At 50.2% G+C, this 115,343-nt stretch carries 102 protein-coding genes, 2 tRNA genes and 1 pseudogene (2 of these 105 only partly in view); 63 read left to right on the forward strand and 42 right to left on the reverse strand.

Features of this window, described 5'->3' with window-relative positions; translation table 11 throughout:
* The 7 genes from MTBMA_RS00300 to MTBMA_RS00330 all read left to right on the forward strand — a co-directional run.
* A protein-coding gene (locus MTBMA_RS00300; protein WP_048901250.1) for a DUF1786 domain-containing protein crosses the window boundary here: on the forward strand, positions 1 to 607 show its 3' portion. It extends 413 nt beyond the left edge of the window; 607 of the gene's 1,020 nt are visible here — the last part of the coding sequence; its start codon lies off the left edge, out of view; the stop codon is at positions 605 to 607.
* Positions 608 to 647: 40 nt separating this feature from the next.
* Positions 648 to 1,310 carry a PHP domain-containing protein gene (locus MTBMA_RS00305; RefSeq protein ID WP_013294900.1) on the forward strand — a complete coding sequence of 221 codons (663 nt, stop codon included), beginning with the start codon at positions 648 to 650 and terminating at the stop codon, positions 1,308 to 1,310.
* Positions 1,300 to 2,091 (forward strand): DUF63 family protein, encoded by a 792-nt coding sequence (locus MTBMA_RS00310; RefSeq protein WP_013294901.1) that lies wholly within the window; start codon positions 1,300 to 1,302, stop codon positions 2,089 to 2,091. The genes MTBMA_RS00305 and MTBMA_RS00310 overlap by 11 nt, the downstream gene beginning before the upstream one ends.
* A gap of 149 nt (positions 2,092 to 2,240) precedes the next feature.
* Positions 2,241 to 3,758 carry a 2-isopropylmalate synthase gene (locus MTBMA_RS00315; RefSeq protein WP_013294902.1) on the forward strand — a complete coding sequence of 506 codons (1,518 nt, stop codon included), beginning with the start codon at positions 2,241 to 2,243 and terminating at the stop codon, positions 3,756 to 3,758.
* Positions 3,759 to 3,766: 8 nt separating this feature from the next.
* On the forward strand, positions 3,767 to 4,951 hold the full coding sequence (locus MTBMA_RS00320) for a nitrogenase component 1 (protein WP_013294903.1): 1,185 nt from the start codon (positions 3,767 to 3,769) through the stop codon (positions 4,949 to 4,951).
* Positions 4,952 to 5,030: 79 nt separating this feature from the next.
* Complete coding sequence (gene albA / locus MTBMA_RS00325; RefSeq protein ID WP_013294904.1) at positions 5,031 to 5,306, forward strand: DNA-binding protein Alba; 276 nt, start codon at positions 5,031 to 5,033, stop codon at positions 5,304 to 5,306.
* Between the two features lie 367 nt (positions 5,307 to 5,673).
* Positions 5,674 to 7,560 (forward strand): hypothetical protein, encoded by a 1,887-nt coding sequence (locus tag MTBMA_RS00330; protein ID WP_013294905.1) that lies wholly within the window; start codon positions 5,674 to 5,676, stop codon positions 7,558 to 7,560.
* 50 nt (positions 7,561 to 7,610) lie between these two features.
* Here the strand turns inward: MTBMA_RS00330 and MTBMA_RS00335 are convergent, their stop codons facing one another.
* From MTBMA_RS00335 to MTBMA_RS00355, 5 genes are read right to left on the reverse strand one after another with little or no spacing between them, the layout of a single operon-like run.
* On the reverse strand, positions 7,611 to 8,555 hold the full coding sequence (locus tag MTBMA_RS00335; protein WP_013294906.1) for a pyridoxamine 5'-phosphate oxidase family protein: 945 nt from the start codon (positions 8,553 to 8,555) through the stop codon (positions 7,611 to 7,613).
* A 37-nt stretch (positions 8,556 to 8,592) separates the two neighbouring features.
* Positions 8,593 to 9,801, reverse strand: coding sequence for an outer membrane protein assembly factor BamB family protein (locus tag MTBMA_RS00340; RefSeq protein ID WP_148215518.1), 1,209 nt, complete (start codon positions 9,799 to 9,801; stop codon positions 8,593 to 8,595).
* 28 nt (positions 9,802 to 9,829) lie between these two features.
* Positions 9,830 to 10,987 carry an ABC transporter permease gene (locus MTBMA_RS00345; protein ID WP_013294908.1) on the reverse strand — a complete coding sequence of 386 codons (1,158 nt, stop codon included), beginning with the start codon at positions 10,985 to 10,987 and terminating at the stop codon, positions 9,830 to 9,832.
* A 5-nt stretch (positions 10,988 to 10,992) separates the two neighbouring features.
* Positions 10,993 to 12,042 (reverse strand): ATP-binding cassette domain-containing protein, encoded by a 1,050-nt coding sequence (locus MTBMA_RS00350; protein ID WP_013294909.1) that lies wholly within the window; start codon positions 12,040 to 12,042, stop codon positions 10,993 to 10,995.
* The gene (locus tag MTBMA_RS00355) at positions 12,039 to 12,461 is read right to left on the reverse strand and encodes a PadR family transcriptional regulator (protein WP_013294910.1); all 423 of its coding nucleotides are present in this window, start codon (positions 12,459 to 12,461) and stop codon (positions 12,039 to 12,041) included. The genes MTBMA_RS00350 and MTBMA_RS00355 overlap by 4 nt, the downstream gene beginning before the upstream one ends.
* A gap of 291 nt (positions 12,462 to 12,752) precedes the next feature.
* On the opposite strand from MTBMA_RS00355, the gene MTBMA_RS00360 reads away from it, so the two are divergent.
* On the forward strand, positions 12,753 to 13,499 hold the full coding sequence (locus MTBMA_RS00360) for a sugar phosphate isomerase/epimerase family protein (protein WP_013294911.1): 747 nt from the start codon (positions 12,753 to 12,755) through the stop codon (positions 13,497 to 13,499).
* Positions 13,496 to 14,059 carry a TMEM175 family protein gene (locus MTBMA_RS00365; protein ID WP_013294912.1) on the forward strand — a complete coding sequence of 188 codons (564 nt, stop codon included), beginning with the start codon at positions 13,496 to 13,498 and terminating at the stop codon, positions 14,057 to 14,059. The genes MTBMA_RS00360 and MTBMA_RS00365 overlap by 4 nt, the downstream gene beginning before the upstream one ends.
* Before the next feature lie 3 nt (positions 14,060 to 14,062).
* Here the strand turns inward: MTBMA_RS00365 and MTBMA_RS00370 are convergent, their stop codons facing one another.
* The 7 genes from MTBMA_RS00370 to ala form a co-directional block, all read right to left on the reverse strand.
* Positions 14,063 to 14,413, reverse strand: a complete 351-nt coding sequence (locus MTBMA_RS00370) for a DsrE family protein (protein WP_013294913.1) — start codon at positions 14,411 to 14,413, stop codon at positions 14,063 to 14,065.
* Between the two features lie 100 nt (positions 14,414 to 14,513).
* Complete coding sequence (locus MTBMA_RS00375; RefSeq protein ID WP_238523372.1) at positions 14,514 to 15,938, reverse strand: bifunctional metallophosphatase/5'-nucleotidase; 1,425 nt, start codon at positions 15,936 to 15,938, stop codon at positions 14,514 to 14,516.
* Between the two features lie 46 nt (positions 15,939 to 15,984).
* Entirely contained in the window at positions 15,985 to 16,776 is a 792-nt protein-coding gene (locus MTBMA_RS00380) for an HAD family hydrolase (protein ID WP_013294915.1), read from the reverse strand.
* A 117-nt stretch (positions 16,777 to 16,893) separates the two neighbouring features.
* On the reverse strand, positions 16,894 to 19,539 hold the full coding sequence (locus MTBMA_RS00385) for a DUF1156 domain-containing protein (RefSeq protein ID WP_013294916.1): 2,646 nt from the start codon (positions 19,537 to 19,539) through the stop codon (positions 16,894 to 16,896).
* 115 nt (positions 19,540 to 19,654) lie between these two features.
* Complete coding sequence (locus tag MTBMA_RS00390; protein WP_013294917.1) at positions 19,655 to 20,275, reverse strand: LysE family transporter; 621 nt, start codon at positions 20,273 to 20,275, stop codon at positions 19,655 to 19,657.
* Positions 20,276 to 20,284: 9 nt separating this feature from the next.
* Positions 20,285 to 20,485: a hypothetical protein gene (locus MTBMA_RS09045; RefSeq protein WP_147671281.1), complete on the reverse strand. Its 201-nt coding sequence runs from the start codon at positions 20,483 to 20,485 to the stop codon at positions 20,285 to 20,287.
* A 72-nt stretch (positions 20,486 to 20,557) separates the two neighbouring features.
* Entirely contained in the window at positions 20,558 to 21,550 is a 993-nt protein-coding gene (gene ala / locus MTBMA_RS00395) for an alanine dehydrogenase (RefSeq protein WP_013294919.1), read from the reverse strand.
* A 205-nt stretch (positions 21,551 to 21,755) separates the two neighbouring features.
* Here ala and gatA point away from each other — a divergent pair, with 205 nt between their 5' ends.
* Positions 21,756 to 23,111: an Asp-tRNA(Asn)/Glu-tRNA(Gln) amidotransferase subunit GatA gene (gene gatA / locus MTBMA_RS00400; RefSeq protein ID WP_013294920.1), complete on the forward strand. Its 1,356-nt coding sequence runs from the start codon at positions 21,756 to 21,758 to the stop codon at positions 23,109 to 23,111.
* Between the two features lie 11 nt (positions 23,112 to 23,122).
* Positions 23,123 to 24,592, forward strand: coding sequence for an AAA family ATPase (locus MTBMA_RS00405; protein ID WP_013294921.1), 1,470 nt, complete (start codon positions 23,123 to 23,125; stop codon positions 24,590 to 24,592).
* A gap of 37 nt (positions 24,593 to 24,629) precedes the next feature.
* Here MTBMA_RS00405 and MTBMA_RS00410 read toward each other — a convergent pair whose 3' ends face one another.
* The 4 genes from MTBMA_RS00410 to sepS are packed head-to-tail and all read right to left on the reverse strand — an operon-like array spanning position 24,630 to position 28,059.
* Positions 24,630 to 25,358: an ATPase domain-containing protein gene (locus tag MTBMA_RS00410; RefSeq protein WP_013294922.1), complete on the reverse strand. Its 729-nt coding sequence runs from the start codon at positions 25,356 to 25,358 to the stop codon at positions 24,630 to 24,632.
* A gap of 11 nt (positions 25,359 to 25,369) precedes the next feature.
* Positions 25,370 to 26,044: a 3,4-dihydroxy-2-butanone-4-phosphate synthase gene (gene ribB / locus MTBMA_RS00415; RefSeq protein WP_013294923.1), complete on the reverse strand. Its 675-nt coding sequence runs from the start codon at positions 26,042 to 26,044 to the stop codon at positions 25,370 to 25,372.
* A 28-nt stretch (positions 26,045 to 26,072) separates the two neighbouring features.
* Positions 26,073 to 26,459 carry a DUF120 domain-containing protein gene (locus MTBMA_RS00420; RefSeq protein WP_013294924.1) on the reverse strand — a complete coding sequence of 129 codons (387 nt, stop codon included), beginning with the start codon at positions 26,457 to 26,459 and terminating at the stop codon, positions 26,073 to 26,075.
* Between the two features lie 4 nt (positions 26,460 to 26,463).
* A complete protein-coding gene (gene sepS / locus MTBMA_RS00425; RefSeq protein WP_013294925.1) occupies positions 26,464 to 28,059 on the reverse strand; it encodes an O-phosphoserine--tRNA ligase in 1,596 nt (531 codons plus the stop codon).
* A gap of 225 nt (positions 28,060 to 28,284) precedes the next feature.
* Between sepS and tfrA the strand changes: the two genes are divergently transcribed.
* Positions 28,285 to 29,928 (forward strand): fumarate reductase (CoM/CoB) subunit TfrA, encoded by a 1,644-nt coding sequence (gene tfrA / locus MTBMA_RS00430; RefSeq protein ID WP_013294927.1) that lies wholly within the window; start codon positions 28,285 to 28,287, stop codon positions 29,926 to 29,928.
* A 9-nt stretch (positions 29,929 to 29,937) separates the two neighbouring features.
* Here the strand turns inward: tfrA and MTBMA_RS00435 are convergent, their stop codons facing one another.
* Together MTBMA_RS00435 and MTBMA_RS00440 are read right to left on the reverse strand one after the other, a co-directional pair.
* Complete coding sequence (locus MTBMA_RS00435) at positions 29,938 to 30,609, reverse strand: HAD family hydrolase (protein WP_013294928.1); 672 nt, start codon at positions 30,607 to 30,609, stop codon at positions 29,938 to 29,940.
* Between the two features lie 9 nt (positions 30,610 to 30,618).
* Positions 30,619 to 31,908, reverse strand: coding sequence for an amidohydrolase family protein (locus tag MTBMA_RS00440; protein ID WP_013294929.1), 1,290 nt, complete (start codon positions 31,906 to 31,908; stop codon positions 30,619 to 30,621).
* 160 nt (positions 31,909 to 32,068) lie between these two features.
* Here MTBMA_RS00440 and hisG point away from each other — a divergent pair, with 160 nt between their 5' ends.
* Positions 32,069 to 32,932: an ATP phosphoribosyltransferase gene (gene hisG, locus MTBMA_RS00445; RefSeq protein ID WP_013294930.1), complete on the forward strand. Its 864-nt coding sequence runs from the start codon at positions 32,069 to 32,071 to the stop codon at positions 32,930 to 32,932.
* Positions 32,933 to 32,942: 10 nt separating this feature from the next.
* Complete coding sequence (locus MTBMA_RS00450) at positions 32,943 to 33,713, forward strand: fumarylacetoacetate hydrolase family protein (protein ID WP_013294931.1); 771 nt, start codon at positions 32,943 to 32,945, stop codon at positions 33,711 to 33,713.
* Between the two features lie 110 nt (positions 33,714 to 33,823).
* Here the strand turns inward: MTBMA_RS00450 and leuS are convergent, their stop codons facing one another.
* Genes leuS through MTBMA_RS00465 form a run of 3 tightly spaced genes read right to left on the reverse strand, consistent with a single transcriptional unit; the run spans position 33,824 to position 37,759 of the window.
* Complete coding sequence (gene leuS / locus MTBMA_RS00455) at positions 33,824 to 36,673, reverse strand: leucine--tRNA ligase (protein ID WP_048901155.1); 2,850 nt, start codon at positions 36,671 to 36,673, stop codon at positions 33,824 to 33,826.
* Positions 36,654 to 36,974, reverse strand: a complete 321-nt coding sequence (gene cutA, locus MTBMA_RS00460) for a divalent-cation tolerance protein CutA (RefSeq protein WP_013294933.1) — start codon at positions 36,972 to 36,974, stop codon at positions 36,654 to 36,656. Before cutA ends, leuS begins: the two co-directional genes overlap by 20 nt.
* Entirely contained in the window at positions 36,974 to 37,759 is a 786-nt protein-coding gene (locus MTBMA_RS00465; RefSeq protein ID WP_013294934.1) for an NAD+ synthase, read from the reverse strand. The genes cutA and MTBMA_RS00465 overlap by 1 nt, the downstream gene beginning before the upstream one ends.
* A 129-nt stretch (positions 37,760 to 37,888) precedes the next feature.
* Between MTBMA_RS00465 and MTBMA_RS00470 the strand changes: the two genes are divergently transcribed.
* Entirely contained in the window at positions 37,889 to 38,863 is a 975-nt protein-coding gene (locus MTBMA_RS00470) for a TRC40/GET3/ArsA family transport-energizing ATPase (RefSeq protein ID WP_013294935.1), read from the forward strand.
* Positions 38,864 to 39,123: 260 nt separating this feature from the next.
* Positions 39,124 to 40,149: a H(2)-dependent methylenetetrahydromethanopterin dehydrogenase-related protein gene (locus tag MTBMA_RS00475; RefSeq protein ID WP_013294936.1), complete on the forward strand. Its 1,026-nt coding sequence runs from the start codon at positions 39,124 to 39,126 to the stop codon at positions 40,147 to 40,149.
* Positions 40,150 to 40,283: 134 nt separating this feature from the next.
* On the opposite strand, the gene MTBMA_RS00480 is transcribed toward MTBMA_RS00475, so the two are convergent.
* Positions 40,284 to 44,399 carry an SBBP repeat-containing protein gene (locus MTBMA_RS00480; RefSeq protein WP_013294937.1) on the reverse strand — a complete coding sequence of 1,372 codons (4,116 nt, stop codon included), beginning with the start codon at positions 44,397 to 44,399 and terminating at the stop codon, positions 40,284 to 40,286.
* Positions 44,400 to 44,945: 546 nt separating this feature from the next.
* Positions 44,946 to 45,569: a cobalt-precorrin-7 (C(5))-methyltransferase gene (locus MTBMA_RS00485; RefSeq protein WP_013294938.1), complete on the reverse strand. Its 624-nt coding sequence runs from the start codon at positions 45,567 to 45,569 to the stop codon at positions 44,946 to 44,948.
* 92 nt (positions 45,570 to 45,661) lie between these two features.
* On the opposite strand from MTBMA_RS00485, the gene MTBMA_RS00490 reads away from it, so the two are divergent.
* The 4 genes from MTBMA_RS00490 to MTBMA_RS00505 all read left to right on the forward strand — a co-directional run bounded on the left by MTBMA_RS00490 (position 45,662) and on the right by MTBMA_RS00505 (position 51,149).
* A complete protein-coding gene (locus tag MTBMA_RS00490; RefSeq protein ID WP_013294939.1) occupies positions 45,662 to 46,852 on the forward strand; it encodes a redox-regulated ATPase YchF in 1,191 nt (396 codons plus the stop codon).
* 139 nt (positions 46,853 to 46,991) lie between these two features.
* Entirely contained in the window at positions 46,992 to 49,727 is a 2,736-nt protein-coding gene (locus tag MTBMA_RS00495) for a cation-translocating P-type ATPase (RefSeq protein ID WP_148215598.1), read from the forward strand.
* A 118-nt stretch (positions 49,728 to 49,845) separates the two neighbouring features.
* Entirely contained in the window at positions 49,846 to 50,121 is a 276-nt protein-coding gene (locus MTBMA_RS00500) for a hypothetical protein (RefSeq protein ID WP_013294941.1), read from the forward strand.
* 17 nt (positions 50,122 to 50,138) lie between these two features.
* Positions 50,139 to 51,149 carry a potassium channel family protein gene (locus tag MTBMA_RS00505; RefSeq protein WP_013294942.1) on the forward strand — a complete coding sequence of 337 codons (1,011 nt, stop codon included), beginning with the start codon at positions 50,139 to 50,141 and terminating at the stop codon, positions 51,147 to 51,149.
* Between the two features lie 8 nt (positions 51,150 to 51,157).
* Here the strand turns inward: MTBMA_RS00505 and sfsA are convergent, their stop codons facing one another.
* Positions 51,158 to 51,856 carry a DNA/RNA nuclease SfsA gene (gene sfsA, locus MTBMA_RS00510; protein WP_013294943.1) on the reverse strand — a complete coding sequence of 233 codons (699 nt, stop codon included), beginning with the start codon at positions 51,854 to 51,856 and terminating at the stop codon, positions 51,158 to 51,160.
* Positions 51,857 to 52,048: 192 nt separating this feature from the next.
* Between sfsA and cfbD the strand changes: the two genes are divergently transcribed.
* The 9 genes from cfbD to MTBMA_RS00555 all read left to right on the forward strand — a co-directional run bounded on the left by cfbD (position 52,049) and on the right by MTBMA_RS00555 (position 59,849).
* Entirely contained in the window at positions 52,049 to 53,128 is a 1,080-nt protein-coding gene (cfbD, locus tag MTBMA_RS00515; protein WP_013294944.1) for a Ni-sirohydrochlorin a,c-diamide reductive cyclase catalytic subunit, read from the forward strand.
* Entirely contained in the window at positions 53,129 to 54,133 is a 1,005-nt protein-coding gene (locus MTBMA_RS00520; protein ID WP_013294945.1) for a sugar phosphate nucleotidyltransferase, read from the forward strand. It abuts the gene before it with no gap.
* Between the two features lie 4 nt (positions 54,134 to 54,137).
* Complete coding sequence (gene hisH / locus MTBMA_RS00525) at positions 54,138 to 54,734, forward strand: imidazole glycerol phosphate synthase subunit HisH (protein ID WP_013294946.1); 597 nt, start codon at positions 54,138 to 54,140, stop codon at positions 54,732 to 54,734.
* A 6-nt stretch (positions 54,735 to 54,740) separates the two neighbouring features.
* Positions 54,741 to 56,096 (forward strand): AIR synthase-related protein, encoded by a 1,356-nt coding sequence (locus MTBMA_RS00530; RefSeq protein ID WP_013294947.1) that lies wholly within the window; start codon positions 54,741 to 54,743, stop codon positions 56,094 to 56,096.
* An 11-nt stretch (positions 56,097 to 56,107) separates the two neighbouring features.
* Positions 56,108 to 56,485: a hypothetical protein gene (locus MTBMA_RS00535; protein WP_013294948.1), complete on the forward strand. Its 378-nt coding sequence runs from the start codon at positions 56,108 to 56,110 to the stop codon at positions 56,483 to 56,485.
* Between the two features lie 58 nt (positions 56,486 to 56,543).
* Positions 56,544 to 56,615: transfer RNA gene (locus tag MTBMA_RS00540), tRNA-Arg, on the forward strand.
* A 132-nt stretch (positions 56,616 to 56,747) separates the two neighbouring features.
* Complete coding sequence (gene ftsA / locus MTBMA_RS00545) at positions 56,748 to 58,133, forward strand: coenzyme F390 synthetase (protein WP_238523374.1); 1,386 nt, start codon at positions 56,748 to 56,750, stop codon at positions 58,131 to 58,133.
* Between the two features lie 44 nt (positions 58,134 to 58,177).
* Positions 58,178 to 59,425: a tRNA pseudouridine(13) synthase TruD gene (gene truD, locus MTBMA_RS00550; RefSeq protein ID WP_013294950.1), complete on the forward strand. Its 1,248-nt coding sequence runs from the start codon at positions 58,178 to 58,180 to the stop codon at positions 59,423 to 59,425.
* Positions 59,426 to 59,444: 19 nt separating this feature from the next.
* Positions 59,445 to 59,849, forward strand: a complete 405-nt coding sequence (locus MTBMA_RS00555; RefSeq protein ID WP_048901252.1) for a DUF126 domain-containing protein — start codon at positions 59,445 to 59,447, stop codon at positions 59,847 to 59,849.
* 23 nt (positions 59,850 to 59,872) lie between these two features.
* On the opposite strand, the gene MTBMA_RS00560 is transcribed toward MTBMA_RS00555, so the two are convergent.
* Positions 59,873 to 60,223 carry a DUF5518 domain-containing protein gene (locus MTBMA_RS00560; RefSeq protein WP_013294952.1) on the reverse strand — a complete coding sequence of 117 codons (351 nt, stop codon included), beginning with the start codon at positions 60,221 to 60,223 and terminating at the stop codon, positions 59,873 to 59,875.
* 98 nt (positions 60,224 to 60,321) lie between these two features.
* A complete protein-coding gene (locus MTBMA_RS09295; RefSeq protein ID WP_333473116.1) occupies positions 60,322 to 60,612 on the reverse strand; it encodes a hypothetical protein in 291 nt (96 codons plus the stop codon).
* A 291-nt stretch (positions 60,613 to 60,903) separates the two neighbouring features.
* Here MTBMA_RS09295 and MTBMA_RS00570 point away from each other — a divergent pair.
* Both MTBMA_RS00570 and MTBMA_RS00575 read left to right on the forward strand, forming a co-directional pair.
* Positions 60,904 to 61,931: pseudogene (locus MTBMA_RS00570) on the forward strand (metal-dependent hydrolase family protein).
* Between the two features lie 27 nt (positions 61,932 to 61,958).
* A complete protein-coding gene (locus MTBMA_RS00575) occupies positions 61,959 to 64,322 on the forward strand; it encodes a heavy metal translocating P-type ATPase (RefSeq protein ID WP_013294956.1) in 2,364 nt (787 codons plus the stop codon).
* A gap of 6 nt (positions 64,323 to 64,328) precedes the next feature.
* Here the strand turns inward: MTBMA_RS00575 and polC are convergent, their stop codons facing one another.
* Positions 64,329 to 67,607, reverse strand: a complete 3,279-nt coding sequence (polC, locus tag MTBMA_RS00580) for a DNA polymerase II large subunit (protein WP_013294957.1) — start codon at positions 67,605 to 67,607, stop codon at positions 64,329 to 64,331.
* Positions 67,608 to 67,731: 124 nt separating this feature from the next.
* Here polC and MTBMA_RS00585 point away from each other — a divergent pair, with 124 nt between their 5' ends.
* The 5 genes from MTBMA_RS00585 to MTBMA_RS08840 all read left to right on the forward strand — a co-directional run bounded on the left by MTBMA_RS00585 (position 67,732) and on the right by MTBMA_RS08840 (position 74,070).
* Positions 67,732 to 67,890 (forward strand): preprotein translocase subunit Sec61beta, encoded by a 159-nt coding sequence (locus MTBMA_RS00585; protein WP_013294958.1) that lies wholly within the window; start codon positions 67,732 to 67,734, stop codon positions 67,888 to 67,890.
* An 11-nt stretch (positions 67,891 to 67,901) separates the two neighbouring features.
* Positions 67,902 to 69,251 (forward strand): adenylosuccinate lyase, encoded by a 1,350-nt coding sequence (gene purB / locus MTBMA_RS00590; RefSeq protein ID WP_013294959.1) that lies wholly within the window; start codon positions 67,902 to 67,904, stop codon positions 69,249 to 69,251.
* Between the two features lie 103 nt (positions 69,252 to 69,354).
* Positions 69,355 to 70,257 carry a hypothetical protein gene (locus MTBMA_RS00595; RefSeq protein ID WP_013294960.1) on the forward strand — a complete coding sequence of 301 codons (903 nt, stop codon included), beginning with the start codon at positions 69,355 to 69,357 and terminating at the stop codon, positions 70,255 to 70,257.
* A 202-nt stretch (positions 70,258 to 70,459) separates the two neighbouring features.
* Positions 70,460 to 72,775, forward strand: coding sequence for an anaerobic ribonucleoside-triphosphate reductase (gene nrdD, locus MTBMA_RS00600; protein ID WP_013294961.1), 2,316 nt, complete (start codon positions 70,460 to 70,462; stop codon positions 72,773 to 72,775).
* Positions 72,776 to 73,043: 268 nt separating this feature from the next.
* Positions 73,044 to 74,070, forward strand: a protein-coding gene (locus MTBMA_RS08840) for an IS630 family transposase (protein WP_147671261.1) whose coding sequence is annotated in 2 segments (ribosomal slippage) — positions 73,044 to 73,514 and positions 73,516 to 74,070 — 1,026 coding nt in all. Because the reading frame shifts where the segments join, the coding sequence is not laid out codon by codon here.
* 53 nt (positions 74,071 to 74,123) lie between these two features.
* On the opposite strand, the gene MTBMA_RS00615 is transcribed toward MTBMA_RS08840, so the two are convergent.
* The 6 genes from MTBMA_RS00615 to MTBMA_RS00640 all read right to left on the reverse strand — a co-directional run bounded on the left by MTBMA_RS00615 (position 74,124) and on the right by MTBMA_RS00640 (position 80,802).
* Positions 74,124 to 75,227: a hypothetical protein gene (locus MTBMA_RS00615; protein WP_013294964.1), complete on the reverse strand. Its 1,104-nt coding sequence runs from the start codon at positions 75,225 to 75,227 to the stop codon at positions 74,124 to 74,126.
* Between the two features lie 4 nt (positions 75,228 to 75,231).
* A complete protein-coding gene (locus tag MTBMA_RS00620) occupies positions 75,232 to 75,741 on the reverse strand; it encodes a UGSC family (seleno)protein (protein WP_013294965.1) in 510 nt (169 codons plus the stop codon).
* 15 nt (positions 75,742 to 75,756) lie between these two features.
* Positions 75,757 to 77,331: a lysine--tRNA ligase gene (gene lysS, locus MTBMA_RS00625; RefSeq protein WP_013294966.1), complete on the reverse strand. Its 1,575-nt coding sequence runs from the start codon at positions 77,329 to 77,331 to the stop codon at positions 75,757 to 75,759.
* A gap of 95 nt (positions 77,332 to 77,426) precedes the next feature.
* The gene (gene thiC, locus MTBMA_RS00630; protein WP_013294967.1) at positions 77,427 to 78,728 is read right to left on the reverse strand and encodes a phosphomethylpyrimidine synthase; all 1,302 of its coding nucleotides are present in this window, start codon (positions 78,726 to 78,728) and stop codon (positions 77,427 to 77,429) included.
* Between the two features lie 217 nt (positions 78,729 to 78,945).
* Entirely contained in the window at positions 78,946 to 79,875 is a 930-nt protein-coding gene (locus MTBMA_RS00635) for a carbohydrate kinase family protein (RefSeq protein WP_013294968.1), read from the reverse strand.
* A 72-nt stretch (positions 79,876 to 79,947) separates the two neighbouring features.
* A complete protein-coding gene (locus tag MTBMA_RS00640) occupies positions 79,948 to 80,802 on the reverse strand; it encodes a LysR family transcriptional regulator (protein ID WP_013294969.1) in 855 nt (284 codons plus the stop codon).
* A gap of 128 nt (positions 80,803 to 80,930) precedes the next feature.
* Here MTBMA_RS00640 and hxlB point away from each other — a divergent pair, with 128 nt between their 5' ends.
* Complete coding sequence (gene hxlB, locus MTBMA_RS00645; protein ID WP_013294970.1) at positions 80,931 to 81,515, forward strand: 6-phospho-3-hexuloisomerase; 585 nt, start codon at positions 80,931 to 80,933, stop codon at positions 81,513 to 81,515.
* A 48-nt stretch (positions 81,516 to 81,563) separates the two neighbouring features.
* On the opposite strand, the gene fdhD is transcribed toward hxlB, so the two are convergent.
* On the reverse strand, positions 81,564 to 82,316 hold the full coding sequence (gene fdhD / locus MTBMA_RS00650; protein ID WP_013294971.1) for a formate dehydrogenase accessory sulfurtransferase FdhD: 753 nt from the start codon (positions 82,314 to 82,316) through the stop codon (positions 81,564 to 81,566).
* 130 nt (positions 82,317 to 82,446) lie between these two features.
* Between fdhD and nuoE the strand changes: the two genes are divergently transcribed.
* Positions 82,447 to 82,896, forward strand: coding sequence for an NADH-quinone oxidoreductase subunit NuoE (nuoE, locus tag MTBMA_RS00655; protein ID WP_013294972.1), 450 nt, complete (start codon positions 82,447 to 82,449; stop codon positions 82,894 to 82,896).
* Positions 82,897 to 82,906: 10 nt separating this feature from the next.
* Positions 82,907 to 84,769 (forward strand): NADH-quinone oxidoreductase subunit NuoF, encoded by a 1,863-nt coding sequence (locus MTBMA_RS00660; protein WP_013294973.1) that lies wholly within the window; start codon positions 82,907 to 82,909, stop codon positions 84,767 to 84,769.
* Here MTBMA_RS00660 and moaA read toward each other — a convergent pair.
* Together moaA and mobB are read right to left on the reverse strand one after the other, a co-directional pair.
* Entirely contained in the window at positions 84,760 to 85,677 is a 918-nt protein-coding gene (moaA, locus tag MTBMA_RS00665) for a GTP 3',8-cyclase MoaA (protein ID WP_013294974.1), read from the reverse strand. The two genes, MTBMA_RS00660 and moaA, sit on opposite strands and share 10 nt — an antisense overlap.
* 14 nt (positions 85,678 to 85,691) lie before the next feature.
* On the reverse strand, positions 85,692 to 86,375 hold the full coding sequence (mobB, locus tag MTBMA_RS00670; protein ID WP_013294975.1) for a molybdopterin-guanine dinucleotide biosynthesis protein B: 684 nt from the start codon (positions 86,373 to 86,375) through the stop codon (positions 85,692 to 85,694).
* A 72-nt stretch (positions 86,376 to 86,447) separates the two neighbouring features.
* Here mobB and fdhF point away from each other — a divergent pair, with 72 nt between their 5' ends.
* The 17 genes from fdhF to MTBMA_RS00755 all read left to right on the forward strand — a co-directional run bounded on the left by fdhF (position 86,448) and on the right by MTBMA_RS00755 (position 104,890).
* Complete coding sequence (gene fdhF / locus MTBMA_RS00675; protein ID WP_013294976.1) at positions 86,448 to 89,111, forward strand: formate dehydrogenase subunit alpha; 2,664 nt, start codon at positions 86,448 to 86,450, stop codon at positions 89,109 to 89,111.
* Positions 89,112 to 89,275: 164 nt separating this feature from the next.
* Positions 89,276 to 89,752 (forward strand): helix-turn-helix domain-containing protein, encoded by a 477-nt coding sequence (locus MTBMA_RS00680; RefSeq protein WP_013294977.1) that lies wholly within the window; start codon positions 89,276 to 89,278, stop codon positions 89,750 to 89,752.
* Positions 89,730 to 90,779 carry a tungsten-dependent formylmethanofuran dehydrogenase subunit FwdF gene (fwdF, locus tag MTBMA_RS00685; protein WP_013294978.1) on the forward strand — a complete coding sequence of 350 codons (1,050 nt, stop codon included), beginning with the start codon at positions 89,730 to 89,732 and terminating at the stop codon, positions 90,777 to 90,779. Before MTBMA_RS00680 ends, fwdF begins: the two co-directional genes overlap by 23 nt.
* A gap of 14 nt (positions 90,780 to 90,793) precedes the next feature.
* A complete protein-coding gene (locus MTBMA_RS00690) occupies positions 90,794 to 91,042 on the forward strand; it encodes a 4Fe-4S binding protein (protein WP_010877164.1) in 249 nt (82 codons plus the stop codon).
* Entirely contained in the window at positions 91,039 to 91,431 is a 393-nt protein-coding gene (gene fwdD, locus MTBMA_RS00695; protein ID WP_013294979.1) for a tungsten-dependent formylmethanofuran dehydrogenase subunit FwdD, read from the forward strand. Before MTBMA_RS00690 ends, fwdD begins: the two co-directional genes overlap by 4 nt.
* Before the next feature lie 22 nt (positions 91,432 to 91,453).
* Positions 91,454 to 93,163: a tungsten-dependent formylmethanofuran dehydrogenase subunit FwdA gene (gene fwdA, locus MTBMA_RS00700; RefSeq protein ID WP_013294980.1), complete on the forward strand. Its 1,710-nt coding sequence runs from the start codon at positions 91,454 to 91,456 to the stop codon at positions 93,161 to 93,163.
* Positions 93,160 to 93,972 carry a tungsten-dependent formylmethanofuran dehydrogenase subunit FwdC gene (gene fwdC / locus MTBMA_RS00705; protein WP_013294981.1) on the forward strand — a complete coding sequence of 271 codons (813 nt, stop codon included), beginning with the start codon at positions 93,160 to 93,162 and terminating at the stop codon, positions 93,970 to 93,972. The genes fwdA and fwdC overlap by 4 nt, the downstream gene beginning before the upstream one ends.
* A 12-nt stretch (positions 93,973 to 93,984) precedes the next feature.
* Positions 93,985 to 95,286, forward strand: a complete 1,302-nt coding sequence (locus MTBMA_RS00710; protein ID WP_255503812.1) for a formylmethanofuran dehydrogenase subunit B — start codon at positions 93,985 to 93,987, stop codon at positions 95,284 to 95,286.
* A 242-nt stretch (positions 95,287 to 95,528) separates the two neighbouring features.
* On the forward strand, positions 95,529 to 96,356 hold the full coding sequence (gene nifH, locus MTBMA_RS00715) for a nitrogenase iron protein (protein ID WP_013294983.1): 828 nt from the start codon (positions 95,529 to 95,531) through the stop codon (positions 96,354 to 96,356).
* A gap of 9 nt (positions 96,357 to 96,365) precedes the next feature.
* A complete protein-coding gene (locus MTBMA_RS00720; protein WP_013294984.1) occupies positions 96,366 to 96,683 on the forward strand; it encodes a P-II family nitrogen regulator in 318 nt (105 codons plus the stop codon).
* A gap of 8 nt (positions 96,684 to 96,691) precedes the next feature.
* On the forward strand, positions 96,692 to 97,057 hold the full coding sequence (locus MTBMA_RS00725) for a P-II family nitrogen regulator (RefSeq protein WP_013294985.1): 366 nt from the start codon (positions 96,692 to 96,694) through the stop codon (positions 97,055 to 97,057).
* 63 nt (positions 97,058 to 97,120) lie between these two features.
* Positions 97,121 to 98,533 carry a nitrogenase subunit alpha gene (locus tag MTBMA_RS00730; RefSeq protein WP_013294986.1) on the forward strand — a complete coding sequence of 471 codons (1,413 nt, stop codon included), beginning with the start codon at positions 97,121 to 97,123 and terminating at the stop codon, positions 98,531 to 98,533.
* Positions 98,533 to 99,912, forward strand: coding sequence for a nitrogenase component 1 (locus tag MTBMA_RS00735; RefSeq protein ID WP_013294987.1), 1,380 nt, complete (start codon positions 98,533 to 98,535; stop codon positions 99,910 to 99,912). The genes MTBMA_RS00730 and MTBMA_RS00735 overlap by 1 nt, the downstream gene beginning before the upstream one ends.
* On the forward strand, positions 99,881 to 101,323 hold the full coding sequence (gene nifE / locus MTBMA_RS00740) for a nitrogenase iron-molybdenum cofactor biosynthesis protein NifE (RefSeq protein ID WP_013294988.1): 1,443 nt from the start codon (positions 99,881 to 99,883) through the stop codon (positions 101,321 to 101,323). The genes MTBMA_RS00735 and nifE overlap by 32 nt, the downstream gene beginning before the upstream one ends.
* Entirely contained in the window at positions 101,313 to 102,653 is a 1,341-nt protein-coding gene (locus tag MTBMA_RS00745; protein WP_013294989.1) for a nitrogenase component 1, read from the forward strand. The genes nifE and MTBMA_RS00745 overlap by 11 nt, the downstream gene beginning before the upstream one ends.
* On the forward strand, positions 102,607 to 102,963 hold the full coding sequence (locus MTBMA_RS00750) for a NifB/NifX family molybdenum-iron cluster-binding protein (protein WP_171770387.1): 357 nt from the start codon (positions 102,607 to 102,609) through the stop codon (positions 102,961 to 102,963). Before MTBMA_RS00745 ends, MTBMA_RS00750 begins: the two co-directional genes overlap by 47 nt.
* A 10-nt stretch (positions 102,964 to 102,973) precedes the next feature.
* A complete protein-coding gene (locus MTBMA_RS00755) occupies positions 102,974 to 104,890 on the forward strand; it encodes a molybdopterin-dependent oxidoreductase (protein ID WP_013294991.1) in 1,917 nt (638 codons plus the stop codon).
* A gap of 160 nt (positions 104,891 to 105,050) precedes the next feature.
* Here the strand turns inward: MTBMA_RS00755 and MTBMA_RS00760 are convergent, their stop codons facing one another.
* The 5 genes from MTBMA_RS00760 to MTBMA_RS00780 form a co-directional block, all read right to left on the reverse strand.
* Positions 105,051 to 105,335: a DUF2097 domain-containing protein gene (locus tag MTBMA_RS00760; protein ID WP_238523376.1), complete on the reverse strand. Its 285-nt coding sequence runs from the start codon at positions 105,333 to 105,335 to the stop codon at positions 105,051 to 105,053.
* A 101-nt stretch (positions 105,336 to 105,436) separates the two neighbouring features.
* Positions 105,437 to 107,119, reverse strand: a complete 1,683-nt coding sequence (locus tag MTBMA_RS00765; protein ID WP_013294993.1) for a DUF128 domain-containing protein — start codon at positions 107,117 to 107,119, stop codon at positions 105,437 to 105,439.
* A 60-nt stretch (positions 107,120 to 107,179) separates the two neighbouring features.
* Entirely contained in the window at positions 107,180 to 108,508 is a 1,329-nt protein-coding gene (gene glnA / locus MTBMA_RS00770; RefSeq protein ID WP_013294994.1) for a type I glutamate--ammonia ligase, read from the reverse strand.
* 78 nt (positions 108,509 to 108,586) lie between these two features.
* Complete coding sequence (locus tag MTBMA_RS00775; protein WP_013294995.1) at positions 108,587 to 109,339, reverse strand: HesA/MoeB/ThiF family protein; 753 nt, start codon at positions 109,337 to 109,339, stop codon at positions 108,587 to 108,589.
* Positions 109,340 to 109,623: 284 nt separating this feature from the next.
* Positions 109,624 to 109,732: transfer RNA gene (locus tag MTBMA_RS00780), tRNA-Met, on the reverse strand.
* Between the two features lie 139 nt (positions 109,733 to 109,871).
* Here MTBMA_RS00780 and MTBMA_RS00785 point away from each other — a divergent pair.
* Together MTBMA_RS00785 and MTBMA_RS00790 are read left to right on the forward strand one after the other, a co-directional pair.
* A complete protein-coding gene (locus MTBMA_RS00785) occupies positions 109,872 to 110,870 on the forward strand; it encodes a hypothetical protein (protein ID WP_013294996.1) in 999 nt (332 codons plus the stop codon).
* Positions 110,871 to 110,880: 10 nt separating this feature from the next.
* Positions 110,881 to 111,708: a methanogenesis marker 8 protein gene (locus MTBMA_RS00790; RefSeq protein ID WP_013294997.1), complete on the forward strand. Its 828-nt coding sequence runs from the start codon at positions 110,881 to 110,883 to the stop codon at positions 111,706 to 111,708.
* Between the two features lie 2 nt (positions 111,709 to 111,710).
* Here MTBMA_RS00790 and MTBMA_RS00795 read toward each other — a convergent pair whose 3' ends face one another.
* Positions 111,711 to 112,088 (reverse strand): CBS domain-containing protein, encoded by a 378-nt coding sequence (locus MTBMA_RS00795; RefSeq protein WP_048901256.1) that lies wholly within the window; start codon positions 112,086 to 112,088, stop codon positions 111,711 to 111,713.
* Positions 112,089 to 112,134: 46 nt separating this feature from the next.
* On the opposite strand from MTBMA_RS00795, the gene thiC (MTBMA_RS00800) reads away from it, so the two are divergent.
* The 5 genes from thiC (MTBMA_RS00800) to MTBMA_RS00820 all read left to right on the forward strand — a co-directional run.
* Positions 112,135 to 113,406 (forward strand): phosphomethylpyrimidine synthase, encoded by a 1,272-nt coding sequence (thiC, locus tag MTBMA_RS00800; protein ID WP_013294999.1) that lies wholly within the window; start codon positions 112,135 to 112,137, stop codon positions 113,404 to 113,406.
* 139 nt (positions 113,407 to 113,545) lie between these two features.
* Entirely contained in the window at positions 113,546 to 113,824 is a 279-nt protein-coding gene (locus MTBMA_RS00805; RefSeq protein WP_013295000.1) for a glutaredoxin family protein, read from the forward strand.
* A gap of 9 nt (positions 113,825 to 113,833) precedes the next feature.
* Complete coding sequence (locus tag MTBMA_RS00810) at positions 113,834 to 114,286, forward strand: ferredoxin-thioredoxin reductase catalytic domain-containing protein (RefSeq protein WP_013295001.1); 453 nt, start codon at positions 113,834 to 113,836, stop codon at positions 114,284 to 114,286.
* Positions 114,287 to 114,305: 19 nt separating this feature from the next.
* Complete coding sequence (locus MTBMA_RS00815) at positions 114,306 to 115,058, forward strand: helix-turn-helix transcriptional regulator (protein WP_013295002.1); 753 nt, start codon at positions 114,306 to 114,308, stop codon at positions 115,056 to 115,058.
* A gap of 1 nt (position 115,059) precedes the next feature.
* On the forward strand, positions 115,060 to 115,343 hold the beginning of the coding sequence (locus tag MTBMA_RS00820) for an ATP-dependent DNA ligase (RefSeq protein WP_013295003.1). It continues 1,372 nt past the right edge of the window; 284 of the gene's 1,656 nt are visible here — the first part of the coding sequence; its start codon is at positions 115,060 to 115,062; its stop codon lies off the right edge, out of view.

Below are 115,343 nucleotides of genomic sequence, written 5' to 3' on the forward strand. Positions count from 1 at the left end.
GGTGGCTGTTCAGGACCATGGTGCGGGTGGTGATATGGGTGATAGAAACTTCCGCTTCATGAAGATCAGGGAGAAACTAAGAGAACCAGTGAAACCTCAGGAGTTCTCATACCTTGGCAATGTCCCAGATTACTTCACCAGGATGAAATCCATTGAGGGGGCAGCTGAGCACCCCCTCCTTCTGATGGATTCCAAGTTCGCCTCAATAGCAGGGGCTCTCCTTGACCCCGCAGTGAACTCAGCTGGGCCGCTAGTCGCTGTTGATGTGGGTAACGGCCACACCCTGGCAGCCAGCGTACTGGATGGCAGGATACATGGGGTCATGGAGCACCACACAAAGATGCTGTCCCCTGAAAAACTTGAGGAACTCCTCCTGAAACTCGCCCATGGGGAGATAACCCACCGGGAGGTCCATGGCGACGGAGGTCATGGTGCCCATGTCCTTGGAGGGGTGGGTGAGCCTGAGGTGGTTGTTGCAACTGGTCCACAGAGGAGTATTCTCGATGAAACATCCCTCAGGGTCCACCATGCTGCACCGGCAGGGGACGTCATGATGACAGGGCCCGTGGGGCTCATAGGAAGCATAGAATACAGGGTGATGCACTGATGGGTCCAGGGAACATGAGGGCAATTGTTAAGGTGGTTTCATGATAAGGATTGACCCCCACATACACACGGTATACTCAGGGGATGCAAGGGGAACGCCACGGGATGTGCTGAAGAGGGCATCCCTTGTGGGCCTCGATGCAGTTGCGATTGCAGACCACAATACAATGAAGGGATCCTTGATTGCAATGGAGGACTCAGCAGAGTTTGGGGTCACGGTGGTCCCTGCAGTGGAACTCAGCACATCCGCCGGTCACATAGTGGCACTGGGTGTGCAGGAGGAAATACAGAGGGGTCTCACCCCTGCAGAGACCATGGATGAGATACACTCACAGGACGCACTTGCCATAATACCACACCCATTTGTCAGGTACAGACAGGGACTCTTTGTGAACGAGAGAAACCTCCGTGTTGATGCAGTTGAAACCCTCAACTCCCGCTACATAGTTGGTTACTCCAACTGGAGGGCAAGGAAATTCGCAAGAAAGAGGGGCATCCCTGAGATAGGTGCAAGCGACGCACACTTTGTGGAGGCTGTTGGAAGTTCATTCACGTTTGTGGAGTCTGAAAATACAGCTGATGATATAATTGAAGGTATAAGAAGGGGTAGAACCAGGCCTGAGGGAAGAAGGACACCCCTTCCCCTGATTGTGAGGGAGGTAATCAACAAAAAACTCATAGGCAGGATGAGAAATGATATCTGAGCTTCAGAAGTTCCTGGAGAGCAACTTCTTCTACCTCCACCCTGGCTACACGCCCCTCAACACGGTTGTTTTTGGCCTTGTACTCGGGTTTGCCGTTCTCATCATACTCAGAATGTTCAGGTGGCTTAAAAAGGACCCCAGGGAACTCCTTGTGCCACTGCTTCCCTTCATATTTCTCGGGTCAGGTGCAAGGGCCCTTGTTGATAATGGGATCTATCCACTCACCCATCTCCTTGTGACCCCTGGCATATATGTCCTTGTGGGACTCACGGCAATAGCAACGCTCCTCGTCTCGGTTAAACTTGAGAAACTTTATGGATGGGATTACAGAAAGCTTGTATTTGCTACAGGGGCGGTTCTTTCCATTCCAAACATCATAAGCATGCAGAAAATTAATCCCGTACCCTTTTTCTCTGTACTGGGAGTATTCATGGCATCTGCATTCCTTTTCTATATAATAGGTCTTAAATGGGAACTTCTAAGGGAGAGGATGAATCTCTACGTGGTGTACGCGCACCTTTTTGATGCATCCTCAACCTATGTTGCGGTTGACCTCTATGGCTATGCTGAGCAGCATGTCCTGCCATCGGCATTCACGGCCCTGACTGGCACGGCCCTTGTGATGTTCCCCCTAAAGATAGCGGTCATACTGTTGGGTCTATATGCCATTGACAGGTACGTTGAGGACCCGGGGGACTCGGCTCTACTTAAACTTGTTATATTCATACTTGGCCTAGCACCGGGCCTCAGGAACTTTCTGAGTCTCAGCATGGCGGTTTAAAGTATATCCGGGACCCCTCGTCTCTTGGCAGCAGAACGCTTCTTCTGACTTTTAAGTTATAACTTATAACTTATAAGTCTGCTGTGTAAAAGCTTTTAATTGTGGCAGCATATAGATCATGATAAAAGGCCAGACCACGGGGAATTTAAATGTACATAGAAGAGGTTAAACCGGAAATGAAGCTACCTGAGACGGTGAGAATATTTGACACAACACTCAGGGACGGTGAGCAGACACCTGGAGTGGCGCTCACGGTGGATGAGAAGATATGCATAGCAAGGAAACTGGACTCCCTTGGAGTTGACACAATAGAGGCAGGGTTTCCTGCAGCCTCCCCAGGGGAGATGGACTCAGTAAGGAGGATAGCTGACCTTGATCTTGATGCGAATACTTGTGGTTTGGCAAGGGTGCTAAGGGAGGACATAGACGCTGTTATTGACTGCGGCGCTGACTACATACACACCTTCATAGGGACATCACCCCTCCACAGGAAGTACAAGCTCAAAATGTCCCCTGAGGAGATAATAGACAGGGCGGTATTTGGGGTGGAATATGCGGTTGAACATGGGCTCAGGGTGGAATTCTCTGCCGAGGACGCCACGAGGACAGAATTTGATTACCTTGTGGGGGTATACAGGGCCGCAGAGGATGCAGGGGCCGACATGATAAATGTGCCGGACACTGTGGGGGTGATGATACCCCGGGCCATGAACCGCCTCATAAGGGGTCTCAGGGATGAGGTCAGGACACCCATCAGCGTCCACTGCCACAATGACTTTGGACTGGCCGTTGCAAACTCCCTTGCAGCGGTGGAGGCAGGCGCATCACAGGTGCATGCAACCATCAACGGGCTCGGTGAAAGGGCAGGGAATGCAGCCCTTGAGGAGGTTGTGATGGCCCTCATAACCCGCTATGACCTCCCCCTCACCATAAAGACAACGGAACTTGTGAACATCTCGGAATTCGTATCAAAGATAACGGGGGTAAGGATGCCCCCCAACAAGGCAATCGTGGGTGAAAACGCCTTTGCACATGAGGCAGGCATACACGTCCATGGGGTTCTTGAGAAGGCAGAGACCTATGAACCCATAACCCCCGAGATGGTTGGCCACAAGAGGAGGATAGTCCTCGGCAAGCACACAGGGGCCAACGCCCTCAGATCAAAGCTTCAGGAATATGGCATAGATATGAACGAGGACCAGTTCTGCACCCTCTATGAACAGGTCAAAAGACTAGGAGATAAGGGGAAAAGGATCACCGACGCAGATCTTCGGGCAATGGCCGTCACGATACTTGGAAAGGCAACAAGGGAGATTGTGAAGCTTGAGGGCATAGCGGTGATGACAGGTGAGAGTGTGATGCCAACGGCCACAGTGAAGCTGAGGATCGGAGATGAGATCAAGACAACATCAATGACCGGGGTGGGGCCTGTTGATGCGGCCATAAACGCCATACAGAGCCTAGTAAGTGAAACAGCAGATATAGAACTTGATGAGTACAACATAGAGGCAATAACAGGCGGTACCAACGCCCTTGCAGAGGTCTTCGTTGTCATGAGCGACGCCGACGGCAACAAGGCAACAGGAAGATCCACCAGGGAGGATATAGTGATGGCGAGTGTGGAGGCGGTCCTCGATGCAATCAACAAGATCCTGAGCCTCAAATAGGTGTGCCGATGGAGCCAGTATCAACATGTAAACTCTTCGGGGCTGTAAGGGCTGTTTCAGGCATCTGCAATGCTGTACCACTCATCCATGGCCCCAGGGGCTGCGCATACCACATCGGATACCTTCTGACGGCAAGGGGAGGTAAGAGAATAAGGGTTCTATCAACAGAACTCACTGAATCAGATGTGGTATTTGGGGCAGCCGATAAACTCAAAAAGGCCATAATTGATGCCGACAGAACCCTTAAACCGGAACTCATAGCTGTTATGAGCTCCTGTGCAACAAGCATAATAGGTGAGGATATAGGGAGGGCTGCAGAGGAGGTTAAGGGGGAAATCGACTCTAAAATCATAACCATCAGTGCAGGGGGCTTTGAGTCAAACCAGGGCGAAGGATACCTTGAGGTCATGATGACACTCATTGAGTCCATTGCAGCTGATGCAAAACCATCAGATGAGCCATCAATCAACATCATAGGGGAGTTCAGGGGCGGCCCCGACCTCAACCATATTGTGGATACCCTTGGCAGGATGGGTGTTTCTGTGAACTGTGTGCTCACATCCGGGAGCACAGTCGGTGACATTGAGGGAATCGCGTCAGCCCATCTGAACTATTCCTTCTGTGATGTATCAGGAATAGGGCCCTGCAGGTTTCTCGAGGAGGAATTCGGGATTCCATTCATCCACCACCCAATTCCCCTCGGATTTTCAAACACCCTGAGGTTCTATGAGGTGATACTTGAACACCTCAGCATTGATTACACCCTTCAGGATGAAGTCAGTGAATACGCTGAGGAAAGGGATCGTCTGAGATCGGAACTGGAGGGTGTGAGGGTCGGTATAGTTTCAGGGCCCACAAGGGCCGTTGCACTGGCTGGATTTGTAACTGAACTTGGAATGAAACCCGCTGTGGTGGCAATGGACATGATTGGTGAGTACACACTTGAGAACCTCTCTGGAACTGGCCTGAGGTCGGAGGTCCTGGTTGGGGCTGATCTCTCTGAGCTGGAGGATGCGCTTATCAGGAATGAACCTGAGGTCATACTCGGTGGAGTTGCAGAGACACGGTTTTCAGAATCACTGGGGGCGCCGCTTATCGATGTTATGCATGGTTATGCCCTCACTGCAGGGTTCAGGGGCGCATGTGTAACCGGCGGCAGGGTACTTGAAGCGGTTAGGTCCAGAAGTTATTAAATTTTTTAATTAGCATATCACAAACTTTATATAATCAGGGGTTTCTATCTTTATTACAGACACTCTTGGAGGTTAAGTGATGTCAGAGGAGAATGTAGTATACATCGGAAACAAGCCTGTAATGAACTATGTTCTGGCCGTAGTGACTCAGATGAACGGTGGAACCAGTGAAGTGATCCTTAAAGCCCGTGGAAGAGCTATAAGCAGGGCTGTTGACGTTGCGGAGATTGTCAGGAACCGTTTCATACCAGACATACAGATAGAGAACATTGACATATGTACAGAGGAGATCATTGGTAACGAGGGAACCGCTACCAATGTTTCAGCAATAGAAATCCAGCTCAGAAAGGATTAGGGATATAAAAGATGGAAGCCACAGGTTTCCATTCTTTTATATTTTATATGCACTGAATTTTCAGGAACTTTACTCTTTATCAGGGGATTCAGAACAGTCATTGACTTCTCACTTAACCCCAGCACAATACTTTATCAGAAATTAAGAGGGTCTTCATACCATTTCAGCTGACCTCAATGTAATATCTAATTTTCACAGGATTGTAATAGTTTATTCACATATTCTGAAGATTATGATTATTTTTTCAAGGTTTTTCAGTATTTTACTAAACTATTTATGGCAGTGTGGACATACAGAGAATCACTCCTCAATACTTTATAATTGAGGGGACTGAAAATTATTTTTCCTGAAAAAGGAGGGGGGATGAATGAATAGGAAATTCAGGGCCTCCCGGTCCATTGGACCGGTAGGTCTAGGTCTGGTGGCACTTCTTTTAGTGTTGGCCCTCACAGGCACATCCTCTGCGGAAAGCGGAGGTCAGGCCGGAACAACACTCACAGCAAGTGTCACTGCAAACACAAGCTATGTGAAGGAATACACATGGCAGATCCACAAGAACGTCACACCCGATAGCTGGGACATCTTTAAGGGAGACTCAGCCACCTCAGAGTACACAGTAGGTGTTGAGAGGGAAAACCCGACAGAGAGGGCATGGATTGAGGGCAACGTGACTGTACACAATGGTGGGGGTGTTTCCACAGAGAACCTCTCGGTTATACTGGAGCTGAGGGATGGTGTACCACCACCAGATGACCTTTTAGGGATTTATCCACTGGATATATCAGCGAATCCTGTTCTTGATCCAGGAGAAACAGGGACATACCCCTACAGGATTTACCTCACACCGGCACAGGTACACGCAGGGGGTAACTACAAGGTGACTGCGAATGTTACAATCACAAACCATTCAGGGCGCCTCGGAACACCCTTTGGACCGGGACCATCAGCAACGGCAACACTCCCTGCATCACCGGTGACGGTGAATGAGTGCATACATGTTGATGACACAAGTGGAGAGTCATGGCTCTTTAACGACTCAGGATCAGTTACATACACCAGGCGGTTCACCGGGGCTGGAACATACAACAACACGGCCACGATAAGGGAAACCGGTCAGAGTGCCAGTGCATCTGTCCAGGTTAACGTATATGAACTGATGGTCTCCAAGAATGCCACAACTTCCTACACAAGGACCTACACCTGGAACATCAGCAAGGAGGCCGACTTAAGAGAGGTCACCGTGAACATGGGGGACACTGCAACCGTGAACTACACGGTTAACATTTCAGTTGATACAGGAAAAGACAGTGACTGGATGGTGGGGGGCACCATCACAGTGTTCAACCCTGCACCCATCGCCGCTGTAATAAACTCCATCTCTGATACCGTATCACCGGGACTTCTGATGAATTTAACCGGCGCAACGTTCCCCCATGTACTTGAGCCAGGCGGGACACTTGTCCTCAACTACATGGGACGTCTACCTGATGGTTCTTCAAGGGTTAACACTGCAACGGTGGTTCAGCAGAACCATGACCGCTACCTGGACAGTTCAGATATGGCCGGATCTACAGAGTACACTGCAATGGCTGATGTGGAATTCGGTGAACCTTCAGAACTTGTTGATGAATCTGTAACTGTATCCGACGACAGATGGGGCTACCTGGGAGTCATCACTGTGGGCAGTGACATAATGCCTGGAGAAACCTACACCTTCAACTATTCTGTGACCTATGGACCCTACAATGCACCTGGACTTTACACAGAGGTTAACGAGGCATCATTTGTGACCTGTGATACCAGCACCGGGGGATCAGACTCATGGCTGGTTGATGTATATGTGAGGAGCCCCTACGGCACACTGACAATAGGTTACTGGAAGACACACGCCGGTTTCAATGGAAACAACCAGGATGCTGTCACACCACTCCTTGGCACGGGTCTATGGCTTGGAACTGCCGGTGGAGATAGGAGTGTACTTGTCACCACCGCTGAACAGGCTGTGAGAATCCTAAGCTTTAATGGCTCAGCATCCAATGGAATAAACAAGCTATATGCACAGCTACTTGCAGCAAAACTGAATATACTCAACGGAGCCTATGCTTCCCCACAGGTTCTCAGCGTGATTGCCCAGGCAGATGCTTTCCTCGCAATCCATGACACATCAAGCTGGAGCAGCCTCAGCAAAAAGGATCAGCAGAAAGTCCTCCAGTGGATGAGTATGCTGGATAAATACAACAATGGAATGCTCTAGGCATTCCATAAAACTTTTTTTAGAGTGCATAATTCTAGGATTTCATAAATTTAGACCTTCTCTTTAAACCAGAACACCTGTTTTGCGCCCGATGAGGCCTCCCTGAACCTGCTGTTTAGGAACTCAACCCTGTGGATGGAGATCCTTATGACGTTCATATCCACGGGGAGGTTTCTCATGGACTCAGGATTGAGACCCCTTAGATTATAGATCCTCTCTGATTCATCTTCATCCAGTATATCCACAGCACCGGTTATCTGCATCCCTGCCAGGTTGCTCATGGATGTGTAGTCCTCGTAAACTGCAACAGAGGCGTTGCTGTTCTCAAGGATACCGGCAAATTTCTCCCCACCCTCGGTGATCACGTATATGGACTCACCGTCATACACGTATTCAAGGGGTGTTGCCCTTGGTCGGTTACCATGGCAGGTTGCAAGGACACATGTGTTATGGGACCTCAGAAATTCATCAATGGATTCACGGAGTTTATCCTCATCAATGTCAGTCATAAGTGAGTCCCTGATTTCTTTAAGGTCAAGGGCAACTTCAATCACCTCTGAGATATCAAAGAGGTCGGAATCCTTAATTTCAATTCCAGCAACCTCAGAGAACCTCCTGAGATCCTCAATATCCCCATCAGAGAGTCTGTCAAGGATCATACGCCCACCAAGGGTGGCTGAATGGACAGCACCCCCAAGAAGTTTTTCAGCCTCACTGAGAGCCCTTCTACCATCATCCGGGCTCAGGGAAACTGAGAATATCGCCACGGGTTTATCACGAAGCCAGGGATTTTTCTTTATAAAATCGGTTATTCTGTCGTGTAAACGGCCCCTGTAAACCCCTGAACCAATAACGAAGAAGTCAAATTCCCTGTAGTCTTTCTGAAACTCTTCTGTGGTGCAGCACCTTGAGGGCCCGAGTATTCTCCCGATGGTTGATGCGGCTTCCTCTGTGGAGCCGTAGGTGCTCTCATAGATTATGAGTGTCCTGAACATACCTTCACCTTCAGTTTTTTAAATAAAAAAGAAGGGTTTATTTTCTTGCAACCCTTCTTATCACGGCTCCGGCCCCTATGATGGCTATTATTATCGCCGCCACATAGTATGCGAATGGTGAGGTTGGGCCCTCCTTCTTTTTGGAGTCAAGGGCGTAGATGTAGCCGTTTTCTGTTGCAAAGTAGATGGTTTTGCCGTAGACTACGGGTGATGAACTTGCTGGTGAGTTGAAAAGGTAGTAACCCGGTGAGTAGCTCCACTCCTCCTTCCCTGTGTACTTGTTGAGGATGTGGAGTGTCCCGTCATCTGAGCCCACAGCCACCATGTTCTCAAAGAGTGCTGGCGCTGATCTCACGGCACCGCCTGTTTTGAATGACCATTTCAGGGTACCTGTCCTTGTGTCAAGTGAGGTCACGTTGCCGTCATCGCATCCAGCAAAGAGGCTGTTCTCCTCTGTGTCAATGGCGGGTGTTGACCTGACCCTGTCACCGAGGCTGTACCTCCAGACCGCGCTTCCATCGGACTCTGATAGGGCATACATGTTCCCGTCATCTGACCCCACATAGATGGTTCCGTTCCAGAAGGCCGGTGATGATATAACCTGGTCACCGGTTGTGTAGCTCCACTTCTCCTTTCCGTCGGACTCTGATAGGGCATAGACATTACCGTTGCATGATCCAAAGTAGACGGTTCCGTTCACCACAAGTGGTGATGATTTAACAGCCTCCCCGGCATAGAACTCCCACTTCTTTGACCCGTCATCCGCATCAACTGCGTAAAGCCTGCAGTCATCTGACCCCACATATACGGTACCCCCGCTAACTGCAGGGGATGACTCTATCCTGTTGCCTGTTTTAAATTTCCATTCGAGGTCACCGGTGTCTGTGTCTATGGCGTAGAGGTATCCGTCCCCTGAACCCACATAAAGGGTACCATTGACCACCGCAGGGGATGATACAACCGCGCCCCCTGTCCGGTAGCTCCAGACAACTGAACCGGTCTCGAGGTTCACCGCATAAACCTTTCCATCGACTGAGCCGATGTAGGCAACCTTGTTGAATATTGCGGGTGATGACTTTATCCCGCCGATGGAGAGATACCATGTCCTTGCTGAGAAGTCACTTGGCTCCTCAGAGAAACCTGTGCGCTGCTGGTCCCCATGGAAGAGGGGCCAGTCTGCAGCTGATACAGGACTTAAAACCATCCCAATGATTATAAGTGCCGCAATTAAACTTTTCCTCATCATATTACCACCTGAAATTTAGTCTTAACACCTAAATGTCCCTGTTAAACCTGGTAACCCCCATTGCAAAGAACAGGAGTGTGAATCCCACAAGCACGGCCAGGTCAAGCCAGATGTCCCCGACACCTGCACCCTTCAGCATCACTGACCTAAGAGCGTCGTTGGCATAGGTGAGGGGCACCACGTAGGCCAGCTTCTGGAACACCCATGGCATGGTCTCAATGGGGTAAAAGACCCCTGATACGAACATCATGGGCATTGCAAAGGGCATAACCATCTGCATGTAGTCCTCCTGGGTCCCCACCCTCGCCGATATCATTATTCCGAATCCCACAAAGCACAGTGCTGTGAGTACAAGTAGAAGGACCGTAAGGAGCATGCTGCCGTTGATCTTTATTCCGAAGAGTAGTATGGCGACACAGAGCAGCAGGAATGCTCTTCCACTTTCTATAACCAGTTTTGAGATTATTTTACCCCCAACAACTGTTGAAACGCTTGTGGGGGTCATGAAGAGACGTGCGAGTTCTCCCCTCTCCCTTTCCCCTGCAATTGACTGTCCCATACCGAACATGCAGGAGAACATTATGGTCATTGCAAGTACCGCGGGCACAAGGAAATCCATGTACTTGACGTCCCCGTAGATCCTGTCAACCTGGAAGTTTATCGTGCTCACGATGCTCTGAAAGCCCGTCTCCCCGGGGGTTGAATTCTGGTTCTGAATATTCACAGCGGGGCTCTGCATCTTCTGAACCGCTATTTCACCTGAAAGCCTGCTGAACAGCGCCTGGGTTGCAGGTACCAGGGCCTGACTTGCCAGCTGGTCAGAGGAGTCAAGGTACATGACCACTGTTGGCTCGTCTGTGAGATTGTCATAGTTGGGGGGCAGTATTATTGCCGCCTTGACCTCCCCGGCGTCCACCATGTCCCTTGCGGTTTCAGGGTCCTTCATGATATCCTTAATATCGTAGAGGCTCATGTTCCTCATTGCAGCGACGGTCTGGTCTGTGAGGGGTCCGCTGCTCTGCTCAACTATAACCACAGGTATGTTCTCCAGTGTACCACCCATACCGTAACCGAAGAGGGTTATCATGAGTATGGGGAACAGTATGATTGATATGAGGCGGGGTTTGTGCCTCCAGAGGACTATGAGGTCCTTCTTGAGCATCCACATTACCTTCTTCATTTCCATAACGGTTACCTCCCTGTAACCTTCATAAATACATCCTCAAGTGAGGGGTCCCTGGTTGAAATTGAGCTGATCCTGGCATTGTTCCTTATAACTGCCCCGAGGACGTCATTTATGGCAGTGTCACAGCTTTCATCCAGTTCAAGTATTATCCTGCCGGTGTGGTGCCTTTTAACCTCCAGTGTAACCGGGAGGGATTCAAGTTCAGCTATGAGTTCGTCGCTGAGGTCGGTGATCAGCATGCTGAGCTCCCTACCGGCGCAGGTCCCGGATTTTTTCATTTCCTCAATGACCTTTTTTTCGGATTCAGGGGTCTCCTCCTGAATTCTTTCAAGTATGGTGCCAATCTCCCGTGCCTTTAGGGATTCCTCCTCTCTTATAACGGTGTCCTTGAGGCCCTGGGGCGTGTCAAAGGCTGCTAGCAAACCCTGATTTATTATACCCACGTAGTCACAGAGGAGTTCAACCTCATACATGTCATGGGAGCAGAGTATGATGGTGTGGCCGCTGCTGTTCAGTTCCTCGATGAGGTCCCACAGCACCCTCTTTGTTGTCGGGTCAAGTCCTATGGTTGGTTCGTCGAGGAAGAGTATGTCTGGCTGGTGTATCAGGCTTGCAACCAGTGAAACCTTCTGCTGCTGTCCCCCTGACATCTGTCCAACGGGTTTATCTGCCGCGTACTTTATGTCAACCAGCTCCATGAGTTCATCGATCCTTGTTTCCTTGAGGTCCTCTGGCATCCCGTAGAAGTCTGCGCACATCTCCACGTTCTCCCTTGCTGTGAGGTCCTCGTAGAGGCTGACCTTCTGGGGGACCATACCTATCTGCTGTCTCACCTCGTCGGGGTTCTCCAGTATATCGTATCCGGCGACACGGGCTGTACCTGAGGTTGGTGGTATGAGGCAGGTGAGCATCTTTATGGTTGTGGTCTTACCCGCCCCGTTGGGCCCCAGGAACCCGAAGATTGAGTTCTTCTCTATCTTCATGTTGAGGCTGTCAACTGCTTTGAAGTCCCCGTAGACCTTTGTGAGGTCATAGGTCTCTATGGCATATTTCATTCTTCCTCCTCCCTCTCACATGGGAACATGTCGTTCCAGAAGTCCTCCCATATTCTTGAGATGTGGTTTTTCATTATATCACGGATCCTCTCTATTGTTTCATTTCCCAGCGGGGTTATCTCGTAGTACTTGACCCTCTTCTCCCCGTGCATCTCCCATGAACCCCTTATGAGTCCCTTCTTCTCCAGGTCGTGGAGTACTGGGTAGATGACGCTTGGACCGGGCGGTTTGATCTCCTGGCAGTGCATCCCCTTGATCGAGTAGAACTTCTCAAGTCGTCGCATTATCTCGTATCCATGGATCTTTTCCCTGCTTATCATCCAGAGGATCATTGTTTTTCCGAATCCCCTCATGAAACTCTTTATTATCTTCTCGTCAAACTGTCCCCCCTTTCCATGGGGGCCATTTTCTGCACACATCAGGACATCTCCAGAAAGTGATATATCAATTTTCTGATATATCCTGTTTTATATATACTTTTTGGTGGTACGATGAAGGTAAGGTCGAGGTAGCACTGAAACAGTTCTGATCACCACACACTATCAGGCGAAGAGGAACGCCCTTCACATCCAGCCCATGTTCAGGGTCACTGTAGACGTCTTAACACCGCAGGGACCCTGCAGATCCAGGCACCTATAAGTATCTTTCATTTTCAGAGGGAATGGAAACACTCATAAGGCCGGCTGAATAGAAAACCTACCGGGATCTATATGAGACTCGGATTTTCAACCCTGGCACTTTTCATGGAACCAATGGAGAATATCCTGGAGAAAGCAGAGGAGGACGGCTTTCAGCTTCTTGAAATACTCTGCGAGGGACCCTACTGGCCCCGGAGGCTCCTTGAAGATGGGGCAGCACTGGAGGTATTTGAATCCTTTGACCTTGAGATACTCCTCCACGCCCCCACCATAGACCTGAACCCTGGCAGCATGAACCAGGGCGTAAGGGAGGAAACAGAAAGACAGATGATTGAGACAGTGGAACTCGCATCAAGGATAGGGGCAACAACCGTAACAACCCACCCGGGTCTTGTGCACAGGAGGGAGGAGAGGATAAGGAACGCGGCTCTTAAATTCGCGGCAGAAACACTTAAAAACTGTGTGGCCCATGCAGAGGATTCATCGGTAAAGTTCTCAGTTGAGAACATGCCTGACAGGTTCTCATACCTCTGCAACAGCCCCCGTGAGCTTGAAGAATTCTCAGAGAAATGCGGATCATATGTGACTGTGGATGTGGGCCATGCAAACACCACAGGTTTCCTTGAGGATTTCCTCAGCATGGAAAGAATAGCCCACCACCACCTGAGCGACAACAACGGTGAAAGGGACCAGCACCTCCCCCTGGGGGAGGGCACGGTTGACCTTGAACTCCTCAGGGGGATAGACCGTGGGGTGATAGAACTGAATAACTATGAGGGAGTCATAAAGAGCAGGAGAATCCTGGAATCATTTTATTGAGGCAAAAGAATGAAGAAGAACAGATTGAGGGCCTCGCCGATGGAATATTTGCCATTGCAATGACACTCCTTGTTCTGGGCATTGAAGTGCCAGAGGGAATCATAACAGAGTCCTCAATGGCTTCATACCTCACACTCCTCGCCCCCAGGATCTACATCTACTGCCTCAGCTTCCTCCTCCTCGGGATTTTCTGGCGGGTTAACCACATGCAATTTGAAAACCTGAGGGAGGTTGACACGGGTTTCCTGTGGATAAACATATTCTGGCTGATGTTTGTGGCCATGGTGCCCTTCTCAACGGAACTTACAAGAGACTATGGCGGACTTGTGACATCCAATGTCATATTCCATGTTAACATGCTGATGATAGGCCTCCTACTATCTGCAAGCTGGTTCTATGCATATAGAAATGGGCTCATGGATGTTGAAAGGGACCAGTACCTGAGGGCACTTAAGAGGAACCTTCTGATTTGTGGCAATCGTGGCGCTCCTGATAACACCATTCACGCCCGGGTACAGCTCCATTGCCTATGCAATCAGGTCCTCAAGAGGTTCATCTAGATATCAGGGTCTTATATAGGCCCATCCATCGCACTGTTTTCTGACAATCTCACCCACACCCGAGGATACGGTATCAACACCCTCAACAAGTTCCCCTGAGGTTATACCCCATGCATTCAGGGTGTTGGAACAGGCAGCAAATCTGACACCATCATCAATGAGCTCACCGATCATATCTGAGTACTCTGAGTCCCTCATGAGGGCGCTGACACCCTTTGAGTACGCCACAACCTCAATCTCAACATTCTGAATGTCGGCCATCAGGTTCCTCACATTGGCAAAAAGCAGCAAAACCCTCTCATCGTCATCCTCATCAAGGTGGAAGACCACACGGTAAATCCTCTCATCACCCATCATGATCACCCGGTTCACAATTACAGTTGAAGACAGTCATACGTGCTATCCCTAATGACTTCAGTACAATATTCACAGGGTATTCATCGCGTGAGGACAATCATACAGGTGTTATCCTACCATCGAGCTCGGCGTCAACAGGGCTGTTCTTCTCAACGTACTCCCTGAGGGCGTCAACGGCCCTTATGTCCATCTCCTCGTGGTTATCACCGTACCGTGATGGCACACCCTGACTGGTGACGTAGACTGCACTGTAGGTTCTATCCGGCTCAAGGGGCTTCCCGTTCACGAATATCTTCTGTACCCGGCTACCGGGCGGGTTTTCTATCTTGAAGTAGATCTCGAGGCCCATGCACCTCTTGAGGTAGCCCCCCATCTGCCTGTAGGGGTCCCTGGAGAATGTGAGCTCAATGTTCTCCTCCATCATCTCCAGGATCTCCCTCCCCAGAAGTTCAACACGTGATACCGGGGGATTAACAGGGATAATGTTCCAGAGGTCCTCAACCCGGATATCTCCAGGGGGTACCGGGGCACCGTAGCGCCATCCATTGGAGAATGCAAGTTCAGAGTCATCCGCATCCATTATTGCCCGGAGGAGAAGGTTGTCCATGGTTGACTCCAGTATGGTGTACCTGTTGAGGTGCGTCCTGGTTGAACCCACGGTGGCCTCAAGGTAGTCCCTGTCCACCTCAACCGCCCTCATGACCATCTCCTCAACATCCTCATTTGACGGACCTCTGACCCTTACAAGTTCGTGTTTGAATTTCTGGACACCACCATCAACCTCAAGGTCAAGGCGTCCAATGAATGAGCCATGGCACCCTGACTGTATTATGATGGTGTCATTGACAATGAAGGGTCTCTCGAGCCTGTTGTGGGTGTGGGCGCTCAGAAGCACGTCTATGCCATCAACATCCGCCGCCAGCTGGCACTCCTGGGGGAAACCCAGATGTGATATGACCACCACCAGGTCGACCCGCTCCTCATCACGGAGCACCTCTATCCAGTAGGGGAGTTCATCACGTCCAAGGGTGAACTCAAGGCCCTCACTGAACCGTGGGGGCATCACCTTATCCACTATATTGGATGCTATCCCCACAACACCCACCTGGAGGTCACCCCTCTCCACTATCTCATATGGTCTAAAAGCAAGGCGTTCTGTACCCTCATGGTAGCAGTTTATTGCAAGAACTGGGTGATTCAGCTTTTCAGATATTTCCATGAATCTTCTGGGTCCATAGGCGAACTCCCAGTGGGCTGTCATGGCATCAAAGCGCATTTCATTGAGTATGGGGATAAGGGCGGCGCCCTCGCTCTTCACGGCATGGTATGTGCCGTGTATGGTGTCACCACAGTCAAATAGTAGTGTGGGTCCTTCTTCACGTATTCCATCCACAAGGCCTGCTATGTGGTGGTAGCCCCCCAGGGTCTCATACCTTATATTTCTGCCCTCCCAGAAGAGTTCCGGGTGGGATTTGAGGTAGCCGTGGGTGTCATTCACCTGCACGATGCAAAGTTCACTCAATATCAGCCCCCCATATTTCAGAATTCTATATCCAGAACCTAGAAATTTAGAATTCTATATCCAGAACCTCCCTTATGTTATCAACAACGTAGTCAGCAGCATCAATCAGCCTCTGAGGAACAGGTTCCCTCTGCTGTAGTGTTAAAACCCCCACGTCAGCCTCCCTCAATGCAAGGATATCGTTGAGGCCGTTACCCACCATCATGACACTGCTGTACCTTCGCTTCAGGTTCTGGATTATCTCTGCCTTCCTCTCGGTGTCAGCGGTGTCAAAGACGTTTTCCTGGGGTATCCTGATGATCCTTGCAAGTTCCCTCAGTGACCCCCTCCGGTCTCCTGATGCAATGTATATGTGGATGTTTCTTTTCCTGAGTTCCTCCACAACCTCCAGGACCTCCGGGAAGAGTTTTCCACCTGCGGTTATTGTGAAGTCAACCATGTTTCTGTCAATGTTGACTATGAAGCCGGATCCACTGCATATCTGTATGTTGTAGTTCTTACTGGAAACGGCATCTATGGTGTCCTGTATGTCCCTGACAGTTGCAGGGTCATCCCTGAGGATATCCAGGATCTCATCAGAGGTAACCGCGGTGTTGGCGTAGCTGACATCGAAGTCTATGCGGTTCCTCTTTATGAACTCATATATGGTCTGGTCGGGTTTTGCGTTTACAATACATGTCGCAGGGTCGGTCTGAAGCACAACAAGGGCCCTTCTATCCCTGTAATCCACTATATCAAGTGAATTCATCCTGTCACATATCTTACCTGTTTTAAGGTTCTTGAGGGCCCTGTACCTTCTTATGAGTGTCCCTGAGTTATCAAAAACAGCTGCCTTCATCAGTGATATTATGTTTTTCACGGTATTAATTAATTATTGGGAGGAGTATGGATTGAAAAAGAAAATTGAGTTTTTAAATGTTTTCCCGATTTGCTCTTGGAAGGTTTTCATCATGGATTAATAATCCCTGAGAGTTTTCTGGCTGGTTTTTTCTTTGATTGTTTTTATCATGGTGTCTCTGTTCACTGTGAGTCCTTCGAGCCACTGTTTTTCCTTGCAGTCTGGCAGGAATTCTATTATGGCCTGGGCTACCCTGTAGAATTTTTCATCGGTTCCGTAGCCGGTTTCAAGGAGCAGGTCTTGGAGTTCTTCTCTCCTGCCCTGGCTCCAGAGTCTGGCTGCGAGGTGGAGTGCGTCTATGAGTTCTGTGGTGTCATGGTCCTCACCCCTCTTGTCGGGGCCGAGGACTGTGACCTTACCCCTCTGTATCCTTATGAATCCGGTCCTGGTGTTCTGGAGGTCTATGCCGAGGCTGCCTGCGAGTTTTCTGGCCTCGTCGAAGTCCACGCTGGAGTTTCCGAAGTTCCACCGGTAGAAGAGGTAGAACCTTGTGAGGGATGAGAGTCCCTCGGCGAATCCATTATCCAGTATCCTCCTTATGGCGAAATCCGCGGCAACCGCGCGTATATCATCCAGTAACCGGGAACCCCTGACAATCTCGCCATTGTACTTGAGAATCTCACTGTACTTCCCTATAACCTCCAGGCCGGCCCCTATGGCCGCGATGAAAAAGTCCGGGCCACTTATACCCTCACCCCACAGGTAATCCAGCTTCTCACCCAGGACCTCCTTCAACTCACCCAGAACCTCCTCATAATAACCGGTGCTCTTCTCAAAATCAGGCTTACGGGCTACAATATAAATAGAGGAGGCAAGGGCCGCTGAACCCTGGGCACGCATACGCGCCCTCATCTCAGTGAATATGGGCCACGACGCGGTCACCACTAGACCAGAGTCAAGGATGGAGTTTATAACGGTTTCCCAGCCATGGGTGGTCTTATGGGCATAGACGATATTGGCTATGCCACCTGGCCTGAGGACACGGTGTATCTCCCTGAATGAGTCCCTGAGCATGGACTCGAACTCCTCCCGGGCCTCATCCATACTCTTATCATTGGTGTAGGCCACCATCTCACCCCTCTTAGGCGTGAGGGGTGTCATGAAAAGATCCGGGTAAAGATCACCCAGGGCCCTCTTCAACCACACATAAAAGAAATCCGAAAGATACGAATACGGCACATTATCATAATACGGAGGATCAGTGAAAACCGCATCAAAATAGTCATCGTCAAAAGGAAGAGAAACTGCAGAACCTTGAAAAACATGGGGAACAAGACCAGAGATTTTTAAAAAAGACTTAAAAATTTTTTCTAACGCATTTAAAGTATATGAAAACTGTTTTTTCCAACCTTGAACTCCTTTTATGACATTAGTTTCAGCATAATCCCAAACCATTGGCAAAGCTTGCCTGCCAAATGTGTGTTCTTGTTTCTCAGCTATGTTGTTCCATATAGAGAGAGAACCATTTCTATCAGCTATCCTGTCCAATCCCAATCCCAGATAGCTTACTACAGCCTTTGAGTAGTCCTCTTCGTATCCTTCTTTTAGCATTTCTTGGTGTGCTTGCCGGATTTTCTCAGTGAATGTGATGAGGGCAAGTTTCTGCCGGGCATTGAAAAGATCACCCCATGTCTTCATATCATATCTCTGTATCCTGAAACCCAGAGTCCCCACAGGAGGTAACTCCTCATCCGGGACTGGGTCTATTCCCCACTGGTCCATGAGTTCATCTCTTTTCTTTTCCAGGTATTCCTGGGCTTCCATGCAGGCTTCCAGATCCCTTTCTGTTGCGAGGCGGTAGGTTTTACCCCTCCTCTGGGGGTGTGTGAGTGCCACGGCGATGAGCCTCTCACCCGCCTTACCCTCCTGGAACAGACGCCTGGTATCAGCGCCAGGTATGGTTGAACCGCAGACAGGACAGGTCACAATGGCCCTTGAAATGGTCCCCCTGGAGGGGTCAAAGTCAGGGTCCTCCACAATCTCAAATTCCACACCCGCACCTGTAACCACAGGTTTGAGGGCTATTTTCCTGTTCTTTTTCCTGGCGAGCCAGTACTGTCTCATGAGTGGTACCTCTGCCCCGCAGTCAGGGTTCTGGCAGGGAAGTGTCCTGGCCCAGATGTAAGCCGCCGGGATTGAACCATCATCATCCTCCGGGTAGAAACGTGAAAGCTCCTCCCTGGCCTCCCTGAGGACCCATTCACCCCACCTCTTAACATCCCTCAGAAGCCTGGATTCACTGTCAGACCAGGAATCACTGGCCCCGTACCTCTGGGGGTACTCAAGTGTGCACTTCTGGATGAGGACAGCCACCGGGTTGAGATCCATACTGTAGGTTTCACACCCCAGACGGAGGGCCTCAAGGGGTATGCTGCCACCACCACCAAAGGGGTCCAGCACACGGGGCGGCCGACCATTATACTCCCTTATATCCCTCCGGGCCCTCTCAATCATCCCCTGATTCAAACTGTTCTCCCACTCACTCAACTCCTCAATGAACCTCTTAACCCGGACCTCCTCCAGTTCATCACCCGCAGTTGGGATCAGACTGGCGTAGATGGTGGCCCGGCTGCTTGCAAGGGGCCGGCGGGCCCACCAGATATGAAGCGTGGAAATATGACCATGCCTTATATTCTTCTCACGGGCAGAATTCTCACTCACCCTCGCAACAGGAAAAGTCCTCTCAATAAACCTCTCATCCATAAAACAATCCTCCACATGGTTCCGCAGAACTGGATGATCGCATTAACAACAGTTCATCCTGGTTTATTCTGGGCATGATACATATTGGAGGGCATAGCTATTAAATTAGCTGTCATCAGAAAATGACTGCAAGTCCTCCAGTGAGGAAGTAGAGTCCTGCAAGCAAAATAAAACCGTTACATGCCACCATAACTGCCCTGTAAATCCTTCCACCTGTATCAAAGGATCCTCTGGATGATAGAAAGGATACCAGGCTGTACCAGGCCAGGTCGGATGACCAGTGACCCACAAGGAAACCTGCAAGTCCAGCAGCACCTGCAAGTTCAAGTCCACTGTACATGAGGGCGGCCCCAACAGCACCCCACCATATAAAGAAGTAGGGGTTGGAAAAACTTATCACAGCTCCCCTGAGGACAGATCCCCCTGCTGGAATATCCCCGGATGATTCGTCCCCGGACCTCAGACCCCTGATGCCGGTCCAGATGAGGACGGAGCCACCTGCAATCCCAATGAATGAGGATGCGGACTCTGATGAGAGGAGGTAGCCCATACCCATGAATATCAGGACAACCAGGATGGCCTCACCCAGGATGTGGCCTGTGACAAGGAGGGGCCCTGCCCTGAAACCCCCCTGAATGGAGTCCGAGACCGTGACAGTGAGAAGGGGGCCAGGGGCCATTGCCCCTGAGAGGCCTATTATGAAGGATGTTACGGTAAATAGGATGACACTGAGCATTCTTTCAGCCTAATTGTACCTGTTAAGTATCTTCATGATCTCAGTGAGGTGACGATCAATCTCCTCTATCTCATCCTTCCTGAGGGCCCGGGTCCTCCCGAGTATCCTTATCCTCTCAAACACATGGTCCATCCTTACGAGGAGTTCATGCATTGATGTCCTGGTGGGGTACATGATATCACAGCTCCGGTAACTAACTGTGTTCACCATCCTATATAGCATCTTTTCCTGGGGGCAGTGAAGGACCAAACCCCGCGGATCAGAGTTTTGCAGTATCTTTTCTCACCCCTGCAGGTCAACCTCCAGGCCCTTGCCTGACTCAGCAGCCCTCTCATAGACCATCCAGGCTGTTGTAACGTCCTGCAGGGAGAGTCCGGTTGAATCAAATACTGTTATATCCTTACCTGATCTTCTACCCTCAATTTTACCTGTTATTACATCCCCTATTGTCCCCTGGAGGTCCTCTTCTGTGATAAGGCCCTCACTGAGGGGTACGTTTATCTCTCCGCTGTGGGATGCCTGTTCCCAGCTGTCATAGAAGACCCTCCCCTTTTTGAGTATGAGGGGGTCCAGTTCCTGCTTTCCAGGGGCATCTGCCCCCATGGCACATATGTGGGTCCCGGGTGTTATCCAGTCAGCCTTCACCAGGGGCTTCCTTGAGGGGGTGGCAGTTACAACTATGTCCCTCCCCTCCACAGCCTCCCTGATATCCAGGGCAGGTTTGACCCTGAACCCATAGACCTCAGAGGCCTTCCTTGCGAATTTTTCTCGCTGGGAAGGTGTCCTGCAGTAAACGCAGGCCTCCTCAAGGTCTGCGACCCTGCTGATGGCCATCAGCTGTGTCCAGGCCTGTCTCCCGGCACCCACCATCCCCAGTGTTGAGGCCTCCCGATCTGCAAGGTACTTCACGGAGACCCCGCCGGCTGCCCCGGTCCTCATATCGGTTATATATGTTCCATCCATGAGTGCAAGGGGGAACCCGGTCCTTGGGTCGACAAGCTCTATGACAGCCATGACCGTTGGGAGGGAATGTTCACGGGGATTTGAGGGGTGGACATTCACGCACTTAACACCCGCCATTTCAAGTTCCTCAAGGTAGGAGGGCATCACCCTGAGGTCCCCATCGTGTTTCCTGAAGAATAGGTACATCTTGGGGGGCATCTGGACACGGCCAAGGGCATCCTGGACAAAGGCGTTCTCAACAGCCTTCAGACAGTCATCCATGGTCAGAAGACCCTCAACATCACTTTTTTTGAGTATAATGGTTTTCTCCATCACTTCACCCTTTCCATCCATTCCATATCCTAGATCTTGGTCATCTTCACATTTATTAATGTTGAAAATGAAATTAAACCCAGATAATAGGGTGACCGGGCACCTGCAGATACCTCAGGATAACCATCATGGAAAGCCAGGGGCCCTCAAATGCAGCTCTTCAGGATAATAGGTTTACTCAATGATAGGATACGGGTGTTTGGAAATGGAAATCATGGATAAGGTTGAAATGATTAAGGATCATGGCATGACCGCATCAGAGAACCTTGAAAGGTTCATCAGGACAATAAGGGCAAAAAATGATGACGTAAACGCATTTATAGAGGTCAGGGAGGAGGAGGCCTTCCAGAGGGCTGAGGAGATAGACTCAAGGATAGCCTCGGGGGAGAGGACAGGTAAACTCGCAGGTCTGGTTATAGGTGTTAAGAGCAACATCAACGTGGAGGGATTCACGGTATCCGCAGCATCCAGGACCCTTGAGAACTACACTGGAAGCTACGATGCAACCGTCATAAGGCGCATAAAGGAAGAGGATGGGATAATAATCGGCATGACCAATATGGACGAATTCGCAGCTGGAAGTTCAACAGAGACCTCATTCTTCGGCCCCACAGACAACCCCTCTGCACCTGGAAGGATACCCGGTGGTTCCAGTGGGGGAAGCGCCGCTGCCGTTGCAGCCGGGATGTGCGACATTGCACTGGGATCAGATACAGGGGGATCCATAAGGAACCCGGCCTCTCACTGTGGTGTCATGGGGTTCAAGCCGACCTATGGGCTGGTTTCAAGGCAGGGGCTCCTTGACCTTGCCATGAGCTTCGACCAGATAGGGCCCCTTGCAGCTGACGTATCCGGCCTTCAGCTGACCCTTGAGGTGATATCAGGCCAGGACCCCACCGACCCAACAACCATTGCAGAGGACCAGGAACTCGGCGTGGATCGGGAACTCAAGGATATTCGCTTCGGTGTCGTGAAGGAGTTCCTTGAGGTCACCGATGACTCAATAGATGCTGCCATCCAGAGGAAACTTGACCTGATAGGGGATGAGGGGGCTGAGATAGTGGAACTTGATTTTGGCTACATCGACCTCTGCCTCCCAACCTATTACCTCATAAACTATGTTGAGTTCTTCTCAGCCACAAGGAAGTACGATGGCAGGAAGTATGGCCACAGGATAGAGGACGTATGCGGCCCTGAGGTGCTCAGGAGGATACACATGGGCTCCTACATCAGCCAGAAGGAACTATCTGGTAAATACTACAGGAGGGCCCTCCAGGCAAGGTCACTCATAAGGAGGGAGATAGAGGGTCTCCTGAAGGACGTGGACATCATACTGGGCCCCACAGTCCCGAAACTCCCCCACAGGCTTGGAGAGGAACTTGAACCAATGGAGATGTATGCATACGATGTACTCACGGTCATAGCCAACCTTGCAGGTATCCCCGCTGCAAGCATGCCTGCAGGCGACGTTGATGGGGTCCCTGTGGGCCTGCAGCTCCAGGCAAAGCCAGGGGACGATGGAATGATACTCTCTGCAATGAGGGGTATAGCCTCCCTTTAGAGTGAGTTTACATGAGGATTGGACTCGCATACCTGAGGGGCTCTGTACCGGCCTTTGAGGATTTCGGATTTCTACCCACCGACCTGGTTAAGGAGAATGGCCTCGTAAATGGTGAGAGGGCCCACAGGGTCCTGGATGGCATCATAATACCCGGTGGGAGCATAGTTGAGTCAGGGAGTCTATCAGAGGACCTTGGATCAGAGATAAGGAAAATGGCTGCCGAGGGAAAATTTGTCCTCGGCATCTGCTCAGGGTTCCAGGCACTGGCAGAGAGGACGGATATAGGGAGAAAATCGCCCTGCCCCATATACAGGGAGGGTCTGGGGCTCCTGAATGTATCATTCCACCCCATGATAAGCAACGACCGTGTGGAGGCCCTTGTCACCGGGGAGTCATTCCTCACCTCAGGTTTAACCGGTGAGAGGGTAACCGGTTTTCACTGCCACACCTACGGTGAGATAAGGGGGGACGCTCCTGAGATAATGCGCTCCATAATAAGGAGGGCCGATTACAGGGACAGGAGGCTTGAGGTAACCTCGGGTGTCTGCAGTGACGATGGAAACGTCGCAGGCACCATGGTCCACGGGGCACTGGATGAGAACCCCGCCCTTGTGGAGAACATACTGGAGTTTCTGGGCGCCGGTGAGGATGCAAGGGAGAGGATAATGGAGAAGAACAGGGAACTCAGAAAAACCCTGAGGTCAGAGATAGGCGTGGGAACAGGTATAAACGTTGAGGAAAGAGGAAGCGAGACCAGGAATACCCCGCCGGCAATCATGATAGCATCCACGGGCTCGGATGCAGGGAAGACCTTCATAGTCACCGGCCTTGCAGGGGCCCTCAGGAAGAGAGGTCTCAGGGTGGGGGTCATGAAGGTGGGCCCTGATGTCAGGGACATAGTACCGGCCCTCTACCTCATAAAGGAGCCCATGGAGGAACACTCCTCCATAAGGATAGGGCACCTAGGCTGGATGGACCTTGAGGATGCCCTGGAATCGGTGAGGGGAAGGTATGATATAATACTGATCGAGGGTGTTATGAGCATATTAACAGGGCTCCTCAATGAAACCGTGCCCTACTCCGGGGCCGAAATCGCACTTGCAGCGGGGATACCCGTTATAATGGTGGCCGGCTGCAGCAGGGGCGGGGTGGAGTCTGCGGCCGTTGACCTGGAAGCCCATATAAGTGTCCTTGAGAGGCTCGGGGTTGAGGTCCCCCATGCCATCCTCAACAGGGTCTATGACATGGATATATTTGAGAGGGCCTCAGGGGGGAGGTACCTTTCTCTGCCCCGGGTTAGGATGAGCATGAGGGGCGGCACCCCCGAGGTTGAGATAAAACTTGAGGACTTCTGCATGAGGGCCATGGAGGCTGTTGAGGAGAACCTTGACGTGGATCTTCTAATATCTGAAGCAGCAGAACCAGAATTCAGGGGATACACTGACCTTGAGGAGATAATGAGAAGATTCAGGAAAAATTAGATTAATTTTTATTTGATACAAAAAATAGTGGTGGGGGTTAAATTTCAAGGTCCTCCTCAGGGATCTCCTCCCCCTCTGTTATTGTTATACCCTCCTCTCCGCCTATTTCATAGGTGAGGAACTGGAGGGGTGTTTTGGTGCTTCTCATCTTAACTATGTCCATTATACGCTCCCTTCGACCTGTGTAGGGGTTCTCCCTCCTGCCGAGCTTTATGGCACCATAGACCGAGAAGAGGGCAAGTTCATTGAATTCCTTGGAGGTTGCGCTGTCAAGTATTATGACAGAGGTTATACCCCTCTGCTTGAGCTCATATACCAGGAGGTCAAACTGGTTCCTGAACTCATATGCTGTTAACTTGGCTGTGTAGCCCCCCAGACTGTCTATCACAACCACCTCAGCCTCAGGGGGGATGTCGTGTATTATCTTGGTGAAGTTGCCCTTCATTGGGTCCATGTCCATGCTGAGCTCGGCCTCTGTTATCCTGGCCCTTATACCGGTCAGTTCAATGAAATTGAGGAGTCCCCTCTCCTCAAGTTCCTGGGTGTTCCAGCCAAAGGAGTTTGCCTGGATGTGGAGGTCGTTGGCGTCCTCCTCGGCTGTGATATAGACCGTGTTGTATCCCTCCATGCAGCTGCTTATTGCAAAACGCAATCCAAAGATTGTCTTCCCGCATCCTGGTTCCCCGGTTATGAGGACGGATCTGCCCATGGGGAAGCCGCCTATTGTGTCATCAAGTCCACTGATTCCTATCTTCAGCCTATCCATAAGAAACACCTCTAAGATCTGAATTCCATGTATGAGTCAATGAGGTCTGCTCCGCTCATGAATATGAGGTCGTGTTCCTCCGCATATTTCATGGCATCATCCGTTGAAAGCGCATTACCGGTCCTGTCATCCATCATCTCACAGCAGACCGCAACTCCCTCAAGTCCAGCCATCTCCATGAGTGCTATGCTCATCTCGGTGTGGCCCCTCCTCCTGGTCACATGGCCATCAGCGGCCCTCAGGAGGGTGACATGGCCCGGTGACCTGAAAAGATCCCCGAACTCATGGTGTTTTTTGTTTTTACAGAGCTCTGCAAGCTCCCTTATGGTCAGGGCCCTGTCATTGTCAGTTATTCCTGTAAATGTCCTCCGGTGGTTCACTGTTATGGAAAAAGCCGACTTTTCATCGTAGGGTATATCGTGGGGTGAGAGCCTGCTGAGTACCGGGTAGCGGCCTGAGGCCTCATTCATTATATCGGTCATGTAGGGTATCCCGAGACTTTCTGAGTTCTCCCAGGATACAGGTACACAGATGAGGCCACCTGCATCGTTCCTCATGACCCTGATATGGTCAGGGGTTGTTTTTTCAGCAGCAACAATCATATCTGTTTCCCGTTCACGGTTGTCCGCGTCGAATACAAGAACCATTTCTCCCTTTCTGAGTGCTTTAAGGGCTTCCTGAATCATATGATCACGACTCTGTTGTATCACTCAATTAATCTGATGATTCATCATCCATTATCTTTAGGCTAACAGTATCTCCATCTCTTAATTTAAGGGTTTTTCTGAGGTTTACAGGGGCAACAAATTCAAGGCACACATCCCTGTGATGGGTTTTAACAGGGAACAGAAGGGCGCCATCAACCTCATTGTTCAGCACGGCCCTCACATAGAGCACATCCCCGAAACCGCCACCACCATGTATTTTATCAGCCTTAAGGCGCAGTTCTCTGACGATTTCAGGGTTACCGGTTTCTATGTTAAGGGTGCCTGGGAATGGCTCGAAACCCAGTTTCTCCCTGAACTGTTCAAGGTAGACGTCCCTTGTCATGAAGTATGCGCCCTCACCGAAACCTGAACTGACCCTTCCGGTTATTATCATCCTCTCACTCCAGCATGCCCCTTACAGTTGAGAAGAGGGGGCCCCTCAGGTCTATCTCACGGTTTCTGCTCGTTATGTACCTCATGGCCACATCATCCAGGATGAGGTTCAGGTCAGAGAGGGACCTTGCTATCGTGCTCCTCACCTCAACCTCATCGGCGCCACTTACAGCCATCTCCTCCACCCTGTAGGCGGCCTCGGCTGCAAGGGCATCCATGTAGGTTATCCCTGTGTTGAGGCCATCCCGCCGGGCGCTGGCTATGAGTTCGTTGTCCAGTTCCGTCCCGGGCGGAACACCCAGTATGTTGCCATCGTGGATGTAGATGGTGTTCCAGACCGCAGGTCCGAGGAGCCGTGTGTTCTCCTCATCCTCAACTGCCTCCACCCTGATCCTCCTGCCAAGGAATTCCCCACTGTAAACCTCAAAGCTGCAGGGTGACTCTGCATCCGCATGGGCCCTCCAGGTTTCAATTATCCTCTCCATGAGCATCCTGCCATCTGAGGTTACAGGGTGGAGGTTTATCCTGAGCATGCCGGCGATGTCCCTGTCGGTGAGCCTCCAGGGTCCATGGATCTGGGGGTAGACCATCTCCCGGACGTCATCCACCTGGTTGAGTATCATGGCCACACGCTCAACACCCACCCCAAGGTTCATGACCTCCTCGTCTATACCGTACATTGAGAGTGCTATGGGGGAGTATAACCCGAAGGTTGCAATCTCAACCCAGTCCCTGAGGCCCGGGTGGTAGGCGTAGACCTCTGTCTGGGTCCCGGGAATGTAGTACTTGGATTTCTTCTCATCAGGCAGAAACTTGAACCTTGAGAAGCCGAAGTGCTCAAGCAGGCCCTCGGCCACTGCCTTCCCAACGTCGAGGGGAACCTCATCATCCACAACGACGCATGAGGCTGAGTGATAGGTCATGAGGTGACTTGAATCCTCCCTCTGTTCCCTCCTGAAGCAGCGGTCAATTGAGAATAGTTTCAGGGGGAGGGGGTACCTGTCATGTATGTTCTGCAGGGATATGAACCACCCGGAGGTCATATGGGACCTCAGGGTTGTCCTACCTGCAACTGGTTTGAGGTCCCTTATCTCAGGGAACACCCTCTCGATGATCCTCAGGGCGTCATGGCTTTCAACCTCAAGGGCCCCGGATACCTCAAGGACGAGGTCGTCCCCTGAGATGTCACCCTTCTTGTAGGACCTGAAGACCTCCTTGAGGCCCTGGATCCTGTCCTCTGTCACCTCAACTCCCATTTCCTCTATCATCCGGATCTTATCAAGGCCAAGGCCTATGTCTGGCCTTGGAAGCCCCCCCAGGTAGAAGCACCTGTCGAGGACCGCCGGGGCCTCGGGGCCGAACTGCCTGTATATGTGTTCCTCGTCTATGAATACCGGGTTCACCATCTCACTGAAACCCAGCCGGAGGTAGGCCTCCCTTATCATCCAGATGGTGTCATAGAGGACGTGGGATTTTCCCACACCAAACCTCAGGCGTGGATACTGCAGGTCATGGTGGGGCTTTTTAAGGAGCTTCCCGCTCTCAAGCCATGCCCTCTCAAAGTCCCTCCTTGATAGTTTAACAATATCCTTCTTCTTCAAATGGAACCCCCGTGATCTTTATGGTATATGTAATCGGGATCATCAGTGTGATGAGCCGGGTTATCACCCCTCAGGAGATGCTTCTGTTAAATTGGCCAGTGAAGGCACCTTCAGTTTTCCCATCGTCACCTTCAAGGGGGAAGGGTGATCTTTCACTTCCCATATTCATCACCTTAACATATTGACTGCCAAACCTTATAATAATGAATGTTGAAAATAATCTCCATGGAAAGCGAGCTTTACGAATGTGATGTTCTCATAATAGGCTCAGGTGGAGCCGGCTGCAGGGCAGCAATTGAGGTTTCTGAACACAAACTGACACCAATAATAGTTTCAAAGGGTTTATCATTCAAATCAGGATGCACAGGAATGGCTGAGGGCGGATACAACGCCGCATTCGCATGTGTTGATCCAGAGGACAGTCCCGATGTTCACTTTGAGGATACAATGAGGGGTGGGGGATTCATCAACGACCCCAGACTTGTCCGTATACTTGTGGACGAGGCCCCTGACAGGCTGAGGGACCTTGAAGAATATGGCGCACTCTTTGACCGCCAGGAGTCAGGCCTCCTGGATCAGAGGCCCTTCGGAGGCCAGACCTACAGGAGGACATGCTACCATGGGGACAGGACAGGCCATGAGATGATCACGGCCCTCAAGGAGGAGGTTATAAGGAGGGACATAGAGACCATCGATGAGGTGATGATAACCTCACTCCTTGTTGAGGATGGCAGCGTCCTTGGCGCCATGGGCGTATCCATCATGAATTCAGAGCCCGTGGCCTTCAGGGCCTCATCCACCATACTGGCATCAGGAGGGGCAGGCCACATATACCCTGTGACCTCCAACACCATGCAGAAGGGTGGTGATGGCTTTGCAATCGCCTGGAAGGCGGGGGCTGACCTCATAGACATGGAACAGGTCCAGTTCCACCCCACAGGCATGGTCTACCCTGAGTCACGGAGGGGGGTCCTTGTGACGGAGGCCGTGAGGGGTGAGGGCGGCATACTCCTCAACAGTGAGGGTGAACGGTTCATGGGCCGCTATGACCCCCGCGGGGAACTTGCAACAAGGGACGTGGTTGCAAGGGCCATCTACACCGAGATAATGGAGGGTCGGGGAACCGAGAACGGCGGCGTCTACCTCGATGTGAGCCACCTCCCTGATGAGGTTATAGAGGAGAAACTTGAGACCATGCTACTCCAGTTCCTGGATGTGGGCGTGGATATAAGGTCCGAGCCAATGGAGGTTGCACCCACAGCACACCACTTCATGGGGGGTGTAAGGATAGATGAGTGGGGCAGGACCAATCTCAAGAACCTCTTCGCAGCAGGTGAGGTTTCAGGAGGCGTACATGGTGCCAACAGGCTCGGAGGAAATGCCCTGGCCGATACCCAGGTATTCGGAAGGAGGGCGGGCATATCGGCTGCAAAAAACGCCATGAGTTCATCCAGGAGACATGTCAGGTCACTCATTGAGGAGGAGGAACAGAGGATAAAGGACATGGTCCGCGATGGATCCATAAGGCCGGCTGAGATAAGGGATGAACTCCACGAGGCGATGTGGAGTGATGTTGCAATTGTGAGGAGCCGGAGGTCACTTGAATCTGCCATGTCCAGGATTTCCACGCTGATGGATAAACTGGGAGACCTTGATGTCCCTGAAACAGGAGGATTTAACAGCAACCTCCTGGAGGCCCTTGAACTTGAGAACATGCTCATAACAGCCTCACTGGTGACCCGCTCAGCCCTTATAAGGGAGGAGAGCAGGGGATCCCACTACCGGGAGGATTTCCCGGAAACACGCCCGGAATGGAAAAGGAGCATATTACTAAACAGGAAGATGGAGCCTCAGTTCATAGGGAGATGAGCAGGTAAGTTAAACCTGCTCACAAGTAATTATATCCATTATCTCAGGGCTGCGGTAGTTTCTGAAGACATGGTCAGCCCCTGCCCGTCTGAGCTCTGCCTCCCCGTACCTTCCGGCTGCTATTCCAATCTTAAGGGCACCCACATGGGCCCCGGCCATCATATCGTAGGGTGTGTCACCAAAGAGGACGATTCTTCCTGAGGCCCCCATCTCAAGTCCCCTTTTAACCGCGATTTCTGTGAGCTCCTCCCTTATGCTGCTGTCACTCCCAAAGCCCCCGAATGAGAAGTAACCTGCAATTCCAGCCCTCTCAAGCTTCATGAAGGCTATATCCTCCAGGTTACCTGTGACAACTCCCATGCAGGCACTGCTGGATCTTAGAGCCTCAAGGAACCCCATAACACCATCTATGAGCCTTATATCATCGTACCGGATGTTTTTTCCCACATAAACTACGAGTTCATGGAGGAAGTCGTCCATCCCATCATCTATATCCCCTGATTCCAGGCCCAGGAGGCTGAGGACCTCCCTGGCTATTGCTGGGTCTGTTTTTCCATGGTAGTCTATGAGGTCAACGGTGGCCTCAACACCGTAGACCTCCCTGAAAGCATAGCTGAATGCCTCTTCATGGACCTCTGAGCGGTGTATGAGGGTTTTGTCGATGTCGAATAGTGCGATCATCTTCCCAACCTACTGTTTTGAGGTAAGCTCCTCTGCAGCACCCTCTGCAAGTTCCATGACGTATTCCTCGTCCAGCACCTTCAATTCACCCTCCAGTAGCAGAATCCTCCCGTCACATATCACCGTATCAACATCCGCGCCACTGGCAGAGTAGACGAGGTGTGAGGCCGGCTTCCTCCAGGGTGTGAGGTGGGGTCTGCGGGTGTTTAAGACCACAATATCCGCCAACCCGCCCTCCTCTATGAGGCCAGAATTGACTCCCAGGGCCTTGGCACCATTCACTGTCGCCATCCGGAATACATCCATTGCCGGGAGTGCCGTCGGGTCATGGAGGCTGACCTTCTGGAGCAGCGAGGCGGTCTTCATCTCCTCAAACATATCCAGGTTATTGTTTGAGGCGGCCCCGTCTGTCCCGATGGAGACGTTGACGCCCCGCCCCATGAGTTCAGGTACAGGTGAGATGCCTGATGCCAGTTTCATATTGCTTGAGGGGTTGTGTGAGACCTTCACCCCTCTCTCTGAGAGGATCTCCATTTCATTTTCTTTCAGCCAGACGCAGTGGGCTGCCACGGTCCCCGGCCCAAGGACACCTGTCGAATCCAGGTACTCAACAGGGGACATTCCGTGGGCCTCTGAGACCTCCCTGACCTCATTTTCTGTTTCAGATACGTGGATATGGATACCAACACCGTGTTCAGCTGCCAGTCGAGCGGTTTCTCGGAGGAGTTCCTCTGAGCAGGTGTAGGGGCTGTGGGGCCCAAGGGCAACCTTTATGCGTCCATCTGCCATTCCGTGGCATTCACGGATTATCCTGAGGCTCTCCCTGATTTCAGCCCGCATTTTATCATCATCCCCAAGGTCTATCATCCCGTGACTTAGAACGCATCTCAGTCCAGCCTCATCCACTGCACGGGCCACGTCATCCATGTAGAAGTACATGTCATTGAAGGCTGTTGTACCTGACCTTATCATCTCCACACATCCAAGGAGTGCCCCTGCATGGCAGTACTCCCCGTTGAGGTGGGCCTCGGCTGGCCATATGTGGTCATTCAGCCACCTGTCAAGGGGGAGGTCATCTGCCATACCCCTGAACAGTGTCATTGAGAGGTGGGTGTGTGTATTCACAAGACCCGGGATTAGGAGTTTTCCGTGGCCATCAATGACGGTGTCAGCGTCACCGGGACTCAGGGCGTCTGAAACCTCCTCTATGGTGTTACCCTCAATCAGAACCGATCCCCTGCGGGGGCCTGCTGCGTCGAGGACCTGGGCGCCATGTATCAGTATGCTCTCATTCTCCATAGGATCACCTTATAACTTATAAGTTTTAACTTATAATCTGGGATGAATCTAAAGCTATTATATAGGTTCCTTAAAAAGAGATATAAGTGATGTGATTCTGCAGATGAGATACTGATGTGTACGGCATTCACAGTAAATATTTGAGTCATCGAGGGATTGAATGAAGATAAGAATAGCGGTTCCCTCAAAGGGAAGGATAAGCGAACCTGCAATAAGGCTACTTGAAAATGCAGGTGTGGGGCTGAAGGATACAATTAACAGGAAGCTATTTTCAAAGACGCAGCACCCCCAGATCGATGTCATGTTCAGCAGGGCAGCCGATATACCCGAATTCGTTGCAGATGGGGCGGCTGACCTTGGTATCACAGGGTACGACCTCATAGTGGAGAGGGGGAGTGAGGTTGAAATCCTTGAGGACCTCAACTATGGGAGGGCCAGCCTGGTCCTGGCAGCACCTGAGGACTCCCCCATCGATAAACCAGAGGACATACCCGACGGTGCGGTCATAGCAACAGAGTTTCCCAGAATAACAGAGGACTACGTCAGGAAAAGGAACATAGGGGCCGAGATAGTTGAACTCACAGGTTCCACAGAGATAGCACCCTTCATAGGGGTGGCGGACCTCATAACTGACCTCAGCAGCACCGGCACCACACTCCGGATGAACCACCTCAAGGTCATTGACACACTCCTTGAGAGTTCAGTGAAACTCATAGCAAACCCTGAAAGTTACAGACGCAAGGGGCAGCTGATAGAGGAGCTCAGAACAGGTATACGGGGAGTTATAGATGCAGAGGGCCGTAGGCTCGTAATGCTGAACATAGACCGGGAAAACCTGGATCGTGTGAGGGCACTCATGCCAGGGATGACAGGACCCACGGTCTCTGAGGTTCTATCGGATAACGGTGTTGTGGCTGTCCACGCGGTTGTGGATGAGAAGGAGGTCTTCAACCTGGTGAACAGGCTCAAGTCCGTGGGGGCAAGGGACATACTGGTTGTGCCAATTGAGAGGATAATCCCCTGAGGTGTTATCAATGAAGTTCCTCCGGTTTTCAGATGGCGGAAGGGTTCTCTGCGGCTTTACAGATGGAGAGAAGGTATTTCAGGTTGAAAGTGATCACTACCTCCTTGAAGACCCTGAGGTTATCTCGGAACATAATATGGGGGACGTGAAGATCCTCCCACCGGTTTCACCCTCAAAGGTCATATGTGTGGGTCTCAACTACAGGGACCACGCAGCTGAACTTGGAATGGACATACCTGATGAACCCGTCATATTCCTCAAGCCACCAACAGCGGTCATAGGCCATGGAGATGCAATAGTCTACCCTGCAATGTCCTCGGAGGTTGACCATGAGGTTGAACTTGCAGCGGTTATATCAGAAAGGGTGAGGTGCGTTGATTCAGAGGAGGCGGATGAATTCATAGCAGGCTACACGGTCCTCAATGATGTAACTGCAAGGGACCTCCAGAGGCGTGACGGCCAGTGGACCCGTGCAAAAAGCTTTGACACCTTCTGCCCCATAGGGCCATTCATAGAAACTGATATCAGACCCAGCAACCTCGACATATCCCTTGAACTCAATGGAGTACTCAGGCAGTCATCCAGCACATCAAACATGATATTCACCGTCCAGGAACTGGTTGAGTTCATATCAGAGATCATGACACTGGAGCCCGGAGATATCATTGCAACCGGCACACCACCCGGCGTCGGAGAGATGAAACCAGGAGACACCGTAAGGGCCACCGTTGAGGGTGTGGGAACACTTGAAAACAGGGTTGAATCTTCAGATATCCAATGAAAGCCAGCATCTGATAAAATAAGCGTTATAATCCCCAAGCCATTATATTAATTTTTTCAATAAAGGGCCAGGTACTGAATAAACAAAAAAACAAAATGTCCCCTTTAACCTCATGTCTCAAGGTATATTGCGGGTTTAAGGGGAACAGCATTTTTGGCCTTGTTTTCAGGGTCGTAGTCCGCATCACGGTGGATCACCACATCGGCCCCCACCTCTGATTTTATGTAGTCACTGGCATCAACCAGTACACTGTACTCGTCCACCTCAACAACCTCAGATTTACCTGCATCCCGGAGGATCCTCCTCACGAATTCTGAGACCTCCTTCATGTTGCTGTGGACTTTGGAGGCTGAAACCCGCCCCATTATGGCACCCATATCCGGCTTTCCAACCTCAGATGCTATTCTCAGGACATCCCACTTCCAGGGTGGCGATATGTAGAGGTGCACCCTCTCAGGTCGGGCGTCCAGTATCTTCATGATCTCCTGAATATCCCTGACGGTGTTCTGGACCATCTCCTCTGCAACCTGGACCTCCCTGCTTATGGCTTCCTCCCTGAACCCGGGCCATGGGGCCTCTGATACGAAACCCTCACCACCGTATCTCTCCCACATCTCCTCGGCTGTGTAGGGAGTGAATGGTGCCATGAGCCTTATCCAGGCGCTCAGAACATGTGCAAGCACCATTTTAACCTCCACGTCCACACGGCCATCAACACGTGCCATGTAGTGGTCCACATCCTTTTTGAGGAGATATAGTGCCTCCTGCACTGCCTTACGGGTCTGGAATGACTCAAGGGCCTCTGTGGCCTCTCTTATCCTGTGGTTTAGCTGGCAGATCATCCACTTACCAGCGAAACTTTCAGGCTCAAATTCAGGAAGCTCAGACAGGGCCAGTTCGCCGTCCCAGATCTCAGATACCCTTTCACCGAATTCCCTGAACCACTCGATGCGCCTCCTGGTCCCTATAACCTCCTTCTCCCTCCAGTCAAAGTCCTGCCAGGGCTCTGCAGATGACATGAGGAACAGGCGCACAACATCTGCTCCGTGCCTCTCTATTGCATCCCGCAGCAGTATCACGTTGCCCTTGGATGAGGACATCTTGTTACCCTCAAGGAGGCCCATTCCAAATACAACAACACCACGGGGCCAGCGGGATTCAGGGAATATGGCGGAGTGATGGAATATGTGGAATGTCAGGTGGTTGCCTATGAGGTCCTTGGCAGATAGCCTCCAGTCAAGGGGGTACCAGTAGCTGAATTCCTCCCTGAGTTCATCCCCCGCTCCGGTTTCACCAAGGAAGACACTGTCAAAGAACTCATCATCCAGTTTCTCAGGGTCCATCCCCCTCAGTTTATGGGCGATGGTGTAGTAGGCCATGTAGATGGTTGAATCGGTGAGGGGCTCTATTATCCACCTCTCATCCCAGGGGAGTCTTGTACCGAGACCTATCCTCCTGGAGCATGCCCAGTCATTCAGCCAGTCAATGTAGTACTGGAAGTTGGCCCTCACCTCCTCGGGTATTATCTTCATGCTGGAAAGGCACCTGTGGGCCACTTCCTTCCACTCCTCATCGGAGTACTTCATGAACCACTGGTCCTCCATGAGCCTCACAACGCACCTTCCACCGCAGCGGCATATCACAGGACGCTCTGCAAACTCGTACATCTCATCGGCCAGGCCCTCAGACTTCAGTTCATCTGCTATGACCTCACGGGCCTCTGAAACCTTCATTCCACCGTAAACAGGGATGTGGCTGCTCATCACACCCTTGGCATGTTCGACCTTGTAGAGTTCCCCTGTGGCGTCCTCAAGGCGTTCATCCTCCTGACTCTCAACCCCGAATTTCTGGATTGCCTCTGCGGCAGGGAACATTCCGTAACCCTCAACTGTGATAACATTGATGGGCTCGAGGCCCTTAATCAAATCACCGAGACCATACCTTTCAAGCAGTTCAGAGTTCTTCTTTAGGTCCTCAAGGGCTATGAAATCTGCAGGGGCATGGGCAGGTACAGAGAATACAACTCCAGTGGCGTACTCGGGGTCAACGAATGAGGCTGGAAGTATGGGGTGATTTTCTCCGGTCACAGGGTTTTCAACTTCCCTTCCAATGAGTTCCCCAGGGTCCACGTCACCCTCAACCTCAAGGTCCAGCTTCTGATGGGAGAGGTTATCAAGGGATGCACGGCTTACTATCCACTCTTCACCGCCTGTCCGCACCCTCACATACTCCTCCTCCGGGTTCAACCAGAGGTTGGTTGCACCGTAGATTGTTTCGGGCCTGAAGGTGGCCGCAACAAGGTATGAATCATCCATTCTGAACTTGAGGAGTGTGAGCTGGTTTATGGCCACACCCTCCCCCTCAAGGAGGTCGTGGTCACCGACAGGGTTTTCACAGTCAGGGCAGTACTTCACTGGATGGGCACCCTTCCTAACAAGGCCCATGTCACGGAGCTTCCCTATCTGCCACTGTATGAACCTGCTGTAGGTGGGGTCCGTGGTCTTGAATTCACGCCTCCAGTCTATGGAGTAACCCATATCCTCCATCACAGAACGGTATTCCCTGCTGAAGTATTCAACTATGTATTCGGGGTCACTGAAGCGTTCAAGTTCCTCCTCGGGTACCTTGTGGACCTCTCTGTAGATCTTGAGGGTCCAGGGGTCCTGTCTCTGTATCCTCCTGGCTATCCCTATTACCGGGGCCCCTGTGACGTGCCAGGCCATTGGAAATAGGACGTTGTATCCCTGCATCCTCTTGAAACGTGCATAGACATCCGGGACCGTGTAGGTCCTTCCGTGTCCTATGTGCATGGCACCGCTGGGGTATGGATAGGCAACTGTCAGGAAGATCTTCTCTCTGTCATCGGGGTCAGCATGAAATATTCCTGCATCTCTCCACTTATCGCGCCATTTACTCTCAATATCCACTGAATCACCGCCATCATGGCTTTTTGACTTCATTATTTAACCATTCAAGGTAATCACGGGATCCCCCTGCTGTTATGGGAATTGAAATTATGCATGGATTATCATAACTATGTAGTTCCCTAACTCTTTTAATTATTTGCTGGGTTAGTTCACTGGTTGTTTTAACAATAAGGACCGACTCCTCATCCTCCTCAAGGGAGCCCTCCCAGTGGTAGAATGATTTTATGGAGGGTATGATGTTCACACATGCTGCGAGCATCTCCTCAACAAGTCTACGCCCGATCCTTGCCGATTCCTCCTGGCCGGAGGTCGTTATGTATATCAGCGTGAACATCAGATCACCCAGGGATCGGCTATTTCAGGGGGCCTGAGCTTGTGCCCTGCCGCATTTATCATACCCTGTATCCTCTTAACCTCTTCAACAGGCACTCCAAGTTCAGATGCGACCTCAGGAACCCCCATTTTTTTATCAACCAGCAGAAAGAGGATCTCATCCAGGACATCGTAACTTATCCCCAGTTCCTCCTCATCGGTCTGGCCGGGCCAGAGACCTGCTGATGGGGCCTTGGATATTATCTCGGATGGAACACCAAGCTCCTCTGCAAGCATACGGACCTGTTTCTTGTAGAGGCATCCAATTGGAAGTATGTCGACTCCCCCATCACCGTATTTTGTGAAGTAACCCACAAGGAGCTCTGTACGGTTACCGGTACCTGCCACAAGCCGGTTCATGGAGTTTGCATGGTAGTAGAGGACCATCATCCTTGCCCTTGGCTTGAGGTTTGCCAGAGCGATTTTGCTGGCCCGGTGACCGCATATACCACTGAATGACTCCAGAATGGGTTCAATGTCCACGGTCTCATATTCTATACCGGTTTCCTCTGCAACCAGCTCCGCATGTTTGAGGTCCTCGGGGGGTGTTGTGGCAGACGGCATGATTATGCCAAGGACCCTATCCGGGCCAAGGGCATCTGCTGCAAGGTAGGCGACAGTTGAAGAGTCCACACCCCCACTGAGACCCAGTACAACACCATCTGTCCTGCTATCATCCACCCTGGCCTTTATGAACTCCTCTATCCTCTCCCTCACGTGGGGACCAAGCCCTGGAACATGTCTCATGGAATCACCCTTTCCAAAGTAGCAATGGTTAAAAGTAAGTAGGGTATATTTTATATAACCATATAAATCAATGTAAGGTAACATGTGAAGGTGTTCATCAGCATCACGGATTCTTACAGGAGGAGTACAATGGCATTTAAGGATCTTTTCAAGTTCAATAAGGGCAAAACAACATTCGTGTTCATAGGCGGAAAGGGAGGGGTTGGCAAAACAACCATATCAGCTGCAACAGCACTCTGGATGGCCAGATCAGGTAAGAAGACACTGGTTATCTCAACCGACCCTGCACACTCACTTTCAGATTCCCTTGAGAGGGAAATAGGTCACACACCAACCCTGATAACAGATAACCTCTACGCGGTTGAAATAGACCCTGAGGTTGCAATGGAGGAGTATCAGGCGAAGCTGAGGGAACAGGCGTCAATGAACCCTGGAATGGGACTTGACATGCTCCAAGACCAGATGGACATGGCTTCAATGTCCCCGGGTATCGATGAGGCCGCGGCCTTCGACCAGTTCCTGCGGTACATGACAACCGATGAGTACGATATTGTGATATTTGACACTGCACCCACAGGCCACACACTCCGTCTGCTCTCATTCCCTGAACTCATGGACTCATGGGTTGGGAAGATGATCAAGATAAGGAGGCAGATCGGCAGCATGGCAAAGGCCTTCAAGAATATACTCCCATTCATGGGTGACGAGGAAGAGGAGGACAGGGCCCTCCAGGACATGGAGGCCACCAAGAAGCAGATAAACGCTGCAAGGGAGGTCATGTCAGACCCTGAGAGGACCTCCTTCAAGATGGTTGTGATCCCTGAGGAGATGTCCATATACGAGTCCGAGAGGGCCATGAAGGCCCTTGAGAAGTACAGCATACATGCAGATGGTGTCATTGTCAACCAGGTGCTGCCAGAGGACAGTGACTGTGAGTTCTGCAATGCCAGGAGGAAACTGCAGCAGGAGAGGCTGAAGCAGATACGTGAGAAGTTCAGCGACCAGGTGGTTGCAGAGGTTCCACTCCTCAAGGAGGAGGCCAAGGGTATCGACACCCTTGAGAAGATCGCTAGGCAGCTCTATGGTGAACCTGAGCCAGCCTGATTGGAATATAATATGTTTGGGGCTTATAATATTAAAAAATAATTAACCTCAAACACCATTATTTTTACATAAAACATGTCTGAAGGCTTTAAAAATCCATAAAATTTTTAATCCACGATTTATCAGATTTTCAGGTTATATTGATGCATTAAGTTCATTTTAAAGCGATGTTAGGTCTTATTTTTTTTAAAGAATCAAATGCCAAAATTTATAATATTCCTTCAAATTACTTAACAATATATTAACGTTAGGTGAGCACTATGAAAGTTGCAGTTTATGGCGCGGGTAATCAGAAACTTTATGTGGACCAGCTGAACTTGCCTGAAAAATACGGGGGTGAGGCACCCTACGGTGGAAGCAGGATGGCAATTGAATTTGCAGAGGCAGGTCATGATGTTGTGCTAGCAGAGCCAGCAAGGGAAATGCTGGATGATGCACACTGGAAGGTGGTTGAGGATGCAGGTGTAACCGTAACAGACAGCGATGCTGAGGCAGCCAGCGAGGCAGAGATGGCAGTTCTCTTCACACCATTCGGTAAAAAGACCTTTGATATAGCCAAGGACATAACCAAGCACCTTCCAGAAGGCGCTGTGATAGCCAACACCTGTACCGTATCTCCGGTGGTCCTCTACTACGTCCTTGAAAGAGAACTTCGAAGGGACCGTCAGGACCTGGGTATAGCATCAATGCATCCCGCAGCTGTTCCTGGAACACCACAGCACGGCCACTACGTCATAGGTGGACACTCAAGCAGTGAACTGGACATAGCCACCGATGAACAGATTTCAAGATGTGTTGAACTTGCAGAAAGCTGTGGTAAGACAGCATACGTTGTACCTGCAGACGTATCAAGTGCAGTTGCTGATATGGGATCCCTTGTAACTGCCGTAACACTTTCAGGTGTCCTTGACTACTACTACGTTGGTACCCAGATAATCAAGGCACCTGTGGAGATGGTTGAGAAGCAGATCCTCATGACACTCCAGACAATAGCATCCCTTGTTGAAACATCAGGTGTTAATGGAATGCTCAAGGCCATGAACCCTGAGCTCCTTGTGAGAAGTGCAAAGTCAATGCACCTCCTTGAGGAGCAGGAGGAACTGGATGCTGCAATCAACACACTCGCTGACCTTGATGATGAGGTTACCCAGTGGATAAATAAGGGTGAGATCAGGCACACGGATCTCGTTGCAGCCCAGGCCCTTGCAAAGGAACTCAAGAACCTCATGGGTGGAAAGGCAGCAGAGGGTACCATAAGAAGGTGCATGAGGAAGATGTTCGAATAAAACCTTTATTTTTAACTATTTTAAGAGAAACTATTTTAAGAAGTGATTGCTTTTTAGATGGATTAAAATCAGTTTTAACGGTTATTCGCATTATTTAAGAAGTGATTGCTTTTCAAATAAAAAATAAATAAAAATCAGGTTACGGTTATTCTCATATCAACCGCCCTGAATGTCCTGCTTATATAGACGTAACTGTAACCCCTGATTGTCTTTGTGTGGCTGAGGGTTGCTGACAGTGTATCCGCCCTGAAGGTCTCAGATAACCTTATGGTCCTTGTGTACCTGCTTGGGTTGTAGATCTTCCTTGTTGTAACGATTCTTGCATTGTACGGGTAGTATCCGATGGTTGCAGTGTAGGAGCCTCTGGGTTTCAGTGTAAATCTGTAGGTCTTGTATGCCAGTTTCGAACCGCCTGATGAGTAAACTGTGACATAGTAGGTCACCGTTGCAGTGTAACTTCCGGTGTTTTTGAATGTGAATCTGTAGGTCCTTTTGGGGGGGTTCACGTAAACCGTTGCGGTTTTCAGGTTGTTGATGCTGAATGTGTACGTACCTGGGGATGAGATGTACCTCTGGAATCTCAGGACTGCACCCTCATGGGGCCCCACTTTCACCGTGTAGGTACCGATGAGATTGCCGTTGAGGTAGACTGGAACTGTGAAGTCACCCTCAACATCACCGGTGTTCTGGATTTCTGCTTCAACCTCGACGGTGGCTGATCCCACGGCACTGGATGGTGTCACATTGATGAACCCTATTTCAAGTGTGGCCGGTTTCAGTGCATTGACGTTTGCAGCCGGTAGCGTGTCAACGGTAACGGTATGGTTGCCCCGCTGTGTTATGGGGTATCTGAATGTTACGGTGGTCTCTCCACCGGCAGCCACGTTCACGGTCCTTGATGCAACAGGTACCCCGTCTATGTAAAGCCTTGCGGTGTAGTTACCTGGAACGTCACCAACATTGGAGATCCTTGCAGATGCCTCAATGGTCAGGGGAAGAACCCCCTCGTGTGGTGAAACCAGCAGGTTGTCCACTACGAATGTGGCAGGCCTCAGGACCCTCACAGTCACAGGTGCAAGGTCATTAACCGTGACATCATGGATTCCAGGATCACTGAGCTCCACCCTGAAGAGTACCGTGGAGGCACCGGGTCCGGTAAGCTGCACGGTCTTATTCTGAACATTCACTCCGTCTATGTAGAGCCTTGCGGTGTAGTTGCCGCTTCCAGTCTCAGCAGTGCTGATTCTTGCTGTAACGTTGAATATGAGTGGTGAAACACCTGAAGCTGGAGTTACGTTGAGGTTTGAGACTAATGGTTCATTGAGTACCCTCACGGTTACAGGTGCAAGTGCCCCTATGCCGGCAAGGTAGGTTCCTGGAGCATTAAGGGTGTGGTTGAACCTGACCTGAGATGTTCCGCCTGCAGGAACTGTCACCGTTCTTGTATCAACAGCTGCACCATTTATGTAAAGGGTTGCGATGTACTCTCCATCAACTTCCCCTGTATTTCTGAGTTTAGCGGATGCTGCAAGGTCAAGGGGACTGAATCCTGATGTTGGGGTGACGGTTAAATCTGAGGCGGTTATATTCGCCGGTTTAAGGACCCTGACATTCCCTGTGAATCCATTGATTCCAACACTGTAGTTCCCGGGTAAGAGTGTTGTTTTCATTGATATTTCCTTTGTTTCACCAGGGTTTAGGCTGACCGTGTTCTCCTGCACGGTTTGGTTGTTGACATGTAACCTTGCTGTGAACCCTATGACCATATCATAGGGGTTTGTCACGTTGAGGAGTGCTGTGACGTTCAGTGCACCCACTCCTGTTACAGGAGTAACACTGAAGCCTCCAAATACAGGGTCAGGGTCAAGCACCCTGATTTTAACCTCTTCACCGGAGTTAACACGGAGATTGTACTCCCCGGGAACAATGATCTGGTTCTTAATTGAAACCTTAACACTTGACCTTCCAGGGACGGTAACCGTCCGGCTGTCCCATGCAACACCGTCAAGGTAGACGGTGACGGTGAAATCCCCTGGAAGGTCTCCCTGGTTCCTGACTGTGGCGTTCACAGTGACATTGAGGGGTGACTTACCCTCCAGTGGCGTTACTGTTACATTGGTGAGAGTGAAGCTGGCTGCACTGAGGGCCCTGACTGTGCCTGAAGTGGCGTTATTGAGTGCTATGGTGTAAATTCCACTTTCGGGGAGTGTTATCATGGCAGAGAACGGTACCGTGCTTCCTGCGGGAACATCAAATGTCTGTTCATGGACATCCACTCCATTGACATAGATTATGGCTGTGTAACTCCTTGTCTTTGAGTCTATGTTGGTGATATTCGCGGTGACCATGACATTCAGTGGTGCAAGACCACTTTCAGGTGTCAGCCTGAAACCGTCCACAAGGAACTTTTCACCCTCCATCACATTGACGGTGAGGGGTTCAAGGTCATTGATGGTTATTTCATGCACACCGGCGGCAAGGGTGCTGTTGAAGGATACCCTGACCCTTGATTTTGCATCAACAGTCACACTCTTGCTATCAACGAGAATCCCATCGACGTAGAGGCCAGCGGTGTATGTGTCAGGCAGATCACCGTAGTTCACAATATCAGCAGTCACGTTAACCCTGAGGGGTTCTGTGCCGGCACGCGGTAGTACTGTGAGATTTTCAGGGATTATGAGCGGGCCGCTGAATGCCCTCACAGTGAATGGCTGGAAGTTGTTCACGGTAACAGAATATGTTCTGCTGTTCCTGAGAAGGTATTCGAAGCTAAAGTCCCTTGTTGCTTTTGAGGCCACCTCTATCCACTGCCATAAGACCTCGTATCCGTTAACGTAGAGCCCGAGGCGGTACCATCCGCTGGCATCCCCGTAGTTGGTGATTTTACCGTTAACTGTAATTGATAGGGGTGCTGTTCCATTCACCGGTGTTACACTGAGGTTACTTATGAAGAAGGGTGTGAACCTTGTTAGGAAACCATCTGATAGTCCTGTGAGTTTCATTTTGATGGCATCTGATGTCACAGGGAAATTGTTTGACCAGGTCTTCCCGGCAACATAGACGTTCTGGTAGGGGTCAACAGCAACAGCATAGCCATGATCTGCTTCGATCCCACCGAGATAGGAACTGTAGAGGACGCTTCGTGGGATGCTGAATTTTGTGATGAAGGCATCCACACCGTTCAGTGACCTGTCAAATGCTCCCTCTGTGAGGGGGAAGTCAGATGAGGATGTTGTACCTGTCAGGTAGAGGTTCCCATACTTGTCTGCTGTGATTCCATATATTGCGTCATCACCGCTTCCACCGAAGTAGGTTGAGTATGTTACGTCCTCTCCATCGAATGCCACGACGAATCCATCAGAAAGGCCCTTCTTTGTCCTCTGGTATGCAGTCACCGGGGTTACGGGGAAGTCCGTGGAGTTGGTTTTACCTGCAATGTAGATAAGGCCACCGTAGGAGGTAATGGCGTGGCACATGTCCTGTCCTGAGCCTCCAAGGTAGGTTGAGTAGTCAAAGCTCATCTGTGGGGTGAATCTTGATATGAAGATATCATTCGTACCCCTCTTATACTGTGAAACCGCATCGAAGGTTACCGGAAAATCATCAGAGTAGGTGTACCCTGCAATGTAGATGTTCCCGTTGTTGTCAAGGGCAAGTCCCTGGCAGTAGTCGTCCCAGGACCCTCCAAGGTAGCTAAGGTACGTAACGGTGAGGGTCCGGTCAAGTTTGGCGATGAATGCATCATAACCACCCTTATTGATTTTCTGGTAGGCGTCATCTGTCGCCTGAAGGTCCTCTGAGATGGTGTATCCGCTCACATAGAGGGTCCCCGACCCGTCCATTGCAATCCCCTTTGCAACGTCATACTTGGATCCACCAATGTGTCTGATCATTTCGATTTTTCCAAGGGGGTCTATCCGTGCCACGAATGCATCCTTAGCCTCAACGCCTGCACTACTTATTTCGCCTGCAACATAGGCGTATCCATCTGCATCTGCGATTATCCTGTGTCCCCAGTCGTCTCCAGCTCCGCCGAAGGTCGTGTAGTATATGATCTTTCTTGATGTGTTGAATCTGGCCACGAAGACGTCCTTGGATCCATTGACGTGCGTTGAACCGGTTACATAGATATAGCCTGATTCATCAACGTAAACGTCACGGGCCTCATCAACCACATCACCACCGAGGTAGGTTGAGTAGTCCACGGTGTAATTTGATTCAGCAAAGGCTGAGCCCTGAAGGACGAGCATGAGAAGGAGCCCGCAGATCAGAGCAGAAAACTTTTTATATGGATCAATGATTATCACCTCCCGAAAACATTACAGTTTATATTCTACTTACAATGAATATAGTTTACTATTTAATTTTAAAACTGAAAAAAGAGATCTATAATGAAATATATTTATTTAGAACTGTTAGAATCTATTAAACATTGAAATATAAGTTTAAAGCGCGAATTTTTGTTAAAAGAATACTCATGTATATTATATGCTTATTATCATGATAAAAGCGAACTTATTTGATTTTTTCAAGAATTTAAGTCATCTTATCAGCTATTAAATAACTTTCTGACTGAAATCTGAATAAAATAGAGTTAGGGCGCGCTCTGACTTACTGGAGTACTCTGGTCTCAATGGATAGGTGTTTGAACTGTGGTGGGGGTACGGTTATCTGTGATCAGTAAGCGCAGAAAAGTTGCGGCCATTCTACACCAATATCAGTGTAGTGTCTGTCCATTATAGCTAATTTTAAAAGATTCGGTTGGTAGAAGGTTCAATATCAGAAGAAAGCTATTATTAGAATACAACAATGACTGACATGTAACTGAATTCAGAGACCGCCACTTCCCTGAGCTTCAGTTTAACAACCCTTTCATCGGGATAGCTGAGCCTTTCACAGACAGCAGCACACCTTTCTGGATCCACACCATTTTCAATAAGAAACCGGGCGGTCTCAGAGGGAGTCCTTGATGGGAGAATTATTGTTGGCCTCCCGTTATCAATTATATCCACTATATTCTCCTCACTGCGGCCGTGAAATGTGACTATGTCAGCTTCATCCCAGGGGATAAGGAGCCTTGCAGCGCAGAGCTGGACGGAACTCACACCGGGAATAACTTGGACTTCAACATCAAGCTTCTTTTCTGATATTATCCTCTTAATTGGTTTCAGAACACCTGAAAACCCGGGGTCACCTGTTGAGAGCACCGAAACCTTACCTGAAACTGCAAGATCGGCTGCCATTTCAAGCTTTTCATCCATATCCCCAGCACCCAGCACGACAGCTTCATTCACATCAGGAAACAGTTCAAGGGCCCTTTTACTCCCAAATACAGTCTCAGAATTCCCCACAGCGGTAGCCGCGGCAGGTGTGATGTAATCAGATGAACCGGGACCTATCCCCACTATATAGAGCACCATGACTATCCACAACCAGCGCATTCAGTTCAACTGGATCTTATTCAGGACCAACATATATAATTGTTCCATGACCATTTATTAATGTGGTAACAATGATTCAGATTGCAGTCACAGGAAAACCCAACGTTGGAAAATCATCCTTCTTCAATGCAGCCACACTCTCCGAGGCAGAGGTGGCATCATACCCATTCACCACAATCGACGCCAATCATGCAGTTGCCTATGCATCCTGCAGGTGCCCCTGCCAGGAGCTTGGAGTTCAGTGCAACCCCAAAAACTCACGATGCATTGATGGCACCAGACTGATCCCGGTGGAACTCATCGATGTGGCGGGTCTTGTCCCGGGGGCCCATGAGGGCAGGGGCCTTGGAAATAAGTTCCTGGATGATCTCAGACAGGCCAGGGCATTCCTGCATGTAATAGACGCATCAGGTTCAACAGACGAGGAGGGAAGGCCTGTTGAGCCAGGGAGCCATGACCCTCTGGAGGATGTGCAGTTCCTTGAGGAAGAAATAACCATGTGGCTCTACGGCATCCTTGAGAAGAACTGGGACCGACTTTTAAGGAAGGCAGCATCAGAGAAGCTTGATATGAATCGTATAATCCATGAACAGCTCTCAGGTACAGGGATAACTCCTGAGGATATCATTGAGGCATCAAGGAAGGTGGAGGCAGATATCTACTCATGGGGTAAGGATGAACTCCTGGAATTTCTCGATGAGCTCCTCAGGATAGCGAAGCCAATGCTGATAGTTGCAAACAAGGCCGATATTCCCGTGGCGCGGAAAAACATTGAACGCCTCATGGATTCTTACCCCCATGTGGTGCCGGCATCTGCAGAGGCTGAACTTGCCCTTAGGAGGGCAGCAGAGGCCGGACTTATTAATTACACTCCAGGTGCAGGGGAATTTGAGATCATCGATGCATCAGGTCTCACCGACAGGCAGAGGGCGGCCCTTGATTATATCCGTGAAAACGTCCTCGAGGTCTATGGAAGCACCGGTGTTCAGGAGGCAATCAACCGGGCGGTATTTGATCTCCTGGACATGATAGTTGTCTTCCCTGTTGAGGATGAACACCACTTCACGGATCAGAGGGGCAACGTTCTCCCTGATGCACTCCTGGTGCCCCGTGGTTCAGGTCCTAGGGACCTCGCCTACCTGATACACACCGAGATAGGGGATTCCTTCATGCACGCGGTGGATGCAAGGAAGGGGATGAGGGTTGCTGCGGACCATGAACTTGAGGATGGTGACATAATAAGCATAATATGCAGCAGATAGTATTACATAAAGTTAATAACATGGGTGGTTAGTTTCAAGTGTAAGTGGTGTGGTATTTACTGCCATGAATAGTATGCTGCAGGAAATCATGGTATTACTGAAAGTTATTAAATTGAGTGGTCAGTTTCAAGTGTAATTGATGGTGAGGACGATGGGGGGTATACACGAGCTTCATGAGGAAGAGGTTTTCAGGAGACTTGAGACGTCACCCTCTGGCCTTGACCCCCCGGAGGCTGAAAGACGCCTTAAGAAATATGGCCCCAACGAACTTGAGGAGGTCAGGGGTAAACCACACATACTTCTCTTTCTCTCCAACCTTTACAATGTCCTGGCGATCCTGCTCTGGGTATCAGCTGCCATGTCACTCATCACAGGCAACACCCAGCTTGCAGTTGCGATTGTACTTGTAATAATCATAAACGCGGTCTTCAGTTTCTGGCAGGAATATGAGGCCGAAAAGGCTGCAGAGGCCCTAAGGGATATTCTGCCGGTTATGGTTAAGGTTCTGAGGGGTTCAGATGAAACTGTGATCCCGGCGGCTGAGGTGGTTCCCGGTGACCTCATCCTTCTGGAGGAGGGTGACACGGTCCCGGCAGACGCAAGGCTTGTTGAATCCAGCCAGCTTAAGATTGACGCATCCACACTCACAGGCGAATCAAAGCCTGTCAGAAAGGTATCCCATCCAGTTGAAAAATTCGATAATTACATAGATATCGATAACATCGTATTTGCAGGTACACAGGTGGTATCAGGGACAGGAAGGGCCATAGTATTTGCAACAGGAGGGGATACAGAATTCAGCAGGATAGCATCCCTGACACAGGAGGTAAGGGAGGAGCAAAGCCCCCTCCAGAGGCAGATATCCCGGGCTGCCAGTATCATAAGCATTCTCGCAGTTTCAATGGGCATCGTTCTTTTTACAGTCAACCTCTACATTGTTAAACTCCCCCTCGAGACTGCGCTGATCTTTGCAATAGGGCTCATGGTTGCAAATGTACCTGAGGGCCTTCTACCAAGCGTAACCCTGGCGCTCGCGGCATCAGCAAGGAAGATGGCCAGGGAGAATGCCCTTGTGAAGAGACTCTCCAGTGTAGAGACCCTGGGATCCACAACGATAATCTGTACAGATAAGACCGGGACCCTGACAAGGGGTGAGATGACAGTAAGAAAGATTTGGATACCCTACAGGGTCGTGGAGGTCACAGGTTCAGGCTACAGGCCAGAGGGGGAATTCCTCTGCAATGAAAAACCCGTAACCCACCGGGAGGTAAGGGAGATAAGGCTCCTCATGAGGGCGGCGTCATTCTGCAACGATGCAAAACTTGTTAGAGACGAAAAGGGCTGGCACGTGATTGGGGACACAACAGAGGGCGCACTGCTTGTGGCTGCAGAGAAGATAGGCTTTGACCTTGAGGGTGAACTTGAAAGGATGCCCAGGGTAATGGAGCTCCCCTTTGATTCAAAGCGAAAGTCGATGACCTCCATCCATCAAAAATCAGGAAAAAGGGTGGCCTACGTCAAGGGGGCCCCGAAAAAGATAATAGATTTATCCGAGAGGATATCAGTGGATGGAAGACCCAGACCACTGGACGATGATGAAAAAAGGAAGATCATAGAGATACATGACAGAATGGCCTCTGAGGGCCTCAGGGTGCTTGCATTCGCTTACAGGGAACTCCCGGAGGACCTTGAGGATTACACGCCAGAGAATGTTGAAAGGGAACTGACACTGGTTGGAATGGCTGCAATGCATGACCCGCCCAGGGAGGGTGTGAAGGAGGCTGTGAGGCAGTGCAGAACTGCAGGTATAAGGATAATAATGATAACCGGGGATTATGGGTTAACAGCCGCGGCCATAGCAAAGGAACTTGGAATCATAGAGGGCGACAGTTACAGGGTGATAAAGGGAAGGGAACTTGATGAAATGGAAGACCCTGAACTTTTAAGGATACTTTCTGAGGAGGAGAACATAATATTTGCCCGGGCAGTCCCTGAACACAAGATGAGGATAGCATCGGTCCTTGAGGGCGCCGAGGAGATAGTTGCAATGACAGGGGATGGGGTAAACGATGCCCCCGCCCTCAGAAAGGCGGATATTGGCGTTGCAATGGGTAGCGGCACCGACGTTGCAAAGGAGGCCGCTGACATAGTACTCGCCGACGACAACTTTGCAAGCATTGTAACTGCGGTGAGGGAGGGCAGGACGGTATATGAGAACATAAGAAAATTCATAACCTACATATTTTCACATGAAACCGCGGAGATAGTCCCATTTGTCCTTATGGTGCTCTTTGGAATACCCCTACCCATAACAATAATGCAGATACTTGCAATAGACCTCGGTACCGATACACTACCTGCCCTTGCCCTGGGAAGATCCCCACCTGAATCTGATGTGATGCAGAGGCCACCAAGACCGGTTAGGGAGAGACTACTTAACCTTGAGGTCCTCCTCAGGGGGTACCTGTTTACAGGATCCATTGAGGCATTCCTTGTGATGATGGCATACTTCCTTGTGCTCTCAGGAGGGGGATGGGTGCCAGGCCAGAGCCTCCCAGCAGATGACCCCCTCTACATGAGGGCCACAACTGTGGTCTTTGCAGGTATAGTGATGGCCCAGATGGGCAATCTCCTCTCATCACAGACCACCCGCTCCTCAGCACTGAAGGTGGGGCTTCTGAGGAACAGGTGGATACCTGCCGGCATGATATTTGCGGTCATTGTGATGCTGATGGTCATATATCTGCCCCTACTGCAGCCGGTTTTCGGGACACAGCCACTGAAACCGGTTGAATGGCTGATGATCATCCTCTTTGCTCCACTGGTTTTTCTTACAGATGAGGCGAGGAAGTTAATTCAGAGGAGGCTTGGCTGATCAGATATTTTTTCCTCAGAGATGAGACTGGGAACTTAATCATAATCTGGCTATCAGGACTCTTTCAGAAATTTTTTAATAATGCAAATTAGAAACGTATTGCAGAGGAGGTGCCTGAATGAGATGGATTGCACTTATGCTTTTGATGGTATTTCTTGCCGGCGCCCTTGAAGCATGCGCTGCACACGACTCAGATTCCATGAAACCCACAATCAAGAGGGGTGGATTCAGCGGATTTAAGAGTTCATCAAAGAGGCTCAAAACCGATCTTGACGATGATGATGACGATGATGGGGGCTCCAGTGGCTGGGGGCTGCTTGCAGCTATTGTAATTGTTCTGATTGTGGTGGTGGTCCTGGCATACATATTCTTCACAAGGCGTGGAACCCCATAAGGGGCAGGGTAATGTAAATGGTGCTCATAGTTGAGATAATAAGGAAACACCTCCCACGGGTTATGAGGGTCCCGGCTGCGCGGATATTCCTTCTTGCAGCAGCTGTCATCGCCTACGGAACCCTAGGTTTCCACTTCATTGAGGGCGAATCATGGACGGTCTCATTCTACTGGACCTTTGTAACCATAGGGACCGTGGGTTATGGGGACTACAGCCCATCAACACCACTGGGGATGTACTTCACCGTGACCCTCATAGTCCTGGGTATAGGGACATTTGCCATTGCAGTTGAGACACTCCTTGAATTCCTGATAAAGAGACAGCAGATGAGGCTTATGGGGCTGATAGACGTGGTTAAATCAAAACATGTGGTTATATGCGGGTGGAGTGAGAGCACACTCGAGTGTCTGAGGGAGCTCGGTGGAAGCGAGGTCTTCGTGCTCGCTGAGGATGAGGGTGTCAGGAAGACGGTCATCAAGAATGGTGCTAACTTTGTGCATGGAGACCCAACAAGGATATCTGACCTTGAAAAGGCCAATGTGAAGGGTGCACGGGCTGTTATAGTGGACATGGGGTCTGATTCAGAGACCATACACTGCATACTGGGGATAAGGAAAATCGACTCAGGTGTGAGGATAATAGCCGAGGCCGAACGCTATGAGAACATCGAGCAGATACGGATGGCCGGCGCCGACCAGGTGATCTCGCCATTTGTTATATCGGGCAGGCTTATGTCAAAAAGCATCGACGATGGCTATGAAGCCATGTTTGTACAGGACGTCCTTGCAGAGGGATCCACAAGGAGGATGGTTGAAGTCCCGGTGCCCCCTGAAAGCCCCATTGAGGGCATTTCGGTCCTTGACGCGGACATCCATGAGAGGACTGGTGTGATAGTAATCGGCGTGGGTAGGGGCGATGAACTCATAATAGACCCACCCAGGGATTACGTATTCCAGAAGGGGGATATAATCCTGGGGATAGGGAAAAACCATGAGATAGATCGCCTGATGGAATACATCGGGTCATAATCACGGAATTACGGCCATATAACAGGTATCCGCCTTAGGGGCTCAACACGCACAGAATCGTCAAGAACAGTCCGGAAGGAATATGCTATCACATTCACACCTTTAGCATGGGCTTCTTTCAGTGCATATGAAAATTCAGGGTCCATTTCAATATTTGGTGAGAAATAACGTGAATTTTCACCAAAAACCAGGAAAAGGACGCTGCTTTTATAGCCAATGGAGAGCGCAGATGCAAGCTCCTCAAGATGCCTCCTACCCCTCACTGTGGGGGCATCAGGGAAGAGTGCCACCTCACCATTTACAAGGGTACAGCCCTTAACCTCAACAAGCATTTCTTCAGTTCCTGATGAGAGAAGGAAGTCAATTCTGCTTTTTCCGAATCTGTACTCCCTTTTTTTCACCCTGAAACCACGGAATTCGTCAACAAGGCCTGATTCTATTATGCTGGCTGCGATGTCACTGTGGAAACCGGAATTCACAAGGACCCACTCATCCCCCCTTCTGAGCGCTATGACATCAAACTCGGTTTTCCTTTCTTTTCCAGTGGCTTTCCTAACTATAACATCATTTCCAGGTATAAGAAGCTCCTTTAGTCTACCTGGATCCTTAAGGTGGGCCAGCCTCCTTTCACCACCCACATCAACAACCATGGTGAACCTGTTGGGTCTTTCAAGGTATATTCCCATCAGAGGGTTATCTATGATCATGGTAACCATCCTTATATACTAATTTGACTTAAATGAATATCAATCAGTCCATGGATATGAACTGTGGGGTGTGAGAACCCGCTGTGTTGATGGATATCAATCAGTCCATGGATATGAACTGTGGGGTGTGAGAACCCGCTGTGTTGATGGATATCAATCAGTCCATGGATATGAACTATGAGGTGAGAGAATTTGCATCCAAGACCCAGCCCAATAGCAGCATCACTTTACACACTCAGAGACCTCGATGCTGACGTTATAATTCTCCATGGCCCCCATGGGTGCTGCTTCAGAACAGGAAGGCTCCTTGAAACCGACGGGGTCAGGGTGCTGACCACTGCAATGTCAGAGCAGGACTTCATATTCGGGGCCTCGGATAAACTGGCAGAGACACTCAGAAAGGCCAATGAAATGTTTTCACCTGAACTTGTGGGTGTTGTTGGAACCTGCGCCAGTATGATAATAGGCGAGGACCTCAGGGAGGCGGTCCAGAGGGCAGACATACCTGCAAGGGTTCTAACGGTTGAATCCCATGGGGGATTCGGTGAGGGTGACAACACCGAGGGGGCCATAATAGTCCTTGAGGCGGCTGCAGAGCAGGGAATAATCCCTCATGAGGAGGCCGAGAGGCAGATAGAGATGCTCAGACTTGCAACTGAGATTGAGAAGACAAGGGGAATGGCACAGGGCGACTACATACGCCCCTCATATGGTGATGATAAGGATGAGGTGGCATTAAGGGTCATTGAGGCCATAAAGGATGGTGAAAGAGTTGCATTTGTGCTTAACGCCAAGAAGGAGACATCATATCTCTTTGCAGATCCTCTGAAACTTCCATTTCACTCAGTAAACCCTGATAACCACCCTCTTATAATCGCGAATCTTGACAGGAACACGGGTCTTCCAAGGATACGCAGACATGCAGTGAACATACTTGCGGAAATAGAGGATGCAGGCAACCGTGTTGATTACATAACAGGGGGCCTCGACGAATACCCGGTAACGGGTGAAAGGGCAGCGGAGATACTGAGGGATGAGAAAATAGAATTTGCAGTTGTATCCGGTGTTCCCCATGCCCTGCCTGTTGAGGAACTGGAACTGGAATCCGTAGCCGTTACAGACGGGCCGAGGCTCGTGGAACCACTAAGAAAGCTAGGATACACCCATGTGGTGGCTGAACTGGATGCACATGCAAGGACCCTGGGACAGAGCACTACCGTCGCATCAGACTTTGGAGATGCCCTGAGGCGAAACATTGAGAAGGTGATTTAATTGGCTGAAACCGTTGGAATGATACTCTGCGGAGGATTTGGAAAGAGACTGAGACCCTTAACCGAGAAGATACCCAAACCACTCATAGAAATAAAAGAGGGCTACACCATCCTGGATAAACAGCTCTTTGACCTCAAAAATGCAGGTATAAAGAAGACCTACCTCCTCACAGGGTTCCTTGGAGATAAGATAGAGGAGAGGTATGGTGATGAGTACAAGGGCCTTAAACTGGAATATGTGAGGGAGGAGAAACCCCTGGGAACACTCAACGCAATAAGGATTGGTATGGAGGCCATAGATGGAGATAAACAGTGCATAATACGTAACGGGGATGTGGTGGCAGACCTGAACATAAGGAAGATGATACACCTTGGGGAGATGTCCGATTACCCCCTCACTATCTTCATAACCAAGATGCAGTCACCCTATGGTATAGTGGAACTCAGCGGGGACAAGATAATCAGCTTCAGGGAAAAACCCCTCCTTGACTATTACATAAATGCAGGTGTGTACTTCTCCAAGGGGCAGCTGGACTTCGGGGACTTCGAGTCAGGTGATATTGAGAAAACACTCTTCCCGCTCATGGCCAGTGAAAACAAACTCGGCTACTACCGGGAGGACGGCCTCTTCTGGATGGCAATAGACACATCCAAGGAGCTGGAGGAGATACGCAAGGAGTACCGCAACAGGGAGGACAAGCCCTGGGGCTATGAGAAGGTACTCATAAACACGGAGAAGTACCTCACAAAGGAGTTATTTATAAGGGAGGGCTACAGGACATCCTTCCACTACCATGAGAAGAAGGATGAGACCATGTACATAATATCTGGCTCAGGGTACATCGAATTCCAGGACAGGAAGGAGTACTTCAGCAAGAACGACACCATCAGAATTGAGCCCGGTGAGAGGCATTCAATCGTGGCAATGGAGAACACGGTACTCCATGAGGTATCAACGCCACACCTTGATGACACCGTCAGGGTGAAGGACTACTATACCAGGTGATCCATTGATAGCCATCATAGATTATGGGAGCGGGAACCTCCGGAGCATTTCCAACGCCTTCAGGAAGATAGGGGCCGATGTTCAGGTAACATCAAGTCCAGAATCCATCAATGACTCAGACGCCTTTGTGCTTCCAGGGGTGGGGGCCTTTGGAAGTGCAATGGATAAACTTGAGAATTTAAGGGACCCAATAATCAGGAACATAGAGGATGGTAAACCCTTCCTGGGCATATGCCTGGGACTCCAGGTCCTCCTATCTGAGAGTCAGGAATCACCGGGTGTCAGGGGACTTGATGTGATACCCGGCAGGGTGGTGAGGATACCACCTGGAAATAAGGTGCCACATATGGGCTGGAACCAGCTGGTTTCCAGGAGGGACTCCCCACTCCTTGAAGGCGTGGAGGATGAGTACTTCTACTTTGTCCACTCATACCATGCAGAACCGGCAGACGACGTTGTGGCGGCAACAACCGAGTATGGTATTGAGATGACAGCGGCCATTGAGGCAGATAACGTATATGCAACCCAGTTCCACCCTGAAAAGAGCGGTGAGGCGGGACTGGATATCCTGAGAAACTTCAGGGAAATAATCAGGGGGTAAATTTTAATGGACATAGAGGGATTTGTAAGGCGCAACATAGACCACATGGACGAGGAATCCCTGCGAAGCATCTTGGCGGATCGTATACGGGAATTCAAGGATATAGACACCGAGAGGTCCCTGAGGATGGCTGATGCGGTGATATATGAGGTGAGAAATACACTGGGGACGGATGGCTTGGATGATGGATTGCGGGAGATAATATCATATCCCCTCGCCGGTGTTGGAATGGGCGAGATGGGTGTGGGATCCCGGGGAGAGGGGGACTTCTTTGTCCACAGGAAAATCGCTGATATAGTATCAAGCACAGAAACCGGGGCATTCATAAATCCCGAGGCCCAGGATGATGGCGGTGTTGTAAGGACAGACACCGATAAGGGGGAGGTCTACATAACAACCGCCGTTGATGGCATCCACTCCAGGCTCAGCGAGTACCCCTTCCTGGGGGGCTTCCATGTTACAAGGGCCGCCCTGAGGGATGTCTGCGTCATGGGATCCAGGCCAGTTGCACTCATAAGCGACCTGCACCTAGCAGATGATGGGGATGTTGGCAAACTCTTTGACTTCACAGCGGGTGTAGCGGCGGTCTCTGAACTGGTTGATGTACCTGTGGTTGCAGGGAGCACATTGAGGGTTGGTGGTGACATGGTCCTCGGTGACAGGCTCGTGAGTGCGGTGGGTGCCATTGGAGTTTCAGGGACACCCCCAACGGCTAGGAAGAGGGCCGAGCCAGGTGACGTTGTACTCCTTACAGAAGGCTCAGGAGGGGGTACCATCACAACAGCTGCCATCTACCATGGACTCTTTGATGTTGTATGGGAGACCCTTGATGTGAACTTCATAAGGGCATCCGGGGCCATAATGGAGGCAGGGCTCCTTGAGGTGATCCATGCAATGACCGATGTCACAAATGGCGGGCTCAGGGGCGATGCCCATGAGATATCATCAACCACCGGAGTGGGCCTTGAATTCGATGCCGAGGCTGTGAGGTCAATGGTAAACCCAAGGGTACTTGAAATGCTTGAGGATCTTGAAATTGACCCCCTGGGGGTGTCAATTGACTCCCTCATGATAATAGCACCTGAAGATGTCTCCAAGGATATCATAAGGGCAGTTGAAGGTGCAGGTGTCCCCATAGCCGAGGTGGGAAGGGTCACCGATTCAGGTGTTCCCCTCCTCATAGGGGATGGTGTGATGAAGGAGCTCAGACCCCTCTTCCGTGAGGCCGCCTACACACAGATAAAGAAGATGGTTGGTGACGAAACACCCCAGGACTTTGATGAGATGAAGAGGAAGGTTGAGGAGGCCGCAAGGAGGGCCATAGAGAAGAAGGACATGGTCGTTAAACTCATAGGGAAGTGAATGGTGTCCATATGGATGATGGGGGCTACATATCAACCCTGGACGCGGTCCTTGGACTTGCAGTGGTCTTCATACTGACGGCATCAGTTCTTAACACAGGCACAGCTCCTGTGGATGACACCCTGGAAGCTTCAGATGTCCTTGATGCAATGGCATCATACCCTGCAGATAAACCGCTGCTTGAGGAACTTGCAGAGTCCCCTAATTCCACACTGGCATCAGGGTTCCTCAACGGGACCCTTGAGGGGATGAACTACAATCTGACCATGGATAATGGTTCAGGAGAGGTTACAGTTGCCTCCCGCGGTTCAATGGGGGATGCAGAAGACATAGGTACCGCTGTGGCCTGCCGGGGCACTGTGATCTTCAGGCTTTATGTGTGGAGATGACTGCTGGCATGGAAAAATATTAATAGTTGATTGCCCAATCTTTTATTGATCTCATTTTGCCCTGATAGTGTAGCGGATATCACGTAGGACTGCGGATCCTATTACCCGGGTTCAAGTCCCGGTCAGGGCATCCATTTTCAGTTTTGAAGGGATTTAGGGGCCTTCAAATATTTCTCATCATGTCATGATGGTTCACTGACACTTTAACTGCAGTATGACTTCCCCATGATTCAGCATCATGAACACATTAAAACTTTATCCAATGCACTCCAATCTAATAACTGGAGGTGTGCTTGTCATGGGGAACTACTTCAACCCTGAAATAGAGACCATGGAACGGGAGGACCTGGACGCCCTCGTGGAGGAGAGGATAAGGTATACCGTGAGCTATGCCTACGAGAACTCCCCATTCTACAGTAAATGGTTCAGGAAAAACGGTATCAGGCCCTCAGACATAAGGAGCCATGAGGACCTCAGGGAGCTCCCGATAATAACCGGTGAAACCGTTAGGGAAAACCAGCCCCCTGAAAGGGATGACTTCGAATTCAGATGCGCCCCATTGGAGGACATATACACCATACATGAGACCAGCGGTACAAGCGGAAGGCCGAAGTCATTTTTCCTCACATGGGGGGACTGGCAGAGGTACGCCGAGAAGTACGCAAGGTCATTCGTGTCCCAGGGATTTGAGAGGGGTGACAGGGTGGTTGTATGTGCCTCCTATGGCATGAATGTGGGTGCAAATACCATGACCCTGGCAGCACAGAAGATAGGGATGACCATAATCCCTGAGGGCAAATGCACCTTTCCTGTGAGGATAATAGAGAGCTACCGTCCCACAGGTATAGTTGCAAGCATATTCAAACTGCTGAGGCTCGCGAGGCGCATGAAGGAACAGGGCCTTGATCCCAGGGAGTCAAGTATAAGGAGACTGGTTGCAGGCGGCGAAAGCTTCGCACCCGAATCAAGGGAGTACGTGGAGGAAGTATGGGGCGTTGAAGTCTACAACACCTATGGAAGCACCGAGGGAACCATGTGCGGAGAATGCCACATCAAGGAGGGCCTGCATGTCCCTGAGGACCTGGTGCACCTGGACGTCTATGATCCAGCCATGAGGGACTTTGTTGATGATGGGGAGTGCGGCAGAATAGTCCTCACAACCCTTCTTCCTGTCGGTGAGAAAACGGGGACCCTCCTCCTCAACTATGACACCGAGGACACCACGGTTGTAATCTCAAGGGATAGGTGCAAATGTGGAAGGACCCATATGAGGATAATGAACCCTGAAAGGGAGGCCGAGACCTTCTGGGTGGCAGGGCACCCCTTCAACAGGGTCGATGTTGAGGCAGCGGTGTTCCAGAGGGAGAATATGGATTATCTAACAGGTGAATACGAGGCCTTCCTCTATGGCGATGAGGATGAGGGGCCAATAACAATGAGGGTGTCACTGGAGTGTGAGGACCCTGAAAACTGTGCCATGGATATAGTAAGGGAGAACTTTATAAGGGCCTTCTTCAAATATAAGAGAGAACTCTACGAGGCATATACAGAGGGCATTTTTGAGATACTGTTCAACTTCACAGGTCCCGGGGAGCTTGAATTCTACAGGGTCAAGGGAAGACCAAAACGCATAGTTGATAGAAGATAACGCTGGATAGAATTCAATTTCAGCCTAGGCTTTGGGGTACAATCATGCTTAACGCAGAAACCTACGTCACATCAACAGAGGGGATCGGTGGAAGGATCCGGGTGCATAACAGGGACTTCCAGGTTGAGGAATTACCGCTCATGGAGCCAAGCGGAAGCGGGCCCAACACCTGGATATGGATGGAGAAGGAGGACAGAACAACCCTGGACGTCCTTCTGGACATTGCAAGGGAACTGCACCTGGACCGAAGGAGAATGGGATTCGCAGGGATGAAGGACAGGAACGCGGTAACCAGGCAGTGGATATGCGTCAGCAACACAGACCCCGAGGACGTTAAGGGAATAGAGGATAGAATAAGGAATGTCAGATTCCTCAAGGTCACATCCAATGAAAAAAAGCTCAGAATGGGCCAGCTAAGGGGTAACAGATTCAGGATTCTCATAAGGGGCCCTGAAGCTGATGACCCCCTTGAGAAGACCCGGGAGACCCTGGCTGAGCTTCAGGAGAAGGGTGTTCCAAATTACTATGGATGGCAGCGATTCGGAAGCCCCAGGGCAATCACACACCTCGTTGGCAGGGCACTGGTGCATGGTGATGTGAAGGGTGCGGTGGACACCTACATTGGAAACCCAATTGAGGGGGAATCCGAGCTTGTATCCCGGGCGAGACGGGCATATGATATGGGGGACCTTGAGGGTGCATATGAACTCATGCCGGCCTCCCTCAGGTATGAGAGGATGATGCTCAGGGTTCTCATCAGGGATCTCGGAAAGGGAGAACTCTCTGAAAAGTCCTATATAACCGCGGTACATGCACTTCCAAAGCCCCTCAAGAGGATGTTTGTCCATGCATACCAGTCCTACCTATTCAACAGGGTGGTCAGTGAGAGGGCGGCTCTTGGCATAAACAGCTACCTTGAGGGTGACATCATCATAGACAATGAGCAGCACATAATCCATGACCCGGATCCACGGGAGGTGGAGGAGATGATCATCAACTTTGAGGCACACCCAACAGCGCCACTCTACGGTAGCAAGGTGCCACTGGCAGATGGAAAACCCGGTGAGATCGAGAGGAGGATACTGGAGGAGGAGGGTGTTTCACTCCCTGACTTCAACTCCATAGAGGTCCCTAAGCTTGGGAGTCATGGCATGAGGAGGGCCATAAGGTTCAGGATATGGGATGTTTCGGCCGCCCTAAACCCTGAGGGAATCAAAGTGGAGTTTTCAATACCGAAGGGATGCTATGCAACCTCTGTTTTAAGGGAGATAATGAAGAAGGACGTTGCCTGAAGTGTTAGATCTTATGGAGATGGTTAATTTGGAGATCAGCTGCAGAATCATTTCAAGGGGAAGGGGAAAGGGTCCTGTGATCATTTCAGATAAGCCCCTGAGTTTCCTTGGCGGTGTTGACCCAGGGACAGGTACCGTTATTGACCCCCGGCACCCCCTGCACGGCAGAAGCATGAGCGGAAAGGTCCTTGTGATACCTGGTGGTAAGGGTTCAACGGTTGGATCCTATGTCATATTCCAGATGTCAAAGAATGGAACGGCGCCAGCAGCCATAATATGTTCAAATGCAGAGCCAATAATCGCCACTGGAGCCATAATGGCAGGGATACCCATGGTTGACAGGCCAGAGGCCGATCTTTTTCAAATCCTAGAAGATTCATTGGAGGTTGAGGTGGACGCGGTTGAGGGGAAAATCAGGGTCTAGGGGGTTACACCCACCATAGAGGATCATGATTCAATGGCGGATCTCAGGACGCTACCTGAAGCCCCGCCAAGTATCCCGAGACTTACATCCCCTGCAAGGGCGTAGATGAGTATTGAGAGGATGGCCGCATTCATTGACCCGGTTTTAAGGTAAACAATCAGGATATTTATCAATCCCACGGCGGCCCCCATGATGGCCCCATTGAGGGCACCGCCTGGATACTCACTATCTGCAATGTAACCACATACCACTGCCGCCACGATTATTGAGAGTATACCTGTGAATGATGGAATCACAAATCTGAATACGGGTCCAAGGGCTGCTGTTATTAATATGCCTGCAGCAACTGCCTTCCAGCTGAATCTCAATTCCATTACTGATCACCCACAGATAATTGAATTTGCAGCGATATATAATAGCAGGATGTATTCTGATGATGACTGTCCTGCTTCATCCTCAATCAATTTAACACCTATATTGTTGGGTTGGGTTCAACAGGTGGAACCACTGGTGGCTTTATGGGTTTGCCCGGTGGTTCTATGGGTTTTGGTTCTGGAACAGGCCCCGGGGATGTTGAATTATTTGCACCGGCATTTTTAGCTGCATCTGAGTCATTAATATTTTTTCTGACATCCCGAATATCCTGTGCAGAGTTCAGAGCGCTTCTCTGGAAGTATGACCTGTAAATCAGTATCGCCACAATTGAAATAACGATCACACCCCCAGAGGAGGATGTACTCGGCTGCACCCTGCCCTTCTTCATCAACAAGGAATGAGATAAGAGCCGTAATATCACCCCCTCTCATATATTAAATAGGTTCCAATCAAAATATATAATTTTCTTGAGTTTCATATTATTATAACAGGTGTTCCAATGAGATTCGCGGTAAAGGGGGAACTTGTGGACCTTGAATCAGGGGATCATGAGAGAAGATACATTCTGATCGATAACGGAAAAATAGCGTCTGTTGAGAGACACGTAAAAGGCGTTGATGTGGTTGATGCCTCAGACAGCTTCATTTTACCAGGGTTCATAGACCTCCATGTGCATATCATGGAGGATGGATTCAGGGTGGAGAGCAAACTTGAGGATCCCCTCTCACTTTACTTTTACAGGGCACTTGAGAACATGAGGAAAACACTCCATGCGGGTGTTACAACGGTAAGGGATGCGGGGCTGGCTGATCTGGGCGTCAGAATGGCATCTGAATCCCACATGATCCAGTCACCCCGCATGCAGATAAGTGTCACACCCCTATCAGTGACCGGAGGACACTTTGACTTCCACACCCGCTCAGGGATGAACATTGAGCGAACATACCCTGGTCTTCCCTCAGGTATCTGTGATGGCGTCCCTGATGTGCGGAAAAAGACCCGTGAAGTACTCAGGGCAGGTGCAGATGTTGTGAAGGTCATGGCAACCGGTGGTGTTATGAGCAGCACGGATTCACCATCGGACACACAGTTCACGGTTAAAGAACTCGCTGCAGTGGTGGAGGAGGCATCATTCAGAGGAAAAAGGGTGATGGTCCATGCACATGGACTTCAGGGGATAAAAAACTCCCTGAGGGCGGGTGTGCATTCTGTTGAACATGGTACATACATCGATGAAAGAACAGCAGCTGAGATGTCTGAACGGGGTGTATACCTTGTACCAACATTCCTTGTGACACGCCTTAACTGCAGAAGGGCAATGCGTGGTGAACTCCAGGAATACAGCAGAAAGGACGCCATTGAAGTCGCCAGGGTCCACAGGGACAACATGGAAACAGCCCATGAAAAGGGGGTTAGGATGGTCATGGGACCGATTCAGGGGTTATTGAACATGGCAGGAATCTCATGGAACTTTTTTATCTCACAGAAATCGGAATGGAGCCACTGGAAGCATTGAGGGCTGGAACTGTGCATGCAGCAGAGTGCATGGGTTGGGAAGACCGTATAGGAACTTTGGATAGGGGTAAGATCGCGGATATTGTTATAACCGGTGTCGATCCGGTGGATGAGATTGAAAAACTTTCAGACCCCGGGAATATTCAGTGGGTTATACGGGATGGCGTGATCTACAGGTCCCCGGACGACTGATATCTGCTTACTGTGAAGGTGTCCTGGATGAAGAGGATAACGATACGTATAGGTGGAATGGGGTGCGCAGCATGCGCCCTCAAGATAGAGGACTCACTTAAGAAGCTTGAGGGAGTATCTGATGCCGTAGTTAACCTTGTGGAGGGCAGGGTCTCTGTTGAATATGACCCTGAAACTGTGGGGCTCCCATCAATGGAGGCCGCCATAGAGGAAGCGGGTTACAGCGTCATCAATGAACACCTGACTGTTCTTGTAGGGGGTATGAGCTGTGCAATGTGTGCCCAGAGGATAGAATCAGCCCTGAAGGAACTTGAGGGTGTAAGTGATGCAACGGTCAACCTTGCAGCCGAAAAGGCATACATAGCCTACAACCCATCCCTTGCATCAGCAGAGGATTTCAGGAGGACCATTGAGGACCTCGGCTATGAATTCATGGGAACAGAGGGTGATGAGGAGATTCAGGAGGACCAGGGTCCAAAGTTGAGAAGAATAGCTGTGGGGTTTGGTGTTTCACTGCCACTCATGGCCATGATGTACCTTGGCATACACCCACCGGTAAATGAGGGCTTCTTCATGCTCCTGGTCTCTGTGGTACCATTTGCATATGTATCAGGACCAATATTCAGGGGTGCACTGCGGTCCCTGAGATCAGGAACACTTGACATGGATGTTATGTACTCTATGGGTATAGGGGTGGCTTTCCTTTCAAGTTTACTTGGCACCGTGGGGGTTCTCCCATCGAGTTTCATGTTCTATGAGACAGCTCTGATGCTGGCATCCTTCCTGACACTTGGAAGGTACCTGGAGGCAAGGGCAAAGGGAAAGACATCAGGGGCGATAAGGAGGCTCATGGAACTCCAGCCTGACACCGCCACCATCCTCAGGGATGGAGATGAGGTTGAGGTCAGAGCAGATGAGCTGGTTGAAGGCGACGAGGTTGTTGTGAGGCCAGGTGACAGGATACCTGCGGATGGTCGGGTTCTGGATGGAGAATCCTATGTTGATGAATCCATGATCACGGGGGAACCGCTCCCTGTACTTAAAACCAGGGGATCTGAGGTTATCGCAGGGACCATAAACACCGATGGGGTACTTAGGTTCAAGGTTGAGCGAACAGGTGATGAAACGTTCCTTTCAAGGATCATAGGGCTGGTTGATGAGGCCCAGGCATCAAAGCCACCGGTTCAGAGGATCGCCGACAGGGCAGTGTCCTATTTCATACCATCTGTCCTCATGGTTGCACTGGCAGCATTTCTATACTGGTACCTTGTTGAGGGGGCCGGTCTTTTAATATCGGTCACGGTCCTGATCTCGGTACTCGTTGTGGCCTGTCCCTGCGCCCTTGGACTTGCAACACCAACTGCGGTGACTGTTGGCATAGGAAGGGGGGCTGAACTTGGAATACTCATAAAGAAGGGCGAGGCACTTGAGGTTGCAGGTAGAATATCTTGCGTACTCTTTGATAAGACAGGCACACTTACAGAGGGTAAACCCGAGGTTACAGACATCGTTGGGGACGTGCTGGGGTATGCAGCTGCCCTTGAGGCCAGATCAAGGCACCCCATCGCAGTTGCGGTCACAGAGAGGGTCATGAGGGAGGGTCTGGAGATACCAGGGGTTGAGGAGTTCAGGGCCATTCCAGGAAAGGGTCTTGAGGGTAAAATCAACTCCCAACATGTGATTGCAGGTAACAGGGTCCTCATGGATGAATTCGGTGTGGAGATTCCAGCAGATGCCGGGAAATTAGAATCAGAGGGGAAGACAGTGGTCATGGTTGCGGTTGACGGCGAGTTTAAGGGGGTTATAGCGGTCTCTGATAGGATAAACCCCGGCGCAACAGCCGCTGTAGGGGAACTTGAAAGGATGGGGATCAGAACGGCAATGATCACCGGGGATAACAGGAGGACGGCTGAGAAGGTGGCACGGGAGGTGGGAATCAGCACCGTTATCGCGGAGGTCCTGCCTGAGGATAAGGCATCAAGGGTCTCTGACCTCAGATCACGTGGCGTGGGAGTTGCCTTTGTGGGTGATGGTATAAATGATGCCCCCGCCCTCTCAGAGGCAGATCTCGGGATTGCACTGGGAGGGGGAACGGATGTTGCAAAGGAGGCCGGGGAGGTGGTTCTTGTTGGTGATGACCCGCTTGATACCGCAGCTGCCCTTCAGCTTGCAGGTAAGGTCATCTCAAGGATAAAGCAGAACCTCTTCTGGGCCTTCGCCTACAACGTGATACTCATACCTGTGGCTGCCGGCGCCCTTTACCCGCTTGGGGTGGTGTTCAGGCCAGAGTATGCCGGCCTGGCAATGGCCCTGAGCTCAGTCACCGTGGTTTCACTTTCACTTTCACTCAGGGGGTACACCCCACCTGCAAGAAGGTTGCGGGAGCTTTAAAAGAAATTAGAGGAATACGTCCAGGGAGCTCTGCTTTGACCTGTCACTCTCAAAGAGGGAGTTCACACCGTACTCCAGTATCTCTATCCTCTGCATAAGGTAGGGGTCTATGGGGTACCTTGATGCGAGGTTCTTTGATATTTCAAGGTACTTTATAACCGAGCCCTTTGAGACGGTGAGGACGAGGTTACCACCGCACCGGCACTCCCCGCCGAGGGGTATGCGGCGGTACTTGCGGTTACACTTGGTGCACCTCACCTTCTGCCTTGAGAATGCCCTGATGTTACCCATCATATCAGGGAGGAAGTGGGACATGAGGACCCCCTCAACAACAGCCCTCTGGTCCACGGCCCTTATCTTCTCTGCTAGGCTTATCTGGGATTCCACCTTCTCCTTCATGGTGGGGAGTAACTTGTAGAGGCACACTTTGGGACCTGCGTGTATGCTGGAGGTGTTATGGGAGAACATGAGTCCACTGTACTGTTCGGGCTTTCCGAGGCGCTTTTCAACGTTATCTATAACATCGAGCACATCTGTCGGTTTAGCATGCTCAAAACTCCTCTCATAGACCTCAAGGGGTATCATGTCCATTGCATCTATGTTGTGGGATTCATCATCGATCTCCTCGGGGTCTATCCTTGTTGAGAGAACGAGGGGGGCATCCATGCTGCCTCCGCGGGTGCTCGGGAGGTAGGACTTGGAGAAGTTGAGGAGGGCGTCCAGGAGGAGCATGACCGAGTCCTCGTCGCTGTCACAGTTTCTCCTCTTGGCTGAGTGGAAGTAGGGGTGGGCGTAGCATGCAGAGGCCTCTGTGAATCCTATGATCCTTCCAAGAACAGCGGCAGATGTATGGGGGGCGAGACCAGCTATGAGGTGCCCCACAAGGTCATCCCTTGTTTTAACGTTGTAGAACCTTTCAAGGCCATAGAACCTTTCAAGGAGGTCATCAACGAACCCCGCAACCCTTACAAGGTAATCGGCGCAGTTCTCTGATATGACCACATCCTGGACCTTGAGTTCAAGTATCTGGTCCTCCCTCTCAAGTTCCTCCCCCTGGTAGTCGTGGGTGTACCCGAGTTCACGCAGTTTACTGACAGGGACACCAACCTCCCTGGGGGTGAAGTGTGTAAGGGGGAGATCGGTGGAGTCATGGCGGATTGTCGCATCCTTGAATGTGTATACGTCGTTCTTGGCCCTCAGTATGCCCTTCTCAAGGGGTTCAGGGAATTTATCAGCGGATATCATCCCCTCAACCCCCTTTATCTCATCCATTTTACGGACAGATACATTTTCACCTGCCCTTTTAAGGAGGGATGCAAGGTTGATCTTCCTCTTTCCGGGCTCACCTATCACTGTCCTTGAACCACAGCTGGGACATATGGACTGCATTGAACTGACCCTGCATGATGGACAGGTGGCCCTCCCCACCTCAACCACAATGGAACCCCTCTTTGCTGCATCGGGTATGTTACGCCGGCTTCCACCGTACTTTCCTATTGGGAAGAGCACATGGGGCGCGGGCCTCATCTTGCGCTCCTTGGTCTTCTCTGGCCGACCGACACGTGTACCTATGTAGGTGGGGGCCTTCTTCATTATCCTGACACCCGAGACTCTGTTAAGGGCCTCCAGGGTGTCATCTGAATCTTCAAGGGGCTCTCTGAGCGTGTTGAGGAGTGCGAAGGCGTCATTGTATCCAATGATAACCCCTGATTCCCCCTGCCTGTGTGGCACACCAAGTATCTCCAGTATTCTCTTCTCTGGTTTAAGGTCCAGGACAAGTTCATCATCTAATCTACCGGTTTTTAACCATTCCCTGAGCCTGTTGAGTTCCTCAACAGTCACGTCATGGTAGAAGTAGGTGTAGCGTGGATGGAGGGGCACACCGTACTCCTCTGAAATCCTGAAGGCCTCCTCAGCCCCCAATCTGAGATCATTCCAGTTGTACCTGTGTCGGGCAAGTTTCAGGGGGTCGCTTTCAGGGTAATTATCTGATGAGAGCAGGGTCTGGATCCACCACTCCTCGCACCATCCTGCGGGCATGAGGACGTGGTTGTTCCTGAGGAACTCCCCGAAGGCAACCAGCATGTCCCCCAGGAAGAGTATCTCCTCAACATCGGATCGCACCCGCCTGGCGGTCTCAACATCCTCAACCCTGATGACGTCACCGTTCCTGAGTTTAACTATGGGGCCCTCTATTGTATCCACCGGGACAACACAGTTTCCCTTACCTGGCCTTTCAATTTTCATCTGGGTCCCCACCGCCAGGAACTCCAGCAGCTCCATGGTGGCTGGGTGAACTCCCATTGCCGCAAGCCCAGTGTTCCGTGATCTCCCATACCTTAACCTGAATGCCCCCTTCCTTGAGGGGTAAGCCAGAACGGGCCTGCCGCCGATTATATCCTCCACGTATTTGCTGTCGGCCTTCACAACAACCTTATCTTCACCCCCATCCTTCTTGGGGGCCTTTGAGAATTTTTCGAGCCAGTCCCAGCCCTCAAGTTTTAATTGTCTGGAGTATTTGAGTACCTTTGGGGCCTTCTGTATGACCCCCTCAACCATGGCGAGGAGGGCCCCTCCGCGTATGTTGTTTGTCTCAACCCTCTCAAGGTCCCTGTGGGATACCTCCACCTTGTCTGTTGGCTCCCCTGTAACCTCCACAGGGATGTTGCTGGCTGCAAGGCGCACCTCGTCGGGTTTGGGGCTGTACTGGAGGTTTGTAACCTCTGATTCGTAGAGTTCAACCTCCTCCACGTATCTCTCTATCTCCCTGTCGATGGGTTTGTACCTGTCAAGGTTTATGGCGAGGCGTATGTAATCGGCTATGAGGACTGAAAGGGCTGCTGCGGTACCTCCGGCACTCCTTATGGGTCCTGCAAAGTAGACTGCGAGGTACCTTGAACGGTCGAAGTTCTCCTTTATCCTGACCTTCGCTATACCCTCGAGAGGGGCCGCCACCACACCCTCTGTCAGTATTGCAAGGGCGGTCCTTAGGGCCTGATCTGCAAGTCTCTCCCTTTCGGCGGGGTCATCATCAGGGACGGGCTGGGATGCTATTTCTGATGCTATCTGGAACGCAACCTCTTCACGTCCCCTGTCCCTTTCAAGTTCCTTTATCCTCTTGGCTATACCTTCAGGGCCCACGAGCCCCTCAACACGTTCAGCAAGGTCCTTGGCCAGGGGTATCTCAGGTTTGGTGCTCACATCAAGGCCCTTAGCCCTGGCTTTTCCTGCAATTTCATAGAGGCGTTCAGTCTCCCTTTCAAGCTCATTGAAGTAATCAATCATGGTCAATCACGCATCCACAGGGGTGCAGTTCCTCCTTGTTATCCGACTGTAAACTTAAACTTATATTATATGGTACTGTCAGAGATATAATATGATTATCTATCGGTACTCATGGTGATTTTTCATGGCAAAGAAGGATAAAAAGACACTTCCACCAAGTGGAGCAGGTCTTGTAAGGTACTTTGAAGAGGAAACGAAGGGACCGAAACTCACACCTGAACAGGTCGTCGTGATGAGCATAATACTGGCGGTATTCTGCCTTGTGCTCAGGTTCTCTGGTTGAGGAGTGTTAAAATGGCCATTCATCCTGTTGAGTTCAGGTACGGGACCCCTGAAATGAAGGCTATCTGGGAGGCCGAAAACAAACTCCAGCGGATGCTCGATGTGGAGGCGGCCCTTGCAAGGGCAGAGGGTGAACTGGGGATCATACCAGAGGAGGCTGCAGCCGAGATCGCAAGGAAGGCCAGCACAGAGTTCGTTACCCCTGAAAGGGTTAACGAAATCGAAAGAGAGACAAAACACGATATAGCATCCATTGTGAAGGCCCTGGCAGAGCAGTGCGAGGGGGATGCAGGGGAATACGTGCACTTCGGTGCAACATCCAATGACATTGTTGACACCTCCAACTCCCTCCTCCTGAGGGAATCCATAGGGGTTCTGAGGGATAAACTGGTTGAGGTTTTAAGGGTACTCCTGAAACTGGCAGATGAGAACAGGGACCTGGTGTGCATGGGGAGAACCCACGGCCAGCATGCCCTCCCAACAACCTATGGCATGAAATTCGCCCTGTGGGCAGATGAGATACACAGACAGATTGAAAGACTTGACGCCTGCAGAAAAAGGCTCTGCGTGGGCATGATGACCGGTGCCGTTGGTACAACAGCCGCCCTGGGCGAGGATGGCCTCGAGGTCCATGAGAGGGTATCTGAGATCCTTGGACTTGAACCGGTCCTCATATCCAACCAGGTTGTCCAGAGGGACAACCATGCAGAGTTCATGATGGTCCTTGCAAACATAGCCACAACCCTCGATAAGATAGCCCTGGAGATAAGGAACCTCCAGCGGACGGAGATAATGGAAGTGGGTGAAAAATTCGACCCTGAGAAGCAGGTCGGAAGCAGCACAATGCCCCATAAGATGAACCCCATAACAGCTGAGAGGATCTGCGGTATAGCAAGGGTTATAAGGTCCTACGTTGTGGCTGCACTCGAGAACAACCCCCTCTGGCATGAAAGGGACCTCACAAATTCGTCCTCTGAGAGGATAATCCTCCCTGAGGCCTGCATACTAACCGATTACATACTTAAACTGACACTTGACGTGCTCAACAACCTGGTATTCTACCCTGAAAACATAAAAAGAAACTTTGAGCTCACAGGCGGCCTTATAATGGCTGAGAGGCTCATGGCGGAGCTTACAAGGAGGGGTATGGGTAGGCAGACAGCATACGCCGCTGTACGCCAATGTGCCATCGAGGCAAACAGGAAGGGAATGAACCTAAAGGACGTGGTCCTTGAAAGGCAGGATATCATGGAGCACATTACAGAGGATGACCTTGAGGAGATAATGAACCCTGAAACCTACATCGGTTCAGCCTTAAGGATCGTCCAGCGGGTCCTTGAGGAGTCAGAGAACTGGCTCTGAACCATTCATGGACTATAGGGGCATTATGGTGTTTAATACACCGAAATAAAGTTTTCATAAGTTTTATATGTTTCATGACCACATAGATATGGCCGGTGATAATATGCAGCCAAAGGAAATAAAATCTGTAAGGGTTGTCCCCTACACCATTATGAACTCATCGATAGGGGCAGTATGGGCATTCCTCTTCGCCCTTCTGATCCTGATCTTCGCCGGTGCAATAGGGTCAGTACTTCCAGCTGAAATGAAAGTATTGAAGGGGTTAATCACTGGAATATCAGTTGTTGGACTGGTTGTTTTGCCTGTTGGAGCTTTTCTGCTTGGCATAGTAGAATCATTCCTGAGGGCATTCATTTACAACGGCCTCACGCCCCGCCTTGGAGGCATCAGGCTCAGTTTCATTGACATGGAGCAGATAGAATCATTTGACATCGTGAACACAGCACTCATACTCTCAGCAGTCAGTGCCATCCTCGCATTAATATACCAGCTCCTTGTATCCCCCCTTCAGTGGGTATTCTTCAACGCAATCCTCAGCATTGCAAGGACAGTTGAACCATCAGCAGCATCAAGCATGGCCGCGGTCGGCTCTGCAACGGCACTTGGTACCGTCGTCAACATCGTTATAACACCCATAATGACCTTCATAGTAGCGTTCATAGGAACGGCCATTGTACTGCTCCTCTACAACTTCCTCTCAGGGAAAATCACAGCGATAAAACTGAAACTCACAGAGACCGGCGATGGCTTTATGAGCATAGACAGGATAGAGGCCATACCACTTGGACTCATAACAGGGTCAATTTCTGCTGTTATAGGCCTCATCATAGGGATCATAACATTCATAGTTTCAGCCATCGGGGGGGACTACGTCACAGGGCTAATTTTACTGGTGATTGTGACCATCGGGGCATTCCTTTATGCCTTCATAGTCTATGCACTGACAGCACTGTTCTACAATGTCCTGGCACCAAGGATAGGGGCCGTGCAGATAAGAATGGAGTAGAAACAACCCTTTCTTTTTCTTTTATACGAACAGTTTCAAAATTTAAAGGCTTTAATACTTTAATTGAGCACTTTGGAGTATTAGATGTCTGCAAGGGCCATTTTTATATGGTCAATTGGATTTTATGATTGAATTTAATATATGATGAGAAACATAATAACTAACCATCTGATTACTTCAAAAGGAGCTATATGGTGATCCTGTGATTGATGATTCACGTCTTCTGGCTGCCATACCAACAAAGGCAGAAACATGTGTCCTGAAAAATAATGGCATAAGGGAAAAATTCAGCCATGAAAAACTTGTAAAATCCCTCCTGAACCTGGGGGCCAGCCTATGGACCTCCGAAAATGTGGCCTCAGAGGTTGCAAGGTCAGTCTATAATGGAATAACCACCAAGGAGATAAAGATCCTGGTTTATGATGCCCTCAAGAAGGTTGATGAGGAACTGGCGGACAGGTACCTTGCAGCCAACAGAATGAGGGTGAGAACATCCAGGGACAGGATAGAGACCTTTGACCAGAAAAAGATTGAGGACAACCTTGTAAGGGAGGCCGGGGCCTCTGAGGAGGTTGCAAGGGAAATCGCATCTGATGTCTGGAGGGAACTCAAGAAACTCAACGTGGAGTACCTCACAGCCCCAATGATAAGGGAGGTCGTGAACACCAAACTCATAGAACACGGCCTTGAAACCCTCCGGAGGAGGTACACACGTCTCGGTATCCCTGTCTACAACATAACAAACCTCATAGAGAACGGCTCCAGGGACAACGCCAACATGATCCACAACCCCGAGACCGTCCACAAGTACGTGGCCGACGAGGCCCTCAAGCAGTACGCACTCCTCCACATACTTCCATCCAGGCTTGCAGACGCCCACATGTCAGGGGACATACACATACATGACCTTGAATTCTTTGCTGCAAGGCCCCTTAACTGTCTACAGCATGACCTCAGGCTCTTCATAAGGCACGGCCTCCGGGTGGACGGTACAGGTGACCATACATCTGTGGCAGGACCACCAAAGCACCTGGAGACACTCATGAACCATGCAGGGGAGATAATGCTGGCATCCCAGCAGAACATGTCAGGCGGCCAGGCAATGAGCCTATGGAACGTCTTCGTGGCACCCTTCGCCTCTGGACTTCCCTATGAGAAGATCAAACAGGCTGTCCAGATGTTCATATTCAACCTCAACATGGCCTACGCTGCAAGGGGCAGCCAGGTGCCATTCACAAGCATAAACCTTGAGTTTGGGGTCCCTGAGTTCCTTGAGGATGAACCAGCCTATGGACCCAGGGGTGAGCACGTGGGTGTGTACGGTGACTTCGCAGAGGAGGCGAGGTTACTGACAAGGGCGTTCACGGAGGTCCTCCTTGAGGGGGATGCAGACGGCAAACCCCACCTCTTCCCCAACACCATCTACACCATAAGGCGGGAGACACTGAAGGGTGAATTCCATGAGGAACTTGGACTGGTCCATGAACTGGCATCCAAGTACGGGACAGCCTACTTCATAAACATGCTGGCAGATTACCGGGGTGAGATGGCCAACTACATGGGTTGCAGAACAAGCCTCGCAGATAACTGGACAGGTAACTGGGAGGAGGACTGCCTAAGGACAGGTAACCTTGCCTACATAACCCTGAACCTCCCACGGGTGGCATACCAGTCCAGGGATGACGATGAACTCTTTGAGTACCTTGATGAGTACATTGACATGGCGGTGGAGGTCCTGAGGATAAGGAGGGAACAGGCACTCCACTGTCTGGATGACTACCACCTTCTACCATTCCTGTCCCAGGAGATAGATGGTGAGCGCTACTACAGGATAGAGAATGCCACAATGAGCTTTGGATTCACAGGACTCAATGAGATGCTGGAGTACCACCTGGGCTCAGGTATAGAGGACCCTGAATCGAACAGGTTTGGCCTGAGGGTTGTGGAGCACATAAATGAACGCGCAGCTGAACTCAAGAAGGAGACAGGCTGGAGGTGGAGCGTGCTCCAGACACCTGCAGAGTCCACTGCCCACAGGTTCGCGATGCTGGACCATGAGCACTACCCTGAGGAGGCGGTGCTCCAGGGTACCAAGGGGGCATACTATTACACCAATTCAAGCCACACACCCGTGAATGCAGAGGTGGATATTGTACAGAAGATAAAGATCGAGGAGAAGTACCACCCCCTCACACCGGGAGGCCACATATTCAACGCCTGGCTCGGCGAGGCAAAACCCGACCCCGCTGCCCTTGAGGGCCTCACAAGGAAAATCTGCAGGAGTAGTGACATAGGATTCTGGGCCTACAGCAACGCCCTTAGCTTCTGTCTCAGGTGCAAAACCCTCATGAGGGGGCTTCAGGACTCCTGCGCCCGCTGCGGTGAAAGGGATGATGTTGAATGGTATGACCGGATCACAGGTTACGTGCAGCAGGTCGGAAGGGCCAAGTCCTCAAGTGGCGGCTGGAACAGGGGTAAACAGCAGGAACTTCTGGATAGAAGGAGAATAAACATCTGAGCCTGACCTCTCAGTTCTCTATCCAGAAATGTATTTCTGGTTGTATTTTTCTTTTAATTGATTTTCTTGCAACTTGAAGAGCTTTCTTTTTTAATCAAGCACCTAAACTGCTGAAGCTCCTGTATCGGAGTCTTCAGTGTCTGGCGATAAATAGTATGGTTTCCCTTTCTGAGTATTTCATCAGATGGAAGTACCAGTTCCCATAAGAGGATTGCGGGTTTATTGTCCTGAGCAAAACTATTTATACTAAAATGTCAACAAAGATTACATGGGAAGAAAACGAGTTTACGAAGTAATTAAGCATCTATCAGCAGAAGAGCTCGATAAAAGAATTAAAAAACTCGAAAAAGACACTAGAGTGCTTCAAAGACTGTACTTCATAAGACACCTTTACAGAGGAATGAGCGTCGAGGAAGCTGCCGACTTAGCAGGGACAACCAAGGCTACAGGTTACGCATGGCTCAAGAGATGGAATTCTAAAGGTTATGAAGGTTTAATTCCTGAATTTGGAGGTGGAAGACCCTCAAAACTTACAGAGGATGAGAAGGAAGAACTCAAAGAAATGCTCAAGAGAAAGGACTCCTGGACTACAAAAGAAGTTCAGGATCTCATCGAGGATAAGTTTGGAGTTAACTACTCTTCCTGGCAAGTCAGGAGAATTCTAAAATCCTTTGGAATGAAGTACGCTAAACCCTATCAGAAGGACTATAGAAGGCCCGAGAACGCTGAAGAGACTTTAAAAAAACTTAGAAGAGATTAGATTTAACCAAACAGACATTATAGGATTCGTAGATGAGATGGCAGTTGAAGCAAACGCAAATACAGCAAGAATGTGGAGTTTTAGTAAGCCCTTTAAGAGAGTAGCCACTTACATTAAAGCCAAGGTTTCAGGGTTTTACAGCATAAACGGAGAAAGCATTATAGAGTTTCCTGAGAGAAACAAAGCTGAGGACTTCGTATCTTTTCTCAGGAAGATAAGAAATGCCAACCCCGAGAAAAGGATTGTTGTTATTCTCGATAATTTCAGAACCCATCATGCGAAGAAAGTTAGAGAGAAAGCTGAGGAATTGGATATTGTGTTGGTTTACCTTCCTCCTTACTCTCCCGACTTGAATCCAATTGAAAACGTCTGGAAGAGTGTTAAAAGAGTTGTTTCAGAAGTGTCTCCTTTGAATGTAGAAGAGTTGAAGGAGACGATTTCAAAGGCTTTCAGAAAGCTAACAAGGTCGACATCTTTTGCGAAGGATTGGATTGAGAAGTTCTTGGGTGATAAGTTTAGGATGTTATACACTTAACCATAAATGCAGAAAAGTAAGTAGAATGGAGGTCTTGTACTGAATTATACCAGTTAATCCCCACTGAACCTCACAGGCACCGTCTGGGACTCTGATGATCCTCCAAAACCGTGGGCTATCATGGTGTGTCTCCCGGGGCCACCGGCAACCACCAGGATTACATCTTCGGGACCTCTAGTTATATGGACCATCCCATCGGTCACGAGCTTTTCATCCAGCTTCCTCCCTCCACGGTCAGCCAGGCGAGCCTCCACGGTTGCATTTTCATGTATATAATTTTTAACATCCTCCCTGGACCATCCATGGGATGCAACGGTTTCTGCATGTTCGGGGCTCATTATAACCAGTAGCTCCCCTGGAACGTGACTGTTGTTGCAGCCGGCCGTCGAGGCGGTGTGCACAATGGTGTCAAGGAGGTCCTCAGGGGTCCTGCTCCTGTGGTCATTCACATTGTGCGGCGCCTCAACTCCAATCACGGTCACCGTGCTCTCATCGGCGCCAAAACCCCTCTCGACGTGCAGGGGCTCCCAGGGGCTTTCATCCTCATTCTCCGCGAAGCAGTAGCTGTACTTTGCAGGTGAGCCCATAGTGGCATGGTCACCCACCCCGGGCACCGCACCTGCTATGTTGATGAGGGAGAGCCTCAGGGCACGCCCGAGGGTGGCACAGGCAAGGTTACCGGGTCCAAGGCATCCCACACCTGAGTTGAAGCCAATTTCATCTGCAGCGGGGCCGTTGACCAGGACCGCAACAGCCACAGGGTGTGTTGTGGCGTTTATACCTGCAAGGTTGAATTCATCCCGTCCGACACCCTCGATGCAGGCCTCTATGAGCGGCATCATTGGGGGTATGCAGCCGGCCATCACCGCATTCACCGCCACCTTCTCAACGGTGGCGATCCCCATCCTCGGGGGGAGTGTGGCTATAACGTCCTCTGGTTTCCTGGGGGTGTATCTGTAGAATTTCCTGACACGGCCCTCTGTGGGTGGTATGATGGGGAGTCCATCGGTCATCCTCTTCTCATAGAACTCCAGGCTTATCCTCTCGGGGTCAGGGTCGACAATGACCTTCATATCCTCGGGGGATGAGCTGCACAGTCTTTCATCCTCCATGAGGTCCTCTATGAGGCATCCGCATGATTTATCGATTTTAACCAATGTATCACCTCAGATGGTCCAGTATGGATGGTATCAGTTTCTCAGCCTTTCTCCTCACAGCTTCGGGTTCCAGACCCGCTATGGGGTGTTCCACCTCAACTATTCGAAGACCCGGCATGCCGTGGGCTGATGCCAGCCTTCTGGCGTATTCACTGAAGCGGTCTGAGCAGATGGAGATGGTGGGGACGCCCATACCCTCCAGGCGGATGGCGTCAAGGATCACCCATGTGGTGCAGGAGCCACAGTCACCCAGGGCAAGGATGCAGAGGTCACCCCTGGCAGCCCTCTCTATCTGTTCAGCCTCTGCCGGGGCACCTGCGGGTTTCTCTGACCAGATAAAGTTGAAGCCACTGAGCTCTGATTCCAGAGTTCTCAGTATGATGTCTGCACCGGGCTTTGTGTTATCAAAGAGTGATATGGTCCCGGCATCACCTATACTGTTAACAGGGATCTCATCCATACTGGTGTCTGCCAGGGGGTCCATAACCTCCCTTTCAATGATTTTCACCTTCATCTGACCACCATCATGTCAGGCCTTCAAGCGGAGCCTTTTTACCACGAAGTCCCTTTCAAGTGAAAGGAGGAATGATGCAGCCCTTGGACCCATCTTCTTACCTATCAGAACCTTATATATGGCCTGGAATGCCTTCTGGGGTTTAAGCCCATGCTTTCTCAGTATGCTATACATTTCGTCGTGGAGCTCCTCCGGGCTCATATTCCCTGACTCAAGGACGCATGCAAGTTCCTCTAGGAACTTCCTCTGGGGCTCTGAGAGTTCAACCTGGGGGAGTTCGTCCTGGACATGGAACTTCACGAAGTCTGGGGCATAGAGTTTGAGCCAGTTTTTAACATTTTCAACCCGTTCCCTCAGCTGGGTTAACTGTTTGTCTGTTAAATCTTCAATTTCCCTGTCCATGAACTCATCTGGAAGCTGTGAGTTCCTTTTGAGGATACCGTAGAGCCTTTCAAGGTCTTCCCCTGCGATCTGGTAGGCCACGGTCATGAAGCGGTAGGATGGCCTCAGCGGGAGATCCGGGCCGTCTATCATTGAGACCCGGTAAATCCTTTTGAGTTTCTGCTCCTCCTTCTCTGAGGCAGCCTCCTCCATACCATAGTAGATCCTCTCTGTCCTGTCGAACTGGTCCATGAGGTCAAGGAATGGCATGTCAGGGTTGAAGTCCTTGTGTTTCATGGGTTTACTCCGGAATATGAAGTAGTTGAGGCTCTCGGGGGGTCCTATCTCAAGCCACTGGCCTGGTGTGAAGAATACACCCCTTGACTTGGACATGGCCTCCCCCCTGAGGGTTATCCACTCATAGGGGACCGGGTAGGGGGCAGGGTAATCGAATATCTCCTCTGAGATTATGCTGCTCACATCATATGAGCCACCGCTTGCGGCATGGTCCTTACCGAAGGGTTCGCAGGTGACGCCCAGGATCTTCCACCTCGCGGCCCACTCAACCCTCCAGGTGAGTTTACCGAGCCCTGACTTTATGTCCATCTCCCCATCGAATCCACATTCACAGCGGTACCTCACTGTGTCCCCGCTGAAATCATATGCCTCTGTGGTGTTCACACGCCCGCACCTCTCACAGATGGGGTTGTAGGGGAGCCAGTCATCCCTCAGGGGCCTTTCCCTGAACCTGTTGAATATCTCCCTTATCTCACCGGCCCTCCTCAGGGAGGTTCTTATGTAGTCATTGTAGGCCCCTTCGGTGTACATCAGAGCCCCTGAGTGGTGCTCGACCCTTATCCTGAACCTTTCAAGGGCATCCAGGAAGGGTCTCTGGAAGTGTTCCACGAAACTCTCGCAGCAGCCCTCAGGGCAGGGGATCATGGAGTAGGGCACTCCCAGGTACTTCTCGTAACTTTCTGGGAGGGGATAGGGGACCTTTCTGAGGGGGTCATGGTCGTCTGCTATCCAGACGGTCCTTGATCTGAACCCATCCTTTTCAAGTGACTTTGATATTGAGCTTGCTATGAAAACGTCGCAGGAGTTTCCTATGTGTATCGAGCCTGATATGGATGTTCCGCTTGCAACAACGTGCTCATCAACATCCCTGTCCTTAAGTTCATCGGCTATCCTTTCAATCCAGTGCTTCAAGAAGATCACCTGTAAAAAGCGTGATAGAATCAGTGCAGTAAAAAATGTGTGAACTTCAAAATATATTAATTCTTCTCTAAAAAAGGAGTGGGGGTTCAGTCGAAGATCCTGGTATCTGCACTGTCAAGCCACTCGTTGACAATCTTAACAGCGCAGTACTCACCGCACATGGTGCAGGTGTCTGGATCCTCAGGTGGACGCTCGTCCCTTATGCGCCTTGCCTCTGCAGGGCACATGGCTGCATCGAACTGGGCCTCCCAGTTGAGCTTCTTACGGGCGTTGGCCATTTCAAGGTCCTTCTCCCCACTGTGGATTCCCTTGGCCATGTCACCCACGTAGGCCCCGATCCTTGTTGCAATGACCCCCTCCTTCACATCGTCAGGGTAGGGGAGTGCAAGGTGCTCTGCAGGTGTAACATAGCAGATGAAGTCCGCACCTGCAGCCGCAGATGCAGCGGCACCTATTGATGAGACTATGTGGTCATAGCCGGCCCCTATATCCGTGACTATTGGTCCCAGCATGTAGAATGGGGCTCCACGGCAGAGTTTCTTCTGGAGTATGACGTTGGCCTTTATCTCATTGAGGGGTATGTGGCCCGGCCCCTCAACGATGGTCTGGACACCGGCATCCCTGGCCCTGTCGATGAGTTCACCCAGCACTATGAGTTCCTGGACCTGGGCACGGTCGGTTGAGTCTGCAATGGCACCGGCCCTCATTGCGTTGGCCATGGACATGACAAAGTCGTGTTCCTTGGCTATCTCCAGTATGTAATCGAAGTTCTCATAGAGGGGGTTTTCCAGTCCGTTTTCAACCATCCAGGCTGATACAAAGGCCCCTCCCCTGCTCACAAGGCCACCCTCACGGCCCTGCCTCTTGAGTCTCCTGAGGGTCTCCCTGTTGACACTGCAGTGTATGGCCATGAAGTCTATACCATCCTTTGCCTGCTTCTCAATGGCTTTGAACATGACTTCCTCGTCCATGTAGATGGCAGCGCCCTCCTTCCTTATGGTCTCGATGGCTGCCTGATACACGGGCACGCTTCCAACGGGTATGGGTGAAAGGTCCAGTATGCGTCTCCTTATCTCGTCGAGGTCCCCTCCCACTGAGAGCTCCATGAGGGTGTCTGCCTTGTTTTCAATGGCAACACGGGCCTTTTTCTGCTCCATTTCGAAGTCCACGATGTCGGTGGATGTCCCTATGGTGGCGTTGACCTTGGTCCTTAAACCCTCACCTATACCTACCGGGGCAACATCGTCCCTGTTCAGGTTGCTGGGGATGGCTATTCTCCCACTGGCAACTCCTCTTCTTATGAATTCTGGGGTGACATTCTCCGCCTCTGCCACCGCCTTCATTTCTTCTGTTATAACACCTTTTTTAGCTTCATCCATTTGAGTCATACAATCACCGTCTGGTTTGACCCTTTAACCCGTGCGGGTATGATTGGGATCAGCTGGAATGAGATTCATGCGCATCTTATATTGGTCCAATCCAGTTATAAAAACTATGGGGTTTTAATTTTCTTAATAAAAATTCATTGCCCCTGATGTCAGGGGATCATTCATTTAGGATATTGGAAGATTCATACTTTATCTGAATGGGGGTCTGTTCTGCTAATTATATTGGGGGTTCATAACCCCAGTGCCTCTTAAAGCGTCTCACAGCAGATTCCAGATCTGGAATGTTTGTCTGGGTCCCCTCCTCCTCGACTATGAAGGATGCAACCGCCGATGCAAACCTACCACAGTCCATGAGGTCTGCACCGGCAAGGTAGGCCCTCATGAACCCTGCCCTGTATGAGTCACCGGCCCCTGTGGGATCGGCAGCCTCCCGGGGTATTGCATCGATTTTAATCACATCATCGGCATAGATAACACTTCCATCCCTGCCGTAGGTCTTAACCACAACATCCGGGCCCATCTCTATGAGGCCATCAACATCAACCTCCAGTCTGGAGCATATGCGGTCTATCTCGTGGTGGTTACCGAAGAGGATGTCGCATACCCCCACAGCCCTCTCAAGCTGGCTCCTGGAGTACATGTGGAGGTCCTGTCCCGGATCGAAGGATATGATCTTCCCCAGCGACCTTGCGAATTCACCGCACCTGCAGTTAAAGGAGGGGTCTCCGGTTGCAAGGTGGACCGCCCTGGCAGATTCTATCACTCTGCGCGGGATCTCGCTCTCCCTGAACTGCGCCGCGGCACCCCAGTAGAAGTAGCTTATCTGGTTGTGGTCGGCATCTGTCATCACAAAGGCGGTTGGTGTTGTTTCAGCTTTCACCACAATCATGGAGCTTATATCTATGCCGCTGGCCTCAAGGAGCCTCCTGTACTCTGATCCCTCAAAGTCGCCTCCAACGGCTGATACAAGTGATGTTCTAAGCCCCAGCTTTGACCCCACCAGGGCTACGTTTGCTGCAGCCCCACCATGGAGGTTCCTCATCCTCCTTATGGCCGTTGATGAGTTGGGTTCGGGAAATTTATCAAGCTGTATTATGTAGTCAAAGGCGGTATGTCCAACAGCAAGAAGGTCTCTGTCTTCATTCATGGAATCACCCTGAAAATATAAATTAACTCTGCCACCGCGACTTATAACATCATTGATTATTCGTTAAACAGATCAGTGTAGCGGTTCAAAACCCGCCTCCAGCACAGCCTCCTGGCCCTCCCTCCTTATGAAATCCATGAATTCCTCAACCCCTTCACTTTCCCGGCAGACCACGGCACTTATAACATGCCGGGTCTCATTCTTGAGGATTTCAGAGCCACTGAACTGGCTTGCACTGAGGAATGTCATGAGTTCCTGCTCGTTTTTAACTATCCTCTGGGCATGGTATGGGGACCGAACCTCCCTCACAATTTCAAAACTGACACCGGAATCTGAGAGCACCTCCCAGGCCAGCCTCTGGGCTGAACCCTCAACCCCAACGAATGATGAGCCATCAAGTTCCCTCATGGTTCTCGCATCACTACCCACAAGCACCAGGTGGTCATATGCAACAGGCACGAAGTCGAGGCCCCTCTGGTAGGCCTGGAGGGGATCGTCAAGGAAGATCACATCAAGGATGCTTCTTTCTGCAAGGTGGAAGAGGTCAGCATCACAGCATGAAAACAGGGATGCCTCCACTCCGAACCTCTCAATGAAGACCTCGGCAAGGTTTGATGAAATATAACCCGCCGCAACCATGAGCCTCCCTGACCCACTGAGGACTTTCAGGTGGCGCATGTAGGTTCTGAGGATCTCCATACCCTCTGGTGTGAGTTCTGATCCTGCACCACTGCTTTTTACGAGTTTAACACCCAGGAGAGATTCCACCCGCAGAACCCTCCTGTTTAAAACCTGTGGTGTCACACCGAGTATCCTTGCAGCCTTCCTCTGGGAGAAGGTTTCCCCGATTACACGGAGGGTCTCAAGGAATCTGTGATCCAGTTCATGGCCGTTGATCTTCATTCCAGGGAGGGGTTCAATATCCATGGGGATACCTCTAATCTGGGTGAATTTCCACCCCCTAACATCATCTGCCTATAGCATGGGCAGCTGGGCTGGAATTATTTTTTACTCTTTATATCTCATGATCCATATATTAGATTACAGGTGTTGCAATGATAATGAGAGAGGCCATCAGGGATATAGTGGATAATCTGGAGAAGATGGAAAGGGAGATTGACGCCGAAACAGTTGATAGATTCATAGACACCCTCACATCCGCAGGAAACGTCTTCGTGCTTGGACTGGGGAGGTCGGGGCTAGTTGCAAAGGCCTTCGCCATGAGACTCATGCATCTTGAGATAAACGTCTTCGTGGTGGGTGAGACCATAACACCCGCAATAAATGAGGGTGATGCACTGATTGCAATATCAGGTTCAGGGAGGACAAGCTACATAGTCAGCGCTGCCAGGATAGCCAGGGAGAGGGGTGCCCAGGTCGTTGCTGTAACCTCACATCCAGAATCAGAACTTGGAGGGATAGCTGACCTCACCGTAACCGTGAGGGGCAGGACAAAGATCGATGGTGAGAAGAACTACATGAAGAGGCAGATACGGGGCAACCATCACTCAAGGACACCACTGGGTACACTATTTGAGATATCAGCCCTCGTCTTTCTGGACGGCCTCATAGCTGAACTCATGCACAGGCTTGATAAGAGGGAGGAGGACCTCAACGAGAGACACAGCGTGTTTGAATAAAATTATGTTTTTAGCATCCGAAAAGCTCAGAATTCAATGGAAAATGTCCTAATCAAGTATTATCCTCTCAGGGTGGCTGTATATGTTGAACCTTCTGCCCCTTACAAATCCCAGCATTGTAAGACCGGTCTTCCCTGCAGCCTCATACCCTGATGATGTTGGGGCGGCGTTCGATGCTATGATGGGAACCCCGGCACGCACAACCTTTATAAGCATATCCGCGGGCATCCTGCCACTGTAGACCATGAAGCTCCTGGAGAAGTTAACACCGTCCATGGCCCCGGAGCCCAGGACCTTATCAACCGCCACATGTCTGCTAACATCCTCAAACACCCTGAATTCATCCCCGGTCACAAGGGCGGCAACATGCGTACCTCCAGTCAGCCTCCACACGGTTGCTGCCTTCACCATCCGCCTGAATGCATCGAATATGTCCTCAGCCCTCACCCTGAAGTCTGAGTCAACTGGTTCCACCATCTCAACCCTCTGCCTCCATCCACCGAAGCAATCAGAGCCCATAACAAGCTCACGCCTTATCTCAAGGTCCTCTGATTCTATCTCAACGTCGATGAGGTTCTCTGTGATATCCATGGATCTTATATCATCCACCGAGTCCACGAGCCCCTCGCCGAGAAGGTAGCCTGTTGCGAATTCCTTAAGGGCAGCGGGACTTGCAGTGAAGCGCTGCTCCAGACCCCCATTTATCCTTATACGCACCTCAAGGTCATTCACGATTCTTTCAGGGACCCTCCGCATCTCGTCATCCACACGGAACGCCTCAACCTCTCTGTAAAGTGACATTCATCCACCACCTCTCATCTAAAAACATATATTCCCCCTGGTTTAACAGTTAAACAGATGTTTAAACATTCATCCTAATTAATATGAATGCGACACTAAAATGGATCTCACATTTAAGTGGAGGTTTCTGATGGATAAGAAATTGAAGGGGATATTCTCTGGCTACACAGGCCATGCCTCAGAGATCATACCCATCCTCCAGGATATTCAGGATGTCTACGGCTATCTGCCGGAACATGCCCTGGAGGAGGTTGCTGGTTTCACAGGGGTCAGTAAAACACATGTATACGGGGTTGCAACCTTTTATGCCCAGTTCAGGTTCAAACCAAAGGGAAGGAAGCACATAATGGTCTGTACAGGAACAGCGTGCCATGTGAGTGGGGCTGAACAGGTTCTGGATGCCCTTGAGAGGCACCTTGGCATCGGTGAGGGGGACGTCACAGAGGACATGGAGTACTCCCTGGAATCTGTGGGATGCATTGGCTGCTGCTCCCTGGCTCCATGTGCCATGGTGAACGATGAGGTTGTATCACGCATAAAGCCATCAAGGGTAAGCAAAATTTTCCCAAAAAAGTCTTAGAGTGTTTAAAATGTTTGAAGATACTGCAGGAAGGGCACTGGATGAATACATGTCCCTCTTCAGGGACGAACCGGTGATATTCCTGGGTTCAGCAACCTGTGGAAGATCCGCGGGGGCTCATGAAATAGAGAGGGTATTGCTTGAGAGGGCTTCTGAGCTCTCAGTTGAATGCAGCATTGTACACACTGGATGCATGGGCCTCTGCTACGCCGAACCCATGGTTACCGTATTCAACGGTGATACCCGTGGCGCCATCTATGGACCAGTGAACAGGAGACTTGCAAAGAGGATAATTCAGGAGCTCGCTGATGGTGAAGAATTCTCAGCCATTGGCTCTCTTAATGTGGCCTTCAATGGTGACTCATTTGAACCCTCCTACAGCATTGACTTCATGGAGAAACAGTCAAGGAGGATACTCAGAAGAGGCGGTCTCATAGACCCTGAGAACATCAATCATTACCTGGCGACAGGAGGATACCGGGGGCTCCTCAGGGCACTGGAGATGAAACCTGAGGATATCATTGAAGAGGTTAAGGATTCCGGACTCAGGGGCCGTGGGGGGGCAGGATTCCCCACCTGGCTCAAGTGGAGCCTCTGCCGCCAGGAGGAATCCGATGTGAAGTACCTGGTATGCAACGCCGACGAGGGCGACCCGGGTGCCTTCATGAACCGTTCACTCATAGAGGGGGACCCCCACTCCCTCCTGGAGGGGATACTCATAGCATCATATGCTGTGGGTGCAGAGGAGGCCTACATCTACTGCAGGGCAGAGTACCCCCTTGCCCTTGAAAGACTCAGAACCGCAATATCTGACCTCCGGGATCTCGGACTCCTAGGGGAGGACATCCTTGACTCGGGCTTCAGCCTTGATATAAGGATAAAGGAGGGGGCAGGGGCATTTGTATGTGGAGAGGAGACAGCCCTCATAGCATCCATTGAGGGTAAAAGGGGGATGCCCCGTACCAGACCACCATTCCCAACAACAAGCGGCCTTTGGGGGAAGCCAACTGTTATAAACAATGTGGAGACACTTGCAGCTGTCTCAATGATAATGCAGCATGGTCCAGAGTACTTCAACACCCCGGGAACGGAGGGGAGTCCCGGGACCAAGACCTTCTCCCTTGTGGGAGATGTGAGGAGAACCGGGCTCATAGAGGTCCCCCTGGGCACAAGCCTGAGGGAGGTCATCCACGACATTGGTGGGGGTGTAAGGGACGGTGAGCTCAAGGCCGTCCAGATAGGGGGACCATCAGGCGGATGCCTCCCGGCCGAACTTGTTGACACGGGCATAGACTATGATTCACTGACATCTGCCGGCGCAATAATGGGTTCAGGGGGCCTCGTGGTTTTATCTGACCATACATGCATGGTTGAACTTGCAAGGTACTTCCTTGAGTTCACTCAGCGGGAATCATGCGGAAAGTGTGTCCCGTGCCGTGTGGGTACAAGGCAGATGCTCATGATACTCAATGATATAGTTGAGGGTTCAGGAAGAGAGGAGGACCTGGAGATTCTGAGGGACATCGCAGAAACCGTCAGGGCAGCCTCCCTCTGTGGCCTTGGCCAGACATCCCCCAACCCTGTTCTAACCACACTCAGGTACTTTGAAAGGGAATACCGGGATCACATAAACGGAAAATGCACCGCAGCATCATGCAGCCAGCTCATGCACTACCTCATAGAAGCGGAAAAATGTGATGGATGCATGGCATGCCTGAAGACATGTCCTGCAGACGCCATTGAGGGTTCAAAGGATGAGGTGCATGTTATAGATCAGGAAAGTTGCCTCAAGTGTGGGTCCTGCCTCGACACATGTAAGAGAGATGCTGTTCTGAGGGTTCCGGGGCCATACTCCCCGGCCAATCAGGACTGATAGTAGGGGGACCTTCTTCTGATGGCCTCAAGAAAGAGTTCACGGAGACCCTCAAGGTCACCGGAGCTGAGGGCTTCCTTGGTGTCAACCAGGTTGTCATTCCGGAGGAGGCATGGCTTAAGCTTCCCATCAGGGGTTACCCTCAGCCTTGTACAGTTTGCACAGAACCTCGTGTTGTCCATGGGCCTCACAACCTCCACCTCCCCGTCCCCGATGAAGTACTTCTTGCGGTCCTGCATGAACTTCCTTGTCATTATACGGTCAGCCATCTCTGCCAGTTCAGCCTCAATGGGGGTTATGTCGCAGTGGTACCTCTCCACCCCATTATCAGGGCAGCTGTCGGTTTTCAGTAGTTCTATTATCTGCAGCACCGCGCCCTGCTGACGGCAGAACTCAAACATGTCCCATATCTCATGGTGATTGACACCCCTCAGTATCACCATGTTTATCTTGACAGGGTCGAGGCCGGCCATAACGGCACCTTCTATTCCCGCCTTAACCCTCTCAAGGTAGTCCTTCCTGGTTATGAACCGGTAGGTTTCAGGTTTGAGGGTGTCGAAGCTGACATTGACCCGGTCAAGCCCGGCATCCCTCAGGGGGACGCTGAGGTCCTCAAGGAGGGTCCCGTTGGTTGTTATGGAGATATCCCTGAATCCGATACTGTTTATCTTCTCGACTATCTCAACAATATCATCCCTTATGAGGGGCTCGCCACCTGAAAGCCTTATTTTCTTCACACCAAGGTCAGAGGCCACCCTGCATATGTTCTCTATATCCTCTGGGCTCATCTCCTCGTCTGAACGTAAGATCCCGTCCCGGTGGCAGTAGATACAGCTGACATTGCAGCGCCCCGTCACAGATATTCTCAGCGATACCAGCGGTCTTCTGTGGTTATCATGGACCTGCATTCTCTACCCCGATATTAGTCTGGTCTTTTTATGATGAGATCAACCTTTTGATGTTTAAGGCTTTCTGTATCAAGGGCATCCACCATGCCGAGAACAGTCCTTGCTATGAAGTTCTGGACGAAGGGGTTCAGGGGGACGGGTTTTCCATTTACCCTGAGGAGAACCCTATCAGGCTGGCTCTTACAGTTTGTATCATCTGCATCACCCTGAACCTTTGCCTTTGCAAACTCTCTGCATGATTCAAAGCCGCACTTACCGCAGTTGAGGTCCTGAAGGAGGCCGTAGCTTCTTCTTTCTATGAGCTCAATCAGGTCATCCACTTCATCGATTTTGAATGGATCAACAACCTTCAGGGTGAATTCTCCCGGTGTGGATGTTGATATGTTGGCATACTCCATTGACTTGAAGCCCTCAACCACAAGGAAGTCGATGTCGTCCAGCATCTCAAGGACACCCACAACCTCAGGGAGGTCCATCCCCCTCTCGATAAGGAAGAAGGTTTCCCTTCCAGTTCCTGCAACTATCTCTGCACCGGCCTTCCGGTGCCTGTCAGTGTCCTTGCCTGGAAAATCAAATCCCCCATGGGTATGCTTGAGGGTCGCGACCCGGTAACCCGCATCCACGAGTTTTCTGACGATTTTCTCAACCAGGGCGGTTTTGCCGGTGTCCTTGGTGCCTGTCACCCATACTATCCTCATACTTTCACCTCTTCATAAACTTTATTTTATGTGGGGATAAATTTTCACTATAAAAAATTAGCTGAAGATAACATGAAGGGGACTGTAAAATTCAGGATCGATGGAAGGGAAGTTGAGGCAGCCCGGGGGATGACGGTTCTCGAGGCAGCCCTTGCAAACGGCATCTATATACCGAACCTCTGTTTCAGGGAGGGTATTGAACCATTTGGGGGCTGCAGGCTCTGTCTGGTTGAGAACAACGAGGGGCGTCTGGTCACGGCATGTGAAACACCTGCAGAGGATGGTTCTGAGTTCATATCAGAGTCTGAAAGGATAAACAGGATCAGAAGAACCACTCTATCTCTGATAATAGCTGACCACAGCAGGGATTGTCTTGCATGCCCCGCATCAGGTGACTGCAGACTCCAGGAGCTTTCATCGTACCTCAACGTATCTGATGGGGACCTTGAGAGGCTGAGGCCTGAGCTTTCAGGGATTGATGTGGATGAATCCAACCCGTTTTTCCTGAGGAACCACGATAAGTGCATCCTCTGCGGCATATGTGTCCGTGTCTGCAGGGGACTGGGTGCAGAGGCGGTTGATTTTGCATACAGGGGCCATGACACAAGGATAGCCACCTTCATGGACAGGGATATACTTGATTCAAGCTGCGTCTCATGCGGTGAATGCGTCGAGGCATGCCCGGTGGGCGCCCTCCTACCCAGGACTGAGAGACCCTCCACCGAGGTGAGGACTGTATGCCCCTACTGCGGCGCCGGCTGCGAGATATACCTCGGGGTGAGGGGGAACCGGGTTGTGAGTTCAAGGGGTGTCCCTGATAGCCCTGTTAACCAGGGAAGGCTATGCGTGAAGGGGAGGTTCGCCCTTAAATTTGTAAACAGTCCCGAAAGACTTAAAAAACCCCTGATAAAGGTTGATGGGGAGTTTGTAGAGGTAGAATGGGATGAGGCCATCTCAGTTGTGGCCGAAAGGCTCTCTGAATACACTGGGGAAGAGTTTGCGGCTGTGGCCTCTGCCAAGTGCACCAATGAGGAGAACTATCTGCTGCAGAAGTTCACAAGGGCCGTTATGGGGTCAGGGAACATTGACCACTGCGCAAGGCTATGCCATGCCCCATCACTTACCGGTCTCAGAATGAGCCTGGGCAGCGGTGCAATGACCAACTCCATATCTGAACTGGGGGCTGCCGGGTGTATACTGGCAGTGGGAACCAACCCAACAGAGACACACCCTGTAACCTCCTACAGGGTAATCAGGGCCCTGAGGTCACGTGCAAGGCTGGTTGTGGTGGATCCAAGGAAAACCCGGTTATCAGAACTTGCAGATATCCATCTCCAGAACAGACCGGGGTCTGACATCCCACTTTTAATGGCAATGTGCCGCTTCATACTGGAGGAGGGCCTCCACGACAGCGAATTCATAGATTCCCGCACAGAGAAATTTGAGGACTTCAGAGACGCTGTCATGGCCCTGGATCTTGATGAGGTGGAGAGGATAACCGGGGTTAACGTTAAGGACATAAGGAGAGCCGCAATAATGTACGCATCCAATTCCCCGGCATCCATAATATATTCAATGGGCATCACCCAGCACGTTAATGGGACTGGCAATGTGCTTGCACTCAGCAACCTGGCGCTTCTTACAGGTAACATCGGTATAAAATCAGCCGGCATCAACCCGCTGAGGGGTCAGAACAACGTTCAGGGGGCCTGTGATATGGGGGCGCTTCCCGACCTCCTCCCGGGGTATCAGGGCATTGGTGAGGCTGCAGGGAAATTCTCTGAGAAATGGGGTTCACCTATCCCCCCGGCAGGGTTGACACTTCCTGAGATGTTTGATGCCGCAAGGGACGGAAAAATAAGGTGCATGTACATAATGGGTGAGAACCCACTTCTGAGCGAACCTGACATTGAAAGGACCCGGGAGGCCCTTGAGGGCCTTGAATTCCTTGTGGTCCAGGATATATTCCTCACAGAGACAGCCGAACTTGCCGATGTGGTTCTGCCCGCGGCATCCTTTGCAGAGAAGGACGGGACATTCACCAACACCGAGAGAAGGGTTCAGCTTCTGAGAAAGGCGCTGGATGCCCCGGGGGATGCTCTCCCTGACTGGCAGATAATCTCCATGATTGCAGGGCGGATGGGAAGGGAGGACTTTGATTATGAATCAGCGTCCAGAATATTCGATGAGATAAGGGAACTTGTACCCTCATATGCTGGCATCTCCCATGAAAGGCTGAAATCTGGAGGGATACAGTGGCCCTGCACATCAGAGGAGGACGCTGGAACAGGATATCTTCACTCTGAAGAATTCCCAACACCCACAGGAAGGGCATCGTTCCTGCTGCCTGATTACCAGTTCAGGGGGGTCCCGGAGGAGTATCCCCTGGTCCTTGTGACAGGGCGAAACCTCTACCAGTACCACACAAGGTCCATGACTGCAAGGGTGGAGGAACTGGAATCATTCTCAGACCATGAGGAGCTTCTCATGAACCCCGCTGACGCCTCCTCTATGGGTATAAGGGAGGGGGATACTGTTGAGGTCACATCAGAGAGGGGCTCCCTCAGGGTGAGGGCAGGGGTTACAGATGAGGTGATGGAGGGCGTGGTATTCATGACATTCCACTTTGCAGATGCCCCTGCAAATGTCCTCACAGGCGGAGACAGGGACCCCTTTTCAGGGATGCCTGGACTCAAGTTCACACCGGTCAGGGTGTGTCGCGTCCAGCTAAGATAAGATGTGTGCCACCAAAACACTCATTTATATTATTATCTATTGCTGGCTGACCAGGGACGTGTGCTAACAACACACCAATATATATATATTTTTCTATTTGTTTTTTGTAGAAAATTATTATATACATAGTGGTTAAATGTGTGATTAACACACATGGTGACCCTATGCCGAAACATATAGTTTCTGGACTCAAATACATAGCAGCCGTAAACCTAACAAAACAGGGCCATTCACAGAGAGAGATAGCCAAAGCTCTGAAGATAAACAGATCAACTGTTTCTCACTACCTCAACGGGAGAAACCTCTCATGGAGGTCAATAGAGATTGCAAGGGTAATAACAGAGATGTGTCCAAGGGATTTCCTTCTTCTCACCCACTCCCTTACACAGAACACAGAGATGACAAGGACGATAGTGAAGACATGCCAGCAGAGGGAATTCAAGGGAAACGTCAGGAACTCATGTATTGGGTGCGGGCTATGTGTGGACACATGCCTCAGGAAGGCCATAACCCTCCGAGACCTCAAGGCACATGTGGATTCCGAATGGTGCTGCGGGTGTCTCATCTGTGTGGATATGTGTCCAACTGATTCTATAGAAATAAAGGAGGTAGAAATTGATGGAAACGACCGAAGTAATTGAAGGTAAGAATATTACCGTGGAGCGGACCGGCGAAGAAAACAGAAAGTTGATCTTCCAGGATTGCCTCTGCGCTGTGTGTGGACTGTGTGGCGAGATATGCCCGGTCAGTGCAATCGAGGTTAACCCAACAGGTGCAATGGTCAGAACAGAACAGGACGAGTCAAAGATACTTATCGATGAGAACAAATGTGTCCTCTGCGGTATGTGCAGTTCAATCTGCCCATTCCAGGCTCTTGACCTTCAGATCGATGGAACATCCATAAAAGAACTTGCAGAATACCCTAAAATCCTTAAATCAGCCGAAATTGATGATGAAACATGCATACAGTGCAAGGCATGTGAAACAGCATGTCCACAGGACGCCATAACCATAACAAGGGAACTTCCAGAAAGGAAGGACCTCATCACAGGTGAAATCGAAATAGACAAGGACACCTGTATATACTGTGGCATGTGCGAGGAAATGTGCCCGGTTGATGCCATAGAGATAGAACACCAGATACCAAGTTCATCAAGCCCAACCGTTGCAACCGACATCAACGTGGACGAGGACAAATGTGTTCACTGCGGAATATGTAAGAGGATCTGCCCTGTTGACGCCATAATGCAGGTCTGCAGGATCTGCCCATACGGCGAATACGAGATAAAGGTCCCTGAGGTTACAGGAACCTCCTACATCGACCCTGAGCTCTGTGTGAACTGCGGCTGGTGCCAGGAGATCTGCCCTGTTGATGCTGCAACAGTGACTAAGCCATTCGAGGGAGAACTGATAATCGACCAGGATACCTGTCAGGCATGTGAGACCTGCGTGATGGCATGCCCATGCAACGTTCTCTCATTCCCGAAACCAGAGAAATCCGGTGAAAAACCAACCAAGCTCTACAAGGACGAAAGATTCTGCATATACTGCGGAGCATGTGAGAGATCATGCCCTGTGAACGCCATAGAGGTTAAGAGGAGCAGAATAAATACAACTCCAATCAAATCAAAGGCATGGAAGAACGCCTTTGAATCACTACTCAAATAAATGGAGGTAATCAGATGGCAATTGGACTTAAGGCATACCCTGAACTCTGCCATGGATGCGGAAACTGTGTGATCGCATGTCCCGTGAACGCCCTCAGAAGCCCGGAAGTTGCCGGTGGAAAGGGCCCAACAGATGATGTTGAGATCATCATGATAGTGGAGGACGGGGTTGTAAACATAAAAAACCCTGACCTTTGCGGAAAATGCGGCACATGTGTTGAAAGCTGCCCTGTGGACGCAATAAGACTGGAGGAGTTAGAATGATGGTCATACTCAACACAGGAAGGACAATATGGCAGGGACAGGCCATAGAATCAGGTAAGGATCTTAAAATGTACGTGGATGCAGCTGCAATAATTCAGATGAACGCTGACATGATGAAGCAGCTCGGGATAAACGAAGGAGACAACGTCAAGGTCATATCAGAATATGGAGATGTGGTTGTCAAGGCTGTTGAAGCAAAGGAACCACTACCAGATGGAATGGTCTACATACCAATGGGCCCATGGGCCAACAGGGTCATAAGACCAGATACAGATTCAACAGCAACACCCAGCTTTAAGAATGTACCGGTGGAGATCATACCCACCGATGAAGAGGTTCCTGACATGCCCACCCTCATGAAGGTCTACGGTAAGGTAGGTCAGATTTAATTGGTTCAGCGGGAGGATTCAAATGGAATACATAATCAAAAACGGATTTGTTTACTGTCCTCTTAACAACGTCGATGGAGAGAAGATGGACATCTGCGTCAGGGATGGTAAAATAGTTGAGAGCGTCAGTGACTCCGCAAAGGTCATTGATGCATCTGGAAAAATTGTGATGCCTGGAGGTGTCGACCCACACTCCCACATAGCAGGTGCAAAGGTCAACGTGGGAAGGATGTACAGGCCAGAAGACAGCCGAAGGGACGCTGAAAAGTTCAAGGCAGGAAGGGCCGGAAGCGGTTTCTCAGTACCATCAACCTTCATGACAGGTTACAGGTACGCCCAGATGGGTTACACCACCGCAATGGAGGCGGCCATGCCACCACTCCTTGCAAGGCACACCCATGAGGAGTTCCATGACACACCCATAATAGACCATGCGGCATACCCACTCTTCGGTAACAACTGGTTCGTGATGGAGTACCTCAAGGAGGGAGACGTGGATGCATGCGCAGCCTACGCCTCATGGCTCCTCAAGGCAACAAAGGGTTACACAATAAAGATAGTTAACCCCGCAGGTACAGAGGCCTGGGGATGGGGTGGAAACGTCCATGGAATCCATGACCCTGCTCCATACTTTGACATAACACCTGCAGAGATCATAAAGGGACTCGCAGAGGTTAACGAGAAACTCCAGCTACCACACTCAATACACCTCCACTGTAACGACCTGGGACACCCTGGAAACTATGAGACAACCCTTGCATCCTTCGACGTGCCAAAGAACATAAAGGCAAACCCTGCAACAGGTGAAAGGGATACAGTTTTATACGCCACACACGTCCAGTTCCACAGCTACGGCGGAACCACATGGAGGGACTTCGTATCAGAGGCACCAAAGATCGCAGACTACGTCAACAAAAATGACCACATAGTCATAGACGTTGGTCAGATAACCCTTGATGAGACCACAACAATGACAGCCGACGGCCCAATGGAATACGACCTCCACTCACTCAACGGCCTCAAATGGGCAAACTGTGACGTGGAACTCGAAACAGGTTCAGGTGTCGTCCCATTCATATACTCAGCAAGGGCACCTGTCCCAGCTGTCCAGTGGGCAATAGGTATGGAGTTATTCCTGCTTATCGACGACCCAGCAAAGGTCTGTCTCACAACAGACAGTCCAAACGCCGGTCCATTCACAAGGTACCCAAGGGTCATAGCCTGGCTCATGAGCAACAAGTACAGGATGAACCTCATCGAGGGAGAACTCCACAAGTGGGCCCAGAGGAAGAGTACCATAGCAACAGTTGACAGGGAATACACATTCTCAGAGATAGCCCAGATCACAAGGTCAACATCTGCAAAGGTCCTGGGTCTCAGCGAAACCAAGGGGCACCTTGGAGTCGGTGCAGATGCAGACATCGCGGTATACAACATCAACCCTGAAACAGTCGACCCATCAGTCGATTACATGGCAATTGAGGAAGGATTCTCAAGGGCAGCATACGTCCTCAAGGATGGAGAAATAGTGGTTAAGGACGGAGAAGTAGTGGCCTCACCACATGGAAGAACCTACTGGGTTGACACCCGGGTTGATGAGTCAACCTACAACGAGGTACTTGCCAAGGTGGAGAGCAAATTCAAACAGTACTACTCTGTTAACTTTGCAAACTACCCTGTGCAGGACGAGTACCTGCCAAAATCCGCTCCAGTTAAAGGGGTGATGCTATGAGTGAAATAATATTAACTCCAAAGGAACAGCCTGAAGTGCCACTGGAGGCACCCAACATCAAACCCGATGTATTCGCAGGAAAGTCAATAGACGAGATCAAAAACATCCAGATAATGTATGGTAACGAGGTCGTTAAACTGGGAGACTTCTTCGAGGTCAGCGGAGAACCAGCAGACGCAGCATCAGACATCAAGATCATCATCGACGGCGACGTATACAACACCAAGAGGATAGGCCAGGAGATGACAGCCGGCGAAATCCTGGTGAAGGGTAACGTGAACATGTACGTCGGAGCCGGTATGAAAGGCGGCAGGATCACAGTTGAAGGCAACGCAGCCTCATGGGCCGGACAGGACATGAGGGGAGGAGAACTTGAAATCCTTGGAAATGCGGCTGACTACGTTGGATCATCCTACCGTGGTGACTGGAGAGGTATGAGTGGTGGCGTCATAACAGTCCATGGAAACGCCGGAAACGAGATCGGAGAGTACATGAACGGCGGTAAGATCATCATCAAGGGCGACGTCAACATAATGCCTGGCATACACATGAACAACGGTCTCATAATCATCGAGGGCAACGCCGTTGCAAGGGTCGGCGGTGAAATGGCCGGCGGAACAATAATCGTAAAGGGAATGATACAGGAATTCCTTCCAGGATTCAAGTACCTTGGTGTTGAAAAGGACATAGAGGTTAACGGGGAAACCTTCCCTGGAGCATTCTACAAGTTTGAAGGAGATCACGCAATTAAGGGAGCTAAGGGTATAGTCTATGCGGCTGTCGGATGCAACGGCCACATAGAACCCTAACTGGAGGTAATTATCATGGAATACGTGAAAAATGTGGTCTGCCCCTTCTGCGGAACCCTCTGTGATGATATCATCTGTAAGGTTGAGGACAACGAGATTGTCGGAACCATCAATGCATGCAGGATAGGTCACAGCAAGTTCGTGCATGCAGAGGGTGCAGTGAGGTACAAAAAACCACTCATAAGGAAGAATGGCGAATTCGTCGAGGTAAGCTACGATGAGGCCATAGACAAGGCTGCAAAGATTCTTGCAGAATCAAAGAGACCACTCATGTACGGGTGGAGCTGTACAGAGTGTGAAGCACAGGCTGTTGGAGTTGAACTTGCAGAGGAGGCCGGTGCAGTAATCGATAACACAGCATCAGTCTGTCACGGACCATCAGTCCTTGCCCTCCAGGACGTGGGTTATCCTATCTGTACCTTCGGTGAGGTCAAAAACAGGGCTGACGTGGTGGTCTACTGGGGATGCAACCCCATGCACGCCCACCCAAGGCACATGTCAAGGAACGTATTTGCCCGCGGATTCTTCAGGGAAAGGGGAAGATCAGACAGGACACTCATAGTCGTTGATCCGAGGAAAACTGACAGCGCAAAGCTTGCAGACATACACCTCCAGCTGGACTTTGACCGTGACTATGAACTTCTCGATGCAATGAGGGCATACCTCCTTGGAAACGAGATACTCTACGATGAGGTTGCAGGTGTACCAAGGGAGCAGATCGAAGAGGCTGTTGAGGTGCTCAAAAAGGCACAGTTCGGTATACTCTTCTTCGGTATGGGTATAACCCACAGCAGGGGTAAACACAGGAACATTGACACAGCCATTATGATGGTTGAGGACCTCAATGACTATGCAAAATGGACACTCATACCCATGAGGGGACACTACAACGTTACAGGTTTCAACCAGGTCTGCACCTGGGAGAGCGGATACCCATACTGTGTTGACTTCTCAGAGGGGGAGCCAAGGTACAACCCAGGGGAGACCGGTGCAAACGACCTTCTCCAGAATAGGGAGGCCGATGCGATGATGGTCATAGCCTCTGACCCTGGTGCCCACTTCCCACAGAGGGCACTTGAGAGGATGGCTGAGATCCCGGTCATTGCAATCGAGCCCCACAGGACCCCCACAACCGAGCTGGCTGACATCATAATTCCACCGGCCATCGTGGGTATGGAGGCTGAGGGTACAGCCTACCGTATGGAGGGTGTCCCCATAAGGATGAAGAAGGTTGTTGACTCAGACCTCCTCTCAGACAGGGAGATCCTGGAGAGACTCCTTGAAAAGGTGAGGGAATACAGGGCCTCAAAGTAATCAGGCCCTCCTATTTCTATTTATTTTAAAACTTTTGATTTGGTTTCTGTTGATTTTTATGGGTACTTAAAGCACATTGAAATATTTCAGTGGTTCTGTTTTTGATCTGGTTTCTGTTCATGTTTAAGGATATCTGAGCGCATAATTTTCAGCCATGTGCCGAAAAGTTTAAATATGATACCCTCAAATAATAGAGTGTCGGAATAAGGAAGCATACTTCCGACTGAGATGGTGATTGATGTATGGTACGTAAAATTGCAATATATGGTAAGGGTGGAATCGGAAAATCCACAACACAGCAGAACACTGCAGCGGCAATGAGCTACTTCCATGGAAAAAACGTGATGATCCATGGATGCGACCCCAAGGCAGACAGCACACGCCTTATACTGGGCGGTAAAATGCAGACAACCATGATGGACACCCTGCGTGAACTGGGAGAAGGTGCATGCACACCAGACAAGGTTATAGAAACAGGATTTGGAGGTATAAGGTGTGTTGAATCAGGAGGTCCAGAACCGGGTGTCGGATGCGCAGGCAGGGGTGTTATAACCGCCATAACCCTCATGGAGAGGCATGGGGTCTATGAAAACGACCTGGACTTTGTATTCTTTGATGTGCTCGGTGACGTGGTATGCGGGGGGTTTGCAATGCCGGTGAGAGACGGAAAGGCGGAGGAAATATACATCGTGGCATCAGGTGAGATGATGGCACTCTATGCCGCCAACAACATCTGCAGGGGTATGGTGAAATATGCACGGCAGAGTGGCGTCAGACTTGGGGGGATAATATGCAACAGCAGAAACGTTGATGGCGAAAGGGAACTCCTTGAAGAATTCTGTGAAAGAATAGGGACACAGATGATACACTTCGTGCCAAGGGATAACATCGTACAGAAGGCAGAATTCAACAAAAAATCTGTCATAGAGTTCGACCCCGAGTGCAACCAGTCACAGGAGTACAGGGAACTTGCAAGGAAAATAATTGAAAACACAGATTTTGTAATACCAGAACCCATGACAATGGATGAAATGGAGGACCTCGTTGTAAAATACGGGGTTCTGGACTAGGTGTTAAAAATGAAGATGATAAGGGCCATAATAAGACCAGAAAAGTCTGAAGAGGTGGCTGATGCTCTGGATGACGCAGGATTCCCGGCCCTCACAAAGATAGACGTTATAGGGAGGGGTAAGCAGAAGGGCATACGGTTCGATGAAATCTACTATGATGAGATACCCAAGACCATGATGCTCATCGTCGTGGATGATGCTGATGCAGAGAGGGTGGTCTTGGTTATCAGTGAAAGCGGATACACAGGCAAAATTGGGGATGGTAAAATATTCATAAGCCCCGTGGAAAACGCCTACACCGTCAGAACAAGAGAGGAAGGTCTTTAGGTGTCTGAATGAAAGAAGTAATCGCCATAATAAGACCAAAGAATATGAAGAAAACCAGGGATGTCCTTGAATCCCTGGGGTTCCCGTCATTCAACGCCACAAGAGTCCTCGGGAGGGGCAAGCAGAGGGCCATAATTGATGAGGTCACCATCCCCTCTCCATCTCCTGAAATTGATGAGGTGAGGGGAACAATGAGATACATTCCCAAGAGGATGATCCAGATAACCGTGGAGGATCCGGATGTACAGCTGGTTGTGGAGGCCATAATGAAGGTCAACCACACGGGAAAAATTGGAGACGGGAAGATCTTTGTATGTCCGGTAGACGATGCAATGAGGATAAGGACAGGTGATAGGGGGACTGAAGCACTTTAACCTGTATCTGAGATGGATAGAGTGGGCTTTAGTTATCCCGTATAAATCAAAGGATGATTCAAAATGCCATTTGAACTGTTTGGCGTCGATGCTGAAATACCCGATAGAAAAAAGCACATCTATGTAAAGAAGCAGGGGGATCCTGAGGGAGACATACCAGCATGCAACACAACAACGATCCCTGGCTGCATGACAGAGAGGGGATGCGCATTTGCAGGTGCAAAGGGTGTGATAACAGGGGCAATAAAGGATGCGCTTCATGTTATCCACTCACCGGTTGGATGCACAGCATATGGTTACGGTACAAAGAGGTACCCCACATCACAGGAAATGCCCGATGGAAGCATGTTCCCCATAGAAAAATTCAACCTAAAATACATAACAGGAACGGATCTGAGTGAGTCGGATGTGGTTTTTGGTGGTATGGACAAACTCAAAAGGTGCATCCTGGAGGCGGTCAGGGAATTCCCTGAGGCAAACGCAGTTTACACCTACGCAACCTGTACAACAGGCCTCATAGGGGACGATATTGATGCAATTTCAAGGGAGGTCTCAGAGGAGATAGGTAAGGATGTTGTTGCAATAAACGCTCCAGGATTTGCAGGTCCAACACAGTCAAAGGGACATCAGGTTGCCAACTACACACTATTTGAGGACCTGGTGGGAACCGCGGAGCCCCCCAGAACCACAGAATATGACGTGAACCTCATAGGGGAGTACAATATCGATGGGGACCTCTGGGTTCTGAAAAAATACTTTGAGGAGATGGGGATAAACGTCCTGAGCACATTCACAGGCGACTGCTGTCACGACGAGATAAAGTGGATGCACAGGGCAAAGCTGAGTCTGGTCAGATGTCAGAGATCAGCAAACTACATTGCAAAGCTCCTTGAGGAGAGATATGGTGTTCCCTACATGAAGGTTGACTTCTTTGGAATAGAATACTGCAGAAAAAACCTCATGGCAATAGGGGAATATTTTGGAATACCCGAGAGGGCAGAGAGGGTGATAGAGGATAGAATGAAAAAAATAGGTCCAGAAATTCAGTATTTCAAAGATAAACTCAGGGGTAAGAGGGTCTGGGTTTTCTCAGGGGGCCCCAAAAACTGGCATCTACCCCGCCCACTTGAGGATGAACTTGGAATGGAAGTGGTTGCAGTTTCAACAATGTTCGAACACGAAGACGGCTACGAGAAGATCAAGAAAAGGGTACGGGAGGGTACAGTGATAGTGGATGACCCCAACTCACTGGAACTCGAGGAGATCATCGAGAAATACAGGCCAGACATCATCCTGTCTGGAATAAAGGAAAAATACCTGGCCCATAAACTTGGAGTGCCCTGCATACTCATCCACTCATATGAAAACGGGCCATACATCGGCTTTGAGGGGTTCCTTAATCTGGCGAGGGACATGTACGCGGCAATATACAATCCTGTATGGGACCTGCTTGAATTCGAGGAGGATGTTAACTGATGCCAGAAATAAACGTGATGGAGAGGGGAAGGGAGCTTGTGGTAAACCCCCTCGTCACCTGCCAGCCATTCGGTGCAATGTTCGCAACCCTGGGTATAAGGAGGGGTCTGCCCCTGGTTCACGGCTCCCAGGGCTGCAGCACCTTTGTGAGATACGGACTCAACAGACACTTCAGAGAACCCGCAGAGATAGCCGTCACATCGCTCCATGAGGACGCAGCTGTGTTTGGGGGTAGAAGTAACATAATAAACGGTGTTAAAAACCTTGTGAAGAGATTCAGGCCCGACCTTGTGGGAATTGTAACCACCTGTTCAAGTGAAATAATAGGGGATGACGTGGATGGGTTCATGAGGGTCGCTGAAACCGAACTGCGCGAGGAACTTGGAGACAGGTTCCAGACAAAACTGGTTCACATATCAACACCCAGCTTCGTTGAAAACCACTTCAGGGGATATGGAAACGCCATAAAATCATTCATAGAGACCCTGTCTAGGGAGGACGGTGACTGCAACCACAAACTCAACATAATACCAGGTATAGTCAACCCCGGCGACATAAGGGAGATAGGGCACATGCTTGGCCTCATGGACATAACTCCCATAATACTCACCGATACCTCAGACCCCTTTGATTCACCCCTCAGACCATCAAAAACAGAGCAGATGCCATTCTACCCCCCTGGAGGAACAGCTGTTCCTGAAATAGAGGACTCATCAAACAGCATGGGAACACTGAGCCTGACGATGTACGGGGATGAAGCCTTGAACACACTTGAAAAACGATTCAGGGTTCCAGGGGAATACTCTATGCCAATCGGGGTCCGCAATACAGATGACTTTGTCCGCAGGGCAGCCAGGATTTCAGAAAAGGATGTGAGCGATGAACTGCTTGATGAAAGAGGCATACTGATTGACTCCATGGCAGACCTCAGTTCAAGGTACCTATTTGGAAGAACAGCCGCGGTCTACGGGGACCCGGACATGGTGGCAGGAATATCAAGGTTCCTTTGCGAACTTGGAATAACACCACTCCACACCTGCACCGGCACAGATAATGAACTCTTCATTGACAGGATGAAGACGGTGGCAGCCGAGGCAGATGAACGGATAAATGTCATGGTAAAATCAGATCTCAGGGCACTTGAAGAGAGACTCTCAGAGGAACCAGTTGACCTGATGATAGGAAACTCAGATGGTAGACTCATAGCCCAAGACCTCGGGATACCCCTTGTGAGGGTTGGCTACCCGGTATATGACAGGGTGGGCTATCAGAGGGTGCCCATCACAGGTTACAGGGGGGCTGTGAATCTCCTCAACAGAATAACAAACACGGTACTCAGGGAATACTATGAACCACAGCACTGGAAACTGCAGCAGTAAAGAGAATTTTTCAGCGGACACCACAGCAGATTTAAAGGTTGAGGAGGTCCCTGAAGCGGTGATAAACACGCTCTCCCCCAGAAGAGAACACTTCACAAGGAGCTGCAGCGGGGGAGGGCCCCGCTGTAATCGTGAATCCCTTCCAGGCATGGTAACCCAGAGGTCCTGCGTGTATGGGGGGGCAAGGGTTGTTCTCATGCCCATAACGGATGCAGCCCACCTTGTGCATGGACCAGTGGGATGCGCGGCATGCACCTGGGACATCAGGGGAAGCAGAAGCTCAAAGTCTGAACTCTACAGGATGGGATTCTCAACCGGCCTTGAGGAAAAGGATGTGGTGTTTGGTGGGGAGGACAAACTCCTTGAATGTATACTGGAGATAAATGAAATCCACTCCCCCTCAGCCATATTCGTCTACTCCACATGTGTTTCAGGCGTCATAGGGGACGACATAGCGGCTGTATGCAGAACAGCAGAAAACAAAACAGGAAAATGGGTAATACAGGTGCAGTCTGAGGGATTCAGAAGCTTCAACAAGTCACTGGGCCACCAGCTAGCCTGCGATGTTATTCTCAGGCACATAATAGGACGTGGAGATGCTGAAGTCAGGGAAAACTCGGTTAACCTTGTGGGAGAGTTCAATGTTGCAGGGGACCTCTGGGAGATAAAGGGTCTACTTGAGAAAATGGGTATTCACGTGGTTTCATCCATAACCGGCGATTCAACGGTGGCTGAAATCTCAGAAGCCCACACAGCGCAGCTTAACATTGTACAGTGCAGCAAATCATCAGGTTACATTGCAGAGGAGATGAAGAGGAAATACGGGATACCCTACATAAATGTCAATTTTTTTGGGATAAAAGAGACCATGGATTCCCTGCTATCGATTTCAGATTTCTTTGATCTCAATGCTGAGGAACGGATCAGCTCAATGGCAGAAAAAACACATGAAATGATCAGAGGCTACAGAAGAGCCCTTGAGGGAAAAAAGGTGGCAATATACGTGGGCGGTAACAAGGCATGGTCCCTTATAAGGGCATTCAGGGACCTTGGAATGGAGGTGATAATGAGCGGAACCCAGAACGGGCTCCCTGAAGACTACCTGAAGATAATGGAGAAGTCAGGAAGGGAACTGATACTCTTTGATGATGCAAATCCAGTTGAACTTTCAGAACTCCTGCGGAAATACAGGCCTGATCTGGTTGTCTCAGGGGCCAAGGAAAAGTACCTCTCCTATAAGCTTGGAATACCCTTCTGTGAATTTAACCATGACAGGATAAAACCATTCTCAGGGTTTGGAGGATTCTTGAATTTTGCAGAGGAAGTTAAAAGGACTCTGGAAAGTCCCATATGGACTCTGGCCAGCAAAAAAAGGTTATCAGGACCAGGAGGCATGTCCGGTGAAGCATAGAAGCACCATAATAAACCCTGGAATTATCTGCCAGCCCCTGGGCGCTGTCATGGCATTCCTGGGTATCAGGGGATCAATGCCACTCATACATGGTTCACAGGGTTGCAGCACATATATGAGGTTTCAGCTCACAAGACACTTCAGAGAACCTGTAAATATAGCCTCAAGTTCTCTGAGTGAAGCCACAGTCGTATATGGCGGAGAAGAAAACCTTTTAAGAGCCCTGAAGACAGTTGAAGAACAGTACAGTCCTGAAGTTATAGGTGTAATTTCAGGCTGCCTCTCAGAGACCATAGGAGATGACATTGATAGAATAGTGGATAAACACAGGGAAAGTGGGGGATCTGAGATTATAACTGTCTCATCACCTGGTTTCAGGGGTTCACACGTGGATGGATATGAGGCCGCTGTTAAATCCATTCTCAGATCACTTGTTATGGAGCATGCTGAACCTGTGGATAGAATAAACATTATAAATGGTATCATGAGCCCTGCAGACACCTCAGAGATAAAGAATATCCTTGAGGGAATGGGTGTGGATTTCCTCATGATAACCGATAACTCCGAGTCCCTTGACGAACCCTTCGATGGCGACCCCTATTTTATAACACGTCATGGAACATCCATTCATGACATAGCTACGGCAGGTGACTCCATGGCCACCCTAAACCTTGGGGGGTACGGTGGAGGTGAGTTCCTCGAAAAGAAATACGGGGTTAAGAACATTGAACTCCCGATCCCTGCAGGCCTTGAAGGGACGGATAAATTTTTAGGGGTCCTCCTGGATCTTTTCCATTCAGATATTTCCCGCTCAATCAGGAGGGAGAGGGGTAGACTGATGGATGCAATGATAGATTCCCATCAGTACACCTCAGGGAGGAGGGTGGCCATATTTGCCGACCCATCCTATGTTGTTGCGGTAACATCACTGGTACTTGAGATGGGAATGCAACCATATGTTTTCACAGGTTCCAGGAGCAGATACTTCCATGAAAAAATCAGCCAGTTTCAGAGAAAATGGGGATTTCAATTCCCGGCAGAAAGTGGAGTGGACATATCTGGCTTAAAGGAGAACCTTGCTGGCAGAGAGGTCGATGTCCTTATAGGAAACTCCCACTGCGCAAGGGTCGCCAGGGAACTTGGAGTACCACTCCTGAGGATGGGTTTCCCGGTTTACGACAGGGTGGGGTCCCAGAGAATAAGAATAGCAGGCTACGGCGGGGGGATATCCTTTGTTGACTCCCTCACAAACCTGATACTTGAGAGCCACTATGATGATGGATATGAAATTGATGGTGATACATGTGATAAGGATAGCTGTTGCATCTGATGACGGCAGATACGTTAACAGACACTTCGCGGATGCAGATGCCTTCATAGTTTTTGAGAGGATTGATAATGAAATCAAATTTTCTGAAATAAGAAAGCTGGATGGGGGAAAAATAGAGAAGCACGACGATAGATGGAGGCGGGTCCTGGACCTTATTGATGATTGTGAAATCGTAATATGCAGAAGGATAGGGGAAAAACCCCTTGAGGAGGCCAAAAGGAGGGGTGTTATAGTCTTTGAATCAGATGATGGAATAGCTGCGGCAATACTGAAATCACTCACGGAACTGAACATATCCTGCAGAGTATAATGGGTCTCCCATGAGAGTCTTCACAACCTGCACAAGGGACTGTCCAGGCGCATGTGGTCTCACAGTCAGAGTTGAGGGGGGAGTGGTCAGGTCCATAGGTGGAAACAGAGGACATCCCCACAGCAGGGGATTTTTATGCAGAAAAACAGCCAGCTACCACAGGACGAGGCTCTACTCAGATAAAAGGATCCTGAAACCCCTCATGAGGGATGGAAATCAGTGGAGGACCGTATCCTGGGATGAGGCTCTTCAAACAGTAGCTGATGTGATGAACAGATGTGTGGATGAATACGGCGCGGAATCCATAATCTACTATCAGGGATTCGGGGCAAGAACGGCCCTTAGACTTCTTAACAGGAGATTTTTCAATTCTCTGGGGGCAACAACCCTTGAGGGAACGCTCTGTGGAGGTACAGCTATAGAGGCCCATAAAATGGATTTCGGGAAAAGGGTATCCCATGAACCACGCGACCACCTCAACAGCAGAAACATATTCATCTGGGGACGTAACCCGGCAGTTACCGACCTTAACCTCTGGAGGATAATAAGGAGGGCCCAGCGCAACGGGAAAACCATCGTCACAGTTGACCCTCTAAGGACCGAGACAGCAGCCAGAGCAGATATCCACTGCCAGATTAAACCTGGCACCGATATGTACCTTGCAATTGCACTTTCAAAGATCATCGTGGAGGAGGGAATTCACGACCAGAAGTTTATGGATAATCATTCAGAGAACTCCGATGTCTACCTGAACGTCCTTGATGCCTTCAGCCTCTCTGAACTATCAGGGATCACAGGGATTCCCGAAAAAATGGTGTATGAACTTGCCTTCACCTATTCGGATGGTCCGAGCAGCATAATCATTGGCTGGGGGCTGCAGCGGTACTTCAACTCCCACATAACCTGCAGGTTCATAGATGCACTCGCCGCCATATCAGGCAATATAGGGATCAGGGGAGGGGGCGTCAGCAGCGGATTTGATGAATACGGCGGTTTTGATGAATCGGTCTGCCTTGAAGACAGAAGAAAAATATCCATGCCGCTTTTTGGAAGGGACCTTGAGAATCTGGATTCACCAGAGGCAAAATGCGTCTTCATAACTGCAGGCAACCCGGTGAACCTGGGCCCTAATTCAATGAAAACCCTGAGTGCCCTCAGAAAAATGGATCTTGTGGTCATGGTCGACCACTTCCTCAACGACACATCATATGCTGCCGACATATTTCTTCCAGCAACAACCTTCCTTGAGGAAACAGATCTGGTGGGCAGTTACGGCCACCCCTATATCTCTCCGGTAAATGCGGCAGTCAAGCCCTCAGGGGAATGCCGGTCAGAATTCTGGATTTTAAAGAGACTATCAGAGTTCATGGGCCTTGATAACCTGGAGGGATCCCTAATGGAATGGCTTGAAATTATAGCAGCACCCCTCCTTGATTACCATGGAATAGAGATCCAGGATCTTCTAAAAAGACCATACCGGGTGCCTGGAATTCCAGAGGTTCCATTTGAGGATTTCAAATTCTATACAGAGAGCAGAAGGTTCATCTTACCATCAGAAATCCCCTCAGAGGTCGGAATTTCGGATGAAAAATCTCTTAGACTTTTAACAGTAATGAACTCTGAGTGGATAGGATCCAGAGAACCATATGATGAAGAGAAGCTACTGGAGGTCTTTATACATCCAGAGACCCTATTAAAAACAGGATTGGAAGATGGTGAAACCGTGACCCTTGAATCAGGTGCGGGCAGAACATGTGCAACTGTAAGGTCCTCTGATAAGGTGTATCCTGGATGCGCCCTGTCATTCAGGGGCACCTGGCTCTCAAGGGGCGGGTGTATAAATACCGTAATCGAGGATGGAAAGACAGAGAGGGGCCATGGAACACCCTACCATGAGACCAGAATAAAAATTAAAAAGCGTCATTGAGGGTGAACTCACTGAATAATAGAGTTCAACAGATAGAGCTAAAATTAAAAAGGAGATCTCATGCAGGTTTCCTGTTGAGTAGATGGGCCATCAGACTCACAATTATAAATCCAGCCACTATGAGTGAAACTATCTCTACCACAGCCAACATCCAATCACCTCATTCATCAACAGCCTCAATTACGCATACCCCACCCTCACATTCGTGCTCCAGTTCGATGAGGTATTCCTTCAGCTTCTCAACGTCAATCGTTGTAAGACCCTTTATTAGGTCACTGTCTATCTTTATCTGTATGACGCCCGCGTTGTTGGTGACAACCTTTCCAGGAATGTATACGCGGCCGAGGGATAGCCTCACAGTATCCCCTGGTTTAACCTCTTCCCTTATGTACCTGCAGAGTTCATCGCAGGTTGCAATTCTATTTTCCTTTTTCAAATAAATCACCTTTGCCTCTGATTATATAGTCTTATGATCGTTATAAAATAAGTTTTACACCAGTCATGATGAGTTCCAGGGTCAGGGGTTCTAGTCCTATGAAATAGGGTTTACACCTCGTCAACATACATGAATTCCTTAAGTTCCATGAGCCCCTCAACGGCCTTTATCCTTATATCGATACCTGCCTCACGGACAGCTGCAAGGGGATTCAGGCCTCCAGGGGTCACTATCCCCGCATGGTACTTCTCCACACGGGCGTTGTAGACTATCTCACTGGGTTTGCCAATTTTCAGTATGCTGAAACCTGCTTCTGATAGATCTTCAATGAGGTCTGTGGTGTGATCCCTTGCAAGGTAGGGCACCTCACGGAGACTTGCAAGTACCCTGCCCGGACCATCAAGGGCTTCAAGAACTGCAGTCATATTCTTTGAAACGTAGATCTCATGGGGGTCCAGGGATGAGCCGCTGTAGGCTGTTAGCTCAACAAAGCGGGGATCCCTAACTCCAACCTCAAGGAGGCCCCCATACTTTGGTGTGGACATGATTCCGTTCTTTATGAGTATCCCGTCCAGGGTGAGGCTGCAGACAGTTGCAATTCCAGCCATTTCACCCTCATCCGTGATTCCTATAAGTGGCAGGGTTGAAAATTCGGGGCGCTTCCCCAGGACGTCACGTATGATCTCGAGGGCTTCATCAAGATCCTCTCTTTTAACCAGGGATATGTTTGCAATTATCCTCCCAGAAAAATCCCTGTGGTTGAAATCAACCCTGTTTATGAGGTTCCAGGCCTTTGAAAGCAGGAATCTGACCCTGACACCCCTTTCAGGTGCAGATGCCATCAAACTCCCCTCAGGTTTTACGAGGGGTTCCAGGTTTCTGAAGTCAATGAGGTTCTCTGCCAGCTTGATCTCAGCCATGTAACCTGCCTCCTGTATTGCGCAGAGTGGAGTTATTCCTCCTATGATGGCAACCCCAACCATTCCATCAGCCACAGGGACTCCTAGGACATCCTCCCCTGGATCGCCCACCTTGAGGACGCCTGATATATCGGCTCCCTCAAGTTTTCTGAAGAGTTTCATGGCCTCCTCCCTTGCGGTTCCAGGTATGAGACGGAGATTTGCAGGTACGGTCCCCTCTCCGTTTTCAATGACATCCAGAACTGAGGTCATGTTCTCGGATGTGAATGCCTCCAGGGGGGTCATAGATGTTTTCTTGTATGCTATGAGTTCCCTGAAGTTCACGGGCCTGCTCTCCTCGAACCTCACAAGCCCCCCAAACTGGGGTATTACAGGGATTCCATTCATGAGCAGAAGACCATCAACCGTTGTTCCGCAGATGGTACTTATTACAAACTCCCCATCGTGTTCTTCGAGCCTGACACGGGGGCTCAAACAGAAACCGTTTTTCATAACATATTTCAGGGTTTCGATGGATTCAGGGGATATCCTTGATGTGTTTACAACCACCTTCCCCTCAAGGGTATCAGGGTTGAAACTTGTACGGTAGATCATACTCTCAAACTTTGAGAATATGAAGTCCACTTGGTCGTAGACGAGGCCACGGTTTATCTCCTGCAGCCCCTTTTCTGTTATCCTTCTTCCGGCGTAACCAACCCTTTCTGTAAGGCCCTTTTCATCAAGTATGCGCATGTGGTATCTGACAGCACGTTCTCCTAGGTCGTAGCCCTTCTTTTTAAGTTCTGATGCTATTATCTTTGCCCCAAGGACGTCGTCGTGCTCTGCAAGGATCCTCAGGATCTCCATCATCTTCTGGTTGGTCTCTTCAGCCATCAGCAAACACCATATAAAAAATAGGGAGGGGGTTATTTAAAGTTTAATAAAAAAGGAGGGTTAGATGTCAAGGTATCTTTCAAGTTCGTACTTGAAGACCCTCACCCGGTAGTCGTCCCATTCCTTGTGCTTTATCTCCATGAACTTCTCATAGACATGGTCCCCGAGGGCTCCCTTGATGACATCGTCCTCCTCAAGGGCATGGTATGCCTCCCAGAGACTTGATGGGAGGGTTTCGATTCCCATTTCCCTGAGTTCAGGAATGGATTTTTCGAATACATCGATTTCAGTTGGTTCGCCGGGGTCAATTCTGTTCTGTATACCGTTCATACCTGCTTCCAGCATGGCTGCAAATGCAAGGTAAGGGTTGCATGAGGGGTCAGGCATCCTCAGTTCCACACGTGTTCCCTTACCACGGGATGCAGGGATCCTTACAAGGGTTGACCTGTTTTTGAGGCCGTATGCGATGTACACAGGGGCCTCATAGCCTGGCACGAGCCTCTTGTAGGAGTTGACTGTCGGTGCACATACCGCTGATAGTGCCGGGGCATGCTTGAGGAGCCCTCCTATGAAGTACATGGCCTCTTCTGATAACTGGGTCTCGGTGTTGGGGTCGTAGAATACGTTTTCACCGTCCTTGAAGAGTGACTGGTGGCAGTGCATACCGCTACCGTTTTCACCGAAGAATGGTTTTGGCATGAAGGTTACCATGTAACCCATCTTGTCAACTATAGCCTTTATCGCCTGCTTGAAGGTTATGACGGCGTCTGCTGTTTTAAGTGCCTTGTCAAATTTGAAGTCTATCTCATGCTGCCCTGGGGCGACCTCGTGGTGGCTTACCTCAACATCGAAGTCGAGGGCCTCCAGGTCCATCACGAGTTTTCTCCTGAAGTCTGTACCCTGGTCCACTGGTTCCACATCGAAGTATGCGCCGCAGTCGTGGGGTATTATGTTCCCATCCTCGTCCTGGTCCAGGATGAAGAATTCGGGTTCGGGTCCGACGTTGTATTCGTAGCCCAGGTGGGCGTATTTGTCAAGGGTCCTTTTGAGCACGTACCTTGGGTCTCCCTCGAATGGTTTTCCCTCTGGCCAGTATATGTCACAGATGAATCTGCAGACACCCTTTTCCTCTGGCCTCCAGGGGAGTGTTGAGAAGGTGTCAGGGTCTGGTTTGAGGACCAGGTCACTTTCGTTTATGTCGACGAATCCCTCAATTGATGACCCATCAAAGAGGAGACCGTCCTTTATTATGTCCTCTATCTGGTCTGGCCTTACCAGGGGTATTGCCATGTTTTTTGGTTTTCCGTGTATGTCCACAAACTGAAGGCGGACGAATTTTACTCCGCATTCATCCATTTTAGCTATTATTTTTCCAATCTTATCTGACATGGGTTATGCCTCCGTGGCATGAGATTAACTGTCACCGGAAGTAACTTTCCTTCTACTGGTTTATATATTTTTTGGCCATTATAGTTCAACAATTTTGAATGGTTCGCCCAGGAGCAGATCAAATTTCAGCATCTTCGGCGCGACTATTGGATCGCCCCTCCCGGTTATCAGTTTAAAAACCTCAGCCGCCTGCAAACACCCGGTAACATTGGCCACAGGCCCTATGACCGGCGGAGTTTCAGAGGATAGTTCTTTAAGCTTAGCCTTAACATCCCCTGTAAGGTCAAGACCCCTAGATGGTAGATTGAAAAGTTCCTCATAGGATGGAGAATCAGATGTGAAGACGCTCACCTGACCCATGGATCCATGTATGGCTCCGTGTATGAAGGGTATGCCCTCCTTGCTGCATCTTCTTGACGCCATGACCCTGGAGGTTATGTTATCAAGGGCGTCCACCACGGCGTCACTACCATCAATTATGGTTGGGGCATTTTTTTCCGTGAAACACTCATGAAATGCCTCAACATCAGCGAAGGGATTCACGGTCCTGATGCGTTCTGCTGCAACTTCAACCTTGGGGAGCTTAAGGGCGCTGAAACTGCTCATGAGCTGCCTGTTGATGTTTGAGACATCAAATACGTCGCTGTCTATTATCCGGATTCTGCCTATACCCATTCTCGCAAGCATCTCAACTGCAGCCCCACCTATACCACCACATCCAATTACAGAAACAGTTGAATCCCTGAGCCTTAACTGTTCGGCCTTTGAAATGAAGCCCATCTGCCGGCTGACCATCTCCCAGTATGCCATACTCTCATATCTTCTAGGCATTCCAACCCTCTTTAAATCCTATCGCAGTATATGTATGTCACTGAATTATATTAATGATTTTTACAGGTTTTAGCGGTCACATCATGACCCGGCACTGCATTGAAGTGGGTGGATGTGGCTTGCCGCATAAGAATAGGAGATTAAGTGGATTCGATAAATGACTGGTGATGTGGCCCTGAGGACACTGAATAGCATAATTAACTGGACTCTGTAAATGACTGGTGATATATTGCTACCATAAAACAGATGATCATCAGCGTATAATAAAAAAAGTGGTTTCAAGATGCCGGGGGCGGGATTCGAACCCGCGACCTCACGGTATCCCAGGAAAAAGTCAGAGCACTGCTTAATACCCTATGAGCCGTGCGCTCTAACCAGCTGAGCCACCCCGGCGTAGCTTATAAAAAATCAGTTTTCATCCAATTTAAACTTTTCTGTTAAACACCTGCGATGCATGAAAGCCACCACGATGCAACCATTATTACTGGGTGGTAACATAGATACAATCAGCCACTTGCAGTGGGGGAGGTCCATGCAGATCAGGGATCTTGATCTTTCAGAGGGTGCATGTGGTGCATGCCACCGGGTACTCAGGCATCTCTCAGAGGAGGAATTCATCATTGAAACCTCAGAGTACCCTGAGGGCGTCAGGGCACGTATACTGGACCCCTCAGGAGAGCTGGCTGGAGAGGGTTCAGACATAACCTGGGCCCCGGCAGTTCTCGACGCACAGATAAACGCGGGCTTTATTGATGATGACCTTTCAGATGTCCTGAAACCATTTCTTACAGATAAAAGGGACCAGAAGCGCGTTGCAGAAATGGCAGGGTATGGAAGGGTTGTCAACACAGCATCCATGGTTATATCACGGATATGGTCAGAGGGGGGGTCTGTTGAGGTTAAAAGGGATGGGGCAGGTATAAAGGTTGTTCTCTATTCCAAAAGTGGTGAAGAAACTGTATCCGCAGCCTCAGGGTTCTGCCCGGTCTGCGCAATCAACATAGCGGCTTCGAGGGTGGATTCACTGAGAAAGGAAATTGCCTCAGGAAGGTCCCGGAACACTGGAATGGAGAAATATGAGAGGGGGATCACCGGAAGACTTGAATGGAGGGGTAGGAGGGTTCACTCATATCTTATTGAGGATGGAAAGGTTATCGGAAGGAACTGGGGGTGCTGCATAGCATATGCTACCATAAGGGCCGAAATCGATGCAGGATTTGGAAGCAGTAAGTGGAACAGGCTCTTCAGGAATTACTGTGACCTCTGCCCACTCAAACATTTCTGGCTTGACAGGTCCATGGGGGCCCTGGGCAACAGGATCCTCCACAGGATGGGCAGGGCAGGTGTAAGGGAAAATGTAAGAATGGAAGATTATATAACTGTGGATATCATATCTGGTGATGAGAGGGTTGCATGTGGTATAGGGACGCTATGCTCATTCAGTGCAACTGTAAATGCGCTTCTGAGGTCAGATGCTTCACTGATCCTGAAACCTGATCCTGCCGAAGGATTTCCATATCCCCAGCGTTGAGGTGTTCTCTGTGGGTGAACATGTAATAGAGGCCCTGGGCAAAACCCGGGTTACAGTGAGGGACGGTAAGGTGGTCCATGTATCAGAGCCACTGATCCACTACTGCCCCCTGTTCCATAAGTATCGTGGCATTGAAAAGATCACATCTGAGGCGGTCCGCCAGAATATTGAATTTCGCATCAAGGATTTTGGCATGTGCACAGCCAACCGTGAATTAAGGATGAGGGATTTTCTATCATTTGGCATCTCAGAGATTATCTCAACACTCCTTGCCGAGGGGGAGGTGGACGCAGCCGTGATGGTCTGCGATGGGGCAGGAACCGTCATTGTAACAGAACCAGAACTTGCACAGGGTATAGGCGGAAGGATATCAGGTTTCATCAGCACCTCTCCTGAAAAGGATGTTATAGAAAAAATTGGCCCCAAAAATGTCCTTGACCCTCAAAAGGCAACGATAGACCAGCTTAAGGGCGTTGAAAGGGCTCTTGAAATGGGTTACAGAAGGGTTGCAGTCACAGTCAAGGATCCAGATGAGGCAGAGCAGTTAAGGGAAATCGGTGATGGAGAAATATACCTCTTTGCGGTTCACCTCACAGGAATAGATTACAGGGGCGCAGAGAGAATAATCAATACATGTGATGTTGTAACAGCCTGTGCATCAAAGTACATAAGGCGAATAGCAGATAGAAGGGCGCTGCTGAAGGTGGGCTCCTCAATACCCATATATGCGTGCACAAAAAGGGGTAAAAGATTCATTGAACTCAGATTGGAGATGATGGGGGCTTCGGGGAAGAAAAGTTCAGAAAGAAATCCACTGTCACCTGAACCCCTTGTATAACTCTAAAGGTGGTCCGCAACAGCCTTTATGATGCAGCTCTGAGTTATAAGCCCCACGAGCATATCATCTTTTACAACAGGCAACCTCTGATAACCGGTATCTGCCATTATCCTGCTTATCCTGCTTATTGGAGTATCCTCATGGACAACAACAAGGTCCTTGCTCATGATATCCTTCACCCGCAGTTTCAGGGCCTCACCACCGGCAAGCAGAATATCCCTGTGGGTTATGAGGCCAACAAGTCTGCCGTCCTCCACAACAGGGACGCCGCCAACATTTGCACGGACCATCTTGAGATTTGCAGCTGCCACAAGGTCTTCTGGATTAGCCACAATAACATCACGCAGCATTATGTCCCTTGCACGGAGCTTTCTAATCATGAAATTATTTTTATTGATGTCCATATATTAAGATTGAGGGATCAAAGTGACTCAGATGGAAGATGCAAGAAAGGGCAATATAACTCCTGAAATGGAGGAGGTAGCCCGAAAGGAGAACATTGATATTCAGATTCTCATAAAAAGCATTGCAGATGGTAGAACTGTCATACCATCCAATGTTAATAGAAGTTCATCACCATGCGGCATAGGGGAGGGCCTTTCAACGAAGATAAATGCCAATATTGGTTCATCCTCAAAGATGGAGGACATTGACCTAGAAGTTGAAAAGGCAATGGCGGCCGTGGAATATGGTGCAGATGCGGTCATGGACCTCAGCACGGGTCCTATGCTCCGGGAAGTTAGAAGGGCCGTACTAGAAGCCGTAGACGTACCCGTTGGAACAGTACCCATCTATGAGGCAGGCGTTGAGGTCTTCAGATCCAGCGGCTCGGTTGTGGACATGGATGAGGATGACATGTTCAGGGCAATAGAGAACCAGGCCAGGGATGGCGTTGACTTCATGACAGTGCACTCCGGGATAACCCTTGAGACAGTTGAGAGGGTCCAGCGATCAGACAGGATAATGGGTATAGTGAGCAGGGGCGGAGCATTCCTTGCGGCGTGGATAATCCACAACCAGGAGGAAAACCCCCTCTACAGTAACTATGACTACCTCCTTGAACTGGCATATGAGTACGATGTAACACTGAGCCTAGGGGATGGCCTGAGACCCGGCTGCCTTGCAGATGCATCGGATATACCCCAGATCCAGGAACTGCTCACCCTCGCAGATCTCGTTTCAAGGGCCCGTGATGCAGATGTACAGTGCATGGTTGAGGGTCCTGGCCACATGCCACTCGACCAGATCGCAGCAAACATGAAGATACAGAAGTCTGTCTGTGACGGTGCACCATTCTATGTCCTCGGTCCAATAGTCACCGACATGGCCCCAGGGTATGACCATATCAGTGCGGCCATAGGTGGTGCAGTTGCGGCAATGAACGGGGCCGACTTCCTCTGCTATGTAACACCTGCAGAGCACCTTGCCATACCCGGTGTGGAGGATGTTATTGAGGGGGTGGTGGCTTCCAGGATAGCTGCACAGGCCGCGGACGCCGCAAGCAAATTGTCGGGTGCCTGGAAATCTGAACTTGAAATGGCAAATGCAAGGAAATCCTTTGACTGGGATAAACAGTTTGAAATGGCATTTGACTCAAGAAAACCTGCAGAGTACAGGATGCAGTGCCCCATCGATGATTCAGAGATGTGCACCATGTGCGGGGAATACTGCGCCCTCAGGATCCTCAGAGGTGATTGAAGCACTGTTGAACATGGTCTCTGGAATGTCTGTGCTACCCCAGGTCTGAGGCAGGGGGACAGAACAGCTTCATCTACTGTGCTGTTCTATTCCCCAACAGTTAATATGGACCATTAACAGAAATTACAGTGGTGGTCCAATGAAATTTGAACATGTCGACGGGAGCGAAAAGGCAGAGATCCGGCTTTTTGCCCTGAGCACGTGTGGCTGGTGCAAAAAAACCCGTGAGCTGCTGGATGAACTTGGTGTGGCCTATGATTACATATACGTCGACCTCCTCCATGGTGATGAACGAGAAAAAGCCCTCAGTGAGCTCCGGAAGTGGAACCCATCCCTCTCATTCCCCACACTTGTGATAGACGATGGGGATGTTATTGTGGGATTTGATGCACTCTCAATAAAATCAGCCCTCAGGTAGGGGATCATCATGGCTGGTGAACTTGAAGCACTCTACAGAGAGATCAGGGAATCTGCAGAGAAATCAGGCTATAAAATCAACCCTGACAGGGAATTTGTCATGGACCTCCTGCGGGGGATCCTCACCAACCGTGAGAGGTATGGTTATGATTCCTGCCCCTGCAGGCTTGCATCCGGCAATCCAGAGGATGACAGTGATATAGTGTGCCCCTGTGATTACAGGGACGATGATCTTGAGGAGTATGGGACCTGCTACTGCGGCCTTTACGTTGCGGATGAGGATGTGGAGTTTAAATCAATCCCTGAGAGAAGGAATATGGAGAAAATCCCTGGGGGTAAACTTGACCTTAAGATCCCGGTACTCCGGTGCCGTGTATGCGGTTATCTCTGCGCAAGGAAGGCACCACCCGAACCGTGCCCCATATGTGGTGTCAGCGGAAAATTTGATGTTTTCCTTGAATAGAAGATGGTGAGGTGAATCCTTGCTGGAAGGCTACAGTGAAGTCAAAGAGGATCTCAGGTTCATTTTTGGCTCTGAGGTGAGGCTGAAGGTCCTACTTGCTCTCATGGATGGTCCCATGGAGCTATCTGAGATGAGGTCAGTTATAAGATCAAGTTCATCAACGATTCTACATGCCATATACCAGCTGGAAGAGAAGAGAATGGTCTCAAGGACCAACCGCAGGTATGAGCTTTCAGCAACAGGGAGGATAATATCCCTCAAGGTGCAGGGTATCATAGGGTCACTTCTTGCTATTGGAGATCTGTCGGAATTCTTCCTTGACCACGATCTATCATCAATACCAGATCACCTCCTCTCAAGCATAGAAGCCCTTGCAGGGGCAACTCTTCTTGAATCAAAGCCCGAGAACCTCACAGAACCATATGATGTGGTGGCAAAGAACGCCCTGAATTCAGAGAAGGTCTGGGTCCTATCGGGGGTATATCACCCCTTCTATGGGGATCTCCTGAGGTCAGGGGCGGAGGCTGAGATAATGCTTTCAGAGGATCTTATAGCCTCCATTGAAGATGATTTGCCTCAGAATGCCGGTATTCATTCCATACCGGCAAAGCTTAAGTTCAGCCTCATAATAACGGAGGGTTCAATGGCCCTATCTCTTTTTCTGTCAGAAGGTCTCTATGATCCGTCAAGGTTCCTCTTTTCAAGGGATGATGAGGCAATTGAATGGGCATGGAGCCTCTTCAGACACTTTACAGATGATGGAGTTGGATAGATTGCTCTATATTGAACTTGCAGAGGTCTACAGAAAACTGGAATCAACAACAAAGCGCCTCGAAAAGACAGATATCCTTGCAGAGCTCTTCAGCAGCGTTGAAAGGGACCTTTTACCTGTGGTGACCCTCCTCATGCTTGGAAGGGTTTTTCCAATCTGGAGTGAGGAGGAACTAGGGGTTGGTATAAAACTTCTCATGAGGGCGATATCAACTGTCGTGGGCGTTTCGGTTGATGAAATAGAAGATGCAATGAGGGAGGAGGGAGATATCGGGCTTGCGAGCGA

The sequence above is a fragment of the Methanothermobacter marburgensis str. Marburg genome (genome assembly GCF_000145295.1).
Lineage (GTDB): Archaea > Methanobacteriota > Methanobacteria > Methanobacteriales > Methanothermobacteraceae > Methanothermobacter > Methanothermobacter marburgensis.

Excerpts from the sequence above, each read along its gene's own strand:
- MTBMA_RS00305 (WP_013294900.1), top strand. The coding sequence starts at position 648 with ATGATAAGGATTGACCCCCACATACACACGGTATACTCAGGGGATGCA.
- MTBMA_RS00310 (WP_013294901.1), top strand. The coding sequence starts at position 1,300 with ATGATATCTGAGCTTCAGAAGTTCCTGGAGAGCAACTTCTTCTACCTC.
- MTBMA_RS00315 (WP_013294902.1), top strand. The coding sequence starts at position 2,241 with ATGTACATAGAAGAGGTTAAACCGGAAATGAAGCTACCTGAGACGGTG.
- MTBMA_RS00320 (WP_013294903.1), top strand. The coding sequence starts at position 3,767 with ATGGAGCCAGTATCAACATGTAAACTCTTCGGGGCTGTAAGGGCTGTT.
- albA (WP_013294904.1), top strand. The coding sequence starts at position 5,031 with ATGTCAGAGGAGAATGTAGTATACATCGGAAACAAGCCTGTAATGAAC.
- MTBMA_RS00330 (WP_013294905.1), top strand. The coding sequence starts at position 5,674 with ATGAATAGGAAATTCAGGGCCTCCCGGTCCATTGGACCGGTAGGTCTA.
- MTBMA_RS00335 (WP_013294906.1), bottom strand. The coding sequence starts at position 8,555 with ATGTTCAGGACACTCATAATCTATGAGAGCACCTACGGCTCCACAGAG.
- MTBMA_RS00340 (WP_148215518.1), bottom strand. The coding sequence starts at position 9,801 with ATGATGAGGAAAAGTTTAATTGCGGCACTTATAATCATTGGGATGGTT.
- MTBMA_RS00345 (WP_013294908.1), bottom strand. The coding sequence starts at position 10,987 with ATGGAAATGAAGAAGGTAATGTGGATGCTCAAGAAGGACCTCATAGTC.
- MTBMA_RS00350 (WP_013294909.1), bottom strand. The coding sequence starts at position 12,042 with ATGAAATATGCCATAGAGACCTATGACCTCACAAAGGTCTACGGGGAC.
- MTBMA_RS00355 (WP_013294910.1), bottom strand. The coding sequence starts at position 12,461 with ATGTGTGCAGAAAATGGCCCCCATGGAAAGGGGGGACAGTTTGACGAG.
- MTBMA_RS00360 (WP_013294911.1), top strand. The coding sequence starts at position 12,753 with ATGAGACTCGGATTTTCAACCCTGGCACTTTTCATGGAACCAATGGAG.
- MTBMA_RS00370 (WP_013294913.1), bottom strand. The coding sequence starts at position 14,413 with ATGGGTGATGAGAGGATTTACCGTGTGGTCTTCCACCTTGATGAGGAT.
- MTBMA_RS00380 (WP_013294915.1), bottom strand. The coding sequence starts at position 16,776 with ATGAAGGCAGCTGTTTTTGATAACTCAGGGACACTCATAAGAAGGTAC.
- MTBMA_RS00385 (WP_013294916.1), bottom strand. The coding sequence starts at position 19,539 with ATGGATGAGAGGTTTATTGAGAGGACTTTTCCTGTTGCGAGGGTGAGT.
- MTBMA_RS00390 (WP_013294917.1), bottom strand. The coding sequence starts at position 20,275 with ATGCTCAGTGTCATCCTATTTACCGTAACATCCTTCATAATAGGCCTC.
- MTBMA_RS09045 (WP_147671281.1), bottom strand. The coding sequence starts at position 20,485 with ATGGTGAACACAGTTAGTTACCGGAGCTGTGATATCATGTACCCCACC.
- ala (WP_013294919.1), bottom strand. The coding sequence starts at position 21,550 with ATGGAGAAAACCATTATACTCAAAAAAAGTGATGTTGAGGGTCTTCTG.
- gatA (WP_013294920.1), top strand. The coding sequence starts at position 21,756 with ATGGAAATCATGGATAAGGTTGAAATGATTAAGGATCATGGCATGACC.
- MTBMA_RS00405 (WP_013294921.1), top strand. The coding sequence starts at position 23,123 with ATGAGGATTGGACTCGCATACCTGAGGGGCTCTGTACCGGCCTTTGAG.
- MTBMA_RS00410 (WP_013294922.1), bottom strand. The coding sequence starts at position 25,358 with ATGGATAGGCTGAAGATAGGAATCAGTGGACTTGATGACACAATAGGC.
- ribB (WP_013294923.1), bottom strand. The coding sequence starts at position 26,044 with ATGATTCAGGAAGCCCTTAAAGCACTCAGAAAGGGAGAAATGGTTCTT.
- MTBMA_RS00420 (WP_013294924.1), bottom strand. The coding sequence starts at position 26,459 with ATGATAATAACCGGAAGGGTCAGTTCAGGTTTCGGTGAGGGCGCATAC.
- tfrA (WP_013294927.1), top strand. The coding sequence starts at position 28,285 with ATGGAAAGCGAGCTTTACGAATGTGATGTTCTCATAATAGGCTCAGGT.
- MTBMA_RS00435 (WP_013294928.1), bottom strand. The coding sequence starts at position 30,609 with ATGATCGCACTATTCGACATCGACAAAACCCTCATACACCGCTCAGAG.
- MTBMA_RS00440 (WP_013294929.1), bottom strand. The coding sequence starts at position 31,908 with ATGGAGAATGAGAGCATACTGATACATGGCGCCCAGGTCCTCGACGCA.
- hisG (WP_013294930.1), top strand. The coding sequence starts at position 32,069 with ATGAAGATAAGAATAGCGGTTCCCTCAAAGGGAAGGATAAGCGAACCT.
- MTBMA_RS00450 (WP_013294931.1), top strand. The coding sequence starts at position 32,943 with ATGAAGTTCCTCCGGTTTTCAGATGGCGGAAGGGTTCTCTGCGGCTTT.
- leuS (WP_048901155.1), bottom strand. The coding sequence starts at position 36,673 with ATGAAGTCAAAAAGCCATGATGGCGGTGATTCAGTGGATATTGAGAGT.
- cutA (WP_013294933.1), bottom strand. The coding sequence starts at position 36,974 with ATGTTCACGCTGATATACATAACGACCTCCGGCCAGGAGGAATCGGCA.
- MTBMA_RS00465 (WP_013294934.1), bottom strand. The coding sequence starts at position 37,759 with ATGAGACATGTTCCAGGGCTTGGTCCCCACGTGAGGGAGAGGATAGAG.
- MTBMA_RS00470 (WP_013294935.1), top strand. The coding sequence starts at position 37,889 with ATGGCATTTAAGGATCTTTTCAAGTTCAATAAGGGCAAAACAACATTC.
- MTBMA_RS00475 (WP_013294936.1), top strand. The coding sequence starts at position 39,124 with ATGAAAGTTGCAGTTTATGGCGCGGGTAATCAGAAACTTTATGTGGAC.
- MTBMA_RS00480 (WP_013294937.1), bottom strand. The coding sequence starts at position 44,399 with ATGCTCGTCCTTCAGGGCTCAGCCTTTGCTGAATCAAATTACACCGTG.
- MTBMA_RS00485 (WP_013294938.1), bottom strand. The coding sequence starts at position 45,569 with ATGGTGCTCTATATAGTGGGGATAGGTCCCGGTTCATCTGATTACATC.
- MTBMA_RS00490 (WP_013294939.1), top strand. The coding sequence starts at position 45,662 with ATGATTCAGATTGCAGTCACAGGAAAACCCAACGTTGGAAAATCATCC.
- MTBMA_RS00495 (WP_148215598.1), top strand. The coding sequence starts at position 46,992 with ATGGTGAGGACGATGGGGGGTATACACGAGCTTCATGAGGAAGAGGTT.
- MTBMA_RS00500 (WP_013294941.1), top strand. The coding sequence starts at position 49,846 with ATGAGATGGATTGCACTTATGCTTTTGATGGTATTTCTTGCCGGCGCC.
- MTBMA_RS00505 (WP_013294942.1), top strand. The coding sequence starts at position 50,139 with ATGGTGCTCATAGTTGAGATAATAAGGAAACACCTCCCACGGGTTATG.
- sfsA (WP_013294943.1), bottom strand. The coding sequence starts at position 51,856 with ATGATCATAGATAACCCTCTGATGGGAATATACCTTGAAAGACCCAAC.
- MTBMA_RS00530 (WP_013294947.1), top strand. The coding sequence starts at position 54,741 with ATGGACATAGAGGGATTTGTAAGGCGCAACATAGACCACATGGACGAG.
- MTBMA_RS00535 (WP_013294948.1), top strand. The coding sequence starts at position 56,108 with ATGGATGATGGGGGCTACATATCAACCCTGGACGCGGTCCTTGGACTT.
- ftsA (WP_238523374.1), top strand. The coding sequence starts at position 56,748 with ATGCACTCCAATCTAATAACTGGAGGTGTGCTTGTCATGGGGAACTAC.
- truD (WP_013294950.1), top strand. The coding sequence starts at position 58,178 with ATGCTTAACGCAGAAACCTACGTCACATCAACAGAGGGGATCGGTGGA.
- MTBMA_RS00555 (WP_048901252.1), top strand. The coding sequence starts at position 59,445 with ATGGTTAATTTGGAGATCAGCTGCAGAATCATTTCAAGGGGAAGGGGA.
- MTBMA_RS00560 (WP_013294952.1), bottom strand. The coding sequence starts at position 60,223 with ATGGAATTGAGATTCAGCTGGAAGGCAGTTGCTGCAGGCATATTAATA.
- MTBMA_RS09295 (WP_333473116.1), bottom strand. The coding sequence starts at position 60,612 with ATGAAGAAGGGCAGGGTGCAGCCGAGTACATCCTCCTCTGGGGGTGTG.
- MTBMA_RS00575 (WP_013294956.1), top strand. The coding sequence starts at position 61,959 with ATGAAGAGGATAACGATACGTATAGGTGGAATGGGGTGCGCAGCATGC.
- polC (WP_013294957.1), bottom strand. The coding sequence starts at position 67,607 with ATGATTGATTACTTCAATGAGCTTGAAAGGGAGACTGAACGCCTCTAT.
- MTBMA_RS00585 (WP_013294958.1), top strand. The coding sequence starts at position 67,732 with ATGGCAAAGAAGGATAAAAAGACACTTCCACCAAGTGGAGCAGGTCTT.
- purB (WP_013294959.1), top strand. The coding sequence starts at position 67,902 with ATGGCCATTCATCCTGTTGAGTTCAGGTACGGGACCCCTGAAATGAAG.
- MTBMA_RS00595 (WP_013294960.1), top strand. The coding sequence starts at position 69,355 with ATGCAGCCAAAGGAAATAAAATCTGTAAGGGTTGTCCCCTACACCATT.
- MTBMA_RS00620 (WP_013294965.1), bottom strand. The coding sequence starts at position 75,741 with ATGAAGGTGAAAATCATTGAAAGGGAGGTTATGGACCCCCTGGCAGAC.
- thiC (WP_013294967.1), bottom strand. The coding sequence starts at position 78,728 with ATGACTCAAATGGATGAAGCTAAAAAAGGTGTTATAACAGAAGAAATG.
- MTBMA_RS00635 (WP_013294968.1), bottom strand. The coding sequence starts at position 79,875 with ATGAATGAAGACAGAGACCTTCTTGCTGTTGGACATACCGCCTTTGAC.
- MTBMA_RS00640 (WP_013294969.1), bottom strand. The coding sequence starts at position 80,802 with ATGGATATTGAACCCCTCCCTGGAATGAAGATCAACGGCCATGAACTG.
- hxlB (WP_013294970.1), top strand. The coding sequence starts at position 80,931 with ATGATAATGAGAGAGGCCATCAGGGATATAGTGGATAATCTGGAGAAG.
- fdhD (WP_013294971.1), bottom strand. The coding sequence starts at position 82,316 with ATGTCACTTTACAGAGAGGTTGAGGCGTTCCGTGTGGATGACGAGATG.
- nuoE (WP_013294972.1), top strand. The coding sequence starts at position 82,447 with ATGGATAAGAAATTGAAGGGGATATTCTCTGGCTACACAGGCCATGCC.
- MTBMA_RS00660 (WP_013294973.1), top strand. The coding sequence starts at position 82,907 with ATGTTTGAAGATACTGCAGGAAGGGCACTGGATGAATACATGTCCCTC.
- moaA (WP_013294974.1), bottom strand. The coding sequence starts at position 85,677 with ATGCAGGTCCATGATAACCACAGAAGACCGCTGGTATCGCTGAGAATA.
- mobB (WP_013294975.1), bottom strand. The coding sequence starts at position 86,375 with ATGAGGATAGTATGGGTGACAGGCACCAAGGACACCGGCAAAACCGCC.
- fdhF (WP_013294976.1), top strand. The coding sequence starts at position 86,448 with ATGAAGGGGACTGTAAAATTCAGGATCGATGGAAGGGAAGTTGAGGCA.
- MTBMA_RS00680 (WP_013294977.1), top strand. The coding sequence starts at position 89,276 with ATGCCGAAACATATAGTTTCTGGACTCAAATACATAGCAGCCGTAAAC.
- fwdF (WP_013294978.1), top strand. The coding sequence starts at position 89,730 with ATGGAAACGACCGAAGTAATTGAAGGTAAGAATATTACCGTGGAGCGG.
- MTBMA_RS00690 (WP_010877164.1), top strand. The coding sequence starts at position 90,794 with ATGGCAATTGGACTTAAGGCATACCCTGAACTCTGCCATGGATGCGGA.
- fwdD (WP_013294979.1), top strand. The coding sequence starts at position 91,039 with ATGATGGTCATACTCAACACAGGAAGGACAATATGGCAGGGACAGGCC.
- fwdA (WP_013294980.1), top strand. The coding sequence starts at position 91,454 with ATGGAATACATAATCAAAAACGGATTTGTTTACTGTCCTCTTAACAAC.
- fwdC (WP_013294981.1), top strand. The coding sequence starts at position 93,160 with ATGAGTGAAATAATATTAACTCCAAAGGAACAGCCTGAAGTGCCACTG.
- nifH (WP_013294983.1), top strand. The coding sequence starts at position 95,529 with ATGGTACGTAAAATTGCAATATATGGTAAGGGTGGAATCGGAAAATCC.
- MTBMA_RS00720 (WP_013294984.1), top strand. The coding sequence starts at position 96,366 with ATGAAGATGATAAGGGCCATAATAAGACCAGAAAAGTCTGAAGAGGTG.
- MTBMA_RS00725 (WP_013294985.1), top strand. The coding sequence starts at position 96,692 with ATGAAAGAAGTAATCGCCATAATAAGACCAAAGAATATGAAGAAAACC.
- MTBMA_RS00730 (WP_013294986.1), top strand. The coding sequence starts at position 97,121 with ATGCCATTTGAACTGTTTGGCGTCGATGCTGAAATACCCGATAGAAAA.
- MTBMA_RS00735 (WP_013294987.1), top strand. The coding sequence starts at position 98,533 with ATGCCAGAAATAAACGTGATGGAGAGGGGAAGGGAGCTTGTGGTAAAC.
- nifE (WP_013294988.1), top strand. The coding sequence starts at position 99,881 with ATGAACCACAGCACTGGAAACTGCAGCAGTAAAGAGAATTTTTCAGCG.
- MTBMA_RS00750 (WP_171770387.1), top strand. The coding sequence starts at position 102,607 with ATGAAATTGATGGTGATACATGTGATAAGGATAGCTGTTGCATCTGAT.
- MTBMA_RS00755 (WP_013294991.1), top strand. The coding sequence starts at position 102,974 with ATGAGAGTCTTCACAACCTGCACAAGGGACTGTCCAGGCGCATGTGGT.
- MTBMA_RS00765 (WP_013294993.1), bottom strand. The coding sequence starts at position 107,119 with ATGGCTGAAGAGACCAACCAGAAGATGATGGAGATCCTGAGGATCCTT.
- glnA (WP_013294994.1), bottom strand. The coding sequence starts at position 108,508 with ATGTCAGATAAGATTGGAAAAATAATAGCTAAAATGGATGAATGCGGA.
- MTBMA_RS00775 (WP_013294995.1), bottom strand. The coding sequence starts at position 109,339 with ATGCCTAGAAGATATGAGAGTATGGCATACTGGGAGATGGTCAGCCGG.
- MTBMA_RS00785 (WP_013294996.1), top strand. The coding sequence starts at position 109,872 with ATGCAGATCAGGGATCTTGATCTTTCAGAGGGTGCATGTGGTGCATGC.
- MTBMA_RS00795 (WP_048901256.1), bottom strand. The coding sequence starts at position 112,088 with ATGATTAGAAAGCTCCGTGCAAGGGACATAATGCTGCGTGATGTTATT.
- MTBMA_RS00805 (WP_013295000.1), top strand. The coding sequence starts at position 113,546 with ATGAAATTTGAACATGTCGACGGGAGCGAAAAGGCAGAGATCCGGCTT.
- MTBMA_RS00810 (WP_013295001.1), top strand. The coding sequence starts at position 113,834 with ATGGCTGGTGAACTTGAAGCACTCTACAGAGAGATCAGGGAATCTGCA.